The organism is uncultured Chloroflexus sp. (assembly GCF_938091255.1).
In the GTDB taxonomy this organism is placed as follows: Bacteria; Chloroflexota; Chloroflexia; order Chloroflexales; family Chloroflexaceae; genus Chloroflexus.
In genome coordinates this window covers 1-115,343 of the sequence record NZ_CALLJH010000002.1, presented here as the reverse complement: position 1 = coordinate 115,343, position 115,343 = coordinate 1, and the positions used below count along the sequence as shown (strand labels likewise).

Annotated in this window: 95 protein-coding genes, 1 other RNA gene and 1 pseudogene (1 of these 97 running past the window's edge); 68 read left to right on the top strand and 29 right to left on the bottom strand. The window is 58.3% G+C overall.

Annotated features, from left to right (window positions below):
- The 4 genes from nuoL to Q1A00_RS00880 all read left to right on the top strand — a co-directional run.
- Positions 1-2,018, top strand: the 3' portion of a protein-coding gene (gene nuoL / locus Q1A00_RS00895; protein ID WP_298490179.1) for an NADH-quinone oxidoreductase subunit L. Its footprint begins 175 nt before the window's first position; only the last 2,018 of its 2,193 coding nucleotides appear in the window; its start codon lies off the left edge, out of view; its stop codon occupies positions 2,016-2,018.
- A gap of 3 nt (positions 2,019-2,021) precedes the next feature.
- Positions 2,022-3,686 (top strand): NuoM family protein, encoded by a 1,665-nt coding sequence (locus Q1A00_RS00890; protein ID WP_298404510.1) that lies wholly within the window; start codon positions 2,022-2,024, stop codon positions 3,684-3,686.
- A 67-nt stretch (positions 3,687-3,753) separates the two neighbouring features.
- Positions 3,754-5,265 (top strand): NuoM family protein, encoded by a 1,512-nt coding sequence (locus Q1A00_RS00885; RefSeq protein WP_298404508.1) that lies wholly within the window; start codon positions 3,754-3,756, stop codon positions 5,263-5,265.
- Between the two features lie 111 nt (positions 5,266-5,376).
- Positions 5,377-6,963 carry an NADH-quinone oxidoreductase subunit N gene (locus Q1A00_RS00880; RefSeq protein ID WP_298404505.1) on the top strand — a complete coding sequence of 529 codons (1,587 nt, stop codon included), beginning with the start codon at positions 5,377-5,379 and terminating at the stop codon, positions 6,961-6,963.
- 163 nt (positions 6,964-7,126) lie between these two features.
- Here Q1A00_RS00880 and Q1A00_RS00875 read toward each other — a convergent pair whose 3' ends face one another.
- From Q1A00_RS00875 to Q1A00_RS00840, 8 genes are all read right to left on the bottom strand, one after another.
- Positions 7,127-7,885 (bottom strand): SDR family oxidoreductase, encoded by a 759-nt coding sequence (locus tag Q1A00_RS00875; protein WP_298404502.1) that lies wholly within the window; start codon positions 7,883-7,885, stop codon positions 7,127-7,129.
- Positions 7,886-8,011: 126 nt separating this feature from the next.
- A complete protein-coding gene (locus Q1A00_RS00870) occupies positions 8,012-8,887 on the bottom strand; it encodes a sulfurtransferase (protein ID WP_298404499.1) in 876 nt (291 codons plus the stop codon).
- A 169-nt stretch (positions 8,888-9,056) separates the two neighbouring features.
- Complete coding sequence (locus Q1A00_RS00865; protein WP_298490175.1) at positions 9,057-10,376, bottom strand: dihydrolipoamide acetyltransferase family protein; 1,320 nt, start codon at positions 10,374-10,376, stop codon at positions 9,057-9,059.
- Between the two features lie 124 nt (positions 10,377-10,500).
- The gene (locus Q1A00_RS00860; RefSeq protein WP_298404493.1) at positions 10,501-11,496 is read right to left on the bottom strand and encodes a pyruvate dehydrogenase complex E1 component subunit beta; all 996 of its coding nucleotides are present in this window, start codon (positions 11,494-11,496) and stop codon (positions 10,501-10,503) included.
- Between the two features lie 63 nt (positions 11,497-11,559).
- Positions 11,560-12,627 carry a pyruvate dehydrogenase (acetyl-transferring) E1 component subunit alpha gene (gene pdhA / locus Q1A00_RS00855; protein WP_298404490.1) on the bottom strand — a complete coding sequence of 356 codons (1,068 nt, stop codon included), beginning with the start codon at positions 12,625-12,627 and terminating at the stop codon, positions 11,560-11,562.
- 284 nt (positions 12,628-12,911) lie between these two features.
- A complete protein-coding gene (locus Q1A00_RS00850; RefSeq protein WP_066791345.1) occupies positions 12,912-13,379 on the bottom strand; it encodes a CBS domain-containing protein in 468 nt (155 codons plus the stop codon).
- Positions 13,380-13,515: 136 nt separating this feature from the next.
- The gene (locus tag Q1A00_RS00845; RefSeq protein ID WP_298404484.1) at positions 13,516-15,348 is read right to left on the bottom strand and encodes a VanW family protein; all 1,833 of its coding nucleotides are present in this window, start codon (positions 15,346-15,348) and stop codon (positions 13,516-13,518) included.
- Between the two features lie 236 nt (positions 15,349-15,584).
- Positions 15,585-16,244, bottom strand: a complete 660-nt coding sequence (locus Q1A00_RS00840; protein ID WP_298404481.1) for a hypothetical protein — start codon at positions 16,242-16,244, stop codon at positions 15,585-15,587.
- Between the two features lie 187 nt (positions 16,245-16,431).
- Between Q1A00_RS00840 and Q1A00_RS00835 the strand changes: the two genes are divergently transcribed.
- Complete coding sequence (locus tag Q1A00_RS00835; protein WP_299754802.1) at positions 16,432-17,769, top strand: amidohydrolase; 1,338 nt, start codon at positions 16,432-16,434, stop codon at positions 17,767-17,769.
- A 31-nt stretch (positions 17,770-17,800) separates the two neighbouring features.
- Here Q1A00_RS00835 and Q1A00_RS00830 read toward each other — a convergent pair whose 3' ends face one another.
- The gene (locus Q1A00_RS00830; RefSeq protein WP_298404476.1) at positions 17,801-17,965 is read right to left on the bottom strand and encodes a hypothetical protein; all 165 of its coding nucleotides are present in this window, start codon (positions 17,963-17,965) and stop codon (positions 17,801-17,803) included.
- Positions 17,966-17,975: 10 nt separating this feature from the next.
- Positions 17,976-18,167: a hypothetical protein gene (locus tag Q1A00_RS00825; protein ID WP_298404473.1), complete on the bottom strand. Its 192-nt coding sequence runs from the start codon at positions 18,165-18,167 to the stop codon at positions 17,976-17,978.
- 264 nt (positions 18,168-18,431) lie between these two features.
- On the opposite strand from Q1A00_RS00825, the gene Q1A00_RS00820 reads away from it, so the two are divergent.
- The 3 genes from Q1A00_RS00820 (at position 18,432) to rimO (ending at position 21,343) form a co-directional block, all read left to right on the top strand.
- Positions 18,432-19,244 (top strand): RodZ domain-containing protein, encoded by an 813-nt coding sequence (locus Q1A00_RS00820; protein ID WP_298404470.1) that lies wholly within the window; start codon positions 18,432-18,434, stop codon positions 19,242-19,244.
- A 39-nt stretch (positions 19,245-19,283) separates the two neighbouring features.
- Positions 19,284-19,781, top strand: coding sequence for a YajQ family cyclic di-GMP-binding protein (locus Q1A00_RS00815; RefSeq protein ID WP_298404468.1), 498 nt, complete (start codon positions 19,284-19,286; stop codon positions 19,779-19,781).
- 191 nt (positions 19,782-19,972) lie between these two features.
- The gene (gene rimO / locus Q1A00_RS00810) at positions 19,973-21,343 is read left to right on the top strand and encodes a 30S ribosomal protein S12 methylthiotransferase RimO (protein ID WP_298404465.1); all 1,371 of its coding nucleotides are present in this window, start codon (positions 19,973-19,975) and stop codon (positions 21,341-21,343) included.
- Positions 21,344-21,403: 60 nt separating this feature from the next.
- On the opposite strand, the gene Q1A00_RS00805 is transcribed toward rimO, so the two are convergent.
- The gene (locus tag Q1A00_RS00805) at positions 21,404-21,823 is read right to left on the bottom strand and encodes a BlaI/MecI/CopY family transcriptional regulator (protein WP_066790203.1); all 420 of its coding nucleotides are present in this window, start codon (positions 21,821-21,823) and stop codon (positions 21,404-21,406) included.
- A gap of 251 nt (positions 21,824-22,074) precedes the next feature.
- On the opposite strand from Q1A00_RS00805, the gene Q1A00_RS00800 reads away from it, so the two are divergent.
- The 10 genes from Q1A00_RS00800 to Q1A00_RS00755 all read left to right on the top strand — a co-directional run bounded on the left by Q1A00_RS00800 (position 22,075) and on the right by Q1A00_RS00755 (position 36,323).
- On the top strand, positions 22,075-23,106 hold the full coding sequence (locus Q1A00_RS00800; RefSeq protein ID WP_299754796.1) for a polyprenyl synthetase family protein: 1,032 nt from the start codon (positions 22,075-22,077) through the stop codon (positions 23,104-23,106).
- A 482-nt stretch (positions 23,107-23,588) separates the two neighbouring features.
- Positions 23,589-23,900, top strand: coding sequence for an RNA-binding protein (locus tag Q1A00_RS00795; protein ID WP_298404454.1), 312 nt, complete (start codon positions 23,589-23,591; stop codon positions 23,898-23,900).
- A gap of 97 nt (positions 23,901-23,997) precedes the next feature.
- The gene (locus Q1A00_RS00790) at positions 23,998-25,080 is read left to right on the top strand and encodes a calcium/sodium antiporter (protein WP_298404451.1); all 1,083 of its coding nucleotides are present in this window, start codon (positions 23,998-24,000) and stop codon (positions 25,078-25,080) included.
- Positions 25,081-25,977 carry a histone deacetylase gene (locus Q1A00_RS00785; protein WP_298404448.1) on the top strand — a complete coding sequence of 299 codons (897 nt, stop codon included), beginning with the start codon at positions 25,081-25,083 and terminating at the stop codon, positions 25,975-25,977.
- 185 nt (positions 25,978-26,162) lie between these two features.
- Positions 26,163-26,900, top strand: a complete 738-nt coding sequence (locus Q1A00_RS00780; RefSeq protein WP_298404446.1) for a ferritin-like domain-containing protein — start codon at positions 26,163-26,165, stop codon at positions 26,898-26,900.
- A 177-nt stretch (positions 26,901-27,077) separates the two neighbouring features.
- Entirely contained in the window at positions 27,078-27,698 is a 621-nt protein-coding gene (locus Q1A00_RS00775) for a sigma-70 family RNA polymerase sigma factor (RefSeq protein ID WP_298490170.1), read from the top strand.
- 5 nt (positions 27,699-27,703) lie between these two features.
- The gene (locus tag Q1A00_RS00770) at positions 27,704-28,486 is read left to right on the top strand and encodes an anti-sigma factor (protein ID WP_298490169.1); all 783 of its coding nucleotides are present in this window, start codon (positions 27,704-27,706) and stop codon (positions 28,484-28,486) included.
- Between the two features lie 84 nt (positions 28,487-28,570).
- Entirely contained in the window at positions 28,571-31,513 is a 2,943-nt protein-coding gene (locus tag Q1A00_RS00765; protein WP_298404440.1) for a GAF domain-containing protein, read from the top strand.
- Between the two features lie 124 nt (positions 31,514-31,637).
- Entirely contained in the window at positions 31,638-33,716 is a 2,079-nt protein-coding gene (locus Q1A00_RS00760) for a putative glycoside hydrolase (RefSeq protein WP_299643753.1), read from the top strand.
- A 210-nt stretch (positions 33,717-33,926) separates the two neighbouring features.
- The gene (locus Q1A00_RS00755) at positions 33,927-36,323 is read left to right on the top strand and encodes a peptidoglycan recognition family protein (protein WP_298482273.1); all 2,397 of its coding nucleotides are present in this window, start codon (positions 33,927-33,929) and stop codon (positions 36,321-36,323) included.
- Between the two features lie 254 nt (positions 36,324-36,577).
- On the opposite strand, the gene Q1A00_RS00750 is transcribed toward Q1A00_RS00755, so the two are convergent.
- Together Q1A00_RS00750 and Q1A00_RS00745 are read right to left on the bottom strand one after the other, a co-directional pair.
- The gene (locus Q1A00_RS00750; RefSeq protein ID WP_298404432.1) at positions 36,578-37,195 is read right to left on the bottom strand and encodes an SRPBCC family protein; all 618 of its coding nucleotides are present in this window, start codon (positions 37,193-37,195) and stop codon (positions 36,578-36,580) included.
- A 79-nt stretch (positions 37,196-37,274) separates the two neighbouring features.
- The gene (locus tag Q1A00_RS00745) at positions 37,275-38,105 is read right to left on the bottom strand and encodes an NAD(+)/NADH kinase (protein ID WP_298404429.1); all 831 of its coding nucleotides are present in this window, start codon (positions 38,103-38,105) and stop codon (positions 37,275-37,277) included.
- Positions 38,106-38,279: 174 nt separating this feature from the next.
- Between Q1A00_RS00745 and Q1A00_RS00740 the strand changes: the two genes are divergently transcribed.
- The 12 genes and pseudogenes from Q1A00_RS00740 to Q1A00_RS00680 all read left to right on the top strand — a co-directional run bounded on the left by Q1A00_RS00740 (position 38,280) and on the right by Q1A00_RS00680 (position 47,908).
- Positions 38,280-39,254: a MoxR family ATPase gene (locus Q1A00_RS00740; protein WP_298404426.1), complete on the top strand. Its 975-nt coding sequence runs from the start codon at positions 38,280-38,282 to the stop codon at positions 39,252-39,254.
- A 15-nt stretch (positions 39,255-39,269) separates the two neighbouring features.
- Positions 39,270-39,479, top strand: coding sequence for a hypothetical protein (locus tag Q1A00_RS00735; RefSeq protein WP_298404423.1), 210 nt, complete (start codon positions 39,270-39,272; stop codon positions 39,477-39,479).
- Positions 39,466-41,448: an anti-sigma factor gene (locus Q1A00_RS00730; protein ID WP_298404421.1), complete on the top strand. Its 1,983-nt coding sequence runs from the start codon at positions 39,466-39,468 to the stop codon at positions 41,446-41,448. Before Q1A00_RS00735 ends, Q1A00_RS00730 begins: the two co-directional genes overlap by 14 nt.
- Positions 41,449-41,549: 101 nt before the next feature.
- Positions 41,550-42,731, top strand: a pseudogene (locus tag Q1A00_RS18435) (DarT ssDNA thymidine ADP-ribosyltransferase family protein).
- A gap of 172 nt (positions 42,732-42,903) precedes the next feature.
- Complete coding sequence (locus tag Q1A00_RS00715) at positions 42,904-43,719, top strand: FAD-binding domain-containing protein (RefSeq protein ID WP_298404418.1); 816 nt, start codon at positions 42,904-42,906, stop codon at positions 43,717-43,719.
- Complete coding sequence (locus Q1A00_RS00710) at positions 43,716-44,189, top strand: hypothetical protein (protein ID WP_298404415.1); 474 nt, start codon at positions 43,716-43,718, stop codon at positions 44,187-44,189. Before Q1A00_RS00715 ends, Q1A00_RS00710 begins: the two co-directional genes overlap by 4 nt.
- Before the next feature lie 5 nt (positions 44,190-44,194).
- Entirely contained in the window at positions 44,195-44,965 is a 771-nt protein-coding gene (locus Q1A00_RS00705; protein WP_298404412.1) for an SDR family NAD(P)-dependent oxidoreductase, read from the top strand.
- Positions 44,966-44,979: 14 nt separating this feature from the next.
- The gene (gene moaD / locus Q1A00_RS00700) at positions 44,980-45,228 is read left to right on the top strand and encodes a molybdopterin converting factor subunit 1 (protein WP_298404409.1); all 249 of its coding nucleotides are present in this window, start codon (positions 44,980-44,982) and stop codon (positions 45,226-45,228) included.
- 96 nt (positions 45,229-45,324) lie between these two features.
- Complete coding sequence (locus Q1A00_RS00695; RefSeq protein WP_298404406.1) at positions 45,325-45,738, top strand: molybdenum cofactor biosynthesis protein MoaE; 414 nt, start codon at positions 45,325-45,327, stop codon at positions 45,736-45,738.
- 11 nt (positions 45,739-45,749) lie between these two features.
- Entirely contained in the window at positions 45,750-46,571 is an 822-nt protein-coding gene (gene mutM / locus Q1A00_RS00690; protein WP_298404403.1) for a bifunctional DNA-formamidopyrimidine glycosylase/DNA-(apurinic or apyrimidinic site) lyase, read from the top strand.
- A 63-nt stretch (positions 46,572-46,634) separates the two neighbouring features.
- Positions 46,635-47,288 carry a response regulator gene (locus Q1A00_RS00685; protein WP_298404400.1) on the top strand — a complete coding sequence of 218 codons (654 nt, stop codon included), beginning with the start codon at positions 46,635-46,637 and terminating at the stop codon, positions 47,286-47,288.
- A 62-nt stretch (positions 47,289-47,350) separates the two neighbouring features.
- Positions 47,351-47,908 carry an HD domain-containing protein gene (locus Q1A00_RS00680; RefSeq protein WP_298404398.1) on the top strand — a complete coding sequence of 186 codons (558 nt, stop codon included), beginning with the start codon at positions 47,351-47,353 and terminating at the stop codon, positions 47,906-47,908.
- Here the strand turns inward: Q1A00_RS00680 and Q1A00_RS00675 are convergent.
- The gene (locus Q1A00_RS00675; RefSeq protein ID WP_298404395.1) at positions 47,905-49,023 is read right to left on the bottom strand and encodes a PLP-dependent aspartate aminotransferase family protein; all 1,119 of its coding nucleotides are present in this window, start codon (positions 49,021-49,023) and stop codon (positions 47,905-47,907) included. The two genes, Q1A00_RS00680 and Q1A00_RS00675, sit on opposite strands and share 4 nt — an antisense overlap.
- 181 nt (positions 49,024-49,204) lie before the next feature.
- On the opposite strand from Q1A00_RS00675, the gene Q1A00_RS00670 reads away from it, so the two are divergent.
- Together Q1A00_RS00670 and Q1A00_RS00665 are read left to right on the top strand one after the other, a co-directional pair.
- The gene (locus Q1A00_RS00670) at positions 49,205-50,377 is read left to right on the top strand and encodes a glycosyltransferase family 1 protein (RefSeq protein ID WP_298404392.1); all 1,173 of its coding nucleotides are present in this window, start codon (positions 49,205-49,207) and stop codon (positions 50,375-50,377) included.
- Positions 50,378-50,456: 79 nt separating this feature from the next.
- Positions 50,457-51,545 (top strand): site-specific DNA-methyltransferase, encoded by a 1,089-nt coding sequence (locus Q1A00_RS00665; protein ID WP_298404389.1) that lies wholly within the window; start codon positions 50,457-50,459, stop codon positions 51,543-51,545.
- 57 nt (positions 51,546-51,602) lie between these two features.
- On the opposite strand, the gene Q1A00_RS00660 is transcribed toward Q1A00_RS00665, so the two are convergent.
- The 4 genes from Q1A00_RS00660 to Q1A00_RS00645 all read right to left on the bottom strand — a co-directional run bounded on the left by Q1A00_RS00660 (position 51,603) and on the right by Q1A00_RS00645 (position 57,204).
- Positions 51,603-52,385: a succinate dehydrogenase/fumarate reductase iron-sulfur subunit gene (locus Q1A00_RS00660; protein ID WP_366144840.1), complete on the bottom strand. Its 783-nt coding sequence runs from the start codon at positions 52,383-52,385 to the stop codon at positions 51,603-51,605.
- Positions 52,386-52,441: 56 nt separating this feature from the next.
- Positions 52,442-54,415: a fumarate reductase/succinate dehydrogenase flavoprotein subunit gene (locus Q1A00_RS00655; protein ID WP_298404385.1), complete on the bottom strand. Its 1,974-nt coding sequence runs from the start codon at positions 54,413-54,415 to the stop codon at positions 52,442-52,444.
- A 37-nt stretch (positions 54,416-54,452) separates the two neighbouring features.
- Positions 54,453-55,172 (bottom strand): succinate dehydrogenase cytochrome b subunit, encoded by a 720-nt coding sequence (locus Q1A00_RS00650; RefSeq protein WP_298404382.1) that lies wholly within the window; start codon positions 55,170-55,172, stop codon positions 54,453-54,455.
- 415 nt (positions 55,173-55,587) lie between these two features.
- The gene (locus Q1A00_RS00645; protein ID WP_298404379.1) at positions 55,588-57,204 is read right to left on the bottom strand and encodes an ATP-binding protein; all 1,617 of its coding nucleotides are present in this window, start codon (positions 57,202-57,204) and stop codon (positions 55,588-55,590) included.
- Between the two features lie 337 nt (positions 57,205-57,541).
- On the opposite strand from Q1A00_RS00645, the gene Q1A00_RS00640 reads away from it, so the two are divergent.
- From Q1A00_RS00640 to Q1A00_RS00630, 3 genes are all read left to right on the top strand, one after another.
- Positions 57,542-58,048 carry a hypothetical protein gene (locus Q1A00_RS00640; RefSeq protein ID WP_298404377.1) on the top strand — a complete coding sequence of 169 codons (507 nt, stop codon included), beginning with the start codon at positions 57,542-57,544 and terminating at the stop codon, positions 58,046-58,048.
- Positions 58,045-59,340 (top strand): glucosaminidase domain-containing protein, encoded by a 1,296-nt coding sequence (locus Q1A00_RS00635; RefSeq protein WP_299754775.1) that lies wholly within the window; start codon positions 58,045-58,047, stop codon positions 59,338-59,340. Before Q1A00_RS00640 ends, Q1A00_RS00635 begins: the two co-directional genes overlap by 4 nt.
- A gap of 214 nt (positions 59,341-59,554) precedes the next feature.
- Positions 59,555-60,199: a M23 family metallopeptidase gene (locus Q1A00_RS00630; protein WP_298404367.1), complete on the top strand. Its 645-nt coding sequence runs from the start codon at positions 59,555-59,557 to the stop codon at positions 60,197-60,199.
- A 142-nt stretch (positions 60,200-60,341) separates the two neighbouring features.
- On the opposite strand, the gene Q1A00_RS00625 is transcribed toward Q1A00_RS00630, so the two are convergent.
- Together Q1A00_RS00625 and ssrA are read right to left on the bottom strand one after the other, a co-directional pair.
- Positions 60,342-61,298 (bottom strand): hypothetical protein, encoded by a 957-nt coding sequence (locus Q1A00_RS00625; protein ID WP_299754772.1) that lies wholly within the window; start codon positions 61,296-61,298, stop codon positions 60,342-60,344.
- A 653-nt stretch (positions 61,299-61,951) separates the two neighbouring features.
- Positions 61,952-62,315, bottom strand: a transfer-messenger RNA (tmRNA) gene (ssrA, locus tag Q1A00_RS00620).
- A 348-nt stretch (positions 62,316-62,663) separates the two neighbouring features.
- Between ssrA and Q1A00_RS00615 the strand changes: the two genes are divergently transcribed.
- From Q1A00_RS00615 to Q1A00_RS00600, 4 genes are all read left to right on the top strand, one after another.
- Positions 62,664-64,313 carry an acyl-CoA synthetase gene (locus tag Q1A00_RS00615; RefSeq protein ID WP_298404361.1) on the top strand — a complete coding sequence of 550 codons (1,650 nt, stop codon included), beginning with the start codon at positions 62,664-62,666 and terminating at the stop codon, positions 64,311-64,313.
- Between the two features lie 383 nt (positions 64,314-64,696).
- Positions 64,697-65,608, top strand: a complete 912-nt coding sequence (locus tag Q1A00_RS00610) for an alpha/beta hydrolase-fold protein (protein WP_298404358.1) — start codon at positions 64,697-64,699, stop codon at positions 65,606-65,608.
- Positions 65,605-66,993: a sensor histidine kinase gene (locus Q1A00_RS00605; protein WP_299754768.1), complete on the top strand. Its 1,389-nt coding sequence runs from the start codon at positions 65,605-65,607 to the stop codon at positions 66,991-66,993. Before Q1A00_RS00610 ends, Q1A00_RS00605 begins: the two co-directional genes overlap by 4 nt.
- Positions 66,994-67,144: 151 nt before the next feature.
- Positions 67,145-68,074 carry a DUF1338 domain-containing protein gene (locus Q1A00_RS00600; RefSeq protein WP_298404354.1) on the top strand — a complete coding sequence of 310 codons (930 nt, stop codon included), beginning with the start codon at positions 67,145-67,147 and terminating at the stop codon, positions 68,072-68,074.
- Positions 68,075-68,182: 108 nt separating this feature from the next.
- On the opposite strand, the gene Q1A00_RS00595 is transcribed toward Q1A00_RS00600, so the two are convergent.
- From Q1A00_RS00595 to Q1A00_RS00585, 3 genes are all read right to left on the bottom strand, one after another.
- On the bottom strand, positions 68,183-68,434 hold the full coding sequence (locus Q1A00_RS00595) for a mycoredoxin (RefSeq protein WP_298404351.1): 252 nt from the start codon (positions 68,432-68,434) through the stop codon (positions 68,183-68,185).
- A 111-nt stretch (positions 68,435-68,545) separates the two neighbouring features.
- Positions 68,546-69,094 carry a YceI family protein gene (locus Q1A00_RS00590; RefSeq protein ID WP_298404349.1) on the bottom strand — a complete coding sequence of 183 codons (549 nt, stop codon included), beginning with the start codon at positions 69,092-69,094 and terminating at the stop codon, positions 68,546-68,548.
- Between the two features lie 158 nt (positions 69,095-69,252).
- Complete coding sequence (locus Q1A00_RS00585; protein ID WP_298404345.1) at positions 69,253-69,693, bottom strand: OsmC family protein; 441 nt, start codon at positions 69,691-69,693, stop codon at positions 69,253-69,255.
- Positions 69,694-69,826: 133 nt separating this feature from the next.
- On the opposite strand from Q1A00_RS00585, the gene Q1A00_RS00580 reads away from it, so the two are divergent.
- Together Q1A00_RS00580 and Q1A00_RS00575 are read left to right on the top strand one after the other, a co-directional pair.
- Positions 69,827-71,002, top strand: coding sequence for a lycopene cyclase family protein (locus tag Q1A00_RS00580; RefSeq protein WP_298404342.1), 1,176 nt, complete (start codon positions 69,827-69,829; stop codon positions 71,000-71,002).
- A 119-nt stretch (positions 71,003-71,121) separates the two neighbouring features.
- Positions 71,122-71,664 carry a hypothetical protein gene (locus Q1A00_RS00575; RefSeq protein WP_299754762.1) on the top strand — a complete coding sequence of 181 codons (543 nt, stop codon included), beginning with the start codon at positions 71,122-71,124 and terminating at the stop codon, positions 71,662-71,664.
- Positions 71,665-71,687: 23 nt separating this feature from the next.
- Here Q1A00_RS00575 and aroB read toward each other — a convergent pair whose 3' ends face one another.
- The 4 genes from aroB to Q1A00_RS00555 form a co-directional block, all read right to left on the bottom strand.
- Positions 71,688-72,815, bottom strand: coding sequence for a 3-dehydroquinate synthase (aroB, locus tag Q1A00_RS00570; protein ID WP_298404336.1), 1,128 nt, complete (start codon positions 72,813-72,815; stop codon positions 71,688-71,690).
- A gap of 191 nt (positions 72,816-73,006) precedes the next feature.
- Entirely contained in the window at positions 73,007-73,141 is a 135-nt protein-coding gene (locus Q1A00_RS00565) for a hypothetical protein (protein ID WP_298404333.1), read from the bottom strand.
- Positions 73,142-73,144: 3 nt separating this feature from the next.
- Positions 73,145-74,371 (bottom strand): gephyrin-like molybdotransferase Glp, encoded by a 1,227-nt coding sequence (gene glp, locus Q1A00_RS00560; RefSeq protein WP_298404663.1) that lies wholly within the window; start codon positions 74,369-74,371, stop codon positions 73,145-73,147.
- A 175-nt stretch (positions 74,372-74,546) separates the two neighbouring features.
- Positions 74,547-76,859, bottom strand: coding sequence for a molybdopterin cofactor-binding domain-containing protein (locus Q1A00_RS00555; RefSeq protein ID WP_298404332.1), 2,313 nt, complete (start codon positions 76,857-76,859; stop codon positions 74,547-74,549).
- A 305-nt stretch (positions 76,860-77,164) separates the two neighbouring features.
- Here Q1A00_RS00555 and Q1A00_RS00550 point away from each other — a divergent pair, with 305 nt between their 5' ends.
- From Q1A00_RS00550 to Q1A00_RS00470, 17 genes are all read left to right on the top strand, one after another.
- Positions 77,165-78,052, top strand: coding sequence for an ABC transporter permease (locus Q1A00_RS00550; protein ID WP_298404330.1), 888 nt, complete (start codon positions 77,165-77,167; stop codon positions 78,050-78,052).
- A gap of 4 nt (positions 78,053-78,056) precedes the next feature.
- Positions 78,057-79,322 (top strand): ABC transporter ATP-binding protein, encoded by a 1,266-nt coding sequence (locus Q1A00_RS00545; protein WP_298404328.1) that lies wholly within the window; start codon positions 78,057-78,059, stop codon positions 79,320-79,322.
- A 91-nt stretch (positions 79,323-79,413) separates the two neighbouring features.
- Entirely contained in the window at positions 79,414-80,736 is a 1,323-nt protein-coding gene (locus Q1A00_RS00540; protein WP_298483068.1) for a nucleotide sugar dehydrogenase, read from the top strand.
- A 264-nt stretch (positions 80,737-81,000) separates the two neighbouring features.
- A complete protein-coding gene (locus tag Q1A00_RS00535; protein WP_298404322.1) occupies positions 81,001-81,348 on the top strand; it encodes a polysaccharide deacetylase family protein in 348 nt (115 codons plus the stop codon).
- A 33-nt stretch (positions 81,349-81,381) separates the two neighbouring features.
- On the top strand, positions 81,382-81,651 hold the full coding sequence (locus Q1A00_RS00530) for a hypothetical protein (RefSeq protein WP_298404320.1): 270 nt from the start codon (positions 81,382-81,384) through the stop codon (positions 81,649-81,651).
- 9 nt (positions 81,652-81,660) lie between these two features.
- A complete protein-coding gene (locus tag Q1A00_RS00525; protein ID WP_366144879.1) occupies positions 81,661-83,370 on the top strand; it encodes a bifunctional sulfate adenylyltransferase/adenylylsulfate kinase in 1,710 nt (569 codons plus the stop codon).
- A 73-nt stretch (positions 83,371-83,443) separates the two neighbouring features.
- Positions 83,444-84,757, top strand: a complete 1,314-nt coding sequence (locus Q1A00_RS00520) for a glycosyltransferase family 4 protein (protein WP_298404315.1) — start codon at positions 83,444-83,446, stop codon at positions 84,755-84,757.
- A gap of 305 nt (positions 84,758-85,062) precedes the next feature.
- Positions 85,063-86,463: a polysaccharide biosynthesis tyrosine autokinase gene (locus Q1A00_RS00515; protein ID WP_298404312.1), complete on the top strand. Its 1,401-nt coding sequence runs from the start codon at positions 85,063-85,065 to the stop codon at positions 86,461-86,463.
- A 30-nt stretch (positions 86,464-86,493) separates the two neighbouring features.
- Positions 86,494-87,534, top strand: coding sequence for an NAD(P)-dependent oxidoreductase (locus Q1A00_RS00510; RefSeq protein ID WP_298404309.1), 1,041 nt, complete (start codon positions 86,494-86,496; stop codon positions 87,532-87,534).
- A 59-nt stretch (positions 87,535-87,593) separates the two neighbouring features.
- Positions 87,594-88,601, top strand: coding sequence for a GDP-L-fucose synthase (locus Q1A00_RS00505; RefSeq protein WP_298404306.1), 1,008 nt, complete (start codon positions 87,594-87,596; stop codon positions 88,599-88,601).
- Position 88,602: 1 nt separating this feature from the next.
- The gene (locus tag Q1A00_RS00500) at positions 88,603-89,511 is read left to right on the top strand and encodes a glycosyltransferase family 2 protein (RefSeq protein WP_298404304.1); all 909 of its coding nucleotides are present in this window, start codon (positions 88,603-88,605) and stop codon (positions 89,509-89,511) included.
- Positions 89,512-89,523: 12 nt separating this feature from the next.
- Complete coding sequence (locus tag Q1A00_RS00495; protein WP_299754751.1) at positions 89,524-90,879, top strand: O-antigen ligase; 1,356 nt, start codon at positions 89,524-89,526, stop codon at positions 90,877-90,879.
- A complete protein-coding gene (locus Q1A00_RS00490) occupies positions 90,876-92,069 on the top strand; it encodes a glycosyltransferase (protein WP_298404299.1) in 1,194 nt (397 codons plus the stop codon). The genes Q1A00_RS00495 and Q1A00_RS00490 overlap by 4 nt, the downstream gene beginning before the upstream one ends.
- Entirely contained in the window at positions 92,066-92,878 is an 813-nt protein-coding gene (locus Q1A00_RS00485; protein WP_298404296.1) for a glycosyltransferase family 2 protein, read from the top strand. Before Q1A00_RS00490 ends, Q1A00_RS00485 begins: the two co-directional genes overlap by 4 nt.
- A 17-nt stretch (positions 92,879-92,895) precedes the next feature.
- Positions 92,896-94,026 (top strand): glycosyltransferase family 4 protein, encoded by a 1,131-nt coding sequence (locus Q1A00_RS00480; protein WP_298404293.1) that lies wholly within the window; start codon positions 92,896-92,898, stop codon positions 94,024-94,026.
- Positions 94,023-94,892: a ChbG/HpnK family deacetylase gene (locus Q1A00_RS00475; protein WP_299754746.1), complete on the top strand. Its 870-nt coding sequence runs from the start codon at positions 94,023-94,025 to the stop codon at positions 94,890-94,892. The genes Q1A00_RS00480 and Q1A00_RS00475 overlap by 4 nt, the downstream gene beginning before the upstream one ends.
- A complete protein-coding gene (locus Q1A00_RS00470) occupies positions 94,892-96,115 on the top strand; it encodes a glycosyltransferase family 4 protein (RefSeq protein ID WP_298404290.1) in 1,224 nt (407 codons plus the stop codon). The genes Q1A00_RS00475 and Q1A00_RS00470 overlap by 1 nt, the downstream gene beginning before the upstream one ends.
- A gap of 271 nt (positions 96,116-96,386) precedes the next feature.
- On the opposite strand, the gene Q1A00_RS00465 is transcribed toward Q1A00_RS00470, so the two are convergent.
- Complete coding sequence (locus Q1A00_RS00465; RefSeq protein WP_299754743.1) at positions 96,387-99,482, bottom strand: PAS domain-containing protein; 3,096 nt, start codon at positions 99,480-99,482, stop codon at positions 96,387-96,389.
- A 57-nt stretch (positions 99,483-99,539) separates the two neighbouring features.
- On the bottom strand, positions 99,540-100,544 hold the full coding sequence (locus tag Q1A00_RS00460) for a small ribosomal subunit Rsm22 family protein (protein ID WP_298404285.1): 1,005 nt from the start codon (positions 100,542-100,544) through the stop codon (positions 99,540-99,542).
- Between the two features lie 352 nt (positions 100,545-100,896).
- On the opposite strand from Q1A00_RS00460, the gene Q1A00_RS00455 reads away from it, so the two are divergent.
- The 10 genes from Q1A00_RS00455 to coxB form a co-directional block, all read left to right on the top strand.
- Complete coding sequence (locus tag Q1A00_RS00455; protein ID WP_298404282.1) at positions 100,897-102,345, top strand: FAD-linked oxidase C-terminal domain-containing protein; 1,449 nt, start codon at positions 100,897-100,899, stop codon at positions 102,343-102,345.
- A gap of 4 nt (positions 102,346-102,349) precedes the next feature.
- Positions 102,350-103,642 carry an FAD-binding oxidoreductase gene (locus Q1A00_RS00450; protein WP_298404279.1) on the top strand — a complete coding sequence of 431 codons (1,293 nt, stop codon included), beginning with the start codon at positions 102,350-102,352 and terminating at the stop codon, positions 103,640-103,642.
- 235 nt (positions 103,643-103,877) lie between these two features.
- Positions 103,878-106,499, top strand: coding sequence for an FAD-binding oxidoreductase (locus Q1A00_RS00445; protein ID WP_298404277.1), 2,622 nt, complete (start codon positions 103,878-103,880; stop codon positions 106,497-106,499).
- Between the two features lie 23 nt (positions 106,500-106,522).
- Complete coding sequence (locus Q1A00_RS00440; RefSeq protein ID WP_298483058.1) at positions 106,523-107,926, top strand: heterodisulfide reductase-related iron-sulfur binding cluster; 1,404 nt, start codon at positions 106,523-106,525, stop codon at positions 107,924-107,926.
- Between the two features lie 386 nt (positions 107,927-108,312).
- The gene (locus Q1A00_RS00435; RefSeq protein WP_299754737.1) at positions 108,313-111,423 is read left to right on the top strand and encodes a TAT-variant-translocated molybdopterin oxidoreductase; all 3,111 of its coding nucleotides are present in this window, start codon (positions 108,313-108,315) and stop codon (positions 111,421-111,423) included.
- A gap of 50 nt (positions 111,424-111,473) precedes the next feature.
- A complete protein-coding gene (locus tag Q1A00_RS00430; RefSeq protein ID WP_298404269.1) occupies positions 111,474-112,079 on the top strand; it encodes a cytochrome c in 606 nt (201 codons plus the stop codon).
- 24 nt (positions 112,080-112,103) lie between these two features.
- Positions 112,104-112,766: a cytochrome c3 family protein gene (locus Q1A00_RS00425; RefSeq protein WP_298404267.1), complete on the top strand. Its 663-nt coding sequence runs from the start codon at positions 112,104-112,106 to the stop codon at positions 112,764-112,766.
- Positions 112,767-112,779: 13 nt separating this feature from the next.
- The gene (locus Q1A00_RS00420; RefSeq protein ID WP_298404265.1) at positions 112,780-113,184 is read left to right on the top strand and encodes a hypothetical protein; all 405 of its coding nucleotides are present in this window, start codon (positions 112,780-112,782) and stop codon (positions 113,182-113,184) included.
- 32 nt (positions 113,185-113,216) lie between these two features.
- The gene (locus tag Q1A00_RS00415; RefSeq protein WP_298483054.1) at positions 113,217-114,056 is read left to right on the top strand and encodes an SCO family protein; all 840 of its coding nucleotides are present in this window, start codon (positions 113,217-113,219) and stop codon (positions 114,054-114,056) included.
- A gap of 45 nt (positions 114,057-114,101) precedes the next feature.
- Positions 114,102-115,343 (top strand): cytochrome c oxidase subunit II (gene coxB / locus Q1A00_RS00410; RefSeq protein ID WP_299754732.1); only part of this gene is annotated, 1,242 nt, incomplete at its 3' end.

Sequence of the window (115,343 nt, the reverse complement as noted above, 5' to 3'; positions counted from 1 at the left end):
GGTGGGCCTTGCACCACGGTGAGCTGGTGCAACTCGCGGCCCATCATAGTGAGCACGGCGCGTTTGCCTTCCCTGAACCGAATGTGGTGCAGCGTTTCGTATGGGCGCCAACCGGCGATACCGCCTTGCAGATGGGTATCTATATTGATGGCGCGGCGGCGGCGATGCTGGCTATGGTGACAATCACCTCAACCTGCATTCACCTCTTCTCAATCGGGTATATGGCTGCGCACCCGCGCCAGAGCCGCTTCTTTAGCTTTATCGCACTCTTTACGGCGGCGATGTTGCTGATGAGCATGGCCGATAACCTGCTCCTCTTCTTTATGGCGTGGGAGATTATGGGTCTCTGCTCGTACCTGCTGATCGGTTTCCTGTACGAGCGGCCCAGCGCGGCCCGCGCCGCCGTGAAGGCGTTTATCACCACCCGCATCGGCGATGTCTTGCTGCTGCTGGGGATCGTCTATCTCTATGCGCAGGCTGGCGGGATTTCCTTTGGTAATGAGGAGGGCGGCATCTTCCACCCGCCGCTGCTTGAGCGGCTGGCGAGCGAGACCGGTGCGCTCGGTCTGAGCCACGCCGCCGGGATTGCGTTGCTGATCTTTGGCGGCACAGTCGGCAAATCGGCCCAGTTCCCGCTGCACGTCTGGTTGCCCGATGCAATGGAAGGCCCGACACCGGTGTCGGCCCTCATTCACGCCGCGACGATGGTAGCTGCCGGCGTCTTTTTGGTGGCGCGCACCTTCCCCCTCTTCGCCGCCGACCCAACCTCGTTGGGAGTGGTGGCCTTTATCGGTGCGTTTACCGCCCTCTTTGCGGCGACAATTGCGCTGGCCCAGTTTGATATCAAGCGCATTCTGGCCTACAGCACGCTCTCGCAGCTCGGCTTTATGGTGGCGGCTCTCGGTGTGGGCGGTTGGGTGGCGGCGATGTTCCATCTGATTACCCATGCCTTCTTTAAGGCGTTGCTCTTCCTCGGGTCAGGATCGATTATTCACGCGATGGAGCAGCAGCCCTCGATCCAGCGCATTCATCACCACGACGAATACGCTGCCCAGCAGACGGCGCAAGACATTCGCAACATGGGCGGGTTGCGCACCCGCTTGCCGTGGACGTTTTGGACGTATACCGCCGGCTATCTGGCGCTGGCCGGCATTGTGCCGTTTGCCGGCTTCTGGAGCAAAGACGAGATTTTGCTCGATGCCTTTAAGCATAATCTGGCGGTTTATCTTACTCTGAGTGTTGCTGCCTTCCTAACGGCTGTATATATGACTCGCCAGTGGTGGCTCGTCTTCTTTGGTGAGTATCGCGGCGCGCATCCGGTGGTGTTTGAGAACCCGGACGCTCCCGCCGGCCATGTTGGGCACGGGCACGAGGATCATCACCACGATCACGATCACGGTGAGCACTGGCACGAAGACCCGCGTATGATCGCGGCGCTGGTGGTGCTAGCCAGCTTTGCCGTTACTGCCGGCGCGTTTAATCTACCGTTCGACGGCCCCGGCGGGCATTGGCTGGCCAGCCTGTGGGGGCAAGAGGCGGCTAAGCTCAATCCGCTAGTGGCTGGGTTGTCGTTGCTGATTGCGTTGGTCGGGATTGCGCTGGGCTGGTATGGCTACCGCAACGCCTTCGCGACTGCGATGGATACCGACCCGCTGGCGGCGCGCGCGCCGGGGTTGTTTGCCGTGCTCAACGCTAAGTACCGAATCGATGAGCTGTACGCGGCGACGATTGGTCGGCTAACGACGAGCCTTGCGACGGCGTGGTCGCTGCTCGACCGCTCGGTGATTGACCGGCTGGTTGATGGTATGGGCCGCTTTACCTTCGGCTTGGGCAAGGTCAACTTCATCATTGATGACACCTTACTCAATGACGGGCCGGATGGCTTGGCGAGCGGTACTCAAGGCACTGGCCGCCAAGCGCGCCGGTTGCAGACTGGCAAGGCCCAAGATTACTTGATCTATGTCTTTAGCGGTCTCTTGGCGCTGGCTGTGTTCTGGCTGTATGTGATTGGGCGGTAGCGTATGAATCTGCCAGAGTATCTTCTTCCTGCCGCCGATGGCGTGCCGTGGCTGACCTTGTTGGTGCTGTCGCCGCTGGCCGGCATTGCCTTGATCGGGTTGGCATGGCTGCTCAAGCTCGATGAGCGGACGATCAAGACCGGTGTGCTGGCGTGGACGGGGGTGCCGCTGTTGTTAGCCGGTCTGATCTGGGTGCGGTTCGATCCGAATGCGGTGGCGAGCGGGCAAGCCGTGGTGCAGTTGGTCGAGCGAGTACCGTGGATTCAGGCCATCCGGGTTGATTACTTTCTTGGTGTTGATGGTCTGAGCATGCCGCTGGTGTTGCTGACCGCGGTGATGACGCCGGTGGCAGTGATCGCCAGTTGGGGCGTTAGCGCGCGGGTGCGGGCGCATCTGGCGTTGCTGCTCTTGCTCGAAGCGGCGATGCTCGGCTACTTTGTCGCGCTCGATTTCTTCTTCTTCTTCATCTTCTGGGAATTCAGTCTCGTGCCGGCCTTCTTCCTGATTCAAAATTGGGGCCGCGAACAGCGCCGCTACGCCGCATTTAAGTTCTTTGTCTACACAATGGCCGGCTCACTTGGCATGCTGCTACTCTTCCAACTAATCTACCTATCGGTGCGGCAGGCCGGCTATCCGACCTTCGATCTGATCGCGCTGGGCCGATTGGGGCAAGGCTTGCCGGTGGCTGGCGTCGAAGGCAATCTGCGCGATATTCTCTTTGCTTATCTTGAGCAGCTCGGCGTGACCAATGCGCTAGGCCGCTATCCGCTGCTCTACAGCAGCATCGCGATGTGGGCGATTTTCATTGCCTTTGCGATTAAGCTGGCGGTCTGGCCGTTCCACACGTGGTTGCCCGACGCCTACGCCGAGGGGCCGACTGCGGCCAGCATCTTGCTCTCGGCCGTGATGAGCAAGATGGGGGCGTATGGCATGTTGCGGTTGCTGTTGCCTTTCACTCCCGACGCGGCGCAGTATTTTGCGCCAGCGTTGGCGGCGCTGGCGGTGATTGGCGTGGTGGCCGGGGCCTTCGGCGCATTGAACCAAGTCAATGGCGACATCAAGCGCCTAATCGGCTACACCTCGATTAACCACATGGGCTATGTGATGCTGGCGATTGCTGGGGCAGCGGCGGCAGGCGAGGCGGGTGTTGCGGCGCGGGCCAGCGCGATCAACGGCGCTTTGGTGCAGATGGTGGCGCACGGCCTCAGCACCGGCGCGCTGTTCTATCTGGCGGGGGCATTGTACGAGCGGACCGGACGTTGGGAGCTGAGCGGTTTGGGTGGCTTGCGCGCCAGCGCGCCGGCCTTTGCCGGGGTGATGGGGATCGCCCTCTTTGCCAACCTCGGCTTGCCGGGATTGGCCGGCTTCGTCGGCGAATTCTTCATCTTCCGCGGCGCATGGGCGACGCTGCCCTTCTTTACTGCGCTGGCGGTGATCGGGTTGGTGGTGACGGCGCTGGCACTACTGCTGATGTTCCAGCGCATCTTCCTCGGCCCGGCCACCGGCAACCCGCGCGCAATCGCCGATCTACGTCCGCAAGAGTTCTGGACAATGGCGCCGATCTTGCTCTTGTCGTTGTTGATTGGCGTCTATCCGGCGCCATTGATGGCCTTGGGCAACGCTGCCGCTGGGCAATTGGTCGCTATCTTTACGCGCGTGTTGGGGTAGGTCTGAAACCAGCGCGGTGGTTGGGATAAACGCTCTGACCACTGCCGGATTGCGCAAAGGTGATTGCATGGGGTTGATAACACTTCCCGCCGATGTGCCGTGGCTGAGCCTGATCTGGCTAAGCATGCTGGTACCGGCGATCATCATCGCCGTCATTCCCGATCGCTACCCCGACCTTATGCGGTGGGTAGGAGCGGGATTCGCGCTACTGTCGCTCATCTTGTCGTTGTTGGTCTTTTTGGCCTACGATCCGGTGAAGGGTGGCTTCCAGTTTATCGAACAGCTCGATTGGATTCCGCAGCTCGGCATTAGCTACTTGCTCGGTGTTGACGGGATTAATTTGCCGATGCTGCTGCTCAACGGAATCGTGATTTTCACCGGCTCGCTGATGAGCTGGAATATTGACGTGCGCACCAAAGAGTATTGGGTGTGGCTACTCTTGCTTACTACCGGCGTCTACGGTGTTTTCAGCGCGCTTGACCTCTTCCTCTTTTTTGTCTTCTATGAGCTGGCGGTACTGCCGATGTATTTGCTGATCGGCATTTGGGGCAGCACGCGCAAAGAGTACGGCGCAATGAAGCTGACCCTGTTTTTGATGGCCGGCAGCGCGTTGGTGATCATCGGCATGATTGGTCTCTATTTTGGTAGTGGCCTGCGCACCTTCAACATGCTGGTGCTAGCCGAGCAAGGCTTTATCTCCGGCAACCTGCAATGGCTGCTCTTCCCGGCACTGTTTGTCGGGTTTGGCGTGTTAGCCGGCATGTTCCCCTTCCATACGTGGAGTCCGACCGGCCACGTGGCTGCGCCGACGGCGGTGAGTATGTTGCACGCCGGCGTGCTGATGAAGTTGGGCGCGTATGGCTGTCTGCGGGCGGCGATGTGGCTGATGCCGGTGGGGGCGCGTGATTGGCTGCCGATAATTGCCGTGCTCACCATCTTTAACGTTGTCTATGGCGCGAGCATCGCGATGGTGCAACGCGATGCCAAGTTCATTATCGGCTACTCGTCGGTAAGCCACATGGGCTTGGTGGTCATGGCACTCGCTGCCGGCACACAGATTGCGCTGATGGGGGCAGTGTTACAAATGTTTGCCCACGGTATTATGACGGCCCTCTTCTTCGCGGTCGTGGGGCGGATGATCTACGACCGCACCCACACCCGCCAATTGCCCGAATTGGGCGGGTTGGGCCGGGTGATGCCGTTTGCGGCAGCGATGTTCATTCTCGGCGGTCTCTCCTCGATGGGTATGCCGGGGTTAGCCGGCTTCTGGGCCGAATTTAACATCTTCATCGGCGTCTGGGAGCGGTATCCGCTGATAGCGGTGATTGCGGCACTGAGTATTCCGATCACTGGTGCGTATATCCTGCGCGCGGTGTGGTCGGTGTTTTACGATGAGGTGAAGAATCCCGAGTTTCTGCACCTACCCAAACTGACGTGGCAAGAGTATACCGGCGCGTTGATACTGGCGGTGGTGCTGGTTGGGCTGGGGTTGTATCCGGCATGGATGACCGAGCTGATCGATACCGCGGTGCGCCCGCTGGCGGCGCGGTTGAGTGAGGTGGCTGTGGCGTTGCGGTAGTCAACAACCGTAGCGACGGCCGGCTGTCGCCGACCCCACCAAGAAACATTTTGGATTGAATTGTTTCAGTATCAACACGGCTGGGTTTGTGAGCATCACAACGAGGGACGTATGTTTCAACTAACCGACATCCCGCGCCTCTTGCCAGAGATTTTGCTGCTGGTGCTGGCGCTGTTGGTGCTAGGGTCGGATATTCTCGAAAAATGGGGACGCACGCCGGAAGCACAGCTTGAACGGGTCAAGTCATCGGCGTCGCTCACCTCAATTGGGTTGGTGATGGTGCTGGCCGTGGCGCTGTTGCAGAGTGGCTACCTCTATCAATTGCCAGAGACAGCGCCGGTCAATTTCTTTACCAACATCATCCGCAACTTGCAGAGCGGCGGGCCGGGAGGCGATCCGGTGGCCGGTGTGTTTGTGGTCGATCATCTGACCATGATCGCGCGGCTGCTGATAATTGGCTCGGCTCTGCTCATCAGTCTGCTCTGTCTCGATGTGCGGCCCACTGCGCACCCCGGCGAATTCTATGCACTCATTGTTTTTGCCACGCTCGGCATGTGCCTGATGGTGGGGGCCAAAGAACTGTTGCTAGCCTATTTGGCGATCGAGCTTACCTCGATCCCGCTTTACTTGCTAGCCGGTTATTTCCGCAATGAAGCTCGCTCGGCGGAAGCGGGGTTGAAATATTTCCTGTTTGGGGCTATCTCGTCGGCGATTTTGCTCTATGGGATGAGCATAGCCTTTGGCGCGGCGCTGAATGGGGTGAGCGGAGCCGCCAACATGAACGATCTCACCCGTTTTGACCGTATCGGTGCATTTACGCCGTCAGGCGGCGGACTGATCACGTTGGCGATGTTGTTTATCGTTGCCGGGATGGGGTACAAATTGGCGGTCGTGCCGTTCCACGCTTGGTCGCCGGATGTCTACGAAGGCGCGCCGACACCGATCACGGCCTTTATCTCGACTGCCTCGAAGGCAGCGGGTTTCATTCTACTCTTCCGTCTGCTAACTGAGACCTTCCCGGCGATGGCCGGTGCGCCAGTGTTGGGTGAGGCAGCGGGCGGTTGGACAGGGGTGCTAGCGGTGCTGGCCTTGCTGACGGTGGTGTTCGGCAATCTGGCGGCGTTGCCGCAGAATAATGCCAAACGTCTGCTGGCCTATTCGAGTATTGCCCACGCTGGGTTTGTCGTGCTGGGCTTGCTGGCTTGGGCGGCGGCGCAGCAATTCGACCGCGAGCAAGGCTTGGTCGCGCTGCTCTATTACCTGATCATCTACAGCCTAACCAACATCGGCGCGTTCGGTGCGTTGGCGCTGATCGGCCAGCAGGTGGGGGGCGATGATTTCGAGCATCTGCGTGGTCTGGCGCGGCGTAACTTACCCTTGGCGCTGCTCTTCACCGTCTGCATCCTCTCGCTGGCTGGTATTCCGCCGCTCGGCGGCTTCTTCGCCAAGTTCTATATCTTCATGGCCGGTTGGCAAAGCGGTGCAACGTGGCTGGTCGTTATCGCGGTGGTAATGACGATTGTCAGCCTCTACTACTATCTGCGCTTGCTGAAGGTCATGTTCATCGAACCGGCAGTTGACATGACGCCGGTGCCGATGTCGCGCGGAGTGGCGGCAGCGTTGACGATTACGGCGGTAGGAGTGCTGGCATTGGGTATTTTCCCGAACGTGATTTTGAGTGTGTTGGAACGGGCGTAGTAAGAATGGGAAACCCGCTGCTTTCATAGGTGAGAAGAGTAGACTGTAAATATCGGTATCCGATAAGACAGTGGGTGTATCGCTATAGAGATGGAGTGCGGCGGTTACACGGTCGCACTCCATCACTGTTTTCGGAATGTCTGTTGTAAAGCGTGTCAAAACGTCATTGGGCAATCAAGCCGCCATCTACCACCATAACGTGACCGGTGACATACGAAGCCGCGTCTGAGCAGAGCCACACCGCCGCTGCTGCAACTTCTGCGGGTTGGCTAATCCGTCCAAGCGGGATCGTAGCCAGCATACCGGTCTCGGCTCCCGGCTGCGCTAATAGGCGGTTCAGCATTGGCGTATAGGTAGCGCCGGGGCAAATCGCATTCACGCGAATACCGGCCTTTGCATATTCGAGGGCCGCAGCTTTCGTTAATTGGATGACCCCGCCTTTCGATGCACAATACGCAGGCAGCCCCATCGTACCAACCAACCCGACCACTGATGCCGTATTCACAATCGCACCGCCGCCTTGGTGCAGCATTTGTAAGATTTCGTACTTCATGCAAAGCCATGTGCCTTTAAGATTGACATTGATGGTGCGATCCCAGTCTTCCTCGGTGTACGAGGCCGTAGGCGCGAGCGCACCTTCAATAGCGGCGTTGTTGTGGGCAATATCGAGCCGGCCATAGTGAGCGACCGTGTGACGAATGAGTGCTTCTACCTCAGTTGACCGAGAAACATCGGTGGCAATAAAGAGTGCATCACCGCCGATCTCCTTGATCATACGAACGGTTTCTTCTCCACCTTCGACGGATACATCGGCAACAACGACCTTTGCTCCTTGCTGTGCGAAGGCTAACGCGCTCGCTCGCCCGATACCAGAAGCAGCACCGGTCACAAGAGCTACCTTGCCTGCAAATGATGGGTGCATTGTGGATACTCCTCTGCTCAACGGTTCCAAGGTTGGACTATGAAACCACGTACTATAACTGGAGAAAATAACTGCTGACAGTCTCGGCGTGTCTCTCGTTGGGCGCTAACCTACCCTCAGCCAGCGTCATCGTTCTAACGGTTTTTCAGGATCGTTCCCCCATTCATTCCACGAGCCATCGTAGATCGCGACGCGGCGACCGCTAACGATCTCGAAAGCGATGGCAACAGGAGTAGCCGAAACGCCGCCGTTACAGTAGGCGACCACCTCTCGATCAGCGACAGCAGCGGGATCAATTCCGGCGGTGAGAAAGCGTTCGCGGAGCTGATCGGGTGAGAGGTAGGTTTGGTGTGGCCCACTAACCAGACTCTGGTAGAAGACGTTGTGCGCGCCGGGGATATGGCCGCCGCGGGTAGCGCGTGATTCCAAGCCGCGATACTCCTGTTCGTTACGGGCGTCGATCAAGAGCAGATCGCTGCCCAGCGCCTGCAATACTTGATCGGCGGTCTTGCGCAGATGCGGTTGCGGACGCGGAGTGAAGGTTGCCGGCGGGTAGTTGGGTACGTCAGTAGTGAGCGGGCGGCCTTCGGCAAGCCACTTAACCAAGCCGCCGTTCAAAATCCGCACCTGCTCGAAACCGTAGTAGCGCAGCACCCACATCAGGCGACCGGCGAACATCGAATACCAGTCATCGTAGGCGACCACCACCGTATCATCGCCAATCCCCCGTTGACCAAGCTCGTGGGCGATTTTGGCGGGCGGCGCAACCTGCACCAACACCGGATCGTCGAGATCAACAATGTCGCGCGTCCAGTCAATATAGACTGCACCGGGAATGTGACCAGCGGTGTAGTCTTCGTGACGGGGGAAGTAATGGGGTTTGGGAGCAGTCGGCGGCAAGACGACGCCGCGCATATCGACAATGCGCAGGCTGGGATGGCCGAGGTGAGCGGCCAGCCAATCGGTTTCAACTAGCGGGCCGGATGGCAGGTCGAGCGTCATAGCAATCCTCCTATGGGGATGAAGGTGCAAAGCGGGCGAAGGTGCGGAGGGATTTTAACGCAAAGATGTAGAGTATGTAAAGCTCGCAAAGGGTTGTTGGATGAGTACCCTCCACCAAAGACGGTCATCCAAAACCCTTTGCGCACTCTGCGTCTTTGCGTTTTCCTTTTCAGACGATGATCGTCATCGGCGCTTCCAGCAACTTGCGCAGCTCTTGCAGATATTGCGCAGCCACGGCGCCATCGACGATGCGATGATCGGCGCTGAGGGTCAGATTCATCACCTGCCCGATCACGATCTGATCATCGCGCACCACCGGCACTTTACGCACTGCGCCGACGGCCAGCGAAGCGGCCTGCGGCACTGAGATGATCGAGCCAAACTCGACAATGCCGAACATGCCGAGATTGGTGACTTGGAAGGTCGCGCCTTCAAGTTCGTTCTGCTTGATTTTGCCTTCGCGAGCGCGCAAAGCCATATCGCGGATTTCGGCGCTGATCACGCTAATGCTCTTCTTGTCGGCGTCGCGCACGACCGGCGCCATCAATCCATCATCGAGGGCGACGGCCACGCCGATATTGATCTGGCTATGGCGCACAATCCCCGGCTGGCCGTCAGCAGTCTGGCTAAAGCTGGTATTAACGGCGGGCACTTTGGCGAGCGCCTTGGCCGCCGCTTTCACCACCAGATCGTTGACCGAGACACGGGTGCCGCTGGCGGCGATCTGGTCGCGTAGCGCCATTAGCGCATCGACATGAACCTCGATCGTGAGGTAGATATGAGGCACGCCGGGTTTGCTCTCGTTCATCGCGCGCGCGATCGCCTTGCGCATCCGGCTTAGTGGCTCAGCGCCAGCCAGCGTAGGAGCGGGGGCGAGGGCCGGCGTGCGAGTTGGGGCGGGGGCGGGCGCAGGGGCTGGTGCAGCAACTGGGGCAGGGGTTGGCGTAGCGACTGGCGTGGGGGCCGGTGCAGCCGTACCACGGCGAGCGGCGAATTCCTCGACGTTCTCCTTGATAATCCGGCCACCGGGGCCAGTACCGACCACTTGCCGCAGATCGATCCCTAGTTCTTCTGCCAAACGACGGGCAACCGGTGATGCTTTGATGCGACCGTTCTCATCAGCGGTAGCAACGGTGACGGGCGTAGGCGGCACAGCCACTGCGGCGGGCGCTGCCGGGGCTGGGGCGGGCGTTGCCGTCGTGGGCGCTGCCGCTGCGGGTGCCGGCGCAGCCGGGGCAGCCACTACCGGCGCTGAGCTATCGCCAATAATCGCGATCGGTTGCCCGATCGGCACAGTCTGCCCTTCAGGCACCAAAATCTGCTGGAGCACACCGGCCTCGAATGCCTCCAATTCCATCGTGGCCTTATCGGTCTCGATCTCAGCGATAATATCGCCCACGGCGATCGGATCGCCTATCTTCTTCAACCAACGGCCCACCGTACCTTCCGACATAGTGTCGGAGAGACGAGGCATGGTTACTTCACCCATGGAGCCTCCCATGATTGATACTATGCATATGCATCTTTATAGATGGGGGGGTGTAATCCCTCACCCTAGCCCCTCTCCCTGCAGGTGGGGAGAAGGTGTTTCGTTTCGCCTCACATCGCTGCGTTCAGCGCATACGCTTCGTGCCGCGCATAACCTGCCGGATGGCATAGATTAGGCTATTGGCATTCGGCTTCGAGGCCGCCGACAGGTCTTTGGCGTAGGGAAGTGGCACCTCGAGGCCGGCGACCCGATAGACCGGCGCATCGAGATAATCAAATGCCTCTTCCTGAATGGTCGCTGCAATCTCGGCGGTCACGCCATACGAATACCAATCCTCGGCGATCACTACGGCGCGATTGGTCTTCTTGACCGACTCGATAATCGTTGGGCGGTCGAGCGGGCGCAGCGAGCGCAAATCCACCACCTCAACGCTTATCCCCTCTTGCTCCATACGCTGGGCGACTTGCAAAGCGATAGCGGTCATGCGCGAATACGACACAACCGTCACATCGGTACCCTGCCGCTTCACCTCGGCGACGCCGATTGGCACCACGAAATCATCGTCTTCCGGCACCTCGCCTTTAGTGTCGTAGAGGGCCAGCGACTCGATAAAGATCACCGGATCGTCATCACGGATCGCGGTGCGGAGTAAGCCTTTGGCATCGTAGGGGGTTGCTGGGGCGACGACCTTGAGACCGGGGCAGTAGGCGAACCAATTCTCGAACGACTGCGAGTGGGTGGCTGCCAGTTGGCCAGTGCCGCCCGAGGGCGTGCGGATCACCAGCGGCACGCTCACCTGCCCGCCGAACATATAGTGGATTTTCGAGGCATGGTTGACGATCTGGTCAATCGCAACCAGAATAAAATTGATGGTCATAATCTCGACCACCGGGCGCAGACCCAGCATCGCTGCGCCGATGGCGACGCCAACGAATCCCTCCTCGGCGATTGGGGTGTCAACCACTCGCTTAGGGCCAAATTCGGCCAACAGGCCCTCGGTCACACGGTACGAACCTTGAAAAACCCCGATCTCCTCGCCCATCAAGAGCACATTCGGATCGCGGGCTAACTCCTCGCCAAGCGTATCGTTTAACGCCTGACGGTACGTAATCACAGGCATAGAGCAACCTCTTACTTGTTTAGACACGCCGGATCATCGTTATAGCTGTGCTCCACCCAACCGCTAAAACTCGCCGCGATTAATCTTCACAGCGCGGATTGCGTCTTCGGCGGTCGGTGTATTTGGCACCGGCGTCGCATACATATACTTATAGAGATCTTCAAACTTCGGATCGGGGCTATTGTTAGCGAAATCGATCGCCTCTTGCACCTCGCGCTCAACCCGATCGGCCACGCTCTTCAGCCATGTATCGTCAACAACGCCATGATCGAGCAGGAGCGCGGCAAACTTACGGATCGGATCGTACAGTTCGCGTCCGCGGCGTACCATTTCAGGGTCGCGGTAACGATCAGCGTCAATCACCGAGTGGCCGCGAAAGCGGAAGCTAACCGCATCAATAATTGCTGGCTCGCCTTCGGCTTCGGCGCGGGCGCGCAAGCGACGCACCACATCGCGCACCGCCAGCACATCGGTGCCATCGACCCGTTCGCCGTAGACGCGGAACGAAGCGCCCTTCTTCCATAGATCCGGCTCGGATGAACCGGACTCCACCGAGGTGCCCATACCGTAACCATTATTGACGATAAAGAAGAGCACTGGGCACTTCCAGATCTTAGCTAGATTCAACGACTCGTAGAACGCGCCAATGTTCGTGGTACCATCACCCATTTGGGCGATGACCACACCCGGCTTGCCCTGATAGCGCAGCGCATACGCGGCGCCAACGGCGAGCGGCACTTGCCCGCCGACGATCGCATAGCCACCCATAAAGTTGGTTTTACGGTCGAACAGGTGCATCGAACCGCCGCGCCCGCCGGAAACGCCGGTCTCTTTGCCGAACAGTTCGGCCATCACCGGGCCGGGTGGCACGCCACGGGCAATAATGTAACCGTGCTCGCGATAATTGGTGAAGATGTAGTCGTCGGGAGTAAGGGCGGCCATGAGGCCGACGATAGTGGCCTCTTCGCCGAGATTGAGGTGGCAGTATCCGCCAATTTTCGCTTTCACGTACATTTCGCTGGCGCGCTCTTCAAATCGCCGCAACAGGAGCATCTGATAGTAGTAATGCTTCAATTCATCGGCGGTAGCGCGCTCAAGGAGGGGCTGAGCCGATTCGGCTACTTCGGCCATAGTAAAGACTCCTCTCGTATGCTGGGCGCTTCGCTTCGGCACAGGTTAGTATTGCCATATGCCGCGGCGACGCGCCATCTGGTATGTTCGCCACGCCCCCGTGGGCGTGTAACGCGCTTGAAATGAACCAGACGCGCACCTAGTCTGGCGGGACGCAATTGTTTGATGAACGTCAGGTCAACAGTCTACTGCGTGATGGCACAGCAGCAGCTTGGTGACCGATCAATCGGTTGCGAGTATGACGTGAGCGCAAACGGCAACCGCTGCCCCACGCCACATCACGGTTACATACCCGGCGGCACCACTTCGTGGGTGAAAGCGCTGGCGTCAGCGCCGCAGCGCGGGCAATGTTTGGGCGATTCGAGCGAGCGCACGATCTCACCGCAGACGCCGCACACCCAACGCATTGCGATCTGGCGCACAAGATCTGACCGGCTGACAATGCCAACCACTTTGCCGTTTTCGACCACCGGCACCCGCCGGATGCGCTGGTTGGTGAGGAGGTGCTGGATCTGTTCGACTTCGGTGTCGGCGCTAACGCTGATCACGCTGCGGGTCATAATCTCTTTGACCGTGCGCCCCTCTTTGGCGATCAGATCGTGCTCGGTGACAAGGCCGACCAAGATGCCATGACCGTTAATCACCGGCAAGCCACTGATTCGGTTGCGCGCCATTAGGCGGGCGGCATCTTCGACCGAGGCGTCATCAGTGATGCAAATCACATCACGGGTCATGATCTCGCGCGCTTTCATTCCGCTACACCTTTCGTTTCGTTATGTTCTATTCGTGATGTTCTTCACGAGAGTAGTTGCACGAACAACTCTTCCTTAGTATAGCAGAGATTGCCAAGCTGGCGGTGTGGTGGGAATGTTAGGCACAGCGGTGCGTTTAGCGACCGGTGCCGCGTACAAAGATGTCGGGCCATGGTTGGAAGGTGGTGGGGATCGTATCGCGCCGGTTGATTTCGCCGTTGGTATAGACGGTGCGATAGACTTCGACCCGCAACCCACCGCGCGCGGTATCGGTTTGCCGGATCACGCCAGCCGGCAGGGTGGGATCGTCAATGTAGATTGGCTGGGTCGGGGCCGGGGTGCGTTCGAGAATGCGGTAAGCATATTCTACCCGGCGGTTGCTCGGCGGGCCGTAGAGGATCATCGTTAATTGTTGGCGTTGCAGATCAACCTTGCTGGTCAAGAGCAGCCAGCCACCGGTATCGTTGACAAACCGTAGATCGTGGACGCCGGTAAAGATGGCGGCATCGAGGCCGGGCGGTTCGCCAAGCTCTTCGTACCAGCCGATGCGGAACGAGTGCTCGTGGCGTTCGGTGATCGGCAAGCCAGCGAAAAAAGCGGCGCGGAAGACAGTGGTGCTGACTTGGCAAAGGCCGCCGCCCCACTCTTTTTGGGTGCGGTTGGCGATGATAGCCAGCCCCTCGACGAATCCGCGTTCTGGGGTGACGGGGCCGAGGGTTGTATTAAACGAGAACGTTGCGCCGGGAGAGATGAGTACGCCGTCCATCTGGCGTGCGCCAGCTTGAATATTAGTAATGCGGTACTCGGCTGAGTTGCGGAACGAGCTCACCCCAACGCCAACCGGCGCGGTAATCCCCAGCGCGGCGAGGTTATCAGCAGTAACCGGTGGGGGTAATTCGCGCATGGGCAAGTTTACGGTGCGCTCGTGGCTATAGAGCGCGCCATTAATACGGGCCAGCGCCTCTTCGACTGCGAGACCGCGTCCGGGTGTGCCGGGGGTGCGGATACGCAAGTTGCCGTTATTCCAATCAACGCGGGGCAAGCCGCCCTCTTCGCGCAGTACGGCGGCGATGGGGGTGAGTGCGGCGCGGATAGCGGCCTGATCGATCATCACTGCCATAGCCGGGCGGCCATCGATCGCGGTGAGACTGCGAAGCTTGATCCACGCGGCGATGTGCGAGACCGGCCATTCCCAGCGGCAACCGGCGGGGCACTGGCCGCCCCGGCCTTCGAGCTGGATCGGGCCATGCAGCAGTAATTGCAATTCGGCGACGGTGGGGGCGAGGTCAGCATCGCGCACTCGCGGTTCGAGTAGGCGGGTGCGGATCACCACCTCTTGCGGTTGCAGACTCTGCACGGCGGCGGTCATATCGGCGATCGTGTCATCGATCAGCGTTTGCCGACCCCACTGCTCTTCACCAACGAAGATGATCCCATCGCGCAGTTCTACGCTGGCCTCAACCGGTGTGCGGTCGATCTCGGCAGCGATGGCGCGTAACGTTTGCTGGGCAATGCGCTGATCGAAGCGCAGGCGCAGCGGCAGATCAACGCCGTATTGCCATGTGGCGGCGGCGATGCGGGTATTGGCTTGCCAATGAAGATCGTGACCGAGGGCAAAGGCAGCGTCGAGCGCCTCGTCAATCGCCAAACTGAGGCCAAGGTCTTCAGCCGCCGGTCGCCAGAGCTGACCATCGAAGCTCAGGGTGACCGGCGCGGCAAGGAAATCGGCATAGCGGCGCTGGAGAACAGCGCGGGCTTCGGCGCGGGTCAGACCGCCGATTGGCAAGCCACGCACGCTAATGTTAGGATAGATCCGTTCGGCCAGCAGCCGTTCGCCCAACAAGATCGCGCCATAGCTAAGCAGTGCAGCCAAGCCGGCTAGTGCGGTGAGCACGAGCACCCATTCCATAATGCGCCACGGCCATGAACGGCGCGCGCGGGGCACCCGGGCTGGCAGCGGACGATCCATGATAGTCTCGCAACAGCATTCCAATGCACAAAACAGCAATGACACCTTCAGTCTAACGCGCCGTAGTAGCCGTGTCAAGTCGCCGCGCCCGGCGGCGGCCCGGCGCTGCCGGGCCCGGGCAGGGAGCGTCCGTAACGGGATGGGCCGCGCCGTGCGCGACCTTGGCGGCCCGGCGCTGAGCTGCGGCCACAGGCGCAACAACGTTGTACCCATACCGGGGAGGCGATGCGTTGGCGCTATCCATTGCGTTTGTTCGCGGCGCTGGCGCGTTGGCGCGCTTGCCATTCGCTAATCAAGGTTGCCGCCTGCTCGTTAGTAAGCTGATCAACCGCAGCGTTGAACCGGCGTTGGGCTTCGGCGTCGGCGTCGAGCGTGAGTTCGCGCGCCAATGATAAGATAGCGTTGCGCTGTTTGTCAGAAACCGGTTGGTTCGCGTAGCGAGCGCGTTCTTCGGCGACCGCCAATCGCTGCTGTTCTTCTTGCACGCGCCGCAATTCGTCAATAAATGCCGAGGCTTGGCCTTTGTTGAGGGCAACCAGATCGTAGCCGTGCTCTTGGGCGAAGGCAGCTAACTTTTCACCCGACCAACCCAGCGCTTGTTGGAGCGAGGCGATAAAGTTGCGCTGACGTTCGCTGGCCGGCGCGTCGGGGTCGCGCACGGTAATAGCGGTGGCTGCGGTATGTTGCTCACGAATCTGCGCAATTTGTTGCTCAACCGCCTCGCGCTGGCTGCGGAAGATGCGCCAGCCGAGATCAACCGCTTGCTGCACCATCTGCTCGTCGGCATCAATTGGTAGGGTGATAGTCTCTTCAATGGTGATAAAATCGTCGCCAAGTTTGATCGCGGTGCGATACGTGCGGGTGACGCTCCGCTCGCTTTGGGGTTTGGCCGGCATAGTGTTCCTCCTCCGACTCTCCGTACTGAGTTCTTCCCGCCGCGCCCGATTTCTGTCGTTTATACAGTGCCGGCGCTAGAATAAGGATAGCACAAATGTTCGTTTTTGACAAGCAGTTGTCAGAAGTTGGTATTCCACTTACAATGGATATACGATCCGCTATGCAATAGTTTAATTGTGAAGCGCAATGTACGATCTGCTCATTCAGCGCGTTGATGTCCTTCAGATCGCCAATGGCACGCCTGCGATCTTGCCGCAGCATGATATTGCTATCGCCGGGCAACGCATTGTCGCGATAGCCCCGGCCATCAGCCCCGGTCTTGCCCGTGAGACGCTGAATGGTGCGGGCCAGTTAGCCATTCCCGGCCTGATCAATAGCCATGCCCACATTGCGATGAGCTTGTTTCGCGGCGTGGCCGAAGATGTGCCGATCGCAGAGTGGTTTAATAGCTTTATCTGGCCGCTGGAGACGAATCTAACGCGAGAAGATGTCTATTGGGGGGCCTTGCTGGGGATAGCCGAGATGATTGAATCCGGCGTAACTTGCGTGGCCGATCATTATTTTGTCGCCGACGCGATCGCGCAAGCGGTGCAAGAGTCGGGCATGCGCGCGCTGCTGGCGTGGACGCTCTTCTCTGGCGCTGATGAGCACGAGCAATTGGCTCGCGCCCGCCAGTTTACCGAACAGTGGCACGGCGCCGCTGGTGATCGGATCCGGGTCTGGATGGGGCCGCATGCGCCGTATACTTGCACGCCGTCGTTCTTGCGCCGGGTGGGGCAGACGGCGCGTGAGCTGGGTGTTGGCATCCACATTCACCTCGCCGAAACGGCGGCGCAAGTCGCCCAGAGTATAGCTGCGCACGGCCAATCGCCGGTGCAGCTCGCGCGCGACACCGGCCTGTTTGATGTACCAGCGATTGCGGCCCACGTCGCCCATGTCTCGCCGGAAGATATTGCGACCCTGGCTGCCTATGGGGTGGCAGTGGCGGTCACTCCAAAGACCGAGATGAAGCTGGGGATTGGAGTGGCGCCGGTGACGGCCATGCGGGCCGCTGGGGTTACGGTGGCAATTGGCAGCGATGGCGCGGCCAGCAACAATACCTATGATGTGCTTGAGGCAGCGCGTCTGTTGGCCCTGCTGGAAAAGCTGCGCAACAGCGATGCGCGCGTCTTACCGATCGGCGTGACGCTTGAGTTGGCGACCGCCGCCGGCGCGCGCGCATTGCGATGGGATGATATTGGCGTGTTACAGGTGGGTGCGCGCGCCGATCTGGCGCTGGTGCAATGTGCGACCGCGCATATCCAACCGCTCCATAATCCGGCGGCGGCCTTGCTCTATAGCGCCCAACCTGCCGATGTCAGCACGGTGATCATTGATGGCCGGATCGTAATGCGCGATCGAGTGTTGCTAACGATTGATAAGCCACGAGTGTTGCGCGAGGTGGCGGCACGGATCGAACGCCTTACTCAACGCCAAACCGAGCAACGGATGGCCGTTTATCCTGAGCTGGCGGCTGGCGAATAGGGCATCGTCAATCTTTGGTCCTGACGGTGCTCTATTTGAACAGCGTTGCTAATCCACACAAGAGGCTGCCTGCCACCCCAATGGCAAGCGCATGCATCCACAGCGGCTCACCGGCGAGCGCAACGCCAATGATAGTGGCCGTTACCCCGACCGCACTGCCGATGATAACTGCTTCTCGTTCGCGCTGACTGAGCATAGGTCTCCTCTTAACGCTCGCGCTCGCTGATATCACGCCCTTGATCAAGCGAATAGCTGCCGTAGTCTTGGGTCGGCGGTTCAGCCGCTTTTTGCACGATCACGCCGATCTGCACCAAAAACCAGAAAATGCCCGATCCGATGAGGGCTACCACAATGAGACCCACGATGATCATTGCGATCATAAATATGCTACTCATCATAAGCGTTCCTTTCATTCTATAGCTATGACTGCGCCTACGCGCATTGGGCAAGGCGGCAGCCGGATCGCGTGGTCGTTTGCTACGTTCCATGATACGAACGATAGCGGCATAGCGTTTCGCCTACGCCGCTATGATTGCTTTGTCAAACGGTTGTCACTAAATGGTTGCGGGTATGGTATACTGCCCGCAGGACAAAAGGCATCTAATAGGCGATACCATAGGGAGGGTGGTAGCACGTCACTGGTGCGGTGGAAGGGTGGTATTATGAGTGAGCTGGGCGCGCGTCTCCGGCGAGCGCGAGAGGCAAATGGTATTTCATTAGCGCAGGCGGCGGCGGACACCCGTATTTTGTTGCAATCGTTGCAGGCATTGGAAGAAGGCGCGTTCGAGCGATTGCCGAGTGATGTGGTTGCTCGCGGTTTTGTGCGGAATTATGCGCAATACCTCGGCTTGCCCGTTGATGAGATGATCGAGCTCTACCGGCGCGAGCGCGGTGCAACCGATAAGATCCGCATTGTTCCGGCAACCAATCCGCCCCGCACCCGAATGTATGTCCTCCCCGGTTTTTTTGCCATCTTCTTCATCACCTTAACGTTGATCGGGCTTGCGTATGTAGGTCTCAGCGCCCTCGGCCGCATTGGCGAACGTGCGACGCCGTCGGCTGGCGTCGCAGCTTCTCCCACCATTGAGACGCCTTCGCCATTGCCGACACCAAGCCCGCTGCCGACCGAGATCAGCCTCATCGCAACGCCTACCCCGTCGCCGGTGGCGGTCACGCCTTTCGTACTAGTGCTGCCTGAGCCAAGCCCAACCCCGGCAGCGCCGATCGTGATCGAGGTACGGGTGCCTAATGTGCGTGGCAATGAGAATTCATGGGTGCGGGTGCAGGTTGACGGCACAACCGTCTTTGAGGCGATCATGCGTGCCGGCGAGCAACAGGTCTTCGCCGCGCAGCGCCGGGTCTTTATCCGTGCCGGTAATCCGACCGATGTCGAGGTCACGGTGAACGGGTTACAGCAAGGGCCGCTCGGCACCGTGCCCGGCCAGCCGGTGAATTGGTCGTGGCCGCCGAATTGATCGGTCAAACCTGCGTTTCTCTGGTTGTGGGAGGTAACAATGCCTAGCGAAAACAGCTTTGATATTGTTTCAGATTTTGATCAGCAAGAGTTGGTGAATGCGGTTGATCAGACGTTGCGTGAAGTGCAGACGCGCTACGATCTGAAAGATGCAGGCGTGACCATCACCTTGAGCAAGACCGAATTGGTGATCGAAGCTGATAGCGAGCTGTCATTGCGCAGTGTGCGCGATGTGCTGGAAACGAAAGCTGTGCGTCGGAAACTGTCGTTGAAGATTTTTGATTACGGCAAACCGGCTGATGCGAGTGGCGGACGAGTGCGGCAGGTGGTGACGTTGCGCCGCGGGATCGATAGCGAACTGGCGAAGAAGCTGAGCAAAATGATCCGCGATCGCTTTCCTAAAGTGCAGCCGCGGATTCAAGGCGATACACTGCGCGTAGTGGGCAAGAGCCGCGATGAGTTACAGGCGGTGATTGCGTTTCTGCGTGAACGCGAGGGTGAGATTCCGGTGCCGCTGCAAATGACCAATTATCGCTGAGTAATCCTATTTGGTGGCAGGAGAGGACGGTGCTCGCGATGAGCGCTGTCCTTTCTTTTTGGTATAGCTGCAACCCGACACAAATATCAACCAACGCGCTTCACCGTGGTACTGCCCAACTCGATCTATAATGCAGAGAGATTGCTGATTAGCTAGATAAACAAAACAAAGGAATCACGAGTACATCACCAATGAAATACCATATCGTAACGCTGGGCTGTCCGAAAAATGCGGTTGATAGCGAAGGAATGGACGGCCTGCTCAGCGCGCAGGGGCATCAAGCCGTGGCTACCGCTGAGGATGCTGATGTGATTATCGTCAATACATGCAGTTTTATTGCCGCAGCGCGGGCCGAGACCCTCGGCGTGCTGAAGGAATTGGGTGAGCGCAAACGGCCCGACCAGCGCCTGATCGCCGCCGGCTGCATGGCCCAGAGCCATCCGGGTGAGGTGGCGAAGGTGCAAGGTGTTGATGCGACGCTCGGTACCCAACAGTGGACGCAGATCGGCGCGGTGGTTGGTCAACTAGCGCAGCCGGTGATCCCGTTGGCGTCTGCGCCGGCAGCGGCCACGATTCCCCTGATCCTGACCTCTGCTGCTGAGCAGCCGGTCTCGTATGCCGATTGGCGCACGACGCAAATCCGGCGCACGCGCCACACTCCTTCCGCCTATCTCAAGATTTCGGATGGCTGTAACTTGCGCTGCGCCTTCTGCACCATTCCCAGCTTCAAGGGTGATATGCGCTCGAAGCCGGTTGGGGCCGTGTTGGCCGAGGCGCAAGAATTGGTGGCGCAAGGTGCGCGCGAAATTGTGCTGGTCGCGCAGCATCTGACTGACTACGGCCGTGATCTCGGCTTGCAAGACGGGTTGGCGATTCTGCTTGAAGAGCTGTGCCAAGTGACGCCGCCGGATATCTGGATCCGGCTGATGTACGCTTACCCGCACGGCATCAGCGAGCGCCTAATCGCAACGATGGCCGCGCATCCCCAGATCTGTCATTATCTCGATATGCCTTTGCAACACGCCCATCCGGCTACGCTCCGTCGCATGCGGCGCCCGCCGGATACCGATCGCACGTTGCGTCTCATCGCCGAATTGCGCGCTGCGATGCCCGATATTGCCATCCGCTCGACGTTCATTGTCGGCTATCCCGGTGAAACGACTGCCGAGTTTAACGCGCTGCTCGAATTTTTGCAGACTGCGCAACTCGATCGAGTGGGAGTCTTCCGCTATTCACGCGAACCGGGTACGCCGGCCGCTGAGTTGCCCGATCAAGTGCGGCCACAGGTGATCGAGCGGCGCTGGCATGAAGTGATGCGCTTGCAGCAAGCGATTTCGTATGCGCGCAACCAGCGCTGGATCGGCCGCACCTTAACGGTCTTGATCGAGGGCAATGGGGCAACCGATGATGGCAGTCCGCTCAGCGTGGGCCGTTCGTTCCGCGACGCGCCTGAAATTGATGGTCAGGTCTTTGTGTGGGGATCGCATCCAGCAGGAAGCGTGGTACCGGTGCGGGTAACGCAGGCGACCGCCTACGATCTGTGGGGAGAGGCAGCCGGGTAAACGAGCGCCAACCTGCGGGTTGCTTGGGTGGCTGCCCGCAGGTTGGCCAAGCGAGGTGGTTTAGGCATTCAAGCGCTGGGCAATTTCACGCTGCAGACGGCGGAGTTCCGAGGGATTGTTGTGCGCGAGATAATCGACCATGTACGAGATGGCGGTGTCACTATAATCATCGAGTAACCCGTCGAGCACTTGCCGTACCACTAGATTGACAAACTCGTCTTCACTGATGACCGGGGTGTAGACATAGGCTAGCCCATCACGCTCGCGGTTGAGCACACCTTTATCGGCCAGCCGGCTCATCGTCGTCATGACGGTGGTGTAGGCAATATCGCGCTGTTGAGCCAATTTGCGATGCACTTTCTTGACGGTGCTTGAACCTTCTTGCCAGAGGATCTGCATAATCTCTGTCTCGAGCGGGCCTAATACCTTGACGAGACCATCTTTAGTGGGGCTAAAGCGAAAGCGCAGGTTAAATGCCATAACAACACCTCGTTCGTTTGCGTCAATGAAACGTGGTAATCGGTCAGTTCTTACATGGCGAGTGTACGCTGCGTAGCACAATTAGAGAAGATATGAACATTACACGATGATGACATGTAGTACTATTGTCTAAACATCTATACGATGTTCTGTCGTAAAAAGGAAGTAAATTCTCAGAAAACCTTACTTTTGTTGTTTTTGGGTCACTGATTGGCAAGTTTATCGCGAATTGTAATGGAATTGTAATGCTTATGACGCTAGAACATGACGTTAGATTGCAGATTCAAGCGGAAATGCGGGCAGTGTTTCCGGTGGTCGAAGGGCGGTTGCATCGGTTTTACGCCATGCAGGAGTACCATCTCGGCTGGCGGAACGAGGATTTGACTCCGGCGGAGGCCGATCCGGGCAAGCTGATCCGGCCGCAGTTGGTGTTATTGGCGTGCGCGGTTGCTGGCGGCGATCCGCAGCAAGCCTTGCCCTTGGCCGCCGGCATCCAGCTCTTGCATGACTTCTCGCTGATCCACGACGACATCGAAGATGACAGCGCGCTGCGACGGGGCCGACGTACACTCTGGAATATCTGGGGTCTAGCCCATGGCATCAATGCCGGCGATGCGATGTTTGTGCTAGCTCACCTCGCCATTCACCGGCTAGCCGAGGCTGGCTTGCCGGCTGAGCGCGTGTTGGCCATTCTGCGCCGGTTTGATGAGGTCATTCTGCGCATCTGCGAAGGGCAGTACCTCGATCTGAGCTTCGAGGGCGATTTGAGCATCACGCCAGAGGATTATCTCGCTATGATCGGCGGGAAGACGGCGGCGCTGATTGCCGGTGCCGCCGAACTGGGGGCGCGGGCTGCGGGTGCGCCTGACACCACGGTGGCGGCGCTGGCTGATTTTGGCCGCGCGTTGGGGCTAGGGTTCCAAATCGAAGATGATATTCTGGGTATTTGGGGTGCGCCGGAACAGACGGGCAAACCGTTTGCTGCCGATCTCTACCGGCGCAAGGTGAGCTTGCCGGTGGTGCATGCCCTGACCCATAGCCCAGATCGGGCACGGCTGGTCGAACTTTATCGCCAACCGGCGCTCGATGATGCGGCCGTTGCCGAGGTGTTGGCGATCCTTGACGCTGTCGGTTCACGCGCCTATTGCGCGGCGATCGCGAACGACCACCATCAAGCTGCCTTTGCCGCGCTGGAGGTAGTGCAACCGCCGACAGCAACCGCGGCTGCCGCGCGCGACCGCTTGCGCGCGCTTACCCAAAGCTTGATCGGGCGGCAGTATTAAAGGGCTGGCGCGAGCGTGGCTCGTCGGAGACGTGGCATCTCCCTCAGGCATAGCGCCGCGATGCCCTACCGCCCCTCGCAATAACAGGAGCGAGTAGGAACCGTCCGTTCAGGGATTATGAACGTACCAGCGGGAGACGGCGTCGAGCGCGTTGCGCCTACACAATGCCAACAAGGGGATGGCAAGAATTTCCGTAACTATCTATTAACTGAAACTTCAAAGGTCTTTTCATCTCGCGGCGAATGTGCTACACTATAGCCGTTACACAGCGTCACGTCGCCGCGAGAGTCTGTTCGTCCGTCTGGGCCCGATCGACTCCCTTGTCCGCACGACCTCCACGCCCGAGGATCAGCACGCGGCGCTGTGGACCGCTACCCGCTGTGAGGCGAAGTGAGTAGCGTGCAGTTTTGGAGGCGTGGTTTGTGGGCGCAAGCCCCGTGAGTGACTGCGTTGGGCAAGCAACGCGGAGGGAGTGGGACCGGATGTACGTGAAGCTCTTTGTTGGCAATTTGGCGTGGAGCGTTGATGATGCAACGCTCGAGACCTTCTTTCAGGCTTATGGCGATGTGCGCAGCGCGCGGGTGATCAATGATCGTGAGACGGGCCGGTCGCGCGGTTTTGGCTTTGTCGAGATGGAAGTTGCCGATGTGGCGAAGGTGATTAGCCAAACGAACGGCCAGCCAATTAACGGTCGTGAGATTCGGGTCAATGAAGCCGAGGATAAGGGTTCGCGCGGCCCTCGTTCCGGCGGTGATCGCGGTGATCGCGGCGGCTTCGGCGGTCGGCGTTATTAACGCTTCCCTTCGAGCCGGTCGCGCCTCAACTGGCTCGTGCGCGGGACTCCTCCGCCCCCTGTCATTGACAGGGGGCGCGTTGTGTTAGGAAGGACGTATGGTCATCGCTCTCTTTGGGGCCGGGATTGTGTTGTTGGTGTTCGGCGCTGATCTGCTCGTGCGCGGCGCCGCCAGCTTTGCCGCCAGCCTTGGCGTTTCGCCCTTGATTATTGGCTTGACGGTAGTGGCGGTAGGGACGAGTTCGCCTGAAATTGCTGTGAGTCTGCAAGCAGCATTCAATGGGCAAGGTGCTATTACACTTGGCAATATTGTGGGCAGCAACATCGCTAATGTTATGCTGATTTTGGGTGTAGCGGCGATGTTTGGCCCGCTGCCGGTCGATCGTCAGATCTTTCGCCGTGATCTGCCGGCCATGATTGGTGCGTCGGTCTTGACCTTGCTGTTGGCGCTTGATCAATCGCTGTCGCGGGTTGACGGCGTGATTATGCTGCTCGGATTGATCGTGTATCTTTGGGTGATATGGCCGCGTGGCGTGCATCTTAGTCAGCCCCATCCACAACGCGCTCATCACCATCACTGGAGGGTGCGAGTGTGGCAGGTGGCGATGATGGTGGGCGGTCTTGCCCTGTTAGTATTAGGGGCGAATTGGCTGGTAGATAGTGCGGTGACTTTTGCGACGTGGTTTGGCGTCAGCGAGCTGATCATTGGCTTGACGATCGTGGCTATCGGCACCTCGTTGCCCGAAATTGCTACCTCGGTGATTGCCGGTATGCGTGGTGAGCGCGATATTGCGGTGGGGAATGTGATTGGCAGCAATGTGCTCAACCTGCTCTTTGTGCTGGCGCTAACTATGGTGTTCTCGCCCCAGCCAATTGCAGTGCCTGCCGAAACAATCCGGCTCGATCTGCCGGTGATGGTTGGGGCGGCCCTCATCTGTGTGCCCATTTTTATCACGCGCCGGATCGTTTCGCAGCGCGAGGGGAGCTTGTTGCTGGTCTATTACCTTAGCTATACGCTCTACCTGATCCTGAGCGCGAATGGCAGTGACAAATTGCCAGTCTACAGCGCGGTGGTCGGCCTCTTATTAGTGCCACTCACGGTCGTATTGCTGGTCGTGCGAGCACTGCGTTGGCTGGGTGAAGAGCGTCGGCGAAAAGCTACTGTGAGTATGGTTGAATAAATGCGGGTCTTCTATTCTGACACTTTTGTCTTACCATTGCCGCCGGGCCACCGCTTTCCGATGGAGAAATACGCGCTGTTGCGTGAGCGGGTATTGGCAGAGGGAATCGTATCGCCTGAACGATTGCACGTACCTGAACCGGCGCGTGTGGTAGAACTAGCCCATGCCCATCTTCCGGCCTACATCGATCGAGTGCTAAACGGGCAACTCAGTAGTGCCGAATTACGCCGCATTGGCTTTCCGTGGTCGCCGCAGATGGTCGAGCGGTCACGTCGGTCGGTAGGGGCAACAATAGCTGCCTGCCGCGTCGCCTTACGTGAGGGGGTTGGTGTCAATCTGGCCGGCGGCACGCACCATGCCTTTGCCGATGCCGGCGCCGGCTATTGCGTCTTTAATGACGCAGCAGTTGCCGCGCGCGTCATGCAAGCCGAAGGTCGCGCGCGCCGTATCGCCATTATCGATTGCGATGTCCATCAGGGTGATGGCACGGCCGCTATTCTGGCCGGCGACCCGACAATCTTTACCTTCTCGATCCACGGTGCGCACAATTTTCCTTTCCGCAAACAGCAGAGCGATCTCGATATAGCGTTGCCTGACGCGACCGGTGATTCGGCTTACCTTGATGCCTTAGAATGGGGGTTGCGCCAAACCTTCGCTACTATTACACCCGATCTTGTCATTTACCTCGCCGGGGCCGATCCGTACTATGATGACCGGTTAGGGCGGCTCAGCTTGACAAAAGCCGGTCTGGCCGAGCGTGATCGGTTAGTCTTTGCCTATTGTCGATCGGTGGGGGTGCCGGTTGCAGTGACGATGGCCGGCGGCTATGCTCGTCAGGTGAGCGATACGGTTGATATTCACGCGCAAACAGTCGCGCTAGCTGTGGAAATAGGCTAGAACGGATCTCGTTTCGGGTAACGGTAGTCTGCTAAGAGAGCTGACGCTATACTCGCACCCACTGTGGATAGTCTGGTCTCATTTTGGCAGTTCGATACATCCAAAAGCACGTATCCTTCGCATAGATATGGTGAAGGGGCATACAAGGGTATGCGCCAATCACACATCTCAGTGGAGGAACCATCGTGACAGCAGAACACACGCAGCAGAGTGTCTTCTCTCGCCGAAGTCTGATCAAGGGGGTGGCCGGTCTTGGTGGCGGACTCGTGGTAGCAAGCTTTGCAAATCTGTTTGGCGTTCGTCCTGCCTCTGCCAGTGGTCATGATCGCAAAGACGAACCGCAACTCATTTTGAATCTCGCGGCGACAGCCGAAACACTCGCTACGACATTCTACTATGCCGCACTGACAGCCGCTAAGTTTCGCCTAGATGACGAAGACGTGCTTTATCTCAAGTTAGCACTCGATGCCGAGAAGTATCACCTCGACTTTTTGGTGTCTAATGGTGGGCGAGCACTCACCAATCAGTTTTACGTACCTGCCAATCTGTTGAGCGATCCGGCGCTGTTTGTGCAGGTAGGCGCTGATGCCGAGACAGCATTTGTGGGTGCGTATCTGGCTGCAACGCGCCGGTTTGCCGAGCTGGGCTTAGATCGTATTGCCGGCACGACTGCCCAACATGCGTGTAGCGAGGCGCAGCATTTGGCGTTAATCCGCGAGATTGGCGGTTTTGCACCGAATAATCTGGCGCTGCCACTGCCAATCTACTACAACGTCTCGGATGCGGTGCCAACGCTAGCGCCATTCTTGCAGGGTGGTCAAGGTTTCATTGGGCCGGTGAGTGCTCCGTCAGCGGCTCAGATTACTGCCGTACTTGGCAACGTAAAATCTGATCCGACACAACCGTACACAAAGGTGTTCTAACGTAGACAAGCCGAACCGGATTGACACGGGCCTGTCAGAGCGTTTAAGCTTATGACAGGCCTGTGTGTCTGTCATGACAGGGTTTATCTGGAATAACAACCTTGTGCGGTGATGGAAGAGACAGGCAGAGACAGATTTTGAGCAATCGCGCTTCCGCTACAATACACCAACGTAATCGTGCGACTGAAAAAAGAGGTCTCGCATCCGATGCCGCTTGAACAGTCTGAAGAATCCGGTTTGCGTACTCTGACCGATGAACTGCTGATCGATTTAATAGTGCAGCGTGAAGAGGCCGCCTTGGGCGTATTGTATGATCGATACGCATCACTTGTCTACGCGATTGCGTTGCGGGTGACCGGCGATCGCCAGACTGCTGAAGAGGTGATGCAAGATGTCTTTCAGAGCATCTGGCAGACGGCAGGAGGTTTTCAGCGCCAGACCGGTGTGGTAGCAGCATGGATTATCGGGATTACGCGACACCGAGCTATCGACGTCTTACGGAGTAAGCGTGAACGAGCGCGTCATCGCGAAGTCACCGGTATTGACGTAAGGACGTTGCCACCATCAGCAGGCGGCGTAGAAGGCGATGTTGAGCAGCGTATCCTGTATGAGGCGGTGCGGGCGGCGCTGGCCGATTTACCGTCAGCACAACGTCAAGCGATAGAAATGGCCTACTATGGTGGTCTCACCCAAACTGAAATTGCCGAACGGCTTGGGGAACCACTCGGTACGGTGAAAACCAGATTGCGACTTGGGTTAATCAAACTACGCGATATACTGCGGTCGCGATGGGAGTGATTCGTATGGAGCAATTATCAGGGGAACCTGACGAAATAGTTGATCTGCTGGCTGCGTATGCACTCGATGCGTTAGCGCCGTCTGAACGGGCACGGGTGCAGCGCTTGTTAGCGGAGCGCCCCGAATTATACCAGACGTTAACAGAATTGCGTGCTGCAGCCGATCTCTTGCCATACGGTCTTGATCGGCCCGCGCTACCGCCGGAGTGGCGGCAACGGACAATAGATTATGCGCTGGGGCGTCGTTCACCCACAGAGCAATCGACTTCCCGACAACGATCAAGTCGTTGGCGAGCTTGGACGATTGGTCTCGGCAGTCTATCAACGTTCCTACTCATCGTTCTGCTGGTTTTAATTGGATCACTCAATAGTTTGCGTAATGAACTAACTATTGTGACCCAGCAGCGCGATCAATCACAATCGTTAGCGGCAACGGCACAGGCCTCAGCGCAGCAAATGATGGCGGTACTTACCAATCCTACGCCGTTGGCTACGCTTGTTGGTGATGCCGGAAAGGGTGCTATCTTCCGCGATACAGCCGGGAATGTATTCTTAATCGTTTCATTGCCGCCGTTAGCCGATCATATAGTGTACCAACTTTGGTTGATCGAGAACAATGCTGCACCGGTAAGCGGTGGTATCTTTACGGTTGATGCCAGTGGTTATGGTGTAATACCTTTGCCGAACGAAAGCGCTCGACAAGGTATAACGTTGGCGATAACAGCCGAGCCAGCGCCCGGTAGTCCCGGTCCGACTGGAACAATCGTGATAGCCGGACAAATTACGTGATGCTGTTTTCATTGTTACTCTTGAGAATACAGTTCCTAGGCATGCTATACTTAAGCAAAGATACAGGCGTGTCTGGGAGTGACTATGCCCGAGCCGGCTCATATTCTGGTGGTTGAAGACGATCCTGATATCCGTCGCATCTTTCAGGCAGTGCTTGCCCGTGACGGTTTCCGCGTCTCGGTGGCGGTTTCGGGTGAAGAGGCGTTAAGCTTCTTGCAATTAATCACTCCCGATCTCATCCTACTCGATCTGGCGCTGCCGGGTGTTGATGGCGCCGAAGTAACCCGGCGGATCAAAGCGGATCGTTCCAAACCCTTCATCCCGATCATTATTGTTTCGGCCCATGCCGATCTTGATACGAGCGTCAGCAACCTCGATGCTGGTGCTGATGATGTGCTGGTCAAGCCGGTTGATTTCAACCTCTTGCTCGCACGGGTGCGGGCATTGTTACGGTTACAACGGGCGCAACGCAGCTTGCAGCAAGAGCAGCGCAAAACCGAGCTATTACTTCACTTATCGCGTGACCTCAGTTCCAGTATTGATCTCGATGTGTTGTTGACCGGCTTTCTCAACCACCTCGCCGATGCAGTCGGTGCGATTCGAGCCAGCATTATTCTGACCGGTTTTGTCGAAGAGAAGGTGCTCCTCTATTCGAGCAGCCGCCATCCGGCGACAGCCGAATTACAAGATATCTTACGGTATGGCGTGGCCGGGTTTGCGTTACGCGATCGCGGCCCCATTTTGATCAACGACACGCGGCTTGATTCGCGCTGGCTGGTGACTTCTGATCTGCACAATGATGTGCGTTCAGTGGCAGCGATGCCGATCGTCCGCGATAACCGCGCGTGGGGCGTGATTACGCTCGTGCATCATACGCCGGGATATTTTACGGTTGAACATCTCGAATTACTGGCCTCAGTTGCAGCCCAAAGCGCGTTGGCACTGGAAAGCGCCCGCCTCTACCGGCTCAGCGAACAACAGAAAGAGTTGCTGGCGCGGCGCGCGGAGGAATTACGCCGGATCAACGATATTAACCGGCTGTTGTCAGAATTGATGCAGATGGATCAACTAGGCCGGCTATTGGTGCAGATGATCCATTACCAGTTTGGCTACCCGCTAGTCGCGCTTGTTATTCGACAGCATGATCGCCTTGTGGTACAGGCGGTTGCCGGCGCATACCGGTTAGATGCTAACCATATTTCGTTTAGGATCGATCAAGGGGTTAGCGGATGGGTGTGCCGTCATCGTGAGCCGTTGCGCATTGATGATTTGGCCCAAGATGTGCGGTTTACACCGGTGCTGCCCGAGGAAGATCGCATGCGCTCGGCGCTCAGCGTGCCGGTGTTGTTGCCGCGAGAGGTGTTAGGTACGATTGAGGTACGCAGTCTGCATCCATCTGCCTTTAGCGCCAACGATGAAGCGATCTTGCTGGCGATTGCCAACCAACTTGCGATTGCGATCGGCAATGCTCGTCTGTTTGAGAGTGAGCAGCGCCGGATTGATCAATTGAGTGAGATTAATCGCCTGTCATTAGCATTGACAGCTCAATTTGCTGCCCCAGAGAATCTGCACCATACGATCGAGACGGTGGCGCACATCTTTCGGGTCGAGCAGGCCGCGATCTTGCTCTTTGGCCTGCAACCTAGCGATACGGTGGTCGCGTTGAGTGGGATGGTAGCGCTGCATGATGCTGATCTAGCCAAGTTTGTTCAACAACATCCGTTTCTAGCTGCGCAAGTGGCCGCTTTACAGCAGCCGCAGCACATTGAGAATTTGCCCGAACGAGCCGATTTGGCGCCATTACAGGCATTTCTAGCGGGGCGAGGCGTGCGCGACGTGTTGTTGGTGCCGCTCGTGGTCAATGGCCAAACGCAGGGAGTGCTTTGTCTTGACACGACGAAGCGCGGGCCGTTTGAAAAGACCGAATTAGAGATGGCGTCTACCGTCGCGAGTCTGATCGTGCAAATTCTTGAGAATGCCCGTCTGTATCGGGTGGTGAATGATGAGCGATCAACCCTCGATGCGGTGTTGCGCAGCGCGACCGATCCGATCGTGCTGATCGACCCTAATGCGCGCTTGCTGCTGGCGAATCCGGCGGCGCGTGAGCGCTTGCAGATTGATCCGGCGTTGCATCACGGGCAAGGAGTGGAAGTGTGTCCGGCGCTGCGCTCGATTATGCCGCTCCTTGAACGCAATGCGCCGACCACAGTGGAAATTGAGCCGCAACCAAACTTGCACTATAGCGTTAGCATTGCGCCGGTGTGCAGCAGTGAAGCGAAGGAGCTAGGGCGAGTAGTCGTATTCCGTGACATCAGCGCGATCAAACAGCTCGAACGACAAGAGCGCGAGCGGGTGCGCAGCGTCTTTCGCCGCTATGTTTCGCCGCAAGTGGCCGAACGGCTGCTTAGCGCCGGCAGTGATTTCGGCGCGCCGACTGAACGCACCGTGGCGGTACTCTTTGCCGATATGCGCGGCTTTACCACCTTGACCGAGCAGATCGATGCGCGGGTGCTAGTCGAGCGTATTCTTAACCGCTATTTTACCTCGATGACCGATGCGCTTTATGCCTACGACGGCACGATTGATAAGTTCCTTGGCGATGGTTTAATCGGGGTGTTTGGCTCGCCAATCGCGCATCCTGACGATCCGCAACGAGTGGTATTGGCAGCCGTGGCGATGCAGCAAGCCTTTGCGCGGTTGACCAAGAGGTGGCAAGAAGAGCTGAATCTACAGATCGGGATGGGGATTGGGATTAGCTATGGGCCGGCAGTGGTTGGCAATATTGGTTCCGAACAACGCCAAGACTATACGTTGATCGGTGATGTGGTCAACACTGCCTCGCGCTTGTGCGGGATTGCGCAAGCCGGCCAGATTATCGTCTCGTCGCATCTGGTCAACGCGCTCGGCGGCCAGTCGCCGTACCCGCTGCGAGAATTGGGGGCAACCCGTCTCAAAGGCAAACAGGAAGAACACCTCATTTATGAGGTAGTGATCGAGCAGCCGGCGCCGTTCGTGCAACGCGTGTAGCGTGGCAATGCGCTTCATGAATCAACTGTTCCAATGTTTGACATTCGCTCATCAACCTTTTAAGATACCCCCAACCGGTGAGACCTGACACCCGGCTCATTCCACCTAGAGGAGTCTGGCAACCATGACGTTGTTTACCCAGCGCATTGTGCGCTTCTGGATTCTCTGCGCACTGATTGTCGCAGTGTTGGCTGGATGTGCTGCCCAGCCTGTTGTCTTGACCGGTGTTGTGACCGATGCGTATACCGGCGCTCCCCTGTCTGGCGTAACGGTGGCAATTGGCGATCAGACGCTGACCACCGATGAGCAAGGCCGCTTTCAGACTGAACGCTGGCGGCCCGAAGATACCTTGGCGCTGCAAGCTCCCGCTTACGAGCCGCTCAACCTGCCCCTCGCCGATCAACCCGGTGTCGGCCAGAGCGGGGTTTTGACCGTGACCATCACGACGGCATTGCGCCCGAATGTGCTCAGCGGCGTAGTGACCGATCTCTATACCGGCCAGCCGATCAGTGGTGCGCAAGTGCGGTTGGAGGGCAACGAGGCTACGCAAGCGGTGACTAACAGTTTTGGCGCGTATACCCTTACCGGTGTGCCGGAATCGTTTACGGTCACGGTGAGCGCACCTGATTACGCGCCGGTTACGGAGACCATAGCGCGGGCGACGGCGCTCGATGTCAGTTTACGTCCAAATACGCTGAGCGGGGTGGTGACGAATGTCTACACTGGCCAGCCGGTGGCCGGGGCGAAGGTGACACTGGGTGAACTGAGCGCAACGACTGGTGTTGATGGCAGCTATCTGTTGCGCGAGATACCTGAACGCGGTGAAATCACCGTTGAGGCTGAGGGCTTTGCCGCGGTTACGCAGCCGTTTGCCCGGACGACCGCGCTTGATGTGACGCTCCGGCCTGACACCCTCTTTGGCCGGTTGGTTGACGCCACAACCGGCCAGCCGGTGCTGAACGCAGCAATCATCGCGACTGAAACACTGACGTCAACCGCCGTCGCTTTTGTACGGATCAACGACAGCCGGGAAGGTCGATTCCGCTTACCCAACCTGCCTGAACGTGGTTTCGTGCAAGTACTGGCGCCGGGGTACGCCAAGAAGGTCATCCCGATTGAGCCGGGCAATATGCCGGAGCAGATCGAGCTGGACCCCTTCTACGTGCGTGGTATCTATATCACGGCGGCGGTAGCGTCGGTACCGCGCTTGGTCGATCGTTTCCTCGACCTGATCGATCGCACCGAGCTGAATACCATAGTGATCGATATTAAGAGTGATCTCCGCGATGATCTTGGCATGGTCTACTACGACTCGCAAGTGCCGCTAGCCCGTGAATTGGGTCTGAGCACGCCAAGGATTGATTTCGCTTCAATACTAGCCAAAGCAAAAGAACGCGGCATCTATACTATTGCGCGAGTTCAGCTCTTCTCGCATGACAATGCCTTGTCAGATGCCCGGCCCGAATGGTCGATCCGGCTGCGTTCCACCGGCGAAGTCTATGCCGATTATCCGGGGCCGGGAATTCGGTACGCCTACCTCGATCCAACCAACCAAAATGTATGGGATTACAACATTGCGTTAGCCGTAGAAGCGGCCCAAATGGGCTTTGACGAGATCAATTTTGACTACATCCGCTTCCCCGATTGGTTTGGGCCATACACCGAGTTTAGCGAAAAGCTGCTCTTTAGCGAGCCAATCGATCCAGTGACGGATCCGGGCCGGATGTATGAAGTGATTCTGGAGTTTATGCAGCGTGCGCATTATGCGGTCAACGCTGCCGGCGCGTTTATGTCGGTTGATGTCTTCGGACGGGTAGTTAATGGCCCGTCGCTGACAATTGCGCAAGATATGGCCCGGATGGGTGAGTTTGCCGATTACGTCTGCCCGATGCCGTATCCGTCGTTATGGTGGGGTGGGCTAGAGAACATCGCGGTCCCAGTGAAGTTTCCTTATGAAACGATCCAAATTGCGGTGCGTAACGGTGGTCGGCAGATGATGGCGAGCTACGGCAAACAGCGGCCATGGTTGCAAGACCATACCGACCCGTGGGCGCCGGTGGTGGTTGAGTATGGCCCGGCTGAGGTACGGGCGCAGATTGATGCAACCGAAGAGCAGCCGGAAGCAGCAGCAGGATGGTTATTGTACGACTCGGCCAATATTTACAAAGGTGCGTTTAATGGTGCGGCGCGGCCTGCGCCGTAAACCAGCCGTTCCCACGGTGTAGAACTTACACGTTGCAGAGACGGCCTCACAGGCCGTCTCTTCGATGTGATTGTCATTCATTTTTGCGAAAAAAAGTGGACGAAATCGCGTTGCTGCCAGTATAATTATTTGCACAAATCACACGCATGGTTGACAACAGCCTATCTGGGCCGAGTGGCATTGGTCGCTCTGGCAGCGGGGCACAAGGTTATGATCCGACAAGTAGCGCTGAGGATTGGTCTGCTGATCGCGCTTGCAGCGATGGTAGCGGCGACGTATTCGGTGGCGGCGCGACCAAGCAGTCTGGCGGCGCAAGTATCGAGTTGGCGGTTGAGCAGTGTGCGCGATTGGCAAGCCGGCGCTATCACTGGCTTGCTGGTGACGAATAATGCCGGCGGTGAATTGCGGCTCGATGCCGAAGCGCGTGAAGGCAGCTTCATCTCGGCGCCGTTTGAAACGGCGTTTGCTACGAATGCTGCCGGCGCTGTCTGGCGTGCCGAACTGGTTGAGGGCACCGATCTCCGGTTGGAGCTACGGGCGCGGGCGACACCGCCAGCCGATGGTGACGAGGGGTGGGGGCCGTGGCAGCCGCTGGTGGTGGCCGATGAACCGCCCGCTGCCGATCCTGATGCACTGACCACAGCCGTGCCGCTGGCCTTACCGGAGGATAGCCGCTATTTGCAACTGCGGGCGACGTTTACCAGCCAAATCCCGCGCGCTTCGGCAGTGCTGAATGATGTGACCGTCTCGTATTTGGCGACGCAGATCACGCCGCCAATCTTTGCTGCCGGCCTGCCGCAACGCCCGATTATGTTCGGTCTGCCGGTACTGACGCCGCGCCCGTTGCAAATTGCGCGCACCGATTGGGCGGAACCGGCGGCGGCCCGACCTGACCGGCGCGATCCGCAGGGGATTGTGATTCACCAAGTGCCGGTTGATGCCTCGCCGGCGACGACACTTGCCTACCTGCGCGCCTTGCTGGTCTATCAGACCAAGGTGCTCGATTGGGACGATCTGATTTACCATTACATTATTGATAGCGAAGGCAATCTATTTGAGGGGCGCTTGGGCGGGCCGACCTCGCTGGTGCGGCGGGTAGCCGGCAGCGCGGCTGATGTACAGATTGCCTTGCTCACCCCGGCTGATCAACCGCCGGCGCCGGCGGCCCAAGCGCGGTTGGTGGCGCTGCTGGCGTGGCTCACTCAGACCTACAACATTGCGCCAAACGGGCAGCAACTGGCGGCGGGCGGCGGGTTACGCCCAACGATTGCCGGCCACTATGAGGTGTACGCCGCTGCGCCTGACCCTTATCCCGCCTTCCGCGCGCTCTTGCCGGCGCTGCGCGCGCAAGCCGATAGCGCGACGGTGCGCGCGCGCTGGTATTTCGCCGAGGGTAATACTGCCGGCTATAGCCAACGTCTCAGCTTGTACAATCCGGCGTCACGGCCTGCTACCGCTCGTATCACCTTCTTCCCGCCTACCGGCCAGCCAGTGGTGCGCGACGTGCAAGTGCCGGGCGGCGGTAGAGCTGATTTGAATGCGAACGAGGTTGTGCCCGGCGCAAATGCGTTGCCAGCTATCGTTGAAGCGAACGAGCCAATCTTAGCCGAGCGCTCGATGGCGTTGACCAGTGATATTGACAGTGGGCCGGGTATCGACCGGCTCTCGCGGGTGTGGTATTTTGCCGAGGGCAGCACCACCGAGCAGACGCAGACCTACTTGATCATCTTTAACCCGCAGCCGAGCGACACCCGCGCTCAAATCACTTACATGCAGCGAGACGGGAAGGTCTTTGCGCAAGAGGTGCAGATCGGGGCGCGCAACCGCTTGGTGGTCGCGGTACATGATATTACCTTGTCCGACGGCACTCGCCCGTTGGCCGATGCCAGCTTTGGCATTCGGGTGATCGCCGGCCAGCCGGTCGCCGTTGAGCGCACGATGCGGTTTGGCCCCGGTGGGAGCGGGTTACATAACGGGCGAGGCATTGATACGCTCTCGCGGCGCTGGCTATTTGCCGAGGGCACTACCGAAGGCGGGTTTCGCACCCAGTTGTTGGTGTTGAATCCCAATAACCAACCGGCCAATGTCGAGGCCATCTTCCGCGACCCGCAAGGAGTGGCAGCGACGCGGCGCTACGCCATCCCGCCGCGGGCGCAATTGGTCATTGACGCCAACGAAGTCGTGCCCGATCTTGGCTTTGCTACAGAAGTGGTTGCCGACCGGCCCGTCGCGGTTGAGCGTGCGATGCGCTTTGCTGGCGGCACGGTGGGGACGATTGGCGTCGGAGCGTATGCTCCGGCCTATCGGTGGGCCTTCATTGATGGCCGCACCAGCGATGCAGCGTATTACCTTTGCCTCAGCAATGTGAGTCCGCTGGCGGCAATTGTGACGGTTGAAGCGATCTTCGGTGACGGTACCAAGACCGAGCTGAGCGTGCGGATTCCGGCAGGCGCGCGGTATACGCTAGCGATGCACGAAGCCTTCCCGAACGAAACTGCGGTGGCCGCGATCGTGCGCAGCAACCAGCCCATTGTGGCCGAGCGGTCGATCTTTCCCGGTGGCGGGGCGCGTGGCGGCAGCACAACGCTTGGTATACCGTTGCCGTGATCGAAAGGCGCAAAGGGTAGCGACGCAAATGATTTAAACGCAAAGACGCAAAGAGCGTGGAGTTTTTGGATCATTTCGTAACTGTGCATGCGGTATGTCTTTTCAGCGTCTTTGCGGTAATGTTTTCATCGTACAATATGAAATAGTCTCCCAGTACACTTGGGAGACCATCTAAACAACCTTTGCGTTCTCTGCGCTCTTCGTCCCTTTGCGTTTCAATACTTGGCGTCCTTTGCGCTCTCTGCGCCTTGATGTTACCGCGAGTCGCGGCGGCGGAGGGCGAGGATGCCGGCGACGGCGGCGACCACCGCAGCAACTATCGTCGCACCGGGCACAATTAACGGCGGCAACATTGCGGTCAGCTCGGCTGGCGGCTCGGTAATCACGCGCACATCGTCTGGCGGCGGGGCATTGACCATGCGGGCCAGATTATCGAGCGTCGGGAGCATCGAATTGGCATAGCCTTTGGCCATCTTCCTGCGCAGCAACGAGAATGGGAAGAAGGTCGGCAGCGCGTAAATCAGGGCGACGCCATTTGTGACGCGGGTGCCATTGGCTTCCGGTTGGAGCGTAAACATCCAGATTTGGGCAATGCCGGGCGCGCTCGGCAGGCCAACGCGCCACGCAAAACGGTACGGCGGATCCCATATCACGATCCGGTTAGCGGTGACATAATGAATGCCACGCATAAATTGTTGTGACTCAAACACTGCGCCAACCTCGAGCGGTCGCCCGTTGCGGATGGTCACGGCCTGCACTTCGCCGCTGCCGGCGATCTGCGGATGGCGCTCGACATCGCTGACCAGTTCCCAAATGGCCTCGACCGGAGCGTAAATCCGCCCACTTACCGAAGCGCCTGTGTAACGAATCATACCTCGTCTTCTCCTTATGCCCTCTCCACTATACTTGTAGTGTAACGCATATCGTGCTGTTGAGCGTAATCGGCGCATCTTATGAGCGACGCAAACGGGCAACTAATTGAGTGTAAAACTGATTGCTCGGGCGCAGGCGTACAAAAGTGCAGACTTGTGGGCTGCGGCGCACTACCACTTCGTCTCCTTCGATCAGATCAATGTTCTCGCGGCCATCAACTGCCAATAACGCATGATGACGCGAACGGAGCTGCATCGTCACCACGGCGTCCTCGTGCAATACCATTGAAGGAATGTTTGTAAGGTGAGCCGCGATTGGCACCAACACCAGCGCCTGCGAACGAGGATCAACAATCGGGCCGCCGGCGGCGAGCGCATACGCCGTCGAGCCAGTGGCCGTTGCGACAATCACTCCATCGGCGTGGTAGGTGGTCAGCGGGCTATCATCGATCGTTACATGCACATTGACGATCCGGCTTAGATCGCTGCGCGAGATGACCACCTCGTTCAGTGCGGTATGCTGGCCGAGTTTTTGTCCGTTTCGCCAATGTTGCGCGCGCACCAGTGCCCGCTCATCGAACCATCCGCCGCCATTGATAATCTGTTCGCAGCCGCTATATATCTCGTCGGGGCCGATTTCGGCCATAAAACTGAGATGCCCGAGCGCGACGGGCAAGACAGGAATGTTATGGGGAAAGCAGAGCCGGGCGGCGCGCAAGACAGTGCCGTCACCACCGAGGGCGATCATCAAGTCGCAATCGGCGACTAGTTGCGGCTGATCGCGAAACTCTTGCGAGATACCTCGCGTTGCGTTGATACCACGAGCGCTAAACCAGTCAACCACTTCGCGTGATAACTGGATCGAGATATCACTTAATGGGTTGTAGAGAACCGCCACGCGCTCAAGCATTGCTAGACCTCCGTATCATACTGTTTGCATCAGAATACCATAGGAATAGTGAGAAGGGAGTAGGGATCGGGCTGGTGGTTGAACAGGTTTATCGAGTGAGCGCCCGGCTTGCGCGCAGTGATCGTGGTATACTGCTGTTGCATCAAGATGACAATAATCCGAATTGAGGTGCATGTGGAACATGTTCAGCAAGTAGCTACGCGCATTGTGGCGAATGTCGAACAAGTGATTATCGGCAAGCGCCGGATTGTCGAGCTCGTGCTGGTAGCTCTCTTGTGCCGCGGCCATGTCTTGATCGAAGATGTGCCCGGCACTGGTAAGACGATGTTGGCCAAGAGTATTGCTCGCTCAATCGGTTCGAGTTTCAAACGGATTCAGTGTACGCCCGATTTGTTACCCGGTGATGTCACCGGGGTCTCGATTTTTAACCAGCAAACCCGCGAATTTGAGTTTCGGCCCGGCCCGATCATGGCCCAGATTGTGCTGGCCGATGAGATCAACCGCGCTACCCCCAAAACGCAGTCGGCGTTGTTGGAAGCGATGGAGGAGCGTCAAATCACGGTTGATGGCATTACCCATCCGCTGCCGCAACCGTTTGTGGTACTGGCAACGCAAAACCCGATCGAGTACGAAGGCACCTTTCCATTGCCGGAAGCGCAACTCGATCGCTTTTTGCTGCGGGTGCATCTTGGCTACGCCGATCGGATCGACGAGATTGCAATTCTCAAACGGCAGCGCGAAGGCCACCCGCTGGAAACGTTGCCAAAGGTGGTTGAAATCGACGAGTTGCTGGCCCTCCAAGACGAGATTAAGCAGGTTCACGTTGATGATCTGATCGTCGAGTATATTGTGGCGTTGACGACGGCGACCCGCACCCATGCCGACATCTACCTTGGCGCAAGTACCCGTGGCGCGTTGGCGTTGTACCGCTCGGCGCAAGCGTGGGCGGCGTTGAACGGGCGTGATTATGTGATGCCTGATGATGTGAAGGCGCTGGCGCAGCCGGTGCTTGGCCATCGCCTGATCGTCAGCCCGGCAGCGCGGGTGCGCAATGTGACTGCGAATGCGGTGATCGATGAAGTGCTGGCATCGGTGCCAGTTCCGGGAGCGCGGCCCGGGCGGCGGTTTGAGCGGATGGTTGCCAATTGATGTGGTGGTATCGCTATGACGACCGAGAATATTGACGAAATGATAGCGCAACGGCGCGCTCTCTTGCGTACCGCCTTGCAACGGATCGTCCTGTTGCGTGAGACTGGCCCCAAGAGCGCGGCGTGGCATCGAGCGCGGATTAAGACAATGTGGCGGTTGCAGCAACAACTGGCAGATGATGCCGCTGCGTCGAGGCACTCTGAGCAAACCCATGATCGAAGCTAATCTGGCACGTTGGTTGGCGCAAACGGGCGATACGCTGTATAGCATTGCCTTGGCACTTGCGCCGGACGAACAGGCAGCGCAGCGGTTATTGCGGCAATGGGTGGCCGATCTCGGCAAGCATCAGCCTGAGCGCTGGCAATCTAATGAACTGATTGCCCGTCTTTACCGGCTTGCAGTTGCCAACTATACCGATCGCCCGCTGGAACGGCGACCGGCGCCGGCAGCCGCGCCGGTGCTGGGGCCGTTGCGGGCGATGCCGTTGCCGCAGCGGATGGCCGTGTTGGCGTATGGCGGGTTGGGAGTGGATGGCGTCTGGTTGGCTAAGATGCTCGGCCAAGAACCGGAGGATGCGATCCACACTCTTGAGCAAGCCGTGCATACGTTGGCTCCCATGTTGCGCCATTCGCTGCCGGCGGAGGTAAGCAGTGATGAGTGCGTGCCGGTGCGGCAAGCGTTGATCGATCCGGCCCAGCATCTCCGCGCATTTGAACAGGTACGGCGGCATCTGGCTGGATGCGCACATTGCCGGATCTTCGAGCGCGAATGGCAGGCGGCGACGCGCGAGCTGACGCTTATTCTGCGTCACTATGTGCAGACGTTCCCAATGCCGGTGAAGCTGACCGATCGGTTGCTACGCGCAGCGGCGACACCGAGCCAGCGCATCGCTCCAGTTGCGCTGGTGGCGCCGGTGGTGGCGCTGGTGGCGCTTGTTGCAATACTCATAGTGCCCGGTAGAAATCCGGTGACGGTCGTGACCACCAGCGCAAACGAACCGGTAGTACGGGCAGACGATTTAGTGGCGTGGGCCTTGGCTCATGGCGGCATCCCCGAACCGGAAGGCCCACCGGTGTGGTATGCGCGTTATCAAACCCTGTGGTACTTCAACAATCGCACCGTCGCCCCATTATATGCCGAAATCTGGCACGACCGCGACAATCTGGCCCGCCACCGCTTGCAATTGCGCCACGTTGACGGCGGCGCGCCGTATGAGTTTCAGTTAGGCGATGGCGCGAGTCGTTTGTATTACGCGATTGACGGAGCATATGCGCCGGCGCTGTATGGTGACCTGCCGGTACCGGCACTGCCAAACGAACCGGCTTTAGCGGTGCATTCAGCCAGTCTGGAACAGCAACAGGCTGCATTTTTAGCCCGCCGTGCCAGCGGGCCGTGGAATATCCCGCCTAACTACTTGCAACAAGCCGCAGCGGCGCCTGATCTGCGCTTGCTGGGCCGGCAACGGATCGGTGAGCGGTTAGCGTATATCGTCAGTTTTCGCGGGATGAGTCCGGTTGATTTTCCTGCTGATGTAGCTGATCCGGTGACCGTGCTGATGGCAATAGGTGTGGATGACGGTCATGTGTTGCGCATTACCGAACTGTTTGGGCCGTCCGGTGGCACACAGACTAGCCGGGTGGTCTGGCAGTTGGTTGAATTCAATTGGTTGGTTACCAATGAGCAGATCCGCGACGCCTTCACCTTCGAGCGGGCATGGAATGGCAGAGCCGAAGCAACCGGGCTAGAGGTGCAATCCCTGATCGATCCTGAATGGACACTTATTCGTTTCCAAGATTTGGCCAGTTTACCACCAACGGACTCATTAGTATTACCGGCGAAATCACCCCCCGGGATCGAACGATGGCTATTCCTCCGCTTGCATGGTAACAATGGCTCGGGCGCAATCTATGTTGGTCGTGGGAAGCGGCTTATCATTACCTTTGACCGGCTGCCGGGAATCGATAGCTCCATCCCAAATGAGATTATCGGTTCGTGGCGAGTACGGATCGAGCCGACACGTGGGCAACGCTATCGGATAGCTGTTGAATCAAATACGGATCGCCGTTATACCAGTGTGCGTCTCGCACTTGACGCAACTGGTTATACGCTTGACGAGGTGCGTGCTATCGTAGCCTCCTTACAGCCTATCTATCGTCCTGATGTCCGCACGCCGACGCCAAAGGCGTATCCGTAGGCGGTGTATTCATAAGTTGCGAGATTAGAACAAATGTATTATCATTATACATCATTTTGTTATCAGCGAGTTTGGAAATAAGAGTTACATTGTGCTTCACAATGCCAAGAAATAAACCAACCATCAGAAGCCTTTTCTACATCACCCATCTTCATAACCTCCCTTCTATTGTCGAACATGGCATCTTGTCCCATGCGCAAGTAGAGACGAAAAATCTCTCGCCAACCCCAATATATGATATGCACATCGTTTCACGTCGCCGTGAACGGCGCGCTCCCGATGGACGAAGCTTGTAGGAATTCGCTAATCTCTACTTTCAACCGCGCAATCCGATGCTTTATCGCGTCGTTCGTGAAATGGGTAAGCGGAATGTAGTTGTGATTGGAGTAGATCCGAGCGTGATGGAGGTACCGGGTTGTTTTGTTTCTGATGGGAATGCCGCCCATTCGTTATCAAGCATCCTGCCGATAGCTGAAGGATTACAGCGTATCGCTTCGTTAAGGAACATCTTAGATAATGAGTGGTGGAATGTTGCTGATGGTTCAAAACGTCAGATAATGGCTGAATGTTTAGTTCCAGATCGCATCCCGCCGTCGTATCTGCAAACTATTTACACCTCAGACCAAGAAGTTGCTGAAAGCGTTCGTAAGCTTCTGGGCGTTTTTTCAGGTAACGTTGTACCTGAACCAAAAATGTTTTTCCAACCAAACTATGCAAAACGCCTTACCGATACAATCAGTTTGGTTGATGGTGACATGTTCTTCTCGCACCAACAAACGCTGACGATCAGCGTCAATACCGTTTGTGTGATGGGAAAAGGGTTGGCATCGCGGGCCAAATATCAATTTCCTGACGTCTACGTGGTCTATCAAGCTGCTTGTAGGAAGAAGCAGTTACAGATAGGAAAGCCATATCTTTATCGGCGTGAAGCGTTGATTGAAGAAGAACTAGCTGATGATCCAGTTTTACTAACTAATCCCAATGTAAATAAATGGTTTTTGCTCTTTGCCACCAAGCGCCATTGGCGGGAAAAATCAGACCTCAAAGGCATTGAGCGTGGTTTGCAATGGTTGCAAGAAAACTATGCGGCCGAAGGCATACAGTCATTGGCAATACCAGCACTCGGCTGTGGTTTAGGTGGTCTCTCGTGGCGGGAGGTTGGACCGCTTATGTGTCAATATCTTGCTCCTTTGTCGATCCCAGTCGCTATTTATTTGCCTCGTGAACAAGTGATTGCACCCGAGCTACTGACACCAGAATTTCTGCTCGGTCAAGCATCTTAATAGGTACGATACTTTCTTCTGAACAATGGTTAACCGCTTGCCTCTTCCTCATTTTGTTCACTAGCACTTACCAGCGGAGACAGGTGTTACCAACACTACTCTGATCGTGCTTACAATCGCCCCTCCAACTCGTGGTATACTCGATAAAGAAGAGAAATATCGAAACAAAACAATGCAGCTTCGGACCGATCTGACAACTCGTGCTGAGCAGGTGGCGTATCTCGCCGGCGCGCTCGATGGCTTGTACGCTGGCCCGGCGACGCCTGCGCCAATCCGGGGTGGGCGGCGGGCGGCGTTACGCCGGCTGCGCGCGTTCGATGCGCGCGGCTATGCCCGGACCCGGAATGATGTTGCGAAACGCGGCGTTTCCGCCCTCTCGCCATACATCCGTCACGGGGTGCTGACGCTAGCCGAAGTGCGCGATTCGATTCTGAGTCGGTTTGGACACACTCCTGATACAGAAAAGTTCGTGAATGAACTGGCATGGCGTGCATTTTGGCAGCTCGTCTACGCTCAGCTTGGTGATCGGATCCATCAGGACATTGAGCCGGCCAAACAGCGTGCGCGGGTTGCACGCCGACGGTTGCCACCAGAAGTGATCGAGGCAGCTACCGGTCTCGTGTGTATCGACGAGTCGTTGCATGAGTTGTACACCACCGGTTATATGCACAACCATGCCCGCATGTGGGTGGCTGCCTACCTGCAACACTGGCTCGGCGTGGATTGGCGCGAAGGGGCTGACCTCTTCTACCGCCACCTGCTCGACGGCGATCCGGCCTCGAACAGCTTGTCGTGGCAGTGGGTCGGGAGCACCTTTAGCCATAAACCGTATATCTTCAATCGCCAAAATGTCGAACGGTTTAGCGGCGGCGAGTTTTGTGCGCGTTGCCCGTTAGCATCCGGCGGTTGCCCGTTCGACGATAGCTACGAGAATCTGGCTCTGCGCCTGTTTGGCGTGTCACTAGCGGAACTTGAGGGGCGGCGATGAACGGCGCGGTCGTGTGGCTCCACGGTGATAGCCTCAGCCCAACCGATCCGGCGCTGCTGGCCAACCCGGTTGCACCGGCGATCTTTGTGTTTGACGAGCCGTTCTTGGCAGCAGCCCAACTGAGCTTCAAGCGGCTTTTCTTTCTGTACGAATGCGCGCTGGAGGCGATCGCCGGGAGGACGGGTAGCATCCGGCGCGGAGTGGTGGTGGAGGAAGTACGGGCGTTTGCCGCCGAGCAGCAGGCGACGGCGGTACATGTGACAGCGAGCGTTGCGCCGCGCTTTCGCCAGTATGTGGCAGAGTTGCGTGCCAGCGGGTTGCAGGTAGTGGTGCATGAACTGCCGGCGTTTGTGACGTGGCGCGGCGAGCCACCGCGCCGGTTTAGCTCCTTCTGGCGGCGGGTCGCCGCTGAGGCGCTGCGCCCAACCGGAACTGGACCGGTCTTGCCTGCTGAGCACGATGTGGAGTAGGTCGTATGGAATTTCAAGGCAAAGTCGCCATTGTCACCGGCGGCGCGCAGGGGATCGGGCGGGCAACGGCGTTGGCGTTAGCCCGCGAAGGCGCAGCAGTCGTCATCGCCGACCGCGATGAAGCGGCGACTACGGCGCTGGTCGCAGGGATCAATGCGTGGGGTGGCCGCGCGCTCGCCGTGATCGCCGACGTGAGCGATGAAGCCGATGCAGCGCGCATTGCCAACGAGACGGTGTTGGCGTTTGGCGGAATTGACCTGCTTGTCAATAATGCTGGTATTCAGCAGCCGGGCACGATCGAAAGCACAACCCTCCAACTCTGGCAGGAGATCATTAATGTGAACCTGACCGGCGTTTTTCTGGTATCGCGCTTTGTGATGCCGGAACTACGCCGGCGCGGCGGCGGTGCGATTGTCAATGTAGCCTCGGTGTACGGCTTGCGCGCCGAAGCGGGCTGGGCTGCGTATGCGGCTTCCAAAGGCGGCGTGATTGCCTTGACACGAGCTATGGCGCTTGATGGCGCACCCGACGGGATTCGGGTTAATTGTGTCTGCCCCGGCTTGATCGATACCTCCCTCTTGCGGGCCAACGCCGCTCTAGTTAATGCCCAACGTCCTGACGAGGCCTTGCGGGCCTTTGCCCGCCGCGCGCCGCTAGGCCGGCTCGGTACTCCCGAAGAGGTAGCCGGGGTCATTTTGTGCCTGCTCAGCCCGACCGCTGGCTATCTGACCGGGGCGGTGATTACTGTCGATGGCGGTATGGAAGCGCGGTTGTAACGAGGAGGTGGAGGATGATCACCGTCACCGTGCGGTTTTTTGCCGGGCATCGCGATATTGTTGGGAAGGCGACCGCGCAGTACACGTTGGCTGAGGGCGCTACCGTCGGCCAGTTGTGGGAACAGTTGGTGGTCGAGTACCCGCGACTAGCTGGCTATACCGGAAGGCTGCTGTTTGCCGTTAATCAGCAGTTTGGCCAGCCAACCACAGTGCTGGTCGATGGCGATGAGGTCGCCTTCATCCCGCCGGTCAGCGGCGGGTGAGGTTACCACAGAGGGCGCTGGGGACGAGCGCGGAAGGAACGATGTGCGCATCGATCTGTACCCCTGCGCCTCGGTGGTAAAACGAGGAGGTCAAGTATGGTCGAACCATTTGTCATCACCACCGAACCGCTCGATCCGGCCCCGTTGGTCGCGGTAGTGCAAACGCCGGATGACGGTGCGGTGGTGACGTTTAGCGGTGTCGTGCGCAATCACTTCGGCGGACGCCCGACGGCATTTTTGGTCTACGAAGCCTATACCGAGATGGCGGTGCCGGTGTTGCGCCAGATCGCCGATGAAGCGCGGGAGCGCTGGCCGATCGGGAAGGTGTGCGTCCATCATCGGGTAGGCCGGCTAGAGATCGGCGAGACAGCGGTGCTGGTGGTGGTAGCTGCGCCGCATCGCGATGCAGCCTTTGCTGCTGCTGCCTACATTATGGATCGGATCAAAGAGATTGCGCCGATTTGGAAGCAGGAACATTGGGCCGACGGCGCGGCTGAGTGGCGTGAATAGGCAAGACGGCGATGCCCGAGTTACCTGAAGTCGAGACGGTAGCCCGTTCGCTGGAAGCGCAATTAGTGGGCCGCACCATTATCGGCTTGGCGAAGCTAGATTGGCCGCGGATGCTAACGCCGCCGGCGTCGGATTTTGCTGCCTTAGTGGCCGGGCGCAGGATCGAAGTGATCGGGAGGCGGGCGAAGTGGCTGTTGCTGCACCTCGATGGTGGGTGGACGCTAGCAATCCATCTGCGTATGTCGGGTCATCTGCTGGTAGCCGAACCGGCAGCCGCCGATGCGCCGCACGTCCATTTTGCCCTCGACCTTGACAATGGCCGGCGCTTGATCTTTGACGACCAGCGCAAGTTTGGCCGGGTACATCTGCTCGACCCGCAGGGGTTGGCGATGCTTGACGCAGCTCATGGCCCCGAACCGCTGGCAGAGCGATTTACGCCAGAGGTGCTGGCCGAGCGGCTCCGCGACCGGCGCGCACCGATTAAGGCGCTCTTGCTCGATCAACGCCTAATCGCCGGGATTGGCAATATCTACGCTAACGAAGCGCTTTGGCTGGCCCGCATCCATCCACTCACGCCGGGAGGGGCGTTGGCGGCTGAACACATCGCTGCCTTACACCATGCGATTCGAGAGGTGTTGGCTGAAGCAATTGCTAATCAAGGCAGCTCACTGCGCAACTATCGGGATGGTTACGGTCGCCGCGGCAGCCAACAAGAGCATTTTAATGTTTACGATCGCGAGGGCGAACCGTGCCCGCGTTGTCAGACGCCGGTTGAGCGGATGGTCGTGGCGCAGCGCAGCACCTATGTTTGCCCGCAGTGCCAAGTATTATAGCGGGTAGAAAAGAATTGGGTCGGTTGTGTTACGATTTCATGCACTGTTAGAGAGGACAATCCGGTGCAAGAACCAATTTTGCTCGTCGAAGACGACCACATTCTGCAACTATCGCTCACCACGATGTTGCGGCGTGACGGGTATGCGGTTGATACAGCGCGCAATGTGACCGAGGCGCGACTAGCGATTTTGGCCCGCCGCCCGCGGATTATTTTGCTCGATCTCGGTTTGCCTGACGGCAGCGGCTTCGATATTTTGAATTGGCTGGCGATGGAGCCAGATCGACCGTTGATTATTGTCACCACCGCCAATGATTCACCCAAGGCTGCCCTTGAGGCGTTATCGCTGGGAGCATTTGATTATCTCACGAAACCAATCAATCACGATACCTTGCGCCACACCTTACGGCGGGCGGTGAGTTACGACCAGCTCCGGTTACAGGTGCGTGAATATGAACGGCTCAAAACCGAGGTAGACGAGGCGCGGATAGCGGTGCGCGCAGTGGCTCATCACATCAGTCAGGCGTTGACCGTCATGATGGGGGAGGCGCAACTGGTGCGCGAAGAGGTGAATGATATGTCGTTGCGCGCCAGCCTTGATCGGATTGTACGGATGACGGAGGAGGCGGCACAGATGATTGCTACCTTGCGCGCTGTGCGTCTCTTTGCGCCGCGTGAGAGTAGCGTCGATCCGTCGTCTGAGCCAGCGCATGATTAAGGCGCAGTTGCGGTTGTGGCGCTGTGCTAGCGGTTTGTGGTCTGATATCCGAAGGGAGAAGCATGGATCAGCCCGATCTGAGCGCCTTGATCCCGCGTCTGCTATCGTTAAAGCTCTTGCCGCGTACCGGTTGGCTGCAACGGGGTGTGCGCGATGTCGAAAGCATTGCTGAGCATTCGTATGGCGTGGCAGTGCTCTGCTTGCTGATCGGCGATCAGATTGAGGGTATCGATCGGGGCCGGCTGTTAGCCATTGCGCTATTGCATGATCTGGCCGAATCGCTTCTCGGTGATCTACCGGCTTCGGCGACCCGATTGTTGGGGAAAGAAGCAAAGCGCCAAGCCGAGCGGGATGGTCTAGAGAGCTTGATCGGGCATCTGCCCCGCGCTGCCGAATATATCGCCCTGTGGGATGAATACGCTGATGGCGCCTCGCGAGAGGCGCGGCTCGTCAAAGCGATTGATCGCCTTGAACTGATGGCGCAGGCGCTCGCCTACGAACGAGCCGGCGCGCGGGGCCTCGATTCGTTCTGGCCGGCTAACGATGATTGGGCAGCCGAGTTTCCGCCGGTCGAAGCACTAGCTGCCCATCTGCGGGCCGAACGAAAGCGGTTGGGTTAATTCGCCGCTCGAATGGCGTTGTCGAGATCCTCCCACAAATCATCGCCATCCTCAATCCCCACGCTCAGTCGCAATAAGGGAGGCGGTAGGTGTTCTTGGCCTGCAATGGCGGCCCTCCGTTCAATGGTTGATTCGACCGCACCGAGGCTGGTGGCGTGCCGGATGAGGCGGACGTTGCGGCAGACCGCATCAGCCACAGTGGCGTCACCACGCACATCGAACGAGATAATCGTGCCGAAGCCTTTGAGCACGCGCTTGGCAACCGCATAGGTGGGGTGCGAGGGTAGGCCGGGGTAGCGCACGCGGGTCACGAGCGGGTGCTGTTCTAGCCGTTGGGCCAACGTTAGCGCATTGCGCTGCGCTCGTTCGAGTCGGATAGCCAGCGTGCGCGCGCCGCGCACCGCCAAAAAAGCCTCTAGCGTACCGGGAGTAGCGCCGGTCAAAGCGCGGGTGCGTTGCAGTTGCTGCCAGAGCGTCTCGTCGCGGGTAGTGACGATCCCCGCTAGCAGATCGGAGTGGCCGCCGATAAACTTGGTGGCCGACTGCACCGACACCGTGGCCCCAAAGGCGAGTGGTTGCTGATTGAGCGGGGTCGCAAACGTATTATCAACCGCCACGATCGCGCCGGGTTTGCGCGGCGCAGCGCAGATCGCTGCCAGATCAGCGACGGTCAGCAGCGGATTTGAAGGCGACTCTAGCCAGATCAGATCAGCTTCGGCGCAGGCCTGCTGCCAACCGGCGGTGTCGGTCAGCGCGATCCGCTGCACCGACCAGCGCCCGCGAGCAGCGCCGGCCATCGCTAAACCGGCCACGCCTTGGTAACAATCGTCAGGGATGGCAACCAACGCACCGGCGGCAAGCTGGTCAAACACTGCGGCCACGGCTGCCATCCCGGAAGCGAAGGCAACGGCGTGCCCGCCTTCAAGCCCGCCCACGATCTCTTCGAGCGCTTCCCACGTTGGCGTCGAATCGGTGCGTGCATACGAACGTCCTTGCCCAAGGATGAAATTTGAGGCCGGGATCGGCGGCACATTGAGCGGAGCGCCGGGTTCAGCGGAACGTCCGGCGGTGACGAGCCATGATTCGAGTTTGAGTCCGGAAGAATGGTTCTGCATATTCGAGCTGCCTTTCTACCAGCAAGTGCTTTGGCGTAGCGGCGATTATCACACCGGTGATCGGCTGTGTCAAACGTTGCGTGCGGAGCGGTTGCTACAACTCCGGCAAAATCGGCTATTATTACAGTAAGACACCGCTATCACCATCTCCCCGTCCTCGCATATGGTTGAGGAGTCCGGCGTGCAGATCGTCATTAATGGCAGCTTTTGGCCCCAGCCATTAGTAGGCATTGGCCAATATCTGCATAATTTGTTGCCATGGTTGCACCGCCTTGCCCCGCAGCATCGCTATGTCCTGCTGCTACCGGCTGATGCGGCGCTGCCGGCGGTTCCGGTTGGGATCGAGGCTATCACGGTTAAGATTGGCGGCCCGCGCCAAATTGCGAAAGTGATCTTCGAGCAGATTGCCGTGCCGGCCATTGCTGGGCGACTGGCGCGTAACGGCCAGCCAACTGTGATATTTGTGCCGTACTTTGCACCGCCGTTGCGATCGCGGTTGCCGGTGGTGACAACAATTGGCGACCTGATCCCGCTTCTGTTACCGGCCTATCGCGGCAATTGGCTAGTGCGCGCCTATATGGCGCTGGCCTGCCGTGCGGCTCTGCGCAGCACGCATGTCCTGACCTTCTCGAACTTTAGTCGCAGCGCCATTCTCAACTATCTTGGCTTGCCACCGGAACGAGTCACCGTTGCATATCTTGCTGCCGGCGAGCAGTACCGTCCGGCGGTTGATCGGGCAGTGGCGCAGGCGTTCGTTACTGCCCGCTATGGTATCCAACCGCCGTTTATCTATTACGTCGGCGGGCTTGACGAACGCAAAAATCTGCAAACCTTGTTGCGGGCATTCGCGCTGGTACGAAGTCGACATAAGCAAGTAACGTTAGCCATCGCTGGGCGGGCGCTAGGGCGCGATCCGCGCCTCTTCCCCGACATTGACGCCCTGATTGCCGATCTCGATCTTGGCGCGGCGGTTTGCCGGATTGACGTACCGGTGGATGATGGGCCACTGCTGTATCAGGCATGCACCATCTTTGTCTATCCATCACGTTATGAAGGGTTTGGGCTACCGCCGCTGGAAGCCATGGCTTGCGGCGCGCCGGTGATTGTCAGCGATGCGAGTTCGTTGCCAGAAGTAACCGGGGCGGCAGCGATCCGGATCCCGCCGGACGACGTCGCCGGTTGGGCGACGGCGATCAACCGGTTGCTGGAAGATGAAGCGTTACGGGAAGATCTCAGCGCACGCGGGTTGGCGCGGGCGGCTAGCTTTTCGTACCAGCGTACGGCAGCAACGACATTGACAGTGCTTGAGCAGGTGGCAGGCGAATATGCGCATATACGGAAGGCGGTGCGATAATCATCACGCCAGCCGCTGGCGTTGATCGGGTAGAGACGGCCCGCCAGTCTGTCTCTATGAACGAAACATGGTATTTTCTATGCTCACATCACTACTGCCAATTGATCAGATTCTCTGTGGAAATTGTCTCAATATATTGCCGCAACTTCCCGCACAATCGGTCGATCTGATCTTTGCCGATCCACCCTACAACTTGCAATTGCGCAACGAGTTACGCCGACCTAATCAGACGATTGTTGATGGGGTGGATGACGAATGGGATAAGTTTAGCGATCTCCAAGCATACGATGCCTTTACGCGGGCATGGCTCAGCGAATGCCGGCGGGTCTTGAAAGCGAGCGGCACAATCTGGGTCATCGGCTCGTACCACAATATCTTTCGGGTTGGGGCAATTATGATGGATCTCGGCTTTTGGATCTTGAATGACGTGATCTGGCACAAGACCAACCCGATGCCCAACTTTCGCGGCACTCGCTTTCAGAACGCCACCGAGACGCTCATCTGGGCCAAAACGTCAGCCAATCAAAAGACATACACCTTCAACTATCATGCCATGAAGCATCTGAACGACGACAAACAGATGCAAAACGTTTGGCGCATTCCGATTTGCACCGGAGCGGAACGCATCAAGCTGAACGGTCAGAAAGCGCATTCAACCCAAAAACCGGAAGCGTTGCTCTACCGGGTGATCATAGCTTCATCGCAGCCGGGTGACGTGGTGCTCGATCCATTCTTCGGTTCCGGAACGACCGGGGCTGTGGCGAAAAAGCTGGGCCGGCGTTTTATTGGGATTGAACAAGACCCGGCGTATGTTGCGATTGCGCGCGAGCGGATTGATGCCATTCCTGCACCAGAGAGCGTGGCGCTGCTGATGACACCCTCGCGCCGGGAGGCGCCGCGGGTAGCGTTCGGCGAGTTGGTAGCCGCCGGTTATGTGCAGGTTGGAGAGCGGCTCTATTCGCGTGATCGGACAGTGGTAGCGGTAGTCAAAGCCGATGGCCATGTGGTATGGAACGGAGTCAGCGGGTCGATCCATGCCATTGCGGCCAGAGCGCAGGGTAAACCGGCGTATAACGGGTGGGAATATTGGTATATGGAAGACGATGCTGGCCGGTTGACCAGCATCGACGAATTACGGGAACGGTACCGGGCAGAACGGTTGGGGTAAAATGGAAAGACGCACGGATGTGCGTCTCTCCAATAATAACAACACTGAATGACGTCATCACCGCGCGGTAGCCGGCGCGATCGGCGTATTCGGTTCGATCCCGCGCAATGCCGCCCCGATCAAATCGCGGTTGAGCTGGGCAATCGTTTCGAGGCTGATCTCCTTGGGGCAAACGGCGGCGCATTCGCCGATATTGGTGCAGTTGCCGAAACCCTCGAAATCGGCCTGCGCCACCATATTCACCACGCGCTGGTAGCGTTCGGGCTGGCCCTGCGGCAAGAGGGCAAGGTGCGTCACCTTAGCAGCGGTGAAGAGCATCGCCGAGCCATTGGGACAGGCTGCCACGCATGCGCCGCACCCAATGCAGGCCGCTGCGTCCATTGCCCGATCGGCAGCGGTCTTGGGAACCGGAATAGTATTGGCATCAGGAGCCGAGCCGGTGCTGACACTGATATAACCGCCGGCTTGAATGATGCGATCGAAGGCGCTGCGGTCAACCACCAAATCCTTGAGGATCGGGAACGCCGCTGCGCGCCACGGCTCAACCGTAATCGTATCGCCGTCGTTGAAGCTGCGCATGTGCAATTGGCAGGTGGTAATGGCATTCTTGGGGCCATGGGCGATGCCATTAATCATCAGCGAGCACATACCGCAGATACCCTCGCGGCAATCGTGATCAAACGCCACCGGCTCTTCACCCCGCGACATCAGCTCCTCGTTGAGCACATCGAGCATCTCGAGGAACGACATATCAGGGTTGACATTATCCATCACATACGTCTTGAACTCGCCGGGTGTCGAGCGGTTCTTCTGCCGCCAGATCTTGAGCGTAATCTTCATCGTCTTCATAGGTGTCTCCGGCCACCGGCTGGTTTCCCAACCGGCGGCAGTTATGCTTACTTATAGCTACGCTGGGTCGGCTTGACGTACTCAAAGACCAACGGCTCTTTGTGCAGGCGCGGCTTAGCCAAATCACCGGTAAACTCCCACGCCGCCACATACGAGAACTGCTCGTCGTTGCGCAGCGCCTCACCATCGGGTGTCTGGTACTCCTCGCGGAAGTGGCCGCCACACGATTCCTCGCGGTGGAGGGCATCGAGGCACATCAGCTCGGCCAACTCGAGGAAATCGGCCACACGGCCAGCCTTCTCGAGCGCCTGATTGAGATCGCCGGCCTCACCGGGCACGTTAACATTCTCCCAAAACTCGGCACGGATCTCAGGGATGCGGGCCAAGGCCTCGCGCAGACCGACAGCGTTGCGCGCCATGCCGCACTTATCCCACATCAGCTTGCCCAATTCGCGGTGGAACGAATCGACCGTGCGCTTGCCGCGAATGCTGAGCAAGCGATTAATGCGCTGGTTAATCTCAGCTTCAGCTTCGGCAAACTCAGGCCGGTCAATGCTCAGGCCGCCGGGTTTGACTTGGGCGAGGAAGTTGGCGATGGTGTAGGGCAAGATGAAATAGCCATCGGCCAGCCCCTGCATCAAGGCCGATGCGCCGAGGCGGTTCGCGCCGTGATCCGAGAAGTTGGCCTCGCCGATCACAAACAAGCCGGGGATGGTGCTCTGTAAGTTATAGTCAACCCACAACCCGCCCATCGTATAATGGACGGCGGGATAGATACGCATCGGCGTTTCATACGGATCTTCACCGGTGATCTGCTTGTACATGTCAAACAGATTCCCGTAGCGTTCGGCGATCTTCTGACGGCCAAGGCGCTTGATCGCGTCAGAGAAGTCGAGGTACACCCCTAGACCGCCGGGGCCGACGCCGCGGCCCTCGTCACAGACCTGCTTGGCTGCGCGCGAGGCGATGTCACGCGGCACCAGATTGCCGAAGCTGGGGTAACGCTCTTCGAGGTAATAATCGCGCTCAGATTCGGGAATATCTTGCGGACGGCGCGGATCACCCTTCTTCTTTGGCACCCAAATCCGGCCATCATTGCGCAGCGACTCAGACATCAGGGTCAGCTTACTCTGATAATCGCCGCTGACCGGGATGCAGGTCGGGTGGATCTGGGTAAAGCAGGGGTTGCCGAAGAACGCGCCGCGGCGATGGGCGCGCCAGATCGCGGTGGCATTGCAGCCTTTGGCGTTGGTGCTGAGGTAGAAGACATTGCCGTAACCGCCGGTGGCCAGCACCACAGCATCAGCGACATAGCGCGAAATCTTGCCGGTCACCATATCGCGGGTGATAATCCCGCGCGCGCGGCCATCAACCACCACCAGATCAAGCATCTCGGTGCGCGGGAACATCTTGACTGTGCCGGCGGCAATCTGGCGGCTAAGGGCCTGATAAGCGCCGAGCAACAATTGCTGCCCGGTCTGGCCGCGAGCGTAGAAGGTGCGGGCCACTTGCGCGCCGCCGAACGAACGATTATCGAGCAGACCGCCGTACTCGCGGGCGAACGGCACGCCTTGAGCAACGCACTGGTCGATAATATTGACCGAGACCTGTGCAAGGCGATAGACATTGCTCTCGCGGGCGCGGAAGTCGCCACCCTTCACCGTATCGTAAAAGAGGCGATAGATGCTATCGCCATCATTGCGATAGTTCTTAGCGGCGTTGATTCCGCCCTGCGCAGCGATGCTATGGGCGCGGCGCGGGCTGTCTTGATAGCAAAAGCAGAGCACGTTATAGCCTGCTTCGCCGAGGGTCGCAGCGGCTGAGGCGCCGGCCAAGCCGGAACCAACGACAATAATTGTGTACTTCCGGCGATTGGCTGGGTTGACCAGCTTCATCTCGAAGCGATGCTTATCCCAGCGCTGCTCGATTGGCCCGCTTGGCACTTTAGAGTCGAGCACGCTCACGAACTCAACCTGTCGCGTCCCGGTGCGAACTGTCGTCTCATGCTTGATCTCGCTCATGCGGAATTCCTCGTTCTTCTAGCGTTGGGGCGGCCCGTTAGGCGACGAAGCCGAAATAGACCGCCAACGGGAAGGAGACGTTACCGATAAAGACGGCTGCCGCCACTAAGATGGCCAAGCCGCGCAACAGCCGATCGTAGGTGTGGTTGTTCCAACCCAGCGTTTGGAACATGCTCCAGACGCCGTGGTAGAGGTGTAAGCCAAGGAAGACCATTGTCAACAGGTAGAAGCCAACGATGAGAGGATTCTGGAAACCGAAGACGACATTCTGATAGGTCTCGTAGGTGTCGCCGTGGGGATGGATAAATTGACCCGGCTCGTAGCCGACCACACCGAAGGTCAAATGCAAGATGTGATACACGATAAAGAGAAAGATTAAAACGCCGCCAAACCGCATCGTATAGTCGGCATAGCCGGATTGGCGCTTATGCTGGCCATAGCGGCGCACCGTGGAAATGCTGCTGGCGCGCAGACTACGCTGGCTTTGTAAGGTCAAGCTGGTGGCTGCCCAGATGTGCAGAAAGACCGAAGCGATCAAGACAAAGCGCGCGACCCAGAGCAAGTGTTCATGACCGAAAACGGGGTAGCCGAGTTCGCGCAGGCCGGCGGCATACGCATTGTAGACTTCAGGCCCTTGATACATCTTGAGATTGCCGTACATGTGAAACACGACGAAGCCGACCAAAACAAAGCCGGTCAGCGCCATAATCACCTTCTTGCCGACCGACGTGCGGGTGAGGGTGAGCACTCCTGTCATCGTTCCATCCTTCCCCAAACCAACATCTGCGCAACAAACAGACAATAACCGGCTGCCAGCACGGGCTGGCAGCAATAATATAGCTGTGACTTGCCCCACAAAGTATTGTACCGCTTTAGAATTATAACGGAATTACGATCAATTGTCTACCGATTGCAACTGTGGTTTGATTCTTTGTGAAGAAAGACGCGAGGCATTAGAAAGCTATCCAGCTCAATCAGAACGAGGGCATTTGCTGATGAAAAGAACCTGTTGATCTTGAATCAATAGCGAAATGGTCTGTGTATTATGGCGCAATGTATGGTGGGTGGCTAGAGGTGTTAGGCATAGCTCGGGGGTGATGCGCGGTGTGGCGAAACCAATAGCGGCGCACAGCCGTGCGCCGCTGCCATACCATTGGTTTGGCACAATACGATTATAAATCCAGCCGCACTTTGGCGCCAAAGTTCTTCTTCTCCTTGCTGGGGAAATACGACAGGCACGCCGCATCGAGCAGATCAGGGCTCAAAGTCGGCGTTTCCATATTATAGCGGGCGATCGCAATTAACTGATCGAGAATATCGCGCGGCTGGCACATACGGAATGGCCGTTGATCAGGCTTAAACCACTTCGCGATCAGATAATCGATGCTGCGATCATCGTATGGAACCTTGCGCACTTTGCACATAATCTTCCAAATCTCGCGCCACTGCTCTTCGGTGGGGTCAATCACCTCAATCTTAAACTTAATCCGGCGCAAGAGTGCATCGTCACCCAAATCCTTGGGGTCAAGGTTGGTGCTAAACATAATCAATTGGTCAAACGGAATCTGAATCTTTTGCCCAGAGACGGTATTGAGAAAGTCATACCGCTTTTCGAGCGGCACGATCCAGCGGTTAAGCAGATCAAACACCCGCACCTGCTGGCGGCCAAAGTCGTCGATCAGGAAGATGCCACAATTGGCCTTCATCTGGAACGGCGCTTCATAGACCTTTGATGTCGGGTTATAGACCAGATTGAGTTGTTCGAGCGTCAGCTCGCCACCAACGATTACTACCGGACGACTAATCCGGATCCAACGTCGGTCGTACTCGGTCTCTTCGGGGAGCGGGCGGCGGGGTGGTTCGTGAATGACCGAGTCGTACATTTTGATCACCGCGCCATCGGCGTAAACGGCATACGGAATGAAGATATCATCACCCATCAGATAAGTAATCCGCTCGGCGATGGTCGTCTTGCCGTTGCCGGGATAGCCAAAAAGCATCACCGATGAACCGGAGTTGACGGCAGGGCCAACCATATTCAAGATTGACTCATCCATTACTAGCCCTTCAAAGGCATCACGGATATTGCGGCGAGTAACTTTGACATTCTTCACCGTCTGTGCTTTGACCGACTCAATCCACTTGTCGAGCGGCACTGGGCAGATGCCAACATATTGCACTTTTTCCATTGCTGCTTGAGCTGCGGTGTGGCCGCGCGGCGTCAAGACATATTCGTAGTTAATATCGCCAAACCCGCGCTGGCCGACGATATCGATCTGTTCGACATTGCGCAGATCAATAATGATCTGTTCGATCACGCGGTAAAACAGCCCCATCGACTCGGCCAATTCCATGCCGGTAGCGCGGCCTTTATTGTAAAGAATGCGCAAAAATTGCTCGGTAAGGAAGGTGCGGTTCAGGCCGGTCTCATCAATCGTGGCCGGCTGTAGCGGCAGAAACGAATTGCTCATTTGGGGGCGAGCTTCATCATCAGAGGGCGGTGGGTCGCCGAGCATACGCAGCGCAGCCACATTCTCGCCGCGAGCGCGCGCTTCGCCAATCAAGCGTTCGAGGTCGGTCACATGCATCTGCAAGTGAAGCAGCGCGTCAATGTCATTTTTGGCTTGTGCTTCTTTCAAGCAGGCATATACCGCGCGGGCGACCGTGTATTTGACGCCATCGATATAGAGGTGGTGGCAATACTCTTGATTGCGCACGTAACAATCACGGGGATGGCTCTTGCGGGCCAACATTTCCTCGTATGAGCGTTGATCAAGCAGATACCGCATAGCACTCCTTATCGATGAAAAAACTTACGGGAAACTGCCGTTGCGCGGGTGGAGACAAGCGCCGGCGCTGGCGCGAGCACGCATTACTAATTGTTCATATTGTACCTGCCCGGCGAACCATCGTACTACCAGCGTTCAGTTTCTATAGCGGATTTGCCCGATTACAACGCAAAACAACCGCTTGACGAACCGCGTGTTTCTTGCTACAATTAGAACAATTGTTCGACCTGTTCGAGAAAAAAAGTGTTCATTAAACCGGTCATCACTGATCGGCGCCACGGGAAGAGTAGTGCGGCAGGGCAGGTCGCAACGTGATGATCGCGAAAGGAGGGCTGGCATGGCGACCACCAGTCGAGAATTGCAACCGACGCGGCGCGTAGATGCGGCTGGTCGTATCATCAAAGGGATGGTGACGGTGTTGGCAGTGGCGGCCTTGATTGTCGTTGTGGGAACTGTCGCCGACTTTGGTCGTATCATAATCGACGATTGGCGGTATGGGCGTCCGCGCACCACGCATCTCACCGGCTACGCGGGCTTGCCTGCGGAGCGGGTTGGCCAGCCGTCGCGCTTCATTGCGATGAATCTCGACCGGCAGGTGGTGATCGTTGCCTTCCCCGGCGGCGATCCGGCCCAAGCGCAGACGTGGCAAGGCCCCTATCTGTTTGGGTTACACGAAGATCTGACGCCTGTGGTATTATCATTAGAGGATATCGATGGTGACGGTCTTGCCGATCTGTTGGTCACCATCCACCACGAACAACTGGTCTATCTCAACCGTGATGGCATGTTTCGTCTGCCCACCCCGGAAGAGTGGCACCGGCTGGCGCAGGAGCGGAGCAAGTGAGCGCGCACCCTCACCGTAAGCGGCCTCGAAAATTGGGTCAACCGCTTTTCCCAATCGAAGACCCGGCTACCGAGCGCGTTCCGTCGCAACCACTGGCCGATCTGACCGCCGATCTCGACGTGGCGTTCGCCGAGCGGCCCCACTGCGTGCGCGCGCTAGAAGCGCTGCCCGGTCTGCGCGTGCCAGACGATGTACGGGCAGCATACGAGCGAGCTCAGCGGCCAGTGCGTTCGGCAAGCGCATCCCAACCGCGCCGTACTGTGCCAGATCGCGCGTCGGTGCGTGGTGGTACCGAGCAAGCAGGTAGGTCAAGCGCACCAACTGGCAGTACACGACCAATGTCCACGCTCGGGGTACGTACATCCCAAGCGGATATAGCCGCTACCCCTTGCTCGCCGGTGAAGAATGGTGCCGGCGGATACGGGGCAGCGCAGGCTCCGATGGCGCGTGAGCCATTAACGCCAGTCCAATACGAACCAGCCCGCACCCGCACAACAGCAGAGGTAGCCGTTGCCGAACGGCCTGCGCAACCTGTTCGCTCTGTCTCTACCACGTTCGCCGAACGGTTGCCGGATAAGGTGTTTGCTGAAGAAATAGCATTGCCGCTACCGGCGCGGCGATTCACACCGTCACCGGTTGCTGGCTGGTTCAGCCACCCGCTGGTCATGGCCGTGGTTGGGGTGATAAGTGTGGTGGTGATCGCCCTTGCGTGGATGGTGTCGCCCTCATCGCCAATTCTGAGTTTTCAGTACAATCGTACCGGCATCGGCAGCCGGGAAGTGACCGCGAATATGGCTTTGGCTGCTATGCCGTCACCGGGTGATCACCGGTTGCGCGTTGCTCCTAGCCTCTCGCCGGCGCAGATCGACCAGATTTTGCGCAGCTACGACTCGCCAGCGGCTGGCACTGGCGAGATCTGGTACCGGCTGGGTGTTGAATATAACATCGATCCGGCTTACGCCGTCGCGTTCTTCATCCACGAGAGCAGCGCGGGCACCAACCTCAATTGGGCCGGGCGCAAGCCAGATGGCAGCACGACCCACAATGTCGGCAACATTATCTGCGCCGGCTATCCTACCTGCTATGGCCGCTTCCGCGATTATCCCGATTGGGAGACCGGGATTGCTGATTGGTATCGCCTCATCGACGTGGAATATATCCGCGGGCGTGGCTTGCAGACGGTAGCCGACGTGATTCCGATCTACGCGCCGTCCTTTGAGAATGATGTGCAGGGCTATATTACCGTGGTGACGAGCCTTGTTGACCGGTGGCGAGCCGGGCAGGTGCCGTGAGGTCACGACGTGGCGGTATTGCGTTGTACCGGTTTGGTCTCAGACGCTTGTCGCTACGATGTGAAACCTGAAGACGCTGGTCTACAGCTTTTGCTGCGCTGGTCTAATCCATGATGAAGTGTCTAGGGCATCGTGGGGTGATACTAGTTCTTGATGCGGCAGTGCAACTGCCGCACTCCATCATAGTATTGGCAACCATACACTCAGAAGTTCTATGCGGAACATCGCAATCATCTTTATCATCGCGCTCGCTGCCTTTGTCTTACTCGGCATGGCCAACAGTAACCGGCGCGTGTTGAGCGGCTGGCGCGGCCCGGTGGGCGCTGGCGAGGCGAGTGTTGCCAATGCGGCAGCAGCGCCGGCTCAGGCGTTAGTCGGTGTGGCCCAGCCCCAAGGACGCGGCTTCGATGCGGCGCTCGTGCCAAGCGGCAACCCGTTGCGGGCAGCTCATACGGTGATAACGCAAGGATATGGGGTGGGGACGCATGCGCCGGCTAGCGTCTGGGGTGCGATCGATCTCGCCCTTGATAGCGATGGCGACGGCAAAGCTGATCCCGAAGGGACGTGGAACCAACCGGTGTATGCGACCCATGCCGGGCGCGTGACGTTGACGCGCGAGAGCTGGCCAGCCGGCAATCACATTTGGGTGACGAATGAGCAGTACCGCACCGGCTACGCTCACCTTGCCGGCTTTGCGGTCAGCGATGGGCAGTGGGTCAATCCCGGTGATCTGATCGGCTACATCGGTTCGACCGGTATGTCGAGCGGGCCGCACCTCGACTATCAGGTATGGGTCTGGCGCGATGGCCGGTGGGTGAACCAAAACCCGCTCGATTATATCCAACGAATGGGGGAATGAGTAAACGAATAAACGAATCGGGCCAACAAGGAGGTGATCATTCTTTTCCTCGTTGGCCTTTCGATTCTGTTGACGAGCGCGTGATGATAGTAATATGCGCTATTTCCTTCCGGTTGTTAGGTGACTGAGCCGATTGCTCGTGCTACGCCGAGTTTGAAACTTTTTCCTGTTCCGGTGCAAACTCAATGACCTCGCCGCGTGCCTGTGGCTGCCCGCAATCCGGCGTCGCTGCCTGATCGGCAAGGCCAAGCGTCGCTGCACGCCATGCTTTGGCGGCATACAGGCCGTGCGGGTCAACCTTCAGGCTGGTGCGGAATTGCTCGTTGGCCATTTCAGTTTCGCCGCACTGCCAAAGCAGCGTACCAAGCTGGTAGTGCAATGAGCTGCGAGTGGCAGGCGGACAAGCCGGGGCCAGCCGGATCGCTTGTGCAAGGTAGGAGACCGCTTCGGTGCGTCGCCCAGTCTTGAGTAAGTGGTCGACGAGCGCGCAATAGATGACGGCGCGATCAGATGGGCGGCGGGCATAGGGGAGCGCAGCGCGCAAATAGTTCTCGATCTGCCGATCCTCTTTAGCGCAATTACTCAGAGTCATAGTTGCCTCAGACATGCTTTGTTGCAAATAGCGCGCATACCGCGCACAGCGGAGTGCTGCGTCCGTTTCTTCGGCTAAGACATGCGCAGCAGCTAGCGCAGCGTAGAACTTAGGGTTATCCTGATCAAGCCGGCAAGCCTGCTGGAGATACTCAACAGCTAATTTGATGCGATTGCGTTGTAACGCGTTAATACCCAACAGCCAGTACACCTCCGCGGAGTAGGGGTACATGCGGTGCGCGGTGCTGGCCAAAGCAGTGACTTTGTGGTAGTGTCCGTTCTGAAAGTGCTGCCAGGCGCGCCATAACAGCAGATAACGAGCAAGAAACCAAAGACCGCTCAATGCGCCAAACGTTAACGCTACCGGTGACCAGCCGGTAACTTTAATCCACACCATACAGGGTAGTAAGACAACAAGTTCTGGCGTTTGCAAGAGCGCACGTCCGAGCCAGCGCGTCGCGAAATGGTGGGGTGGGATAGGAGAAGGATCGGGTGGTTGGGTGGCCATACAAGCTCCTTTACGAGATGCTGATGGTCACAGGCACCGCAACGCTGTTGTAATTAGCATACCTGACCGCAGGGTTGCAGCCTAGTTCTAAAATTACGATATGTCGTCGTGCGATTCGGCTATGTACAGGATAGCAGGGCGTTGTGACATGTACGGTCACATGGATAGGGGAATTTGAGTTTTCGTCTCTCACCTTCTTAGTCCCCACACCTACCTGACGGCGGGAGCGAGCAAGCTGCTGAGAGGCATAGCCACAAAAAGACACAAAAGGCCCGAACATAGGGGAGGGGTAAGGGATGGGGTAAGACATTTACCGCCGAGGGCGTCAAGGATGCTCCTCATTCAAAACTCCTTTTCGCCCTTTGCGTCCTTCGCGCCGTGGCGTTTCATCCCTCTGCGTCTTGGCTTGCTTCGCGCCGTGGCGTTTCATCCCGCACCTGCGGGAGAGGGGATCGTCTCAGGCCACGTCTCTAGCCGCCCGTCCGTTACGCCCCGCGCCTGCGGGAGAGGGATTGGCAACGAGTACCAACTCAACTCGGCCTGCCGTTACGCCCCGCGTTTGCGGGAGAGGGGGTGGGGTGAGCGCAGTAAAACCAACACGCAGGACGATCATCTGATCGCCCTGCGTGCTGTGAAGCCTCACAACCCTTGATTGGTGGAGATGGGGGGAGTCGAACCCCCGTCCAGAAAGCTAGATCGTAGACATCTACAGGTTTAGCCCCTCGCTTTATCTCGCCCGTGGTCGCGCGAGTGGCAGAGCGACCGGTGGGCCAGCCTATTGTCTTAGCCGGTCGCGCTTAGGCGAGCGCTACCGGAGCACCCGACTCATGACGCTCAAGCCGCAGCCATCGGGGGAGCTGCGGGGAGCGCGCTGCCAAATCTCTTAGGCAGCGAGGGCCAGCCGAGGCTGAACCCGAGTGTTATTGTTGGCAGTTATTGCCTTGCCCCTTTTACGTGACTGGGCGGCACGACCTGCAGTCTACGACGTTCACTCCCTGTCGAAACCAGAGCATCCCCGTAACCCGTATGTGAAGTATACACCGTTTGATCACGTTGTCAATCGGTCTTGCGATAGAGATTCGTTAATGTGAGCGGGAAGTGGGGGCAGAGCAGCACTCTGCCCTTACGGCCTAGTTGGGGCAGAGCGGCAGACGGATCGTACTAACTGTGAGCAGCGTACTGCGCCGTCTCTACTGGCTGGCTGGGGGCATTGCACCGCTATGCTCTTACTTGCGTGGGGGCGGGTTATAGGAGATACTATACATATCATTTGGATCTAAAAGTAAAACCGCGAAGGTGTGATTCGCTGTTGGCTGTTGCATGGGTGGTGCAGCGCATGCCACAGCGCGAGCGCAGGAGGAGGTCATGGGTAACATCTACGACATCGGATTGGAGAAAAACGCTGCGAATTATGTGCCGCTGACGCCATTGTCGTTTCTGAAACGGGCAGCGCTGGTGCATCCGCAGTTGCCGGCAGTAATCCACGGCGAGCGTCGCTATACGTGGGTACAGGTCTATGAGCGTGTACGGCGATTGGCGTCGGCTCTACGCGCCGCCGGGGTTGGTCACGGCGATACGGTGGCGGCTGTGCTGAGCAATACGCCAGAGATGTACGAGTGCCATTTCGGCGTGCCCGGCGCCGGTGCGGTACTCAATACGATTAATGTCCGGCTCGATGCAGCGACCATCGCGTTTATTCTTGATCACGGCGAAGCCAAGGTGTTGATCACCGACCGCGAGTTTGCCCCGGTGGTGAAAGACGCGCTTGACCGGTTGGGCCGTTCGTTGTTGGTGATCGATGTGGATGATCCAGAGTACACTGGCCCCGGTGACCGGCTTGGTGCGCTCGATTATGAGCAATTTCTGGCGAGTGGCGATCCGCAGTTCGAGCTGATCTATCCCGCTGATGAGTGGGAGGCGATTTCGCTCAATTATACGTCGGGCACGACCGCTAATCCTAAAGGCGTGGTCTATCACCATCGCGGGGCGTATCTCAATGCACTCTCGAATATCGTTTCGTGGGGAATGCCGCATCATGCCGTTTATCTGTGGACGCTGCCGATGTTCCATTGCAATGGCTGGTGCTTCCCGTGGACGATGGCGGCGAACGCGGGGACGAACATCTGTTTGCGGAAGGTGGATGCCAAGTTGATTTGGCACGCGATTGAACAGTATCGCGTGACGCACTACTGTGGCGCGCCGATTGTCCATTCGCTGATTGCTAATCATGCGCCGGCCCACTGGCGCGCCGGTCAAGGTACGCATAAGGTGAGCGGATTAATTGCGGCAGCACCGCCGCCGGTGGCGGTGCTGCAGGCGATGACTGAGCTTGGCTTTGACATTACCCACGTGTACGGTCTGACCGAGACCTATGGCCCGGCGGCGGTGTGCGCCAAGCAACCAGCGTGGGTATCACTGCCGATTGAAGAGCAGGCGCGTTTGAATGGGCGGCAGGGGGTGAATTATCATGCTGAAGAGGCGATTAGTGTGCTCGATCCGGTGACGATGAAGCCGGTGCCGTGGGATGGCGAGACGATGGGTGAGGTCATGTTCCGCGGTAATATTGTGATGAAAGGTTATCTCAAGAACCCATCGGCGACTGAAATGGCGTTTCGGGGTGGTTGGTTCCATTCTGGCGATCTGGCAGTGGTGCATCCCGATGGCTACATCAAGATTACCGATCGGGCAAAGGATATTATCATTTCGGGCGGTGAAAACATTTCGTCGATCGAGGTTGAGGATGCGCTGTATAAGCATCCGGCGGTGATGCTAGCGGCGGTAGTGGCAGCCCCTGATCCGAAGTGGGGTGAAGTGCCGCATGCGTTTATCGAATTGCGCGAGGGGGCTTCTGTGACGGAAGAGGAGTTGCAACAGCATTGTCGGCAGTTGTTGGCGAGTTATAAGATTCCAAAGAAGTTTACCTTTGGGCCGTTGCCGAAGACTTCGACCGGCAAAATTCAGAAGTTTATTTTGCGCGAACAGGCTAAATCGCGGCAGGCCATCGCTGAGGTTTAGGTGCGGGGGGGCTAAGGCGTAAAGGAAGCAACGCAAAGGCACATAGAGCGCGAAGGGTGCGAAGGATGGGAAATGCAAAGATGCACAGAGCGCGAAGGGTGTTGGGGGTGAGGAAGATATACGCAAGTTGGGCGTCCTCAAGTCTTTGGTGGAACGCTGGGCCTATACATGTAGCACACTTTACCCCCGCGTGCGAGCCAAAGCAAGTAGTGCCGAAAAGCGCGCAGAGTGCAATGTCGGCCTAACGCAAAGGGCCCAGAGCGCGAAGGGAGCGAAGGGTGTGAGGTGGGGGGGACATACTAGGTGCACTCTCTGGGCCTTAGCGTAGCTTTGCATCCTTGCGCCTTTGCGTTTAGCATCAACGTGAAGACCGGAGCAGGAGTATGGAGATTGATCCACGCGCTCGCCTGTTGGAATGGCCGAGCGCAGCGTTAGGTGTGACCGGGCGGATGTATGTTTATGCGCCGCCAGATTATCAGCCAGACGGGCCGCCGCTGCCAGTGGTCTATTTGCTGCGCGGCCACGAGCGCGAGTGGGTCAACCGGCGTGAAGATGAGAGCCGGATCGGCAGCGCGATTGATGTCTACGAGCGGGTACGGGCGCGCGGTGAGGTGGGGCCGTTGTTGTTGGCAATGCCCGGTTTGGCGAGCGCCGATAATCGCATTCCCGGTTTGTTGGCCGATTTTGTCGCGCCGGCGCTAGCCGATGCCCCCGGTGTTGGCAGTGGCCGCTTCGCCACCTTCTTTTTCGATGAGGTGTTGCCGTTATTAGAGCGCGAATTCGGTGCGCATCCAGCAGCGCGGGCACTGACCGGGTTCTCGCTCGGTGGCTATATGGCAGTCAAGGCAGTGGCGCTCCGCCCTGAGCTGTTTGTCAGCGTCAGCGCCTACGATGGCTCGTTTCCGTATGCCAGCGACGGCGGGCGAATGGCGCGGCGCTACGATACCCTGCTCAACGCGACGATGTTCGATCCGGCGCTTGGGCGTCCGCGTGACCCGGAACGTATGCGTATGCATAATCCGGTTTGCCTGTTACTACAAGCTGATCGGGCGGCACTGCGACGAATTACGTGGATGATACAATACGGCCCTGAACATATCGAGCCGTGGGGTTCTAATTTCTACCGCGGCGAGTATCTCTTGCGCGCATTGGCGACGTTGGGTATCGCAAACGCTGTGCCGGTAGCTGCCTTGCCCGATGGCGCACATACATGGGCAGTGGCTGACCGACATCTTGAGCAGGCGTTGCCATTACACTATCGAGCGTTTGAACGAGTGCTAGTGAGCTACCCATGAAATCGCCGCCGCGGAACACTATCGAATTACTCGTTCGGCTGCGCTGGCCGTTTGCAGCGGTGGTCGGGTTGCTGTTTGCACTCACCCGGCTGGTTGAAGGATTATTGTTTGATACAGCAATGGAGACACCGGCTGGGCGGGCGGTTGATCCGATTGTATGGGGGGTGCTCGCGTTTGCCGCGATTTGGATCGTGTTCAGTTGGGCGATCCGGCAAGAGCGTGAGCGGATCTCGAACGAAGCGCGGATGCTCGAAGCGTTGCGCGAGAGTAACGAGCGGCTAGAACTGTTGTACGAGATTAACCAGCGCGTAGCATCAAGTGCTACGCTTGATGAGGTACTTGATTACGCGATCACGCTGCCGGCGCGGTTGGTCGATGCTGCCGCAGCGACGATTGTGCTAACCGATGAGCAGGGCCAGCCGTATACGGCACGGGTGACCGGCATCGATGCTGGCGCCCTCGAACGAGCACGAGCGGCATTTGGCTTACGGATAATGCCAACCTTGCCGGCACAGCCAACGATATTGCGGCCGCAACACCTGTGCGGTTGGGCATCTTGTCTTATTCTCCCCCTTGCCGAACGGCAAGTGCAGCCCATCGGTTGGATCGAAGCGTTTCTCAAGGAGGGTGAAACTGCACTGTACGAAGCGCGTCAACCCTTACTCGCGACGGTTGCCAGCGAGCTGGCTGAAGCGATCGTAAATAGTCGGCGGCGTGATCGAGCTATCGCGAGTGTGGCAGCAGTTGAACGGGCAATCAGTGCCGAACGAACCCGTATCGCTCGTGATCTGCATGATGGTGTGGCCCAGTCGCTGGCTTTCATGCGCATGCGGATCAATTTGTGGGAAGATTGGCTTGAACAAGACCCGGCCCGACTCCGTGAAGAATTTGCCACGTTCAAAGCCAATCTGCGGGCGCAGATAGAAGAATTGCGGCGCGCGATCTTTGCCCTTCGCCCAATTGAAATTGGTCAACTCGGCTTTACCGGTGCCCTACGCCGGTTTGTGGCTGAGTTCGCCGAGCAAAACGACTGGGATATTAGCATTGATTTGAACGAACTACCGCCCGATCTGCCGCCAGTATTGGAATTGGCGGCGTTTCGGTTTGTGCAGGAGGCGTTAAACAATACGGCGAAACACGCCCAAGCGCGCCGGGTATGGGTGAAACTCGGCGTGCGCGATCATGGTCTGATTATTCACGTGCGTGATGATGGGGTTGGTTTTAATCCCGGCGAAGAGCCACCGGCTGGCCATTTGGGGTTACGCCAGATGCGCGAGCGGGCGGCGGCGCTCGATGGGCAGGTGACGATTATTTCACGTCCCGGCCACGGTACCGAGGTGCGAGTTTGGCTGCCGTTGATCTATTCGGTGGTGGCGGTGTCGTAAGAGGCAGAGCGCTGCTCTGCCCATATGTGATGGCTTGGCCCCGTCGAGTGCAACTTTTGACCGATACCGCATAGCTCCGGTGGTAAGGTAAGATACCACTATGAATATGCCACCACGCCGGTGTGGTGGTGATTATTGTAGGCGAGGAGCTATGACGACGACAACCACTGACCGCATCTACATCTTCGAGCAGGTATTAGCTGGACTGATGCGCCGTTACCGTGAGCGGGTGCCGGATGTGACTGCTATCGCGCAGGCGATGGTCGCCGAAGGGATTATTGCTTCCCCTGAAGAGATCGAGAATGACCATATCGCGTTCCGCACGATGGGAGTACCGCAGCTTGGCATTCGCTCGCTCGAGAAGATTTTTCTGCACTACGGTTACGAGCGGCGCGACCGCTATCACTTCCCGGCCAAGAAGCTCGATGCCTTCTGGTACTCTCCGCCACGCCCTGATCTGCCGCGCATCTTCATCTCTGAGTTGCGTGTTAGCGATCTTTCGCCGGAAGCGGCAGCTATTATTCGCAGCTATACCGATGAAGTGACCGCTGATCCGGTTGATTCGCTCGATTTGGATGATGCGGCGCGGGTAGATGACTTCCTGCACCGTCCGCTCTGGCGCTTGCCCACGTGGGCCGATTATCAACGCTTGGCCGTCGAGAGTGAGTATGCCGCGTGGGTGATCTACAACCGCTACTACCTCAATCACTTTACGATTACGGTGCATAATTTACCTAACGGCTACAACACCATTGCCGATTTCAACGCCTTCCTTGAACGGCACGGCTTCAAGCTCAACGACGCCGGCGGCAAGATTAAGGTCAGCCCCGATGGCAAACTGTTACAGTCGAGCACCGTCGCCGAGATGATCTGGGCCGAATTCGCCGGCGGCGAGCGCCACCAAATTGCGGGGTCGTATGTCGAATTTGCCGAGCGGCGCCCGCTTGATGCCTTTGCTAATCTACCATCGCACGAACTGCGTCGCGAACATCGCCGCGAAGGATTTGAGGCCGGCAACGCTGATAAGATTTTCGAGAGCACCTACAGCGCACAAACAGCCAAACGTTCTGAGGAACACTAAACAGGAAACAGTACGGGCACAGCGCCGCTGTGCCCTGCTGCTGTGCCCGCTTCAGCAACGAGCGCTGCTCTGCCTGATGCGGATAGAGCAGCGCTCTGCCCCTACCAATTACGCCAACTGGCTCAATTTCTCTTGCAAAGCCCGGTTCGATGGCTCCACCAAAATCGAACCATCAGGGAAGACGATCGTCGGCACACTCTGATTGCCGTTGTTGACCTTCACGACAAACTCGGCTGCGTCCGGATCGTGTTCGATGTTGATGTACGTATACGGCGCGCCATGCTGGTCAAGCACACGCTGAGCGCGGCGACAATCAGGACACCAGTTGGTGCCGTAGACGACGATAGGTTGCAGCGACATAGCCTCCTCACCAGATATGTTCCACGAACGAAGCCGCGTCACGCGGCTTCATGATCAAGTATACCAGTTTTTTGTGTTCCCACTGTAGCGACGGGATAATGGACCAGTGGCTTACGCTGCGACCGACTCCTCTTGCGGCACCTGCTTGACGATCTCGATCTCGATCTCGATGGTCACCTCGTCGCCAACCAGTACGCCACCCGTCTCCAACGCGACATTCCACGTCAGGCCCCAGTCTTTGCGGTTGATCTTGGTGCTGGCGCTAAAGCCGGCGCTGATCGTGCCCCACGGCGACTTCGATTGGCCGTTGTATTCAACCTCAAGAGTCACTTCGCGAGTGACGCCGCGGATGGTCAGATCGCCGATAATGCGGCCATGCGTCTCATCAATGATCTCAACTCGCTTGCTGGCAAACGTGATCGTTGGATAGTTGGCGACATCGAGGAAGTCGGGCGACATCAGGTGACCGTCGCGCCGCTCGTCGCGGGTGTCGATGCTGGTCGCGTCGATGGTGACATTGACCGACGAATTGGCCGGGTTCTGCTCATCAAAATGGACCGTGCCGTCAAACCGGCTAAAGCGGCCACGCACCTTCGAGATCATCATGTGGCGAACCGAAAAGGTCACAGTCGAGTGGGAAGCGTCAATAATCCACGTCATACAGTTAGTGCTCCTGTTCAGCATAGCTTGTTCACGTCAAGCAGCATAACAGGCGTGCATCAACAAGAGCGTAGACAGGAGCGTGAACAGCGGGCGAAGGGTGGTGGGGTAAAAAAGACGGCCCGCTGGGCCGTCTCGGTGCTGCCGACTGGAACGCGCTAGTTTGCCTCATCCAACGACGGCACGATCTCGTAGCGATAGCGAATATCCACCGTGGCGCCAAGCATACGCCAGACTGGGCAATAGCGGTCGCGTGACAACTCGATCGCGCGTTCGAGCGCCGCCGGATCAACCTCACCGGCGCAGCGGTAGACCAGCTCGATTTCGGTGTACGGTTTAGGGTACTCGTCGCCGCGCACCCCTTGGGCGCGCACTTCCAGCCCGGCCACCGGTTGGCGCTTTTTTCGCAAAATGCTGATCACGTCCATTGCTGAACAACCGGCCAACGCCATAAGCACCGTCTCCATTGGCGAAGGACCGACCAGATCTGTATTGCCCTCATGGGGGCTATCGAGTTCAATCGGGCGGCCTGAATTGGCGACGGCGGTAAAGTGAAGGCCCTCTCGTAGGCGAACGCTGGCGTTGATGACTGCTCCCATACAAAACCTCTTAAAGATAGGCGACGAATGGGCCAATCGACCAGCATTGGGTCGATCTTGCCGCTTTTAGTATAGCACTCCGGGTTATAATGCAAAGAGGGCAGGCCAAATGGCCGCAGGGAGAACAGGGCGTATGGACTACGATTACATCATTGCCGGCGCCGGTGCCGCCGGTCTCAGTTTGGCCTATCACCTTGGGCAGAGCGCACTGGCCGAACACACGATCCTCTTGATAGACCCCAACCAAATGCGGCGCAACGATCGCACATGGTGCTTTTGGGAAATAGGAACCGGCCCATTTGAAGCAGTGGTGTCACGACGCTGGGATCATCTTTGGCTGTACGACAAACACTGGTCAGCGCGATTGGCGATCGCTCCGTATCAGTACAAGTTGATACAGGGGATCGATTTTTATCGTTTTGTTGAAGAATGGATGGCGCAGCGTCCGCAGATTACCCGCCTGCAAGGCACGGTCGAGCGGTTTATTGACGTGCCTAACGGGGTGGCGGTCACTGTTGGCGGGAAGACCTATACGGCACGATTTGGCTTCAACAGTGTGTATCGACCGATGCCAGCGCCTCCCGGCTATCATTCGTGGTTGCAGCATTTTAAAGGGTGGGTGATCACGACCCCGCAACCGGTGTTCGACGCCGAAGCAGCTACCTTTATGGACTTTCGCATCCCGCAGTCAAACGATGTGCGGTTTGGCTACGTATTGCCGTTCGATACCCATACTGCACTTGTCGAGTACACTATCTTTTCGCCACAATTGGTCAGCCAAGCCGAGTATGAAGCCGGCTTGCAGCGGTACATTGCTGAACAGTTAGGGATCGACCGGTACGAGATTACCCACATCGAATATGGCGTCATCCCGATGAGCGATGTACCGCTGCCGTTGCGTCCTAGCCCTCACGTGCTCAATATCGGCACCGCCGGCGGGATGAGCAAGCCGTCTACTGGCTATACCTTCCAACGCATTCAATGGCAGACGCGGCAGATTGTTGAGAGTTTGCTTAAGCACGGCCACCCGTTCTACCCACAACCGCGCTTCAACCGCCATGCGTGGATGGATAGCGTGCTGCTCAATGTGCTCGATGCGGGCCGCACACCGGGGCATCGCTTTTTTGCCAATCTGTTCCGTCATAACCCGATCCAGCGTGTGCTGCGCTTCCTCGACGAAGAGACGACGCTTGCCGAGGATGTGGCGTTGATGGCAACTGTTGAGCTGATGCCGTTTGCCGTGGCAGCGTTGGCAGTGATGTGGGGTCGTATGAGCACATTAGGCCGGCGCGAGCTGGAAATGGGATGAGAGCGTCAGGCACCGTCGTAACATATCTGCTAACGGTTGACAACGTTCCCCTTTTCAGCGGTCTCTCGTTCATGTATCGTGCAGGCCATAAACCGGTCTGCACGGGAAGAGAGGCTGCTGTGAATCATGCCAAACTACTCCTCGAATGGAACGTTAATGCGTCGCCATTTCGGAATCGATTGATATGGCAACAACTTGGGATTGCATTTGGTGTCCCGATCGTGTTGCTAGGGCTATTTCTGGCTGCCATTACCGAGCAGAATCGGTGGCAAGTCGCCTTGCAGGTCATGGCGGTGACCGGCGGCGTGATTCTGGGATTATTGGTAGTGGTAATGCTGGTGTTCACCCTCGTTGGGTACGAGCAGCATTTTCAGCTTGACGAAGAGGGTGTACAGGCGAAAGTCAGCGGGCGCACGAACGCCTTTTTGAAACTGGTGCGAGTTGGCTTGCTGTTCAGTGGCCGGCGTTCAGCGATGGGGGCAGGGTTGCTGATGCGCACTGGTGATGCGATTCGCTGGTGCGATGTGGCGAAGGTTGAAGTTGATGAACGGCAGCGCCAAATGACCCTCTACCGCAAGAGTGGGCCGCCATTTCTGCTGGCTTGCACCGCCGAGAATTTTGTGACGGTGCGCGAGATTGTGCAGGCGAAAGCGGTAGCGTAGGGGGATAGAGCAACGCTCTATCCCTACGCCACCGGCGCCGACGATAACACCGCCTCGATCACGTCGATAGGCACATCGCTGCGCACGGTGACTTGCCCGATGGCGGTTGGTAACACCCAGCGCACCTTGCCGGCCTGCACTTTTTTGTCGCGCGTGATGAGAGCCAAGATCGCAGCGCGGTCAATATCTGGCGGCATTGTAGTGGCGAGGCCGTAAGCGGCGAGCAAGGCGCGTTGCCGTTCGACTAGCTCTGGCGCACACATACCGAGCACGACCGCGATCCGCGCCGCTGCATCCATACCAATCGCAACGCATTCACCGTGCAGCAGACGGTAGCCAAGCAGTTGCTCGACCGCGTGGCCGATAGTGTGGCCATAATTGAGCGTCATCCGCTCGCCGCGCTCGAATTCATCGATTGAAACGACCTCAACCTTGACTGCAACAGCACGGGCGATAATGTTGGTCAGGTGCGCTGTCAATTCGGCATCGGCAGCATGCCAGCTAGCGGGGTTGGTGGTGTGCCAGCCGCGCGCGGCAGCGAGGTCTTCGAGGGCGGCAAACAGGTCGGCGTCGCGGATGACACCGTGCTTGATCACCTCGGCCCAGCCGGCACGTAGTTCGCGGGGTGGCAGGGTTGCCAACAGGTTAGTGTCGGCTAGCACCAATCGTGGTTGATGGAACGCACCGATCAGGTTCTTGCCCAAGGGGTGATTAATCCCGGTCTTACCGCCCACTGCCGCATCCACCATTGCCAACAAAGTGCTTGGTAATTGCACCAGTGCGACGCCGCGCAAGACGGTCGCCGCGGCGAAGCCGGCCAGATCGCCGATCACGCCGCCGCCGAGCGCGAGTACCGTATCGCGCCGTTCAATACCGTTCCCGATCATCCAATCGTAGAGCCGGTGTAGTTCGGCGAATGACTTGCTGGTTTCCCCCGACGGAACGGTCATGGTATGCACGCAGTAGCCGGCGGCGCGCAGCGTTGCTGCCGTCTGCTCGGCGACCGCCGCCAGATGCTCGTCGGCGATCAGCCACAACGTACCGCGCAGGCCGAGCGCGGCCAGCCGGTCGGCGAGGGTCGCCAACACTCCTGCGCCGATGACGACCGGGTATTGGGTGGTGCTGGTGGTGACGGTGAGGGTAGTTGTCATGGTGATAGCCTTGGGTACACGTATCTGCATCTTGTCGCTCGTTGCGCTCAGGCGATTAGGCGGGCGTGAGTAAGGCTCAATCATACCATTACTTGGCGAGCACGAGCACCGGGGAGGGGATGCGGCAGTTTCACTGCCGCACGCCAACGTCTAGAACGGTAAGACTGCCGCATGCCATACCAAGGCAATCGTTATTTGCGACGCCGGCTATACAGCGTCATAATGACAGCGACCAGCAACAACGCCAACCCCAGATAGGTCAGCGGACCGGGCCATGGTTCCGGCTCTTGCTGCCATACCCTGAGTAACACGGCATCATATTCCACGGGTTATCCTTCGCTCAGAAGCGGGCCAGTGATCAGCGCCGGCAGCACACTGCCAACCGGGTAGACGGTCTCGCCGGCAGGCACGAGTAGGAGGCCATTGGCCCCGCGCAGCGAGAGGATGCGCGAGCTACTTTGGCCGCCAGTGCTGGTAGCGAAGAGCCGGCCTTGGCGGTAGGTGACGATGATACGCTGGTATTCAGGCCGGTCGGAGGCCGGGGTGATCGGGCTTGCCAACGTCACTTCGACGTGCGGGCGGAACGGGTTAGCATCGCCTTGCAGCGCGCGCAGGGCCGGACGGACAAAGACTTCAAACGAGACCAATGACGAGACGGGGAATCCCGGCAGACCAAAGACGAGCTTGCCGTTCACAGTGGCGAAGGTGGTGGGCTTACCCGGTTTGAAGGCGATGCGGCCAAAGTGAACGGTGCCGAGTTCGGCCAGCAGCGGCTTGATAAGGTCGCGGGTACCCATGCTTACGCCGCCACTAGTGATCAAGACATCGGCCTGCTCAAGGCCGCGCAAAATGGCTTGGCGCTGCACGGCAATGTCATCGCGGGCAATGCCGAGCGAGATCGGCTCGCAGCCGGCTTCGCGTACAGCCGCCATCAGCGCGTAGCGATTGCTATCGCGCACTGCGCCGCCCGGTCGGGTTTCACCCGGCTCGACCACCTCATCGCCGGTAGCGAGCACGGCGACTCGTGGTCGGCGGTAAGCAGTGATACGAGTGATGCCGAGGGTAGCGAGGATGCCAATCTCAGCCGCGCCCAGCGTCGTGCCAGTGGTAAGGGCAATCTGACCGCGAGCGACATCTTGCCCGACCACATGCACATAGTCGCCGGGCTTCAGCTCGCGCTTGATATAGAGCATCCTATCACGCTCTTCGGTCAGCTCAACCGGAATCATTGCGTCAGCGCCGGGTGGCATCGGTGCGCCGGTCATAATTCGGGTCGCTTCGCCGGGGCCAAGCGCCACCGTCGTATCGCCGCCGGCGGTCAATTCACCCACCACGCGGCGTGGGGCGAGGCCATCGCCGGCCCGGAGAGCGTAGCCGTCCATGGCCGCTTTGGGCACGTCGGGAATGTCTTCTGGCGCGGCAATATCGGTGGCCAGCACTCGGCCCAGCGCGGTGAGCGCGTCAATCTCTTCGCCGCCCAGTGGTTGGGCGTGCGCCATGATCATCGCCGTGGCATCGGCGATGCTGACCATCGGGTATGGTGATTCACGGAGCATGTTAGACACGGTTGATCTCCTCGATTAGGGGTATACCACAGCGGGCGCGGGGAACGCAGAGGGTTAATAGGCAGGACGCGCTCTTTCCCATTTTCGCAACCTCTGCGCCCTTTGCGCCCTTTGCGTTTGCGTCCTTTGCGTTAAACCTCCTCTGCGCCTCGGCCCGCTTTGCGCCTTACAAAAGATTCATCGCCCGCCACACCTTTTCCGAACGAAGCGGGATGTCGATATGGCGCACGCCGAACGGCGCCAGCGCATCGATCACCGCATTGGCAATAGCCGGCGTCGAGCCAATCGTCGCCGCTTCGCCGATCCCCTTGACCCCCAGCGGGTTCAGCGGAGTCGGCGTTTCGGTCTTGTCAACCGTAAACGGCGGGAAGAGATCGGCCCGCGGCAGCGCGTAATCCATCAGCGTGCCGCTAAGCAACTGGCCGTTGGCATCGTATACTACCTCTTCAAGCAGGGCTTGGGCAATACCTTGGGCCAACCCGCCGTGTACCTGACCGGTGACGATTAGCGGACTAATGCGCGGCCCGCAATCATCAACCGAGTAGTACTCGCGGATACGGATGTGGCCGGTTTCGCGATCAACCTCGACTACGGCGACGTGCGCACCAAAGGGATAAATCAAGTCGGGCGGACGGAAGTAGTCTACCGCTTCGAGGCCGGGGTCGAGTTCGGGCGGCAACTTGTTACTGTACGCCCGACGTGCAATCTCGGTGAGAGTCAATGCGCGATCAGGCACACCACGCACGCGATAGCGGCCCTCGTGCAATTCGATGTCGGCCACACTGGCCTCGAGCATCGCCGCAGCAATCTGACACGCCTTCTCGCGTACTTTGGCCGCAGCCCGCACCAGCGCTGCACCGCCAACGGCCAGCGAGCGCGATCCCATTGTACCAACCCCCATCGGCGTGATTGCGGTGTCGCTGTGTTTGACCACAATCCGCTCGAAATCGGCCCCGATCTGGTCGGCGACGATCTGGGCAAACGTGGTCGCCGTGCCTTGCCCGTGCGGCGAAATGCCAGTCGTGACCGTTACCGTACCGCTCGGTTCAACCTTGATTTGGGCGCTTTCATAGGGGCCGAAGCCGCACATTTCGACATAGCAGGCAATGCCGATACCAAGCAGCATACGGTCGCCGGCGACGCGGCGGGCGGACTGCTCGGCGCGCAACTGCTCGTACTTCGCAAGCGATAGGGCTTTGGTGAGGGCGCGGTCATACTCGCCACTATCATACGTTAGGCCGGTCGGCGTCTTGTAGGGGAAGGCATCGGGCGGAATAAAGTTGCGTCGACGTACTTCCGCTGGGTCTAACCCTAGCTCTGCCGCGACCAGATCCATGAGTCGCTCAATGTAATAGGCAGCTTCAGGCCGGCCTGCACCACGATAGGCGGCCACCGGTGTGGTATTGGTGTAGACACAGATCGCTTCGAGATCGATGACGGGAATCTTGTAAACGCCAACCGCCATTGCGGTAGTCAAATCGGGCAAGCCGGGGGCGAGCGGGTACGCGCCAAGATCGGCCACAATCCGCATCCGCAATGCCGTCACTTCGCCTTTGACAGTAACAGCAGCCTCGATGTCACAAATCTGCCCGCGTCCGTGGGTTGTCGCTTGCACGTTTTCGAGACGATGCTCGATCCAGCGCAACGGGGCATTGAGCTGACGGGCTAGTGCGGCTAAGATAGCTTCTTCGGGGTAAATACCGATCTTAACGCCAAACCCGCCGCCAACATCCGGTGCGATCACGCGCACCCGATTTTCGTCGAGGCCGATCACCTTAGCGATCTCGCCGCGCACCTGATGTGGCGTTTGGGTACTCGTCCATACGGTCACGCCATCGCTTGCCGGATCAGGGGCGGCCACCACTGCGCGCCCCTCCATCGGGAAGCCGAGCAGGCGCTGATTGACCATGCGTTGGCGCACAATGCGATGGGCGGCGGCGAACGCGGCCTCGACATCACCCTTCTGGCGGCGGCGGCGATGATCAATATTGTCGGGCAAGCCATCGAAGATGATCGGCGCGTCGGGGGCAATGGCGGCGAGCGGATCAACCACTGCCGGCAGCGGTTCCCATTCGATGGGCAAGGCCAGTGCCGCATCGAGCGCAGCCTCTGGGGTGCGAGCAATCACGGCGGCGACTGCCTCGCCAACATAGCGTGCGCGTTCAACTGCTAAAGCGTAGCGAGTTCGACCGGTGTAGCGTTGTGGCCCACTGCCCCCCTCCCCTGAACTTGCCAGTGGGAGCGGCTGACAGTAGTCGAGTAGGTCGGCACCGGTGTAGACAGCCACCACTTCAGGCATCGCTAGCGCGGCTGCCTTATCAATGGCCACAATTCGGGCATGGGCATACGGGCTGCGGGTAATGGCGACATACAACATCCCCGGCAGGCGCAAGTCGCTCACATACGTGCCCTGCCCCCGAAGAAGGCGCGGGTCTTCACGGCGCTTGACTTCAGCGCCAATCAGGGCTGCATAAGCCATAGAATAGACTACCTTTCATTTTTGTTAGTAGCGGTGTGATGAAGGTGCTATTGGTATGATACCAGATTTACAGCCCAACTGGTTGCGCCTGATTAATCCTTGCTTGCTGATTGACAGCGTTGGTATGATTGACGAAATTGTAATTGCACAATCGTCTAGAACCGGCTATGCTACGCAAAGAGGCAAGCTACAACGTCTTTATTAGTATCGTTTGGTTGATGTGAACCGACCTGCCAACATCCGCCCCTGCTCACATCGCGATTAGTTGCGGCCCGAATGGACGTGTCGCAAGGATATCATCATATATGGCAGCATTGGAACCGCCGACCACATCGATCACCGGGGTGACAAACTCCACACTGCCATCAGATAGTTCACATACTCCAACGATTATCGAACCGCAGAGGGGCTGGTGGCAGTTTAACTGGCGGGAACTATGGTTCTACCGCGAATTGCTCTTCTTCCTTGTTTGGCGCGACGTGAAGGTGCGTTACAAGCAAACGCTGCTCGGAGCAAGCTGGGCGATTATTCAGCCGGTCTTGCAACTGGTCGTGTTTACCGTGATCTTTGGCCGGCTGGCCGGGATCAGTACCAACGGCATACCCTACCCGCTCTTTAATCTTGCCGGCTTGTTGCCATGGCAGTTCTTTGCGAACACTGTCACGCAGGCGGCGAACAGTCTGGTTATCAATGCCGGGATTGTGCGGAAAGTGTACTTCCCGCGCATCCTCATTCCCACAGCGACTATCGGTTCAGGCTTGGTCGATTTTGGACTAGCCTTTGTCATTCTGCTGGTGTTATTGCTCTGGTTTCAATGGCCGCCAACGCCAGCCATATTCCTCTTGCCGATGTTTTTGGTGTTGGCTATGCTGACGGCGCTCGGCGTCGGTTACTGGTTATCGGCCATTCACGTCAAATACCGTGACGTGCGCCATGCGACGCCGTTTATGATCCAGCTCTGGCTCTTTGCCACGCCAGTCGTTTACCCGACCAGCTTGATCCAAGGGCCGTGGCAGTTGGTGTATGCTCTCAACCCGATGGTTGGCGTAGTGGAAGGGTTTCGCTGGGCATTGCTCGGTACGCAAGCGCCGAGTTTGGCGATGCTGATCTCGGTGACGGTTGCTCTGACCATCTTTATGACCGGATGGCTGTATTTCCAAGCGGCAGAACGCAAATTCGCAGACCTGATCTAACGCTATGAGTTACGCAATTCGCGCTCAACATCTGGCGAAGCAATACCGGATCGGCGCTGTCAAGCATCGGATTACCGGCTACACCACTCTGCGCGATACCATCACGGATTGGTTTCGCAAAGGCCCCGCAAGTGCGTACAAGGAACTGTGGGCGCTCGACGATGTTTCGTTTGAGATTAAACAGGGTGAGCTGGTTGGCATCATTGGCCGCAACGGCGCCGGCAAGAGCACGTTGCTCAAGGTGCTCTCACGCATTACCGAGCCGACGCGCGGACGGGCCGAACTGTACGGTCGGGTAGCCTCGCTGCTCGAAGTTGGCACCGGCTTTCACCCCGAATTGACCGGACGCGAGAATATCTATCTGAATGGCGCGATTCTTGGTATGCGTAAGCGCGAGATCGAACGCAATTTTGATGCTATCGTTGATTTTGCCGAGGTCGAGCAATTTATCGACACGCCGGTCAAGTTCTACTCATCGGGGATGTACGTGCGCTTGGCGTTTGCGGTTGCTGCCCATCTTGAACCAGAAATTCTGATTGTTGACGAGGTGCTGGCGGTTGGCGATGCCCGCTTTCAGAAGAAGTGCCTCAACAAGATGCAAGATGTCGGCCAGCAGGGGCGGACGGTTTTGTTTGTCTCGCACAGTATGCAGTCGATTTTGCGCATGTGCCAGCGTGTGATTTTGCTCAATCAGGGGAAGGTAGCGGCTGATGGACCGGCACAGCAGGTTGTGGGCGTGTATCTTGGCAAAGGCGAGCATTCGATCGCCGAGCGGGTCTGGCCCCACCGTGACAAAGCGCCGGGTCACGATATTGCCCATCTGCGAGCGGTGCGGGTGCGAGATGTTGATGGCGACATCAGCGATACCATTGACATTCGCACACCGGTGACGCTTGAGATGGAGTTTGTTGTCACGATCGGTGGGTACGTGTTGCAGCCCTATTTTCGCCTGTATAACGAAGATAGTGTGGCAGTCTTAACCACGTTTGATCTTGATCCGGCTTGGCGTCGCCGGCCCCGTCCTCCCGGCCATTATTGGGCGCGGGTGACGATCCCCGGCAATTTCTTAGCTGAGGGGTTGTTGTACGTCGAAGCCGGGTTGACGACACTCGACCCGCCGATGGGTCAATTTGCCGAACGCGATGCGGTCGCGTTTCAAGTGATCGATAGTCTTGAAGGCGATTCGGCGCGCGGTGATTGGGGCGGTAACATTGCTGGGGTGGTACGACCGCTCTTGCCATGGCAGACGACCTATACGCCGCTTGGTTGATGCGCAGCGCTAGGCTTGCGTTCGGATTGGCCATCTCGTCTATAATGAGCGGCTGTGGAATGAGGCCACCGTCAAACGGAGATTGTCGCTCATGGTTCACGAATTAATGAATCGTATCCACGGTCGTAGCGCAAAAGTTGGCGTGATTGGCCTTGGGTATGTCGGTTTGCCGCTGGCTGAACGGGCTGGCCGGGCCGGTTTTGCGGTCTTGGGTTTTGATGTCAGCGCCGAGCGAGTAGCACGGATTAATCGCGGCGAGAGTTATATTGGCGATGTCGCGAGTGACGCATTGGTCGCGCTGCGTGAACGAAACCTGATTGAGGCGACGACTGATGTGCGCCGGATGCGTGAATGTGACATTCTCGTTATCTGTGTGCCTACGCCGCTTAATCCAACCCGCGAGCCTGATATGCGCTACATCGAAGCGGCGAGCGAGAATGTGGCGGCCAGCATTCGGCCCGGCCAATTGGTTATCCTTGAGAGCACCACCTACCCCGGCACAACCCGCGAGCTAATTTTGCCGCGGATTGAACGCAACGGGTTGCGGGTCGGCGAACAGATTTTTCTCGCGTTTTCGCCTGAACGGATTGATCCCGGCCAGACCAGCAGCCAAGGCTTTAGCGTTGAAAATACGCCGAAGGTCGTCGGTGGGGTGACGGCGCATTGCACCGAGCTAGCCAGCGCCTTCTACGGCTACATTACCAGCCGGGTGGTGCCAGTCAGTTCGCCTGATGTGGCCGAACTCACCAAGTTGTTCGAGAATGTCTTTCGCGCGGTCAATATTGCGCTGGTCAACGAGCTGGCGTTGCTGTGCGATCGCATGGGCCTCAATGTGTGGGAGGTGATCGAAGCGGCGGCAACCAAGCCGTATGGCTTTATGAAGTTCACGCCCGGCCCGGGCCTTGGCGGCCATTGCATTCCGATCGACCCCTTCTATCTAACGTGGAAGGCGCGTGCGTATGATCTCACTACGCGGTTTATTGAGCTCGCCGGTGAGATTAATACGCAGATGCCGCGCCACGTGCGTGATCTGGTGGTGCGTGCGCTCAATCGCGCGCGCAAGCCACTCAATGGCAGCGCAATTGTGTTGCTTGGCGTGGCTTATAAGCCCGATGTGGATGATTACCGTGAGTCGCCGGCTTTCAAAGTCTACGATCTCTTGGTGGCTGATGGTGCTACGGTGATTCCGTGCGATCCGCATATTGACGAATTCGAGCTGCACGATGGTCGCCGGATGCGCACGGTGCCGTTAACCGATGATCTCTTGCGCCAATGTGATTGCGCAGTGATTGTCACGAACCATCGCGCGTTTGATTACGAGCGGATCGTGACGTTGGCGCCGGTGGTGGTGGATACGCGCAATGCGACCCGATCGATCCAAGGCCCCTTACGGGCAAAGATTGTCGTGTTGTAGTGCTGGCGAATGCTACTGTGGTATTACGCAACCGGCAGTGAAGCGGTGGCTGATGGGACCGAGAGGCTGGTCAGTTACATTGCCGGAGCACTTCTTGCAAGCACTGCACCTTGAGGAGTAACCGGGTGATGGCTTCCCCACAATCGTCAGGTCAATCCCGCCCAAGGGCGGTCCGGTGTTGGCTAGCGCCGTTGGCGCAACGCCCTTTTGGTGTGCTGGTACGGGGCGAGACGACTGCATCGGTGGTAGCGCTCACGTTTGCTGATGGGGCGCACCTGTTTTACCGCCGCTCATCCTCGATCGGCTAGGTGTGCATCAGGTGCGCGCCACTTTTTTCTGGTCGGGCAACATGCAGTCGAGCGGCGCGATCTGGTGGCCCGAATCGCGGCGGGCGGCTATGCAATTGGCAATTACACCTTTCATCGCGTGCGCATGACCAAGATTTCCTACGCTCAACGTTGGCGTGAGCTGCGCTTAACCCAGCAGGCGGTGGCACCATACGGTGCGTCCCTCTTTCGCCCGCCTGACGGCAGCCATTGGTACAGCTCGTGGCTTGGTACGCGGTTGGTTGGCTGTGATATTGGCGGTTGGACGGCACATATCGAAGATTAGCTGGCCCAACCATCTGAGCGGTGAGCGGAACGGTTGATTACGCACGTTCGTCCGGGCAGCATCGTTTTGCTGTATGACCGGATCGCTACACCAAGCGATCCAGCGGCGGTTGATCACCGTCTGTTGAGCGAAGCATTGGGCATTGCGTTGGCGCAATTGCATGCAATCTATCGCTTTGTAACCGTGCTTGAATTGCTCCGCACTAGCAAGCTGGTGCGCGAGTTGTGGTTGCAGATAGGCGAAACGTCACAATACTTACGTATCGACATGCTGTGCCTTATAGTACAGCCTCAATTAGGATAGACTCACATGATGAACCACGATCCCCTGCTCATCCCGCCTTATGGCGGACGCTTGATCGATCTGGTCGTACCAGTGGAGGAGCGTGCTGCATTGTTGGAAGAAGCGACCCGCTTGCCCTCAATCCAGATTTCGATGCGCAGTCTTTGCGATCTCGAATTGCTCGCTACGGGCGGGTTTTCGCCGCTAACCGGCTTTATGGGTCAAGCCGACTACGAGCGGGTGCTTGAAGAGATGCGCCTAGCTGACGGCACGCTCTGGCCGATCCCGGTGACGTTACCGGTCGAGCAGAGCCATTTTGGTAGCGATCGGATCTTGCTGCGCGATGTGCATAACAATCCGCTGGCGATTATGGAGCTAAGCGAGATTTATCGCTGGGATGCCGAGCGGGAAGCGTTGGCCGTATTAAAAACGACCGACCCACGCCATCCATTGGTGGCCGAAATGGTGCGGTGGGGCAAGTTTTACGCTGCCGGACGATTGCGCGTGTTGAATTTGCCGCGCTACTATGACTTTACCGATCTGCGCCACACCCCAGCCGAAGTGCGCCGGCTTTTGAACGCGATGGGACGGGCCAATGTGGTGGCTTTTCAGACCCGCAACCCGATGCACCGGATCCATGAAGAGCTGACTAAACGGGCCGCCGCGCAGGTTGATGGCAGCCTGCTCATCCATCCGGTAGTCGGGATGACCAAGCCCGGCGATGTCGATCATTTCACCCGCGTGCGCAGCTACCGGCTGCTGGTCGACAAATACTACGACCCATCGCGCACGCTGTTGAGCCTCTTGCCGTTAGCGATGCGCATGGCCGGCCCGCGTGAAGCTGTCTGGCATGCGATCATTCGCCGGAACTATGGTGCTAACCATTTTATTGTTGGCCGCGACCATGCCGGGCCGGGCAACGATAGTTACGGCAAGCCATTCTATGGCCCCTACGAGGCGCAAGAGCTGTTGGCGCGGTATGCCGCTGAGGTAGGGGTAACGATGATCCCGTTCACCGAGCTTGTCTATCTCAAGCGCGAAGGCCGGTATGTCACGTTGGATGAAGCGCCGCCGGGAGCCGAGATTGCCAGCATTTCAGGCACGCAAGTACGTGATGAGTATCTAGCCAAAGGGCGCTTGCTGCCTGAATGGTTCACCCGCCCTGAGACTGCCGAAATTCTGCGTCAAATGTACCCGCCGCGTCACCGGCAGGGCTTCTGTGTCTGGTTTACCGGTTTGAGCGGGGCCGGCAAGTCAACGATTGCCGCGATCCTCAACGTGCTGCTGCTCGAGCGGGGCAGGATGCCGACAGTGCTCGACGGCGATGTAGTGCGAACCCATTTGTCGAAGGGATTAGGCTTTTCGCGTGAGGATCGCGATACCAATATCTTGCGGATCGGCTTTGTCGCCAGTGCAGTAGTTAAGGCTGGTGGCGCAGTGATTTGCGCTGCGGTCAGCCCCTATCGAACAGCACGGAATGAGTGCCGGGCTATGATCGGCAGCGACCAGTTTATCGAAGTGTTTGTCGATACGCCGATCGAAGTCTGCGAACAACGTGATGTCAAGGGGTTATATGCCAAGGCGCGCCGTGGTGAATTGCGCGGGTTTACCGGCATCGATGATCCGTATGAGCCGCCGCTCAATCCTGAGCTGGTGCTGACAACCACGGATGTGATGCCGGAAGAGAATGCACGCAAGATAATTCGCTATCTCGAAGAGCAGGGATTCCTCGAGGCATAAGCGCGCGCTTGCCATCATAACGCCGGCGTTGCGCGCGAGGCATCGGTTCATTTGCTAGCAAGGCGGTAGGTGCATGCGGGTTGTTCATCTCAGCACGAATGACATCAGCGGCGGCGCAGCGCGGGCGGCCTACCGGCTCCATCGGGCGTTGCTGGCTAGTGGTTGCCAATCAACGATGGTGGTCGCCAACCGCCGCAGTGACGATCCGACAGTGCAGGCCATCCCATCGGCGGTGCATTGGTTTAGTCATTGGCTGCGGCGCTGGCGGGGTTGGCAAATCCGGCGCGCGTTTCAACCGTACCACCAGACCCGCCCTGATGGGTTTGAGCAGTTTAGCGATGATCGCAGCCGGTACGGCGGTGAGGTGGTGCGCGCGCTGCCGCCGTGTGAGGTGATCAACCTGCATTGGGTGGCTGGTTTTGTTGACTACACCTCGTTCTTCCGGTTGGCGCCGCGACGTGCGCCGGTGGTGTGGCGGCTCTCGGATCAGCAGCCTTTTAGCGGAGGGTGCCATTACGATGACGGTTGCGGTCGCTATGCAGACGCATGTGGCGCTTGCCCGCAACTCGGTTCGCGTGATGAACACGATCTCTCACGCCAGATCTGGCAGCGAAAGCGAGCTGCGCTGGCGGCGGTGCCTGCTGGGAGGCTGCATATCGTGGCGCTCAACCGGTGGATGGCTGCTGAAGTGCAGCGTAGCTCGCTCTTAAGCCGGTTTCCGGTGCATATCATTCCAAACGGCCTTGATACCGCCGTGTTTGCGCCGAACGACCGCGCAAGCGCGCGCGCTGCGTTGGGTTTACCGCTACACGCGAGGATTGTGTTGTTCGTGGCGGTTTCGGTCAATAATCGCCGGAAAGGGTTCGCCGAACTTGCCGCTGCCCTTGCCGGCCTCGCTGATGAACCCGATCTGCTGTTGGTTTCGATTGGGCGCAACCCGCCGCCGATCGCGGCGCCGATCCGGCACCACGCGCTAGGTGTGATCGCTGATGATCCTCGGTTAGCATTGGCGTATAGCGCCGCTGATCTATTCGTCATCCCTTCTCTGCAAGATAATATGCCTAGCACGGCGCTGGAGGCGTTGGCTTGCGCGACCCCAGTAGTCGGGTTTGATACTGGTGGGATCGGCGAATTGGTGCGTCCCGGCCAGACGGGTTGGTTAGCGCCGGTTGGTGATGTCACCGCGCTGCGCGAAGCGATCCGCCGGCTGTTGCGCAATGAAGATGAGCGTCTGCTGATGAGCCGCATGTGTCGCGAGATTGCGCTTGCCGAATATCGGCAAGAGGTGCAGGCCCAGCGTTATCTTGAGCTGTACCACCGGATTGTGGCAGAGGCGAACGAAAGCGCAGCACGCGCGAACAATCGCTACAATCAGCGACCTTCCTAAGATGGCATTACAGTGTGTTGGCGGCGTGTACCGTAAACAGTTTGATGAAGTTTTTGGAGCGTTTTTCAATTGAGATAATCTCTCAAGGATGTGACGGTTTTGTCATAACCTTCTTTGAGTGATGACATCTTCCTGTCACATGAGATCGTTACAACTAGGATGCGGAACACAAGATTAAATATGCTAGCTTAAGCGGTCTGTTCTCCTTGCTGCCAGCAATTCCCCCCTCCCACAGACCGGAGCTTGCTGTATGTTATTGCACCTCACTGTGCCAATAGCAACGCCCACATCGCTTGGAGGGTCGCTTGGAACTCAAACAGTATCTCCTTTTTGTTTGGCGCTGGATATGGCTCATTATCCTATTCGCCGTTATTGGCGCCAGCGTGGGCTTTGTCTTTTCCCAACGACAACCCCCCCAATACGTTGCCTCAACGATGCTGATGGTCAATCAGAATCAGGGCAATACCCGTCCGCCAACGTTTGACGAGCTGCGGGGGCGTGAACGCTATTCGCTCACGGTGCGCCAGCTTTTGTTGGTGCGGCCAGTGCTCGAACGCGCGGCAGCAATGGTCGGAAACATAACCGCCTCGCAATTGTTGGCGCGGGCCAGTATTACTGAGGTGGGCAAAACAGAGTTGTTTCTGCTGACCGTTCAAGATACTGACCGGCAGCGAGCGGTTGCACTGGCAGACGCCATTGTCACCTCGTTTCAAGCTCTCGAGCGCGATCTGCTTGATGCTGAGTTTGCCGAGCATTCGATCCTCATCGTGGTTGATCCAGCCTATGCTGAACCGCAGCCGGTTGGCCCTAACTATACCCGCAACATCATCCTGAGCGTGGTCATTGCGATCTTGATCGCAATTGCGATCGGGTTTCTGTACGACTATTTCAATACCCGCATCAACGATGAAGACGATCTCGATCGACGGGGCGGCGGGCGGCCACTCTTGACGATCGGTACTATCAAAGGCAATACGCCGGCGGCCCAATTGATTACCTTAAGTAATCCGGCTGCGCTAGAGGCCGAAAGCTACCGGACGTTTCGTCTCTATCTTGATAGGCTGGAGGCTGCTAAACGCCCGCAGGTGATTGCCGTAATTAGCGCGGCGCCCGGTGAAGGGCGGAGTTTGACGGCGGCCAATCTGGCGGTGGCCTTGGCGCAGACGGGACGCCGGGTAGTGTTAGTTGATGCGAATCTCCGCAACCCTACCTTGCATACCTTCTTTAACCTTCCCTATCAGAGCGGCTTGACCAATCTGCTGCGGGTGAGTGTACGGCCCTTGGAGTCATTTTTACAGGTGACGCCGCAACCAAATTTGTATGTGCTAACAGCAGGGATGATGAGTGGGTTGCCGGCTCAACTGTTGGGATGCCCCCAATTGGAAACGGTGCTGGCGACGTTGCGTCAATCTGCCGATGTGGTCATTATCGACACAGCACCGCTGTTCCCCTTCGCCGATACCGCACTCTTGCTGGGTGCAGTTGACGCGACATTGCTCGTCGTGCGCGCGAACCATACCAACGAGGAGGCGTTGCGCCGAACATTCGATATGCTCAGCCAGACCAAGGTGGCATGTTTGGGAGTTGTGCTCAATGGGGTGAAGCGGCGCTGGCGTTGGCCAGCGATGAAGGTTCGTTTCGCCCGGTCAGCGGCGCCAACTGCGCTGGCGCAGCCGGGTGAGATTGCCGGCGAGACTGGCGATTGAACAGATGTTTTCGACAGGGGAAGGTAAGCCGTGAAAACTGATACAACGCCTCACGTACTGATTACTGGCGGCGCGGGGTATATTGGTTCCCTGTTGACCGGCGTATTCTTGCAGCAGGGTTGGTCGGTAACGGTGGTTGACGATCTGCTCTTCGGCGGCGCGTCGCTGCTTGGGTACTGGCATCATCCGCAGTTCCGCTTTGCTAAAGGTGATGTTTGCGATCCGGCTGTTTTGCGGGCGAGCGCTGAGGGTATCGCTGTGGGTGATCTGCCGCCAGCTCACTTTGATGCGGTCGTCCATTTAGCTGCGATTGTCGGCTTTCCGGCCTGCCAGATGGTAGGGCCGCAGGTGGCATGGCGCTACAACTTCGAGGGCACGAAACGGGTCTTTGCTGCGGCTGACGCCGCGCGGGTCGGACGGTTGATCTTCGCGTCAACCTACAGCAACTATGGGTTGTCGCCAGATGGCACGCCGGTAACGGAAGAGTCGCCGCTCAACCCGCAATCGCTCTACGCCGAGACCAAGGTCGCCGCTGAGCAGTTTCTGCGTGACCAGACTGCCGGCGCGACGACGATCCCGGTCCTCTTCCGGTTTGCGACCCTCTTTGGGATCTCGCCGCGCACCCGGTTTGATCTGATCATCAACCAGTTCGTGCTCGAAGCCATCACGCGCCGCAAGCTGATCATCTACCAGCGCGGGTATGCCCGTTCGTTCGTGCATGTGCGTGATGTCTGCGATGCAATTTTGCTCGGTTTAATGGCGCCGCCGGCGACGATCAATCGCCAGATTTTTAACGTCGGCAGTGACGAGGGGAATTACACCAAAGATGAGATCGTGGCGTTGGTGCAACGCTATGTTACGGGGACGATCGTGGAGTATAAAGACCTCACCTTTGGCGGCGATATGCGTGATATTCGTGTTTCATTCGCCAAGATTCGCGAACAGCTCGGTTTTCGGCCTCGCATCAGCGTCGAGGAGGGGATCCGCGAGGTGGCAGGAGTGTTGTTGAATGGCGTGATCAAAGACGCGCTCGATAGCCAATATCGCAACGCGCAGTTTATCGTCCAGTAGGCGGCCTAGCGCCGCTGCACCCATCCCAGTAAGCAATTATCCATTCAACTGAGGTGCCTATGCAGCTCGATACGCAACGCTGGCCCGATAGTCATCAGTTTTGGCAAGATAAGCGCGTGGTCGTGACCGGTGGTGCCGGTTTCCTTGGTTCATATGTGGTCGAGAAGTTGCACGAGCGTGGCGCCAACAGCGTGTTCGTACCGCGCTCCCACGAGTATGATCTGCGGCAGGTAGAAGCGATCCGGCAGTTGTTGCACGATGCACGTCCCGATATTGTGATTCACATGGCGGCGCGGGTCGGCGGCATTGGCGCTAATCGCGACCATCCCGCCGAGTTTTTCTACGATAACTTGATGATGGGCGTGCAGTTGTTTCACGAGAGCTGGCGCTTTGGGGTGACCAAGTTTGTCACGATTGGCACCGTCTGCGCGTACCCGAAGTATACGCCGGTGCCGTTCCGAGAGGATGATCTCTGGAATGGGTATCCCGAAGAGACGAATGCGCCGTATGGGTTGGCCAAGAAGATGCTGTTGGTACAGGGTGAAGCCTATCGCCAGCAGTACGGCTTTAACTCGATCTTCCTCTTGCCGGTCAATCTGTACGGGCCGCGTGATAACTTCGACCTCGCAACCTCACACGTCATTCCGGCCCTCATCCGCAAATGTATTGAGGCTGATGAACAGGGTGCGAGTGAGATTGTGGTCTGGGGCGATGGTTCGCCGACGCGCGAGTTTATCTATGCGGCTGACGCTGCCGAAGGTATTCTGTTAGCCGCTGAACGGTACAACGACCCCGATCCGGTCAATATTGGCAGCAGCTATGAAATCAGCATCCGCGATCTCGTTATGCTGATTGCAGAATTGACTGGGTTTCGCGGCAACATTGTCTGGGATACGACCAAGCCAAACGGCCAGCCGCGGCGTAAGCTTGACGTGTCGCGGGCATGGGAACGGTTTGGATTCCGGGCGGAAACGACCTTCACCGACGGCTTGCGGGCGACGATCGAGTGGTATCGCGCCAATCGTGAACCAGCGACAGCGATGCGCGTGGTAGGAGAAGCGAGGTGATATGCTTGTCACGACGTATGCTACTCCGTCCCTGAGCGCGCTGCCACTCTCAACGCGGCAAGGCTGGCCGTGGACGGTGGCGACGCCGCCGGCGCCGTCGTTGCTGCCGAATGGCCGGCCATGGCCACGGATCACGATTGTTACCCCGTCGTACCAGCAAGCGCACTACCTCGAAGAGGCAATCCGTTCCGTTCTCTTGCAGGGCTATCCCAATCTTGAATATATCGTGATGGATGGGGGCAGCCATGACGGTAGCGTCGAGATTATCCGGCGCTATGAGCCGTGGCTAACGTATTGGCAATCGCAGCCTGATGGTGGTCAGTCGGCGGCGTTGGCCGATGGTTTTGCCCGTGCCACTGGCGAGATTCTGGCGTGGATCAATTCGGATGATCGCTTGCTGCCGGGAGCCTTGCAACGGGTCGGTCGTTTCTTTGCCGATCGGCCATGGTTGGCGTTTGCGAGTGGTGATGTCAATTTTATCGACGCTCAGGGGCAAGTTATCGAGCGAATTTTTGCTTTGCCGCCCAACCCGACGCTGACCGCGTGGTTAGGGGTGCATCGCTGGCCGCAACAAGGCTGTTTCTGGCGGCGCAGCGTCTACGAACGAGTGGGTGGCGTTGATCGCAGCTTGCGTTTCTGCATGGATCGCGATCTCTTCATTCGCCTGAGCGCCGCCGGTCCGAGTCGGCGTTTGCCGGGGCCGCCATTGGGCGATTTTCGTCTGCACGATGATGCGAAGACTGCGACGCTGCTGACCATCTGGCGGCGCGAGCATGCGCTCTTATTGCGCCGGTATGGGCGACCGTTAAGCGCGCAACAATACGCTGGGCTGCGTGTACTCTGGTGGTTATGGAAAAAGCACGCTGGGGTGCGCAGGCGTCTCTACTTGAGCTATGGACTTGAGTGCTAGCGTGGTGTTGCTATGGTTGTTGACGGATCGATTGCACTAAATCCATTTGCACTCGCGGTGCTCGGCTTGGTCTGCGGCTATGCGATCTGGCGTGGTCGGCCAGAGATTCCGCTGGCACTCTACCTGTCGGTCTCGTTATGGGCGCGTACCGTGTTTGTCGGACCGATCGCAGCCGTCTGGCCGCTGTTGGCGATGATAGTGCTGGCGCTGATCCGGTATATGCACACTACGCAATCGTGGTCGTTGCTACCCCGCCAGTTCGATCGCACGATCGAGCGAATCTTGCCGGCAAGCGATCGGTGGATCGTGCCGTGGATGGGATTGTGGTGGGGGTGGGCGCTCTGTGTCCTCTTCCAGTTTGGGTTGAGCGATAAGATGCAAATTGCCCGTTCGCTCATACTCTACATTATTATCGGTTCGCTGGTTGCGCTCTTGGCGGTGCGCGATGCGGCTGCTGCCCGCCGGTTTGCTCTGACCTATCTGTTGACCAGCGTATACGGGTTGTACGCGGCATTACAGTTTATCAATGTGCCGCTCGACCATCTGCTAACCGATCCCGGCTTGTCGTCATTACCGTACCGCAACCTTGGCATCCGGAATTACCATCACTTTTCGCACCATCTCGGCGTTGCCTTTCTGTGCGGGGTCGGTCTGTTCTTGCAAGCGCGCCGGTTGCTTGCCATAGCGGCGTTTCTAGCGTTAACCATCGTCTGCGGCTACGGCATTTTCCTCACCGGGGCGCGCCAATCACTCAGCGGTATTGGGATTGCGTCGCTGTTGATCTTTGCTTGGGTCGTGGTGCGCCGGGGCGCACGGCTGCGTCGGGTGTCAGTGGCGCTCGCGACGACGCTGATTGCGGTCATTTGGATCTATCAAGTGGCGCCGCATTTGATTGTCCGGGAGGGCGAGAACGGATTGGGCGATTCGTTCAATGTCTTCGCCGATCGGGGCTGGCTGTGGCAGATCGGCTGGAGTTATTTCCTCGCTTCGCCGGTGTGGGGGTGGGGGTTTGAGCAGAAGCTTTGGTCGCACAATTTGTTTATTGGGACACTGGCCGATCAAGGGCTTGTGGGCATGGTCTTTTTTGTTGGCTATTTGATTTGGGCCGGGCGACGGTTGCCGTCGATTTGGGCGCAGACTGCCGCCGATGATCGTGGCATCTGGCAGGCAACCTTCTTTGCCGTTGTCATCTTTGCCCTCGTGCATGGGCAAGCTTCAGGCAACACCATGTCCACCGCCCATTTGCACTGGCCGATGTGGGCAGTGTGGGCTTTGAGCGCCGGCGTGGTGGGGGTGTCAGCGGCGCAACCGCAACCAATCCCGTCGTATGCGCGCCAGCGTGAGCTACAGGCAGGAGTGCAACCGTGAGTCATGAAACGCGTATAACCTTCGGCATGATCGTACTCAATGGCGAGCCGTTTCTGCGCTACAACCTGCGTGCCATCTATCCGTTTGCCCACCAGATTATTGTGGCCGAGGGCGCAAGCCCGCGCGCAACCCACGCCGCTACGCCCGACGGCCATTCGATCGATGGCACCTTGCAAGCGTTGTATCGCTTTAAAGCCGAAGAAGATCCCGACGATAAACTGATCATTGTCACAGCCGAGATGTGCGGCCATCCCAACGGCTTTTGGCCGGGCGAAAAGGATGAGCAGAGCCGGGCCTATGCCGAACGGGCGACCGGCGATTGGCTGTGGCAGATCGATGTCGATGAGTTTTACCATCCGGCTGATATCGAGCGGGTCATGGCCTTTCTCCACCAGCATCCCGATACGACCTGCCTCTGCTTTCGCGCCTACAACTTCTGGGGCGGGTTCGATTATGTCGCCGACGGGGGCCTTTTCTGGCATCGCCAATACCAAGGTGAACCGTGGGGCCGATACCGACGGGTGTTCCGCTGGCGTCCGGGTTATGTCTATGATAGCCATCGTCCGCCAACCATCGTTGATGAGCGGGGGCGCAATATTACTCGTCGTCGTATCTATCACGCTGATGCTTTTGGTGTGTGGATGTACCATTACTATTTGGTCTTTCCGCATCAATTCACTCGCAAAGGCGCGTACTATCAGAACCAGCCTTGGCCACGAGAACGAGAACGGCTGCGAAAGAATTTGGATTTGCTGCAAGAGGTCAATATATCGAATGGATTGCGCATCATGGATCAGTATGGCACGCAGAATTGGCTCGTTCGCTTTACCGGCCAGCATCCGCAGCCCATTCTTGATTTGCGCGCCGATCTTGCGGCTGGCAGGATCACGACCGAATTGCGCCGCACCGATGATATCGAGCGTTTACTCGCCGATCCTCGCTATGCGCAGATGGTGCAGGCAGCGGCCCGGCGGGAATGGCTGCGGACATGGCGAGATCATTTGATCTATCTGCTGTGGTGGCGACCGCGCGCGCAGGTGGTGCAATGGGTGCGTGAGCAAACCCCGCCTGCGGTGGTGAAGCGGTTGCCGCCTGCTGTGCAACGCAAGTTTATTCCTGAACATCGCCGGCGCTATCAAGAGCAGCTTGCCCGCTATCAGCGTTCTCTGCGTTCAGGAGATACCGCATGAACCAACCGCTCTTTAGCATTATTACGATTACCCTCAACTGTGCAGACGATGCCGAACAGACGGCGCGCAGCGTGTTAGGACAAGATTTTAGCGATGTTGAGTATTTTGTGAAGGATGGCTGTTCAACCGACGGCACTCCAGAACGGTTGCGGGCGCTCGGCGTGCGTGTGATCGTTGCGCCTGATAGCGGGATTTACGAGGCGATGAATCAGGGCATTGCCCATGCCCGCGGGCGCTACATCTGTTTTATGAATGCCGGTGACAGGTTTGCCGGGCCTGATGCGCTGAGCGCGGTCGCTGCGGCGCTAGCCCGCTATGGCGAACCCGATTTTCTGTACGGCGATGTCCGCTCGTTTGGCCACCATCCCTACCTTGGACGCGGGCGTGCCGGTGAAGGCCGTTTGATCATCTATCCTGATCGGCTTAACCGGTTTTGGCTCTATCGCAAAATGATCTGCCACCAGAGCTGGTTTGTGCGCCGCGAGATTTATGCCGCCCAGCCGTTCGCAACCGATTACCGCATCCTCGCCGATTATGCCTATCTGCTCGATATGATCTTGCGCCGACGGGTGCGCTACGGCCATCTGCCGAAAGAGATTGCGCATTTTGCCGGCGACGGAATCAGCAGCCAACGCTCACCGCGGCGTGATGCCGAACGGGCGCGCGCGTTGGCAACGGTCTATGCACCGTGGGAACGCCAAGCGTATGAGATGATCTTCAGGGGAATGCGATGGCTCAACCGCACTCTTATCTACCCAATGATCCCGCTGTTGCCCGAACGGCTCCGTGCCCGACTGAGCGGTCTCTGACGGCTAGGCGCCGGATTGTGCATATCTCGACTGTTCACCAGCCGTTTGATCAGCGCATTTTTTACCGCGAGTGCGCGAGTTTGGCTGCGGCAGGCTATGAAACGCATTTGCTCGTGCCGTTGCCGGTAACGGAGCTGGAGCGGCAAGGGGTGCAGTTGCACAGCGTGGGCGTGCCGGCTGAGCAACAGTTGGCATTGGGCCTCAAACGGCGTTGGCGGCGAGTGTGGCAGGCGGCGCAGTTGGCGCGCCAATTGCGGGCCGACCTGTATCATCTCCACGATCCTGAACTGATCCCGCTGGGTCTTTGGTTGAAGGCGACCACGCGAGCAAGGGTCGTGTTTGACAGCCACGAAAATAATACGGCCTACCTGCGCCAGAAATATTATCTGCACCCGCTTGTGCGCGGCCCGTTGTTGGTCAGCATGGAGGCGCTTGAGCGGTTGGCGGCGCGCGTTTTTGATGCAATCATCACGGCCGATCGCGGGGTGGCCGATCTCTATCTGCGCCGGTTTCGTGCTCGCCGGGTGATCACTATTCACAACTTTCCTCACCTCGATCTCTTTTTGCAACAACCGCCGCCTGCCGATGATGCCCCGTTCGATCTAGTCTTCCACGGCACATTTCCGCGCTACAACCTCGAAGTGACCTTTGCGGTCGCCGAGGCGTTGCGCCGGCGCGGACGGCGGGCGCGGTGGCATTTCTTTGGGAAATGTTTTGAGACTGAGTGGGCGCAGGCAGAGATTGCCCGGCGCGGGTTGCGCGACGATATCGTGATCGATGCCCAGATGGTGCCGCACGATCAAGTGGCAGCACGGGTGCGCCAAGCGAAAATCGGGTTTATTCCGCTGCCTGATTTACCCAAGTTTCAACACAATATCCCGACCAAGCTGTTTGAATTTATGGCGCTGGGCATGCCGGTCGTGCTCAGTGATTTGCCGCCGAGTCGCCCGTTTGCCGGTGATGGCCGCTGCGCGATCATGGTGCCGCCGCACGATTACGATGCGTATGCTGATGCGATCATCCGCTTGCTCGACGACCCGGCTTTGCGCCGGGCAATGGGCGCTGAGGGTCGCCGGCGCGTGATCCATGAGTACAACTGGCAACGGGAAGCGCAGTATCTCTTTGCGTTGTACCACGAATTGTTATGAGCTATCACCGTTATCCGCTGCGCCTCATCATTACGGCTGATGATTACGGCGCTTCACCACGTATCAATGCCGCCATCGAAGCATGTCTGGCCGCCGGCGCACTGCGGGCAACGTGTGTGATGGCGAATATGCCGGGCTATGGCGAGGCGAGCCGCCTGCGACAACAGTTTCCCGATGCCTCGATTGGGTTGCATTGGAATCTGACGGCTGGCAGGCCGGTCGCACCACCCGATCAGGTGGCTAGTCTGATTGATGGGCAGGGGCGTTTCTGGCCGGCAGCCGCCTTTCGCCGGCGTTGGTTGCTGGGTCGAATCGCGCCGGAGCATGTGCTGCGTGAACTGCGCGCGCAGTATGACCGGTTGGCGCTGGTGGCTGGCCAGCCTGATTTCTGGAATACGCATCAGAATATTCATCTCTTGCCGCAGCTCTTTTCATTAACGGTCGCGGTTGCACGCCAACTCGCCATTCCGGCGATGCGCTCGCATCAGCGCCTCTGGCTGCCGCTACGAGGTGCGTCACTGCGAGATCGGCTGATTCAGCCGTTGGCGTGGCTTAAAGGGCAGGTGATCGCAGGATGGGCGGCAGCGGCGGTACGCCAAGGCATGCGGATGCCGGCCGGTCTGATCGGTCTGCCGGAGTCTGAAGCGGGTCTGATAACGCTGGCTCAGATGGTGGCGCAGATGCCGCGTGCGCGCGTGGCACCGGTGGAGCTGGTCGTGCATCCGGCGTTGCAGAGTGCCGCCGAACGTTCTGGCGCGTTGGCAGAGGTGCAGGCGCGTGAATATGCCCTGTTGCGCGATCCGAGTTTGGTTGATCGGTTGGCTGCCGTGGGCGTGCAGACGGTTGGCTTCGAGGCATTGGCATAATGCATATCCTCTACTTGCACCAATATTTCACCACCCGCGCCGGTGTTGGTGGCACCCGCTCGTATGAGTTTGCCCGTTTTTTTATCCAGCAAGGCCATCGGGTGACGCTCATAACCGCAGCCGATCGGCAGACGCCGTGGTCAGGCGGATGGTGGCGGCGGCGCGACGTTGATGGTATTCATGTCATCGAAGTGCGGGCCGGCTATGCCGATTATAGCCGTGGTACGGCGATTGGCTATGGGCAGCGGATTATTGCCTTTATCCTTTTTGCGCTGACCAGCTTGCTGGCTGTGTTGCGGGTCGAGCGGCCCGATGTGGTGTTTGCTACCAGTACGCCGCTGACGATTGGCATTCCCGGTATGGTGGCTAGCCGTTGGCATCGTGCGCCGCTGGTCTTCGAGGTGCGCGATCTGTGGCCGGAAGCACCGATCCAGATGGGAGCGCTGCGCCAACCCTTGCTGATTCTAGCTGCGCGCTGGCTCGAACGCGCCATCTACCGCCGGTCATGTCACATTATCGCGCTCTCGCCCGGCATGCGGCAGGGGATCATCGCTGCCGGCGTTGCGCCGGAAAAGATCAGCGTCATACCTAACGCTGCCGATCTCGATCTCTTCCACCCGCAGCGCGATGGCCGCGCGTGGCGCGTGCGGCTGGGTAATCCGCCCTTTCTCGCTCTCTACTTTGGCACGATGGGAGACGCCAACGATGTGCGGCAGGTGATTGAGGCGGCGCGGGTGTTGCAAGCGCGCGGCTGTGACGATGTGCTGATCGCACTGGCCGGGCAAGGTCGCCAGCGCTCTCAGCTTGAGGCATTAGCGCATGAGTATGGTCTGCGCAATGTGCGCTTTCTCGATCCCTTGCCCAAAGTTGAAGTTGCCGATCTAGTCGCCGCTGCCGATGTCTGCCTGACCATTTTCAAAGCGGTGCCGGTGCTGGCTACCTGTTCGCCTAACAAGTTGTTCGACACCCTAGCCGCCGGGAAGCCGGCTATTGTCAATACACCGGGTTGGTTGCGCCAATTGGTTGAAGAGCATCAATGCGGTCGCTATGCCCGCGCTGGTGATCCCGCTGATCTGGCTGCACAGATCCTCTTCTTGCGCGATCATCCTGATTTCACCCGCCAAGCCGGTTGCAATGCGCGAGCGCTCGCCACACAGCAATTTGATCGCCGGCAACTGGCGGCGGCGGCGTTGGCTGTCTTGCAAACCTGCGCGCTGCGCTAAAGGTTGGTTGCAGGGGCATGAACCCTATGACGGATAGGGGACGCGGAGAGTGTCTTCTAAAGGTTGGGTGATCTTGCCATTGCAAGCGCCACCATCTCCCGCTCTCCTGATGTCAGTGCGAGCGGCGCGGTAGGGGCCGAGCAACGCTCGGCCCGCCGCGAGGTGTAGCAATCCCCCGCGAATGCGCGCGGAAGGGGGCGGGGCTGAGGGTTGGGGGCTCTCGCAACGACATCTAGCCCGGTCATTGCGCGCGGCGCGCGGTGAATGCCCATCACTGCTCTAACGCCTGTTGCACCGCCACTTCCAACGAACTAGCCCGAAACGGCTTCTCAATCAGCGGCGCATCGGTAATCTCAATTCCTTGCAATGCGGCAAACCCGCTCATATAAAGCACCTTGATCGCCGGTACTATCTGCCGCGCTTGCTTCACTAAAGCCCGTCCGTTTATCTCTGGCATCACCACATCGGTAAGGAGGAGATCGATCTGCTCGTTGCGCAGGATCTCTAGCGCCGTCTTGCTATCTTGGGCGGCGAAAGCGGTGTAGCCAAGATTGCGTAACGTGGTGACAGTCATACGTAACAGATCCGGATCATCATCCACCACCAATATCTGCGCCTCGCGGCGCGATGTTGGCTCGATCACAACCGGTTCCTCGACTGCCGGCTGGTCGGCGCACGGCAGATATAGCCGCACTGTAGTGCCGATCCCCGGCGTCGAGTAGATTTGCGCCGTGCCACCCGATTGGCGGGTAAAGCCATAGACCATCGCCAACCCGAGCCCGGTGCCGCGCCCGCGCTCTTTGGTGGTGAAGAAGGGTTCAAATGCGCGCGTGGCCACCTCTGGCGGCATACCGGTGCCAGTATCAATCACGTCGATCACGATATAGCAGCCGGTTGCAAGAATGGCAAGCAACATCGTGTCTTCGTTGGTGACGCGCTGCTCTCTGATTTTGATGGTTAAGTTGCCACCGTTTGGCATAGCGTCGCGGCTGTTAATGACCAGATTAAGGATCGCTGCCTCAAGCCCCGCCCGGTCGGCACGGGCCGGCAAGGTGGTTTGCTCGATTAACTCAAGCTTAATCGCCGAACCGACGGTCACTTGGATCAGCGGCAAAAATTCACGCAATACTTGACTGACATCAATAGTGGTCGGCGCTAACGGTTGCCGACGGGCCACCGCCAAGAGACTCTTGGTCAGTTCGGCACCACGGAGCGCCGCGTGCAACGAGGCTTCGATCATCTGCCGCGTCGCTTCATCGCCTTGCCAATCATTGAGCGAAAGATCAAGATTGCCGATGATGATGCCGAGCAGGTTGTTGAAATCGTGGGCTAACCCGCCGGTGAGTAAGCCTAGCGCTTCGAGTTTCTGCGTTTCGCGGATGCGCTCATCGAGCTGTTTGCGCTCGGTAATGTCGCTCAAGGCGCCGACCATGCGCGTCACCTTGCTGTCAGCGTCGCGCAACGCTTCACCCCGCGCCAAGATCCAGCGATAGTTACCATCGCGGTAGCGCATCCGAAATTCTATGTTGAAGGGTTCGCTGCCGGCAATGTGGCGATCGAGCGCCTTTGTCACTTCTGGCCAGTCGTCGGGATGGATGCGCTCGAAGAAGGTAGTGATGGTATTGGGCAGCTCATCCTCGCCAAATCCAAACAGCGCTTTCCACTGCGGCGAGAGATAGGTCACGCCGTTCACAATATCCCAATCCCATACGCCCTCTTGCACCGCGCGTTCAGCCAGCGCGTACCGTTCCTCGCTCAGCCGGAGCCGTTCAGCAATCACATGCTGCTCGATCACTGGCCCGGCGAGATGGCTGATAAATTGGAGGAGCGTGCGATCCTCGCTGGATGGTGACGTAGCCCGCGCCGACCAAACGGTAAAAGCGCCGATCACTGCGCCGCCGGCGCCGAGGATCGGTTCCGCCCAGAGCGTAGACAAGCTGCTCTCTTGCGCAGCGGACGCAAAACGCGCCCAGCCGGAATCAGAGTGCAATTCCGGCACGATCACGCGCTGCTGCGCGAGCAGCGGATACCAGATAGCGTCTTGCCCCGATTGAAGGCTCTGCTCAAGCATCTGGCTGAGCGTAGACGGCAGGTTGGGGGCGATGACGTGGTGTGGCTGGCGGGTGGCGAGGTCGAAGAACACAATTGCGCAGCGGGTGTCAGGTTGTTCTTCTTCAAAGGCTTGGATTAACGTGTTCATCAGGGTTTGCAAACTTTCACCTCCTAATAGGCTGGTGAAGAGTTGGACCCGGAGCCGTTCGTGTAATTCGAGTCGTTTCAAGGCGCTGATGTCGGTATGAGTGCCGAGCATGCGCACCGGCTTGCCATCGGTATCGCGCTCAACAATCGCCCCCACCGATAGGATCCATTTCCATCCTCCCTGCCGCATCCGCGAGCGAAATTCGACCCGATATTCGGGAATGCGCCCGCTGATATAATCGAGGTAGGTCTGGTAGACCGCGGTCGCATCGTTGGGGTGCAAGCGGTCGCGCCATTGCTGGTTGGTTTCGGTGAACGCAGCCGGATCGTACCCCAACATCGTTGCATATTCATCATTGACAACGATGTTGCCATCGCGCAGATCGAGATCGTACAACCCTTGATTGGCGGCACGTAACGCTAGTTCGAGCCGGCGTGCATTGATCTGAAGCGTTTGCAAACTTTCGTATTCAGTGGTGACATCGGTGAAAAAAACAAAAAGAAAAGTTTGGCCGTTGCCATAAGTGCCTCCCGGTGCGATATTGCAGTAGAAGATTGTGCCATCGCGCCGCTGACAAATGGTATTGAGTAGTGGTGCGTCATCGCCGGTGCTCATGCGCTGAAAGGCGTCAATGATTGCTGAGCGGGATTCGCTTGGGTGTAACTCTTCGATCAGCAGGGTGGTCATTTCCGCTGCCGAATATCCGAAGAGTACGTGCATAGCGCGGTTGGCCCAACGTACCTGTCGGCTGACCAGCTCGGCTTCGATCACGCCGTGCGGCGCATGTTCGACGACGGTGCGCAACCGGCTCGTTTCGCGGTCGGCCCAGCGCTGCATCCGCTCCTCGCGCTGCGCGATCAATGGCAGGCGCGCCAGATCGCTCTCGATCACGAGATCGACAATTGCCTGCTCGTTGACAAAATGCGTGACATCATATTCTTCCAAGGTGCAGATGAGCACGAGCGCAATGCCTACCGGCAGGCTGTAGCGCGCGGCTGGCCGGCAGGCGATTAGGGCCGATGGTTGAGTTTCGAGATGGGTGATCAGGTCGCTCAGCGTAGGAGCGAAGGAATAGCTAATCTGGGGAAAAGGAACAAACGTCTGGATGAGCGACTCCCGCAGATCATCAACGGCGAAGAAAAGGAGGTGGGTGCGAGTGCCGGCCATGGTGGTATCCTATGCGTACACCGAGGCGACAGATCGCACCGGGTATTTAATATTATATCACTCTGCTTCACTATCGCCTATAGCCTGAGACAGATGCTCGTTTTGCCACCCATCACCCCATGCGCTGTCGCGCGCTCGTCGCCATGCGTCGCCTTGGCTACGAGTGATGGTGATGTGTTGCAGGCCCTGCGCAGTGCAAACTTGGAGTTCGATCCGCCCGCTGCGGGTAACGGGGTGGCGCACGATCCGCCCGTTAGCCGGCGGCACGCCACGGCGTGCCGCAATGAGATAAGCGAACTTTTCGTCTTCAAACGGCGCTGCGGCGCCTTTGAGGCGACGTTGGAAGGCAGGCCGCGCAATCCGTTGCCCAAAATGACACCAATCATTACGGGCGGCGAGCGGGCACTCACCGGTGTGCGGGCACGGCGCTAGTATCTTGGCATCACGTTTGATCAGTTCACTGCGGATACTCAACATAGTTGCATAGCCTGCCGGGGTGCCCGGTTCAACCATCACCAACGCACCGTTTGTTCCTTTCCAGAGCCGGCTGAGCAATAGTATACGCACCGCCGGCTCGATCTCGCCGTAGACATACCCGGCGACCACGAGATCGCTTTCTGGCAGCCGGTCGAGGGCAAGCACATCACTGCGCTGCCACGTGATGGGAGGTAGATCGGCACCGGCGGCCAATTGCTCAGCGAGGCGCGCCATGGCCGGTTGCCGTTCGATCGCGACGATCCGGCGCAGCGACGGCCACTGTTCGGCAGCGGCCCAGATTGCGGCACCGCTGCCCGCGCCAACATCGAGCATGCGGGTCGGAGCAAAATTGGGTTGTGCCTCTGCCAACCGCTTGAACACAGCTCGTAGCGCGGCGTAGGTGGCCGGCATGCGCCATGCCGCATACGCTATTGCCTCAAGCGGCGAAGTGATGACCGGCGTGCTGCCGGTGCTCGCTTCCCGGTAGCGATTCGATAATGCAGTGGCGGTCTGCTCAAGCGTCGCCGCCGGCTGGGTGGCGATCACACGCTCTAGGGCGCGCTGTAGTGAAGGTGGTAATTGCATAGATGATACCCTTAACTCGTGCAGTTCGAGCTATGCTATCGCACGGCGCAGTGGACTCAAGAGCCGAGGCGCAAAGGCTGCAACTGCTACACCGCCCGGTGAGGGCCCCCGCTGCGCGTTTCGCACCTTCTGCGGCACCCTGACCTGCCCAACTGTCTAGCCGCGCTCACAACTCTCTGCGTTCTCTTCACCCGCCGCGGTCAACAAACCCTCACCCCAATGCGATGGCTCATAGCCCTACTTCCACCGTATCCCTACCATATTTCATGGTATACTAAGACATAGCACCCACTTGCAAAAGTTTTTCCTATCAAAAATCAAAGGTGCGGCCCGCTAGCCGCAGGAGTGCGGAATGAACCGTGCTGAACTGATCGCAGAACTTGAGCGCATTCTTGGCCCGCGCGGCGTGGTGGCCACACCCGATGCGTTGCTGACCTACGATGCTGATGGTTGCGTGATGGATACCCACGAGCCGCACGTGGTGGCCTTGCCAACTAGTGCCGAGCAAGTATCAGCGATTGTCCGGCTAGCCGCTCGCGCCGGCATGCCAGTCGTGCCGCGTGGCGCTGGCACCGGCCTTTCGGGTGGCGCAACCCCGATGCAGGGTGGCATTGTCATTTCTACTGCCCGCATGGATAAGATTTTACAGGTTGATACCGCCAATGGCCGTGTGTTGTGCCAGCCCGGTGTGATTAATTGGGAGCTGTCACAGTATCTCAAACCGTTCGGCTACCAATTCGCCCCCGATCCCTCGTCGCAAAAAGCCTGCACTGTCGGCGGCAATATCGCCAACAACTCCGGCGGCCCTCATTGCCTTAAGTATGGCATTACCGCCAGCCATGTGTTGGCCGTACAGGTTGTGTTGCCCGATGGTTCGATTGTGTGGACGGGTGATGGCAGTGCGCATACCCCCGGCTATGATCTGACTGGCGTGATCACTGGCTCGGAAGGGACGATCGGTTTTGTCACGGCGGCATGGTTGCGCCTAACCCGGCTCCCCGAAGCGGTGCGGGTAGTGTTGGCGCTCTTCCCCGATATTGCCGGCGCTTCCAACACGGTATCACAAGTGATCGCGAGCGGCTTGTTGCCGGCGGCGCTAGAGATTATGGATCGGCTAGCGATTAAGGCCGTCAATGACATGTACAAGTTAGGGCTGCCGGAAGCCGCTGGTGCTGCGTTGCTGATCGAGGTTGACGGCGTCGAAGATGGTCTCGACGAGCTGCTGCACGATATTACCGCGATCTGTTGGCGCAACGGCGCGATCGATGTTCGTCCGGCCCGCACGATGGCCGAGCAGAATCAGGTCTGGGCGGCGCGCAAGAATGCGTTTGGCGCGATGGGCCGCCTCGCGCCGACCTACTATCTGGTTGATACAGTGGTGCCGCGCACCAAACTACCGCAGACGATGGATGAAGTGGGCCGGATTTCGCGCGAGTTTCGTCTGCCGATTGCCAATGTCTTCCACGCCGGCGATGGTAACTTGCATCCGATTATCCTCTTTGACCGCCGCGATCGTTCCCAAAATCAGCGCGCGCTTGAAGCAGCCACTAGTGTGATGAAGGTGAGTATTGATTTCGGTGGCGTCATCAGTGGTGAGCATGGCATCGGCGTGGAGAAGCAAGATTATATGACCTTGCTCTTTACGACGGATGATCTAGCGGCGATGGCCGGGTTACACCAGAGTTTCGACCCGCACGATCTGTTTAATCCCGGTAAGGTCTTCCCTAAGGGGCGCGGTTGCGGCGAGCTGGCTGCGCTGCGCCGGTCAGGGGTGGCGTGGAGTGCTTTGAAGTCGAGTTAAGCCCATGAACCTCACACTGTTGCGCGCCGATCTCATAGCAATAAGCGGTGAGCAGTACGTCCGTGAACATCCTGTCGATCGCCGCATCTACGGCCAAACGCCATTGTTGGCGATTGCTCCCGGTTCACTCGAAGAGATGGCCCAGACGGTGGCCCGTCTCGCTGCCGAACCAATGGCGATTGTACCGTGGGGCGGTGGTACCCAGCAGACGTGGGGCCGTCCGCCGGCTCGCCCGTTTGTGATTGTAGAGACCAGTCGCCTAAACCGTATTCTCGACTATACCCCTGACGACCTGACTATTTCGGTCGAGGCTGGTATGACCTTGGGCGCACTGAGCGCCGCTTTGGCTGCCAATGGCCAGATGTTGCCGCTCGATTGCCCGTTGCCGGCGCAGGCAACGATTGGTGGCTTGCTCGCCACCGCAATGGATGGCCCACGCCGGTTGGGGTATGGCTCGGCTCGCGACTTGCTGATCGGCATTCGCGTCGTTGAAGCGACTGGGCGCGTCTCGAAAGCTGGCGGGATGGTGGTCAAGAACGTCAGCGGCTTCGATATGATGAAGCTCTATCTCGGCAGCTTCGGTACGCTGGCAATCATTGCGTCAGCCAATTTCAAGCTGATTCCGCAGCCACGGGCTGCAGCTAGCATCCTCTGCCGCGCCGCGACTCCGGCCCCGCTGTGGAAATTGGTCAATGCGATTGCTGCGAGCCAACTGGTGTCGGTGGCCGTTGAGTATCTTGAGGGGGTTGATCTCGCTGGTGCGCCGTGTGCGGTGGCGGTGCGCAGCGAGGGCTTGCCAGCGGCGGTTGAGCGCCATGTGCGCGATGTCACTGCGTTTGCTCGGCAAGCCGGCGTTAGCGCCGAATCGCTGCGCGACGCCGCCCATGAACAGCTTTGGAACGCGATCAATGATGTACCGCAGACGGCAACGCTCGCCGCTGATGAGCTGGTAGTGCGTGTGACCTGCCTGCCTGCCGATCTGAGCAATATACTGGCAGCGGCGCGCGCGGCTGCCCAGCGCGCCAATCTGCCGATGCAAGGTACGGCGCGCGCACTGAACGGTGTGGCCTATCTGCGTGTGCGCGGCCCGGCGGAAGCGTTGCGTGAGTGGCACGCTGCCCTGCTCAAAGCCGCGCCCCAGACGATGTTGCTCGCCGCGCCGCTGGCATTGATCGCCGAGCTGCCGGCTTTCGGCACGCACATCGCTAACCTTGATCTGATGCGCCGAATCAAGCAGGAGTTCGATCCCGCCGATCTGCTCAATCCGGGCCGGTTTGTGGTTGATCAAGCAGGATAGATGTAACAACCCGGCTCAAGCTCTCGCCCACGCAACGGATCGGGCTGATCCCGTCCTTCTAGGTTGGGCACCCGAGCACGTACACAACGTATCGCACATTCAGCCTGCGTCAGCGGGCTGCATAAGGATAGCCCGGCCCTTTAGGGCCGAACACCCGGCCCGACGATGGCAAACCGAGGGGCAAGACTGTAGCATAGAGGCACAAACGCTGAGCATATCATAAGGAGTATCTATAGTGTCTGTTGCTGTACCGGCAACCTTGATCGATGATCTCCGCGCTGCGCTGGGGGCTGATGCCGTTGTTACTGCCCCCGAAGCGCTGCTGACGTATGACTCCGATGGCAGTATGCTGGTCTCGCATCCGCCGGACGTGGTAGTGCTGCCGGCCACCGCCGAGCAGGCGGCCGAGGCGGTGCGGTTGGCTGCCCGCGCTGGCATGCCGATCGTGGCCCGTGGCGCTGGCACCGGGATTGCCGGCGGCGCAGTGCCGCTGCGTGGCGGCGTGATGATCAGCACTGCGCGTATGGATAAAACTCTGTCGGTCGATCTGCGTTCGCGCTTGGCAGTGGTGCAACCCGGTGTGGTCAACTCTGAACTCAATGCCTATCTCGCTCCTCGTGGCTACCAGTTCGCGCCTGATCCCTCTTCCCAACGGGCCAGCACCATCGGCGGCAATATCGCTACCAACGCTGGCGGCCCCCATTGCCTCAAATATGGCGTGACCAGCAATCATGTGTTAGCGGTCGAGGTGGTTGATCATACCGGCCAACGTTACTGGACGGGCGATGGCGTGCTTGATCCGGTTGGCTATGACTTGACTGGTCTCATTGCTGGGAGCGAAGGCACGCTAGGGGTGGTGACGGCGGCTATTGTGCGCCTGACACCACTGCCTGAATCGGTGCGAGTGGTGTTGGCGCTTTTCCCGTCGGTGGTGGCGGCGGCGGCGGCAGTGAGCGCTGTGATTGCTGCCGGTTCGCTGCCGACCTCGCTCGAATTGATGGATCACAACGCGATCCGGGCCGTCAATCAGGCGTATGAACTGGGTCTGCCCGAAACGACCGGTACGACCGCGCTGATTATCGAAGTTGATGGTGTCAATGATGGCCTTGACGATCAGCTCGATCAGATTATCGCCATCTGCCGCGCGCACGGCGCCTTTGATCTGCGCCCGGCCCGCGATCCGGCAACACAGGCCCGGGTCTGGACAGCGCGGAAGTCGGTAGCCGGCGCGATTGGTCGCCTTGCCCCGGCGTACTATCTGGTTGATACGGTAGTGCCGCGCACCAAATTACCGCTAATGATGGAGCAGGTCGAGCGGTTGCGCGCCGAGTACCGGCTAGAGGTGTGCAATGTCGCCCATGCCGGTGATGGTAATTTGCACCCGCTCGTGCTCTACGATCCGCGTGACCCTGATCAGCGCCGGCGGGCGCATGATCTGGCAGCAAGTGTGCTTGAACTGAGCATTGAACATGGCGGTGTGGTGAGCGGTGAGCACGGCATCGGGTTGGAAAAGTGCGAGTATCTGCCGCGCTTCTTCTCACCGGCTGAGTTGCAGTTGCACGCTACGATTCATCAGGTCTTCAATCCAACCGGCTGTTTTAACCCGGCCAAGATCTTTCCCGCTGACACGACCCCCGCCGAGTTGGCTGCTGCGCGCGCTGCCCGCTTGCAACAGCATGATCCAGCCCGCGCTGCCGCTGCGCCGGCTCCCGGTGCGTTTGTCGCCCCGGACACGCCGGCTGATGCTGCCGAGTTGCTCAATGCTTGCCATCACGCTGGCGTGGCAGTGATTCCGACCGGCGGCGCGACGGCTTGTGCGCCGGATGCAGTAACGGTCTCAACCTTGCGCTGGCACGGGCCACTGCTCTACGAGCCAGACGATCTGACGATCAAGGTGGCCGCCGGTACCTCGTTGGCCGAGTTGCAGGCATTGCTAGCGCCGCATAACCAGATGCTTCCGCTTGATATTGCTGATCCGCAGCGCAGCATCGGCAGTCTGGCGGCGATGGCGACCGATGGCCCGCGCCGTTTGGGTTACGGTTCGTTCCGTGATTGGGTGCTGGCGCTCGATGTGCTCGAACCCGATGGCGAACTGGTGCGGCTCGGCGCACAGGTGGTCAAGAATGTCACTGGCTATGATTTGGTGAAACTCTACGTTGGCAGCGCCGGTACCCTTGGCCTGATCACTGCGGTAGCGCTTAAGGTCTTTCCTCAGCCGCCAGATAGCGCGACCCTGCTTGCGCAGATGCCCGATTCGGCGACGGCATGCGCTCTGCTCGACGCGCTGGCCGCCTCGCGGTTGTTACCCACAGCGGTCGAATATCTGGCCGATAGCAATGGTGTGGTGGTGGCGATGCGGGCCGAAGGCCATCCGGCGGCGGTCGAGCGCCATCTGCGCGAAGCGGCGGCGCTGGCTCAGCAGCGCGGCGGCGCAGTGTCGGTTGTCCGCACTGCCGATGAGGCCGCGTTCTGGCGGCAGACCGTCACTCGCTATGCGCCGGTTGCCGATCTGGCGTTGCTGCGGCTGAGCGTCTGGCCGGCCCGTTTTGCTGCGGCTATTCAGACCATCGAGCAGGCTGCTCAACGCCAGCGGGTGGCGGTTGCCGTCACCGCTCATGCGCTCAACGGCATCATCTACCTTCAAGTGACCGGCGATCCAGCGCAAGTGGCTGCCTATCACACCGAGTTAGTCGTTGCATTTCCGCATACTCGCTTGCTCGTCGCCCCACCTGCGCTCACCCCGCCGGCGCCGGTGTGGGGCCAGCCGCCGGCGGCGCTTGACCGTATGCGTGCGCTCAAAGTTGCGATTGACCCCTATCACCGGATGCATCCGGGCGCATTTTGGTTTGCTGATTAGTGTTCATCAGAGGAGAAACACCTGTGACAGTGACTCAACCTTCGTCGCCTGCATCGCAGCCGGTCATTCCGCTGATGATCGGCTTTAGCGCAAAAGATAAACCCAGCTCTGACATTATCAACACCTGCGTTCACTGTGGGTTATGCCTCTCGTCGTGCCCGACCTACCGCGAGACCGGCCTTGAGATGGCTTCACCGCGTGGCCGGATCTATTTGATGAAGGCGGTAGATGAAGGTCGGATCAGCCTCGCCAGCGAGGTCTTTCAAGAGCAGATGAGCCTCTGTCTTAACTGTCGGGCGTGCGAAGCGGTGTGCCCGTCGGGGGTGCAGTACGGCGCGATCCTTGAAGCGAGCCGGGCTCAAATTGAGCAAGCCCGCGCTGGCAAGGCCGGCCCGCCGGCGACTCCCGGGGCGCCGGAGCCGAAGTTGCCGCCGCGTCCGCTCTGGCAACGCGCGTTGCGTGGCGCCGTCTTTGGGGTGCTGTTTAAGCGGATGGAGGTCTTCCGCCTCTTTTCAGCGATGATGCGCCTCTACCAGCGCAGCGGCGCGCAGTGGCTGGCGCGCAAGAGCGGTCTCCTCAAGCTGCTTGGGTTAGCCGACACTGAGGCAATGTTGCCCCCGATCAGCGACCACTTCAGCGTCCCGCAGGGACAGATATTGCCTGCTGAAGGCGAACGGCGTTACAGCGTCGCTCTACTCACCGGCTGTATTATGAGTACCGCCTTCGCTCACGTTCACGAGGCGACAATTCGTGTATTACGCAAGAACGGTTGTGAGGTAATCGTCCCACCCGATCAAGGTTGCTGCGGTGCGCTGCATACCCACGGCGGCGATCTCGATGGCGGGCGCGAGTTGGCCCGGCGTAATATTGCCGCGTTTGAAGGTTTGGGAGTAGATGCCATTATTGTCAATGCCGCCGGTTGCGGCAGCACCCTCAAAGAGTACGGCCATCTCTTGCACGACGATCCGGCGTGGCGCGAGCGGGCAGAACGGTTCAGCGCGAAGGTGAAGGATGTGCATGAATTTCTCGCTGGCATCGACTTCAACCGTGCAGCGTTGGGTCGGCTCGATCTCACCGTTACCTACCAAGAGCCATGCCACCTCGTGCATGCCCAACGAATTAGTGCCCAACCGCGTGCGCTGCTCACGGCTATCCCCGGCCTCACGCTGAAAGAGATGCCTGAGTCGTCGTTGTGTTGCGGCAGTGCCGGTATTTACAATGTCACCCAGCCTGACATGGCGATGAGCCTTGGCGCACGTAAAATCGACAATGCGCTGACAACTGGAGCTGAAATTATTGCGACGGCCAACCCCGGCTGCGCCCTCCAACTGGCTGGCGAGCTGCGTCGGCGTGGTAAGAAGGTGCAGGTGCGATATATTATCGAATTGCTCGATGAAGCGTATCGAAAATCTGCAACGACTGCCTAACAATCTGAGCAAGTGATTTCTAACAGTCCTGTGCAGCCATGCGAGAGTTGCACAGGGCTTGTTCATGTTGCGAAGATAGTTCAACGTATGTTATTATAATTGCACCAATTGGCACAAATATCGCGTCAGTACTGTAATACCGCTACCAAATCTCATCACACAGCAGAAAACAGGATAGGTGACAATCTTAGTAAAGCGGTCTAGGATCGAGTGCGACCACACTTGTCAAGCCTAGCCGATGTGACAGCGTGATGTAACAGGAACCGAACGCACAGTGTTGATCAATCCACGGCTTCTGCTATAATGTGGCAGCGATATAATGTGCTTAAATTCACAAGTTTGTGTGCGGATGAAGGATTCGCCCCATATCTAGTCTGGCCACGCCAATGAGTGAGATCAATCTTCACCCTGCTGCGTCCGAAATCGAGGCCGTGCGCGCTCAACTGCAACAGGCGCGCGGCAAACAGTTCTGGCGTTCGCTCGACCAATTGGTCGACACGCCTGCGTTCCGTGAGCTAGTCGCGCGTGAATTTCCGCAAGGTGCGAGCGAGCTAGCTGATCCGGTTTCACGCCGCACCTTCCTCAAGCTGATGGGGGCATCGCTGGCGCTTGCCGGTTTGTCGGGTTGTACCTTTGCAATGAGGCAGCCGCAAGAAAAGGTTGCCCCATTTGCCCGCGCACCACGCGATCAGATGCCGGGCATTCCTAACTATTACGCGACCGCTGTGACGCTTGATGGGTTTGCCCTTGGTGTGACGGTGAAGAGCCGGGAAGGACGTCCGATCAAGATCGAGGGTAATCCGGTCCATCCGGCCAGCCTTGGCGCAACCGATGCTTTTGCGCAGGCAGAACTGCTCGCCCTGTACGATCCCGATCGGCCTGAGACAGTGCGTCGGAGTGGCTTGCTGAGTACGTGGCAAAGCTTCGTCACCGCCATTACCGAGACCTTGCAGGTGCAGCGCGCCTTGCAAGGTCAAGGGATGCGGTTGTTGACGCCGACCATTACCTCGCCGACATTGCGAGCCCAGATTGCTGAATTGCTGACGAATTTCCCGGCGGCGCGTTGGGTGCAACACGATCCGGTTGGTCGTAGCAATACCTATGCCGGCACTGGGTTGGCCTTCGGCAAGCCATACGAACCGCGCTACAACTTTGCCGAGGCCGAGGTTGTCTTGGCGCTCGATGCCGACGTTGTCAGCGAGGGGCCGGGGCGTGTGCGCTACGCTCGCGATCTGATGCAGCGCCGCCGTGTTCGCGCCAATACCGAGGCGATGAGTCGGTTGTACGTTGCCGAGCCGGTCTTTTCGCCCACTGGCGCAATTGCCGATCACCGGCTGGCGGTGAAGGCAAGCCTGATCGGCCAATTGGCCGCTGCGGTTGCGAATGAGTTAGGTGTTTCGGCAGTTGCTCCGCCGACCGGTCTTAGCGAAGCACAGCAGAAGTGGGCTACGGTGGTCGCTGCCGATCTGCGTCGTGCCGGCAATCGAGCGGTCGTTGTGGTTGGTGAAGAACAACCGCCGGTGGTACATGCGATTGCGCATGCGATTAATGTGCAGCTTGGCGCTGTCGGCACGACGGTTGAGTATACCGATCCGGTCGCCCAGCCGTCCGATCCGCAGGATCTCGCGACATTAGTGAACGATTTGCGCGCCGGTAGCGTTGAGTTACTGGTGATCATTGATAGCAATCCAGCCTTTACTGCGCCGGCCGATCTTGGTTTTGCCGAGGCGATGCGGCTGGCCAAGCAGATCGTTGTGCTCAATCCTTACGAAGATGAGACAGCGGCGATGGCGACGTGGTTCATTCCGCTAGCTCATTCGCTCGAGTCGTGGTCGGACGCGCGTAGCTATGACGGCACGGCGAGTATCGTTCAACCGCTGATTATGCCGCTCTACGGTTCGCGCACTGCTCACGAGTTGTTGGCGTTATTGAACGGTTCTGTCGGAACGACTGACTATGATATTGTCCGTAACTACTGGCAGCAGCAGACCGGCCTTGAAGGGGTTGCATTCGATGATTTCTTCAAGCGGGCGCTTAGCACCGGCGTCATTGCCGATTCGCGGTTTGAAGCGCTGTCGGTTGAGTTGGTGCCTGACTTGTCTTTGCAAGCCCCAGCGCCAGCGAGCGAGCTTGAGTTGAATTTCCGTCCTGATCCGGCGATCTGGGATGGTCGCTTCGCAAATAATGGCTGGTTGCAAGAGCTGCCGCGGCCAATGACCAAGCTCACGTGGGATAATGCCGCATTAGTTAGCCCGCGCACTGCCATTCGTTTGTTGCGTCTTCCCTTCGATCCGGCAAATCTCGCTGCCCCCGGTCGCGCGCGTGAGCAGGCGCTCGAGCGTCTCATTCGCGAGAACGGACGGATGATAGATGTGACCACACCGGTCGGCACGCTTCGGCTGCCGATCTGGATTGTGCCCGGCCACGCTGATGATACCATTACCGTAACCCTCGGCTATGGTCGTACTCACGGTGGGCGGGTTGCTAAAGGAGCCGGTTTCAACGTCTACCGCTTGCGGCAGAGTGATAGTCCGTGGTTCGTGACTAACGTCAGCGTGAGCGCAACTCAAGAACGTTATCAATTGGTCAGCACGCAAGATCACTGGACGCTGGAAGGGCGTGATGTAGTGCGGGTTGGTGAGTTTGCCCGCTTTAAGCAAGATCCGAAGTACATTGCCAAAGAGGTCTACACCGAGAAATACGGTTCACCCGAACAAAAACCAAAATACCAATCGCTCTTGCCCGGTTTTGATTACAGCACCGGCAACCAGTGGGGCATGGTGATCGATCTCTCGGCGTGCATTGGCTGTAACGCCTGTGTCGTGGCTTGCCAAGCTGAAAACAATATCCCGATTGTTGGCAAGCAGGAAGTGGCCCGTGGTCGCGAAATGCACTGGATTCGGATTGATCGCTACTACGCTGGCGCAGACCTCGATAATCCAGAAGCCTACATGATGCCAATGACCTGTGCCCACTGCGAGCAAGCGCCGTGCGAATTGGTCTGCCCAGTTGCAGCGACGGTGCATGACGCCGAAGGCATCAACAATATGGTCTATAACCGCTGTGTCGGTACCAAGTACTGCTCGAACAACTGCCCCTTCAAGGTACGCCGGTTTAACTTCTTGCAGTACAGCGATCTCACCAGCGAGAGCTTAAAACTGATGCGCAACCCTGACGTGACGGTGCGGAACCGTGGCGTGATGGAGAAGTGCAGCTTCTGCGTACAACGGATCAGCGCGGCGCGGATTAAGGCCAAAGTTGAGGGTAATCGCCCAATTCGCGATGGCGAGGTCACCACCGCTTGCCAGCAGGTCTGCCCGACCGAAGCGATCATCTTTGGCGATATTAACGATCCAAACAGCCGGGTGGCCCAGATTAAGCAGCAGCCGCATAACTATACCGTCTTCGATGAGCTAAATCTCAAACCGCGCACGAGTTATCTAGCGCGAGTACGGAATCCTGATCAGGCGCTTGATGGCAGTGGTCACGCCGGGTAGAAGTAGGCTGGCCGAAGCAACTGGCCAATGGTAGAAATGAGTTATCGCCTATGATGCACGCTATCCGTAGATCGTTCTTTACCCGAGTAGCGCGGCTCGCGTGGTTGCCGCTCTGTTTGCTGCTGGTCGCTTGTCACGTTGATATGTACGATCAGCCAAAGTATAAGCCGAACGCGGTCAGCAACTTCTTCCCAGACGGACGAGCAATGCAGCCGCCGCCAGCCAATACGGTGCCGATGAACAGCTATAACCCTGAATCGCCGTTGATGACTGGGCGGATCGAGGGGCAATTGGCCGATCAATTGCCGCCAGAGATCAAGCTTGACGCGGCGCTGCTTGCACATGGCCAGTCGCGCTACAACGCCTTCTGCGCGCCATGCCACGGATTGGTTGGCGATGGTAAGGGGGTTATCGCGTATCGTGGCCCAATGACAGTCACAAGTTTGCATAGCGATCGGTTGCGGACAGTACAGGTTGGCTACTTCTTTGACGTCATCACGAACGGGATTGGCAAAATGTATAGCTATGCGTCACGTATTCCACCCGAAGATCGCTGGGCAATTGCCGCGTATGTGCGCGCCTTGCAATTGAGCCAGAATGCCGATATTGCCTTATTGACCGAGGCTGAGTTGCAGCAAGTCAGAGCCGGCCGCTAGGCTAGAGAGCGAGAGACGCAACCTATGTCTGCCCAAATCTTTCCGCGTAATGCCAACGCGATCTTTCTGGCCAGCCTCTTTGGCCTTGTGATGCTGGTGATCGGCATCATTGCCGCCATGGTCGGGTTTTACCTTTCGCCGTGGTACACTGATGTTGGTGTTGCTAAAGCCCAGCCAGTTCCCTTTAGCCACAAGCACCACGTCAGCGAGTTGAAGATCGATTGCCGCTATTGCCATGCGACGGTTGAGAAGGCGGCACACGCCGGTTTTCCGGCCACCGAAACCTGTATGTCGTGCCACTCGCAAGTTTGGACGAACAGCCCGTTGCTAGAGGTGGTGCGCACCAGTTATCAGACCGGCGAGCCGGTCGTGTGGAACCGGATTTACGATCTGCCCGATTTTGTTTACTTCAACCATTCGGTGCATGTGGCTAAAGGTATCGGCTGTAGCTCGTGCCATGGCCGGATTGACCAGCAACAGTTGGCTGCCAAAGCCCAACCGCTCTATATGGGATGGTGCTTAGGTTGCCATCGTGCGCCGGAAGATCACATTCGCCCGCGCGAAGAGGTTTTCAATATGGAGTGGGATGTGAATGCGTTGTCACTGGCCCAACGGCAGCAACTGGTAATTGAGTACCAAATTCCCACTGATGGCCGGTTGACCAACTGTTTCGTGTGCCACCGCTAGAGGGGAGTTGAACATGAGTCACGCTCATGCGCACAGTGAAGGTCCTTCTGCTGAGAGTTTGGCCCTCAATCACGAAATAAGCGACGCGCGTTCGCAACCGGTGATTTGGGGCGTGGTGATGGTGTTTGGCGTTCTGATCCTTGCCTTCGTCTTTATGGGGGGCTTGTTGGCTATCACCGCAGGATCAATTACCGATGCGAGCAATACTCTTTCTGATAGCGAAGTGACCCAATTACAATTGCCGCCGGCGCCACGGCTTGAGCAAAATCCACGGGTTGACGGTGATCGGATCATTGCTGAAGCGACTGCGCGACTCGAAAGTTATGGCTGGGTGAATGAGCAGGCCGAACGGGCTCATATTCCGATCGAGCGTGCAATGGAACTGTTGCTCGAACATGGGTTAGATGCGGTGAAATAGCTTACAGTCATTACGAGATCGAGAGCAGGTATATGAGAGGTTGGATTGCTCTGACGGTGATCGGTTGGTTGGCAGCCTTCTTGCTTACGCCGGTAGTGGCGTTGGCACAAGGTACTAAGCCCAATCCGACTGATGGCGTTGCCTTCGAGCAGCGCATGGGCGAGCAGGTGCCGCTCGATGCTATCTTCATAGACGAGCAAGGGGTTGAGGTGCGGCTTGGTCAATTCTTTGCTGCTGGTCAGCCGGTCATTCTCGTCATGAGTTACTACGAGTGCCCCATGCTCTGCTCGTTTGTGCGCGAAGGAGTGCTGGCTGCGCTACAACAAGTCCCCCTCACAGCGGGACGTGATTTTCAGGTAGTCAATATCAGCATCGATCCGCTCGAGACGCCAATGATGGCAGCAGGCGTTAAGACATTGACCGTCCAGCGCTATGCTCGTGCCGGCAGTGAAAATGGTTGGCATTTTCTCACTGGTAGCGAAGAACAGATTCGGCGAGTGGCTGATGCGATTGGGTTCAAGTATTTCTACGACGAGACGATCAAGCAGTATGCGCACGCTGCCGGTATGGTGGTATTGACGCCAGCAGGAAAAACTGCGCGGTACTTTTTTGGGATCGAGTTTAATGTGTCTGATGTCCGGCTCGGTATTGTCGAGGCATCAGCCGGCAAGGTGGGCAATCCAATCGATCAGATATTGCTCCTCTGCTATCAGTATAATCCGATCACCGGCAAATATACGCCGACCATTATGACCATTGTGCGAATCGCCGGTATTCTGACCGTCATCGGGATTGTTACGCTAATCGTAGTGTTAAGCCGTTCGACTCCTGGCGGCAATCTGCCGCCGCCGCGTGAAGCGGCGCCGGCCTAGTGGTAGGAGCGACCGGGGCCGCTGTGCCCCCAGATAGGAAGAGGTATGCGCGATTTTCCGTTATTTCCCGATCAGGCGTCAACCTTTGCATCGCAGGTTGACCAACTCTACTTCTTTCTGGTGGCCCTAAGCCTGATCTTCGCTGGGGTGTTGCCGTTCGTTATTCTCTACCTGATCGTTCGCTATCATCGGAGCCAGAAGGTTGATCGCAGCAATCCGGTTGACTCTAACCTGAAACTTGAGCTGACGTGGACATTGATTCCACTGGCTTTAGTCATGCTAGTCTTCTTCTGGGGCGCATTTTTGTACGTGCAGATGCGCACATCGCCTGCGCGCACGCTTGATATCTATGTGATCGGCAAGCAGTGGATGTGGCACGTACAGCATCCGAATGGCAAGCGCGAAAATAACGAATTGCACGTCCCGATTGGTCAGCCGGTGAAGTTGATCATGACATCACAAGATGTCATTCACAGCTTCTACATCCCAGCGTTTCGGGTGAAGCAAGATGTCTTGCCCGGTCGCTACACAGTGATGTGGTTTGAAGCAACGAAACCCGGCGAATATCATCTCTTCTGTGCCGAGTATTGCGGTACCGAGCATTCACTGATGATAGGGCGGGTTGTTGCGTTGCCATTGGCCGATTATGAGCGCTGGTTGGCTACTCCCGGTCTTGTCGTGTTACCCGATGGCACCATAGACACCGGTAAACCGGTTGTGGCGCCGGCCTCGTCAGGTGATCCGATGGCAGCCGCTGGTGGCCAGCTCTTCGCTAGTCTTGGGTGTGTCAGTTGTCATCCGGCTGGCGGCGGTGTAGGCCCAAGCTTGCACGGCCTGTTCGGTACAACTCGGCCGTTAGCTGATGGTTCGACGGTTGCGGTTGATGAAAATTACCTGCGCGAGTCGATCCTTAATCCGACGGCTAAAGTTGCGGCTGGCTACGGGCCGGTAATGCCTTCGTATGATGGACAGGTAAGTAATGATCAACTAAACCAGTTAGTTGCCTATATTAAGTCGCTTGGTGATGGGCAGTCCACCTCCGCCGCACCAACGTCAAGTAGTACAACGACAACCGACGGATCATCATCGGGAAGTTCGGCAACAAATGACGGGTCGGTAGTGAGGGATCTAGCGTCATCGGCTGGCGGTCAGCTCTTCGCTAGTCTTGGGTGTATGAGTTGTCACCCGGCTGGTGGTGGCGTAGGCCCGGATCTGCACGGTCTGTATGGTATGACCAGACCGTTAGCTGATGGCTCAACGGTTGCGGCTGATGAGGAATATCTGCGC

What these genes read in the sequence shown, in the direction of transcription:
- Q1A00_RS00890 (WP_298404510.1), top strand. Translation starts at nt 2,022, where the DNA reads ATGAATCTGCCAGAGTATCTTCTTCCTGCCGCCGATGGCGTGCCGTGG.
- Q1A00_RS00885 (WP_298404508.1), top strand. Translation starts at nt 3,754, where the DNA reads ATGGGGTTGATAACACTTCCCGCCGATGTGCCGTGGCTGAGCCTGATC.
- Q1A00_RS00880 (WP_298404505.1), top strand. Translation starts at nt 5,377, where the DNA reads ATGTTTCAACTAACCGACATCCCGCGCCTCTTGCCAGAGATTTTGCTG.
- Q1A00_RS00875 (WP_298404502.1), bottom strand. Translation starts at nt 7,885, where the DNA reads ATGCACCCATCATTTGCAGGCAAGGTAGCTCTTGTGACCGGTGCTGCT.
- Q1A00_RS00870 (WP_298404499.1), bottom strand. Translation starts at nt 8,887, where the DNA reads ATGACGCTCGACCTGCCATCCGGCCCGCTAGTTGAAACCGATTGGCTG.
- Q1A00_RS00865 (WP_298490175.1), bottom strand. Translation starts at nt 10,376, where the DNA reads ATGGGTGAAGTAACCATGCCTCGTCTCTCCGACACTATGTCGGAAGGT.
- Q1A00_RS00860 (WP_298404493.1), bottom strand. Translation starts at nt 11,496, where the DNA reads ATGCCTGTGATTACGTACCGTCAGGCGTTAAACGATACGCTTGGCGAG.
- pdhA (WP_298404490.1), bottom strand. Translation starts at nt 12,627, where the DNA reads ATGGCCGAAGTAGCCGAATCGGCTCAGCCCCTCCTTGAGCGCGCTACC.
- Q1A00_RS00850 (WP_066791345.1), bottom strand. Translation starts at nt 13,379, where the DNA reads ATGAAAGCGCGCGAGATCATGACCCGTGATGTGATTTGCATCACTGAT.
- Q1A00_RS00845 (WP_298404484.1), bottom strand. Translation starts at nt 15,348, where the DNA reads ATGGATCGTCCGCTGCCAGCCCGGGTGCCCCGCGCGCGCCGTTCATGG.
- Q1A00_RS00840 (WP_298404481.1), bottom strand. Translation starts at nt 16,244, where the DNA reads ATGCCGGCCAAACCCCAAAGCGAGCGGAGCGTCACCCGCACGTATCGC.
- Q1A00_RS00835 (WP_299754802.1), top strand. Translation starts at nt 16,432, where the DNA reads ATGTACGATCTGCTCATTCAGCGCGTTGATGTCCTTCAGATCGCCAAT.
- Q1A00_RS00830 (WP_298404476.1), bottom strand. Translation starts at nt 17,965, where the DNA reads ATGCTCAGTCAGCGCGAACGAGAAGCAGTTATCATCGGCAGTGCGGTC.
- Q1A00_RS00825 (WP_298404473.1), bottom strand. Translation starts at nt 18,167, where the DNA reads ATGATGAGTAGCATATTTATGATCGCAATGATCATCGTGGGTCTCATT.
- Q1A00_RS00820 (WP_298404470.1), top strand. Translation starts at nt 18,432, where the DNA reads ATGAGTGAGCTGGGCGCGCGTCTCCGGCGAGCGCGAGAGGCAAATGGT.
- Q1A00_RS00815 (WP_298404468.1), top strand. Translation starts at nt 19,284, where the DNA reads ATGCCTAGCGAAAACAGCTTTGATATTGTTTCAGATTTTGATCAGCAA.
- rimO (WP_298404465.1), top strand. Translation starts at nt 19,973, where the DNA reads ATGAAATACCATATCGTAACGCTGGGCTGTCCGAAAAATGCGGTTGAT.
- Q1A00_RS00805 (WP_066790203.1), bottom strand. Translation starts at nt 21,823, where the DNA reads ATGGCATTTAACCTGCGCTTTCGCTTTAGCCCCACTAAAGATGGTCTC.
- Q1A00_RS00800 (WP_299754796.1), top strand. Translation starts at nt 22,075, where the DNA reads ATGACGCTAGAACATGACGTTAGATTGCAGATTCAAGCGGAAATGCGG.
- Q1A00_RS00795 (WP_298404454.1), top strand. Translation starts at nt 23,589, where the DNA reads ATGTACGTGAAGCTCTTTGTTGGCAATTTGGCGTGGAGCGTTGATGAT.
- Q1A00_RS00790 (WP_298404451.1), top strand. Translation starts at nt 23,998, where the DNA reads ATGGTCATCGCTCTCTTTGGGGCCGGGATTGTGTTGTTGGTGTTCGGC.
- Q1A00_RS00785 (WP_298404448.1), top strand. Translation starts at nt 25,081, where the DNA reads ATGCGGGTCTTCTATTCTGACACTTTTGTCTTACCATTGCCGCCGGGC.
- Q1A00_RS00770 (WP_298490169.1), top strand. Translation starts at nt 27,704, where the DNA reads ATGGAGCAATTATCAGGGGAACCTGACGAAATAGTTGATCTGCTGGCT.
- Q1A00_RS00765 (WP_298404440.1), top strand. Translation starts at nt 28,571, where the DNA reads ATGCCCGAGCCGGCTCATATTCTGGTGGTTGAAGACGATCCTGATATC.
- Q1A00_RS00760 (WP_299643753.1), top strand. Translation starts at nt 31,638, where the DNA reads ATGACGTTGTTTACCCAGCGCATTGTGCGCTTCTGGATTCTCTGCGCA.
- Q1A00_RS00755 (WP_298482273.1), top strand. Translation starts at nt 33,927, where the DNA reads ATGATCCGACAAGTAGCGCTGAGGATTGGTCTGCTGATCGCGCTTGCA.
- Q1A00_RS00750 (WP_298404432.1), bottom strand. Translation starts at nt 37,195, where the DNA reads ATGATTCGTTACACAGGCGCTTCGGTAAGTGGGCGGATTTACGCTCCG.
- Q1A00_RS00745 (WP_298404429.1), bottom strand. Translation starts at nt 38,105, where the DNA reads ATGCTTGAGCGCGTGGCGGTTCTCTACAACCCATTAAGTGATATCTCG.
- Q1A00_RS00735 (WP_298404423.1), top strand. Translation starts at nt 39,270, where the DNA reads ATGACGACCGAGAATATTGACGAAATGATAGCGCAACGGCGCGCTCTC.
- Q1A00_RS00730 (WP_298404421.1), top strand. Translation starts at nt 39,466, where the DNA reads ATGATCGAAGCTAATCTGGCACGTTGGTTGGCGCAAACGGGCGATACG.
- Q1A00_RS00715 (WP_298404418.1), top strand. Translation starts at nt 42,904, where the DNA reads ATGCAGCTTCGGACCGATCTGACAACTCGTGCTGAGCAGGTGGCGTAT.
- Q1A00_RS00710 (WP_298404415.1), top strand. Translation starts at nt 43,716, where the DNA reads ATGAACGGCGCGGTCGTGTGGCTCCACGGTGATAGCCTCAGCCCAACC.
- Q1A00_RS00705 (WP_298404412.1), top strand. Translation starts at nt 44,195, where the DNA reads ATGGAATTTCAAGGCAAAGTCGCCATTGTCACCGGCGGCGCGCAGGGG.
- moaD (WP_298404409.1), top strand. Translation starts at nt 44,980, where the DNA reads ATGATCACCGTCACCGTGCGGTTTTTTGCCGGGCATCGCGATATTGTT.
- Q1A00_RS00695 (WP_298404406.1), top strand. Translation starts at nt 45,325, where the DNA reads ATGGTCGAACCATTTGTCATCACCACCGAACCGCTCGATCCGGCCCCG.
- mutM (WP_298404403.1), top strand. Translation starts at nt 45,750, where the DNA reads ATGCCCGAGTTACCTGAAGTCGAGACGGTAGCCCGTTCGCTGGAAGCG.
- Q1A00_RS00680 (WP_298404398.1), top strand. Translation starts at nt 47,351, where the DNA reads ATGGATCAGCCCGATCTGAGCGCCTTGATCCCGCGTCTGCTATCGTTA.
- Q1A00_RS00675 (WP_298404395.1), bottom strand. Translation starts at nt 49,023, where the DNA reads ATGCAGAACCATTCTTCCGGACTCAAACTCGAATCATGGCTCGTCACC.
- Q1A00_RS00665 (WP_298404389.1), top strand. Translation starts at nt 50,457, where the DNA reads ATGCTCACATCACTACTGCCAATTGATCAGATTCTCTGTGGAAATTGT.
- Q1A00_RS00660 (WP_366144840.1), bottom strand. Translation starts at nt 52,385, where the DNA reads ATGAAGATTACGCTCAAGATCTGGCGGCAGAAGAACCGCTCGACACCC.
- Q1A00_RS00655 (WP_298404385.1), bottom strand. Translation starts at nt 54,415, where the DNA reads ATGAGCGAGATCAAGCATGAGACGACAGTTCGCACCGGGACGCGACAG.
- Q1A00_RS00650 (WP_298404382.1), bottom strand. Translation starts at nt 55,172, where the DNA reads ATGACAGGAGTGCTCACCCTCACCCGCACGTCGGTCGGCAAGAAGGTG.
- Q1A00_RS00645 (WP_298404379.1), bottom strand. Translation starts at nt 57,204, where the DNA reads ATGCGGTATCTGCTTGATCAACGCTCATACGAGGAAATGTTGGCCCGC.
- Q1A00_RS00640 (WP_298404377.1), top strand. Translation starts at nt 57,542, where the DNA reads ATGGCGACCACCAGTCGAGAATTGCAACCGACGCGGCGCGTAGATGCG.
- Q1A00_RS00630 (WP_298404367.1), top strand. Translation starts at nt 59,555, where the DNA reads ATGCGGAACATCGCAATCATCTTTATCATCGCGCTCGCTGCCTTTGTC.
- Q1A00_RS00625 (WP_299754772.1), bottom strand. Translation starts at nt 61,298, where the DNA reads ATGGCCACCCAACCACCCGATCCTTCTCCTATCCCACCCCACCATTTC.
- Q1A00_RS00615 (WP_298404361.1), top strand. Translation starts at nt 62,664, where the DNA reads ATGGGTAACATCTACGACATCGGATTGGAGAAAAACGCTGCGAATTAT.
- Q1A00_RS00610 (WP_298404358.1), top strand. Translation starts at nt 64,697, where the DNA reads ATGGAGATTGATCCACGCGCTCGCCTGTTGGAATGGCCGAGCGCAGCG.
- Q1A00_RS00605 (WP_299754768.1), top strand. Translation starts at nt 65,605, where the DNA reads ATGAAATCGCCGCCGCGGAACACTATCGAATTACTCGTTCGGCTGCGC.
- Q1A00_RS00600 (WP_298404354.1), top strand. Translation starts at nt 67,145, where the DNA reads ATGACGACGACAACCACTGACCGCATCTACATCTTCGAGCAGGTATTA.
- Q1A00_RS00595 (WP_298404351.1), bottom strand. Translation starts at nt 68,434, where the DNA reads ATGTCGCTGCAACCTATCGTCGTCTACGGCACCAACTGGTGTCCTGAT.
- Q1A00_RS00590 (WP_298404349.1), bottom strand. Translation starts at nt 69,094, where the DNA reads ATGACGTGGATTATTGACGCTTCCCACTCGACTGTGACCTTTTCGGTT.
- Q1A00_RS00585 (WP_298404345.1), bottom strand. Translation starts at nt 69,693, where the DNA reads ATGGGAGCAGTCATCAACGCCAGCGTTCGCCTACGAGAGGGCCTTCAC.
- Q1A00_RS00580 (WP_298404342.1), top strand. Translation starts at nt 69,827, where the DNA reads ATGGACTACGATTACATCATTGCCGGCGCCGGTGCCGCCGGTCTCAGT.
- aroB (WP_298404336.1), bottom strand. Translation starts at nt 72,815, where the DNA reads ATGACAACTACCCTCACCGTCACCACCAGCACCACCCAATACCCGGTC.
- glp (WP_298404663.1), bottom strand. Translation starts at nt 74,371, where the DNA reads ATGCTCCGTGAATCACCATACCCGATGGTCAGCATCGCCGATGCCACG.
- Q1A00_RS00555 (WP_298404332.1), bottom strand. Translation starts at nt 76,859, where the DNA reads ATGGCTTATGCAGCCCTGATTGGCGCTGAAGTCAAGCGCCGTGAAGAC.
- Q1A00_RS00550 (WP_298404330.1), top strand. Translation starts at nt 77,165, where the DNA reads ATGGCAGCATTGGAACCGCCGACCACATCGATCACCGGGGTGACAAAC.
- Q1A00_RS00545 (WP_298404328.1), top strand. Translation starts at nt 78,057, where the DNA reads ATGAGTTACGCAATTCGCGCTCAACATCTGGCGAAGCAATACCGGATC.
- Q1A00_RS00540 (WP_298483068.1), top strand. Translation starts at nt 79,414, where the DNA reads ATGGTTCACGAATTAATGAATCGTATCCACGGTCGTAGCGCAAAAGTT.
- Q1A00_RS00535 (WP_298404322.1), top strand. Translation starts at nt 81,001, where the DNA reads ATGGGGCGCACCTGTTTTACCGCCGCTCATCCTCGATCGGCTAGGTGT.
- Q1A00_RS00525 (WP_366144879.1), top strand. Translation starts at nt 81,661, where the DNA reads ATGAACCACGATCCCCTGCTCATCCCGCCTTATGGCGGACGCTTGATC.
- Q1A00_RS00520 (WP_298404315.1), top strand. Translation starts at nt 83,444, where the DNA reads ATGCGGGTTGTTCATCTCAGCACGAATGACATCAGCGGCGGCGCAGCG.
- Q1A00_RS00505 (WP_298404306.1), top strand. Translation starts at nt 87,594, where the DNA reads ATGCAGCTCGATACGCAACGCTGGCCCGATAGTCATCAGTTTTGGCAA.
- Q1A00_RS00500 (WP_298404304.1), top strand. Translation starts at nt 88,603, where the DNA reads ATGCTTGTCACGACGTATGCTACTCCGTCCCTGAGCGCGCTGCCACTC.
- Q1A00_RS00495 (WP_299754751.1), top strand. Translation starts at nt 89,524, where the DNA reads ATGGTTGTTGACGGATCGATTGCACTAAATCCATTTGCACTCGCGGTG.
- Q1A00_RS00485 (WP_298404296.1), top strand. Translation starts at nt 92,066, where the DNA reads ATGAACCAACCGCTCTTTAGCATTATTACGATTACCCTCAACTGTGCA.
- Q1A00_RS00475 (WP_299754746.1), top strand. Translation starts at nt 94,023, where the DNA reads ATGAGCTATCACCGTTATCCGCTGCGCCTCATCATTACGGCTGATGAT.
- Q1A00_RS00470 (WP_298404290.1), top strand. Translation starts at nt 94,892, where the DNA reads ATGCATATCCTCTACTTGCACCAATATTTCACCACCCGCGCCGGTGTT.
- Q1A00_RS00465 (WP_299754743.1), bottom strand. Translation starts at nt 99,482, where the DNA reads ATGGCCGGCACTCGCACCCACCTCCTTTTCTTCGCCGTTGATGATCTG.
- Q1A00_RS00460 (WP_298404285.1), bottom strand. Translation starts at nt 100,544, where the DNA reads ATGCAATTACCACCTTCACTACAGCGCGCCCTAGAGCGTGTGATCGCC.
- Q1A00_RS00455 (WP_298404282.1), top strand. Translation starts at nt 100,897, where the DNA reads ATGAACCGTGCTGAACTGATCGCAGAACTTGAGCGCATTCTTGGCCCG.
- Q1A00_RS00450 (WP_298404279.1), top strand. Translation starts at nt 102,350, where the DNA reads ATGAACCTCACACTGTTGCGCGCCGATCTCATAGCAATAAGCGGTGAG.
- Q1A00_RS00435 (WP_299754737.1), top strand. Translation starts at nt 108,313, where the DNA reads ATGAGTGAGATCAATCTTCACCCTGCTGCGTCCGAAATCGAGGCCGTG.
- Q1A00_RS00430 (WP_298404269.1), top strand. Translation starts at nt 111,474, where the DNA reads ATGATGCACGCTATCCGTAGATCGTTCTTTACCCGAGTAGCGCGGCTC.
- Q1A00_RS00425 (WP_298404267.1), top strand. Translation starts at nt 112,104, where the DNA reads ATGTCTGCCCAAATCTTTCCGCGTAATGCCAACGCGATCTTTCTGGCC.
- Q1A00_RS00420 (WP_298404265.1), top strand. Translation starts at nt 112,780, where the DNA reads ATGAGTCACGCTCATGCGCACAGTGAAGGTCCTTCTGCTGAGAGTTTG.
- Q1A00_RS00415 (WP_298483054.1), top strand. Translation starts at nt 113,217, where the DNA reads ATGAGAGGTTGGATTGCTCTGACGGTGATCGGTTGGTTGGCAGCCTTC.